General features: G+C 49.4%; 113 protein-coding genes and 5 tRNA genes (1 of these 118 running past the window's edge). 69 read left to right on the top strand and 49 right to left on the bottom strand.

The genetic code is table 11. The features are described 5' to 3' along the window. Window positions 1–890 carry the 5' portion of a pentapeptide repeat-containing protein gene (locus tag ACO6UX_RS16015; protein WP_422449572.1) on the bottom strand. 79 nt of this gene lie to the left of the window's left edge, so 890 of the gene's 969 nt are visible here — the first part of the coding sequence; the start codon lies at window positions 888–890; its stop codon lies off the left edge, out of view. Between the two features lie 281 nt (window positions 891–1,171). On the opposite strand from ACO6UX_RS16015, the gene ACO6UX_RS16020 reads away from it, so the two are divergent. From ACO6UX_RS16020 to ACO6UX_RS16045, 6 genes are all read left to right on the top strand, one after another. Beyond that, complete coding sequence (locus tag ACO6UX_RS16020) at window positions 1,172–1,612, top strand: DUF1499 domain-containing protein (RefSeq protein WP_269673429.1); 441 nt, start codon at window positions 1,172–1,174, stop codon at window positions 1,610–1,612. A 147-nt stretch (window positions 1,613–1,759) separates the two neighbouring features. Then, on the top strand, window positions 1,760–2,104 hold the full coding sequence (locus tag ACO6UX_RS16025) for an ArsC family reductase (RefSeq protein WP_422449255.1): 345 nt from the start codon (window positions 1,760–1,762) through the stop codon (window positions 2,102–2,104). A 30-nt stretch (window positions 2,105–2,134) separates the two neighbouring features. Beyond that, on the top strand, window positions 2,135–3,172 hold the full coding sequence (gene dapD, locus ACO6UX_RS16030) for a 2,3,4,5-tetrahydropyridine-2,6-dicarboxylate N-succinyltransferase (protein ID WP_422449257.1): 1,038 nt from the start codon (window positions 2,135–2,137) through the stop codon (window positions 3,170–3,172). A gap of 113 nt (window positions 3,173–3,285) precedes the next feature. Further along, window positions 3,286–3,864 carry a lysophospholipid acyltransferase family protein gene (locus ACO6UX_RS16035; RefSeq protein ID WP_209203321.1) on the top strand — a complete coding sequence of 193 codons (579 nt, stop codon included), beginning with the start codon at window positions 3,286–3,288 and terminating at the stop codon, window positions 3,862–3,864. A gap of 165 nt (window positions 3,865–4,029) precedes the next feature. Then, window positions 4,030–6,270, top strand: coding sequence for a hypothetical protein (locus ACO6UX_RS16040; protein ID WP_422449259.1), 2,241 nt, complete (start codon window positions 4,030–4,032; stop codon window positions 6,268–6,270). Between the two features lie 179 nt (window positions 6,271–6,449). Beyond that, window positions 6,450–7,193, top strand: a complete 744-nt coding sequence (locus tag ACO6UX_RS16045) for an NYN domain-containing protein (protein WP_422449261.1) — start codon at window positions 6,450–6,452, stop codon at window positions 7,191–7,193. An 84-nt stretch (window positions 7,194–7,277) separates the two neighbouring features. Here ACO6UX_RS16045 and ACO6UX_RS16050 read toward each other — a convergent pair whose 3' ends face one another. From ACO6UX_RS16050 to ACO6UX_RS16060, 3 genes are all read right to left on the bottom strand, one after another. Beyond that, on the bottom strand, window positions 7,278–8,015 hold the full coding sequence (locus tag ACO6UX_RS16050; protein ID WP_422449263.1) for a GNAT family N-acetyltransferase: 738 nt from the start codon (window positions 8,013–8,015) through the stop codon (window positions 7,278–7,280). 119 nt (window positions 8,016–8,134) lie between these two features. After that, window positions 8,135–9,514: a DEAD/DEAH box helicase gene (locus tag ACO6UX_RS16055; protein ID WP_422449265.1), complete on the bottom strand. Its 1,380-nt coding sequence runs from the start codon at window positions 9,512–9,514 to the stop codon at window positions 8,135–8,137. 704 nt (window positions 9,515–10,218) lie between these two features. After that, a complete protein-coding gene (locus ACO6UX_RS16060) occupies window positions 10,219–10,671 on the bottom strand; it encodes a hypothetical protein (protein ID WP_422449267.1) in 453 nt (150 codons plus the stop codon). A 101-nt stretch (window positions 10,672–10,772) separates the two neighbouring features. Between ACO6UX_RS16060 and ACO6UX_RS16065 the strand changes: the two genes are divergently transcribed. From ACO6UX_RS16065 to ACO6UX_RS16110, 10 genes are all read left to right on the top strand, one after another. Continuing rightward, window positions 10,773–11,633, top strand: coding sequence for an MIP/aquaporin family protein (locus ACO6UX_RS16065; RefSeq protein WP_422449269.1), 861 nt, complete (start codon window positions 10,773–10,775; stop codon window positions 11,631–11,633). Window positions 11,634–11,670: 37 nt separating this feature from the next. After that, window positions 11,671–12,729 carry a methyltransferase domain-containing protein gene (locus tag ACO6UX_RS16070; protein ID WP_422449271.1) on the top strand — a complete coding sequence of 353 codons (1,059 nt, stop codon included), beginning with the start codon at window positions 11,671–11,673 and terminating at the stop codon, window positions 12,727–12,729. Between the two features lie 127 nt (window positions 12,730–12,856). Beyond that, window positions 12,857–13,168: a divalent-cation tolerance protein CutA gene (gene cutA, locus ACO6UX_RS16075; protein WP_422449273.1), complete on the top strand. Its 312-nt coding sequence runs from the start codon at window positions 12,857–12,859 to the stop codon at window positions 13,166–13,168. Between the two features lie 327 nt (window positions 13,169–13,495). Further along, a complete protein-coding gene (locus ACO6UX_RS16080; RefSeq protein WP_422449275.1) occupies window positions 13,496–14,164 on the top strand; it encodes a hypothetical protein in 669 nt (222 codons plus the stop codon). Further along, window positions 14,164–14,709 carry a FlgO family outer membrane protein gene (locus tag ACO6UX_RS16085; protein ID WP_422449277.1) on the top strand — a complete coding sequence of 182 codons (546 nt, stop codon included), beginning with the start codon at window positions 14,164–14,166 and terminating at the stop codon, window positions 14,707–14,709. Before ACO6UX_RS16080 ends, ACO6UX_RS16085 begins: the two co-directional genes overlap by 1 nt. Window positions 14,710–14,714: 5 nt before the next feature. After that, window positions 14,715–15,299: a DJ-1/PfpI family protein gene (locus ACO6UX_RS16090; RefSeq protein WP_422449279.1), complete on the top strand. Its 585-nt coding sequence runs from the start codon at window positions 14,715–14,717 to the stop codon at window positions 15,297–15,299. Between the two features lie 278 nt (window positions 15,300–15,577). Continuing rightward, window positions 15,578–15,889 (top strand): transcriptional regulator, encoded by a 312-nt coding sequence (locus ACO6UX_RS16095; protein WP_422449281.1) that lies wholly within the window; start codon window positions 15,578–15,580, stop codon window positions 15,887–15,889. Continuing rightward, the gene (locus ACO6UX_RS16100) at window positions 15,882–16,169 is read left to right on the top strand and encodes a helix-turn-helix domain-containing protein (protein ID WP_101746508.1); all 288 of its coding nucleotides are present in this window, start codon (window positions 15,882–15,884) and stop codon (window positions 16,167–16,169) included. The genes ACO6UX_RS16095 and ACO6UX_RS16100 overlap by 8 nt, the downstream gene beginning before the upstream one ends. A 29-nt stretch (window positions 16,170–16,198) precedes the next feature. Further along, complete coding sequence (locus tag ACO6UX_RS16105) at window positions 16,199–16,558, top strand: DJ-1/PfpI family protein (RefSeq protein ID WP_422449283.1); 360 nt, start codon at window positions 16,199–16,201, stop codon at window positions 16,556–16,558. A gap of 207 nt (window positions 16,559–16,765) precedes the next feature. Then, the gene (locus ACO6UX_RS16110) at window positions 16,766–17,278 is read left to right on the top strand and encodes a hypothetical protein (RefSeq protein WP_422449285.1); all 513 of its coding nucleotides are present in this window, start codon (window positions 16,766–16,768) and stop codon (window positions 17,276–17,278) included. Window positions 17,279–17,377: 99 nt separating this feature from the next. Here the strand turns inward: ACO6UX_RS16110 and ACO6UX_RS16115 are convergent, their stop codons facing one another. Then, on the bottom strand, window positions 17,378–18,676 hold the full coding sequence (locus ACO6UX_RS16115) for an NAD(P)/FAD-dependent oxidoreductase (RefSeq protein ID WP_422449287.1): 1,299 nt from the start codon (window positions 18,674–18,676) through the stop codon (window positions 17,378–17,380). 414 nt (window positions 18,677–19,090) lie between these two features. Here ACO6UX_RS16115 and ACO6UX_RS16120 point away from each other — a divergent pair, with 414 nt between their 5' ends. Then, window positions 19,091–20,002 (top strand): protein kinase domain-containing protein, encoded by a 912-nt coding sequence (locus tag ACO6UX_RS16120; RefSeq protein ID WP_422449289.1) that lies wholly within the window; start codon window positions 19,091–19,093, stop codon window positions 20,000–20,002. A gap of 31 nt (window positions 20,003–20,033) precedes the next feature. On the opposite strand, the gene ACO6UX_RS16125 is transcribed toward ACO6UX_RS16120, so the two are convergent. Beyond that, window positions 20,034–20,441, bottom strand: a complete 408-nt coding sequence (locus ACO6UX_RS16125; protein WP_422449291.1) for an aldehyde dehydrogenase family protein — start codon at window positions 20,439–20,441, stop codon at window positions 20,034–20,036. Between the two features lie 222 nt (window positions 20,442–20,663). On the opposite strand from ACO6UX_RS16125, the gene ACO6UX_RS16130 reads away from it, so the two are divergent. Then, window positions 20,664–21,203, top strand: a complete 540-nt coding sequence (locus ACO6UX_RS16130) for an aminotransferase class III-fold pyridoxal phosphate-dependent enzyme (RefSeq protein WP_422449293.1) — start codon at window positions 20,664–20,666, stop codon at window positions 21,201–21,203. Here ACO6UX_RS16130 and ACO6UX_RS16135 read toward each other — a convergent pair. Next, window positions 21,126–21,296 (bottom strand): XapX domain-containing protein, encoded by a 171-nt coding sequence (locus ACO6UX_RS16135; protein WP_422449295.1) that lies wholly within the window; start codon window positions 21,294–21,296, stop codon window positions 21,126–21,128. The two genes, ACO6UX_RS16130 and ACO6UX_RS16135, sit on opposite strands and share 78 nt — an antisense overlap. 108 nt (window positions 21,297–21,404) lie before the next feature. Between ACO6UX_RS16135 and ACO6UX_RS16140 the strand changes: the two genes are divergently transcribed. From ACO6UX_RS16140 to ACO6UX_RS16185, 10 genes are all read left to right on the top strand, one after another. Then, window positions 21,405–21,821 carry a gamma-glutamyl-gamma-aminobutyrate hydrolase family protein gene (locus ACO6UX_RS16140; RefSeq protein WP_422449297.1) on the top strand — a complete coding sequence of 139 codons (417 nt, stop codon included), beginning with the start codon at window positions 21,405–21,407 and terminating at the stop codon, window positions 21,819–21,821. Window positions 21,822–21,838: 17 nt separating this feature from the next. Next, window positions 21,839–23,185, top strand: a complete 1,347-nt coding sequence (locus tag ACO6UX_RS16145; RefSeq protein WP_422449299.1) for a glutamine synthetase family protein — start codon at window positions 21,839–21,841, stop codon at window positions 23,183–23,185. Between the two features lie 24 nt (window positions 23,186–23,209). Further along, window positions 23,210–23,368, top strand: a complete 159-nt coding sequence (locus tag ACO6UX_RS16150) for a hypothetical protein (protein WP_422449301.1) — start codon at window positions 23,210–23,212, stop codon at window positions 23,366–23,368. Continuing rightward, complete coding sequence (locus tag ACO6UX_RS16155; RefSeq protein ID WP_422449303.1) at window positions 23,340–23,585, top strand: hypothetical protein; 246 nt, start codon at window positions 23,340–23,342, stop codon at window positions 23,583–23,585. The genes ACO6UX_RS16150 and ACO6UX_RS16155 overlap by 29 nt, the downstream gene beginning before the upstream one ends. Window positions 23,586–23,640: 55 nt before the next feature. Beyond that, on the top strand, window positions 23,641–24,615 hold the full coding sequence (locus ACO6UX_RS16160) for an extracellular solute-binding protein (protein WP_422449573.1): 975 nt from the start codon (window positions 23,641–23,643) through the stop codon (window positions 24,613–24,615). Window positions 24,616–24,720: 105 nt separating this feature from the next. Continuing rightward, a complete protein-coding gene (locus tag ACO6UX_RS16165) occupies window positions 24,721–25,272 on the top strand; it encodes a cupin domain-containing protein (RefSeq protein ID WP_422449305.1) in 552 nt (183 codons plus the stop codon). Window positions 25,273–25,418: 146 nt separating this feature from the next. Continuing rightward, window positions 25,419–26,864, top strand: coding sequence for a hypothetical protein (locus ACO6UX_RS16170; RefSeq protein ID WP_422449307.1), 1,446 nt, complete (start codon window positions 25,419–25,421; stop codon window positions 26,862–26,864). 374 nt (window positions 26,865–27,238) lie between these two features. Then, the gene (locus ACO6UX_RS16175) at window positions 27,239–27,568 is read left to right on the top strand and encodes a hypothetical protein (RefSeq protein ID WP_422449309.1); all 330 of its coding nucleotides are present in this window, start codon (window positions 27,239–27,241) and stop codon (window positions 27,566–27,568) included. A gap of 318 nt (window positions 27,569–27,886) precedes the next feature. Next, entirely contained in the window at window positions 27,887–29,176 is a 1,290-nt protein-coding gene (locus ACO6UX_RS16180; protein ID WP_422449311.1) for a hypothetical protein, read from the top strand. 81 nt (window positions 29,177–29,257) lie between these two features. Then, complete coding sequence (locus ACO6UX_RS16185; RefSeq protein WP_422449313.1) at window positions 29,258–31,753, top strand: heavy metal translocating P-type ATPase; 2,496 nt, start codon at window positions 29,258–29,260, stop codon at window positions 31,751–31,753. A 2-nt stretch (window positions 31,754–31,755) separates the two neighbouring features. Here the strand turns inward: ACO6UX_RS16185 and ACO6UX_RS16190 are convergent, their stop codons facing one another. Both ACO6UX_RS16190 and ACO6UX_RS16195 read right to left on the bottom strand, forming a co-directional pair. Then, window positions 31,756–33,264 (bottom strand): ATP-binding protein, encoded by a 1,509-nt coding sequence (locus ACO6UX_RS16190; protein ID WP_422449315.1) that lies wholly within the window; start codon window positions 33,262–33,264, stop codon window positions 31,756–31,758. A gap of 8 nt (window positions 33,265–33,272) precedes the next feature. Next, complete coding sequence (locus ACO6UX_RS16195; protein ID WP_422449317.1) at window positions 33,273–34,028, bottom strand: response regulator; 756 nt, start codon at window positions 34,026–34,028, stop codon at window positions 33,273–33,275. Between the two features lie 217 nt (window positions 34,029–34,245). Here ACO6UX_RS16195 and mglB point away from each other — a divergent pair, with 217 nt between their 5' ends. The 3 genes from mglB (at window position 34,246) to mglC (ending at window position 37,981) form a co-directional block, all read left to right on the top strand. Next, a complete protein-coding gene (gene mglB / locus ACO6UX_RS16200; protein ID WP_422449319.1) occupies window positions 34,246–35,220 on the top strand; it encodes a galactose/glucose ABC transporter substrate-binding protein MglB in 975 nt (324 codons plus the stop codon). A gap of 166 nt (window positions 35,221–35,386) precedes the next feature. After that, the gene (gene mglA / locus ACO6UX_RS16205; protein ID WP_422449321.1) at window positions 35,387–36,910 is read left to right on the top strand and encodes a galactose/methyl galactoside ABC transporter ATP-binding protein MglA; all 1,524 of its coding nucleotides are present in this window, start codon (window positions 35,387–35,389) and stop codon (window positions 36,908–36,910) included. Window positions 36,911–36,952: 42 nt separating this feature from the next. Then, window positions 36,953–37,981, top strand: a complete 1,029-nt coding sequence (gene mglC / locus ACO6UX_RS16210) for a galactose/methyl galactoside ABC transporter permease MglC (protein WP_101744865.1) — start codon at window positions 36,953–36,955, stop codon at window positions 37,979–37,981. A 48-nt stretch (window positions 37,982–38,029) separates the two neighbouring features. On the opposite strand, the gene ACO6UX_RS16215 is transcribed toward mglC, so the two are convergent. The 3 genes from ACO6UX_RS16215 to ACO6UX_RS16225 all read right to left on the bottom strand — a co-directional run bounded on the left by ACO6UX_RS16215 (window position 38,030) and on the right by ACO6UX_RS16225 (window position 41,039). Then, window positions 38,030–38,821, bottom strand: a complete 792-nt coding sequence (locus tag ACO6UX_RS16215) for a sporulation protein (protein ID WP_422449323.1) — start codon at window positions 38,819–38,821, stop codon at window positions 38,030–38,032. 145 nt (window positions 38,822–38,966) lie between these two features. Next, window positions 38,967–39,371 carry a hypothetical protein gene (locus ACO6UX_RS16220; protein ID WP_422449325.1) on the bottom strand — a complete coding sequence of 135 codons (405 nt, stop codon included), beginning with the start codon at window positions 39,369–39,371 and terminating at the stop codon, window positions 38,967–38,969. Window positions 39,372–39,854: 483 nt separating this feature from the next. Then, window positions 39,855–41,039, bottom strand: coding sequence for an ISAs1 family transposase (locus ACO6UX_RS16225; RefSeq protein WP_422445646.1), 1,185 nt, complete (start codon window positions 41,037–41,039; stop codon window positions 39,855–39,857). 461 nt (window positions 41,040–41,500) lie between these two features. Here ACO6UX_RS16225 and ald point away from each other — a divergent pair, with 461 nt between their 5' ends. Then, window positions 41,501–42,622 (top strand): alanine dehydrogenase, encoded by a 1,122-nt coding sequence (ald, locus tag ACO6UX_RS16230; RefSeq protein WP_422449327.1) that lies wholly within the window; start codon window positions 41,501–41,503, stop codon window positions 42,620–42,622. A gap of 294 nt (window positions 42,623–42,916) precedes the next feature. Further along, the gene (locus ACO6UX_RS16235; protein ID WP_422449329.1) at window positions 42,917–43,402 is read left to right on the top strand and encodes an OmpA family protein; all 486 of its coding nucleotides are present in this window, start codon (window positions 42,917–42,919) and stop codon (window positions 43,400–43,402) included. A 403-nt stretch (window positions 43,403–43,805) separates the two neighbouring features. Here ACO6UX_RS16235 and ACO6UX_RS16240 read toward each other — a convergent pair whose 3' ends face one another. Together ACO6UX_RS16240 and ACO6UX_RS16245 are read right to left on the bottom strand one after the other, a co-directional pair. After that, complete coding sequence (locus ACO6UX_RS16240) at window positions 43,806–44,294, bottom strand: CBS domain-containing protein (RefSeq protein ID WP_422449331.1); 489 nt, start codon at window positions 44,292–44,294, stop codon at window positions 43,806–43,808. A gap of 114 nt (window positions 44,295–44,408) precedes the next feature. After that, window positions 44,409–45,092, bottom strand: a complete 684-nt coding sequence (locus ACO6UX_RS16245) for a class I SAM-dependent methyltransferase (protein ID WP_422449333.1) — start codon at window positions 45,090–45,092, stop codon at window positions 44,409–44,411. Between the two features lie 120 nt (window positions 45,093–45,212). Here ACO6UX_RS16245 and ACO6UX_RS16250 point away from each other — a divergent pair, with 120 nt between their 5' ends. Further along, entirely contained in the window at window positions 45,213–45,788 is a 576-nt protein-coding gene (locus ACO6UX_RS16250; RefSeq protein ID WP_422449335.1) for an NAD(P)H-dependent oxidoreductase, read from the top strand. Here ACO6UX_RS16250 and apbC read toward each other — a convergent pair. From apbC to ACO6UX_RS16265, 3 genes are all read right to left on the bottom strand, one after another. After that, complete coding sequence (apbC, locus tag ACO6UX_RS16255) at window positions 45,785–46,876, bottom strand: iron-sulfur cluster carrier protein ApbC (RefSeq protein WP_422449337.1); 1,092 nt, start codon at window positions 46,874–46,876, stop codon at window positions 45,785–45,787. The two genes, ACO6UX_RS16250 and apbC, sit on opposite strands and share 4 nt — an antisense overlap. Window positions 46,877–47,047: 171 nt before the next feature. Next, entirely contained in the window at window positions 47,048–47,848 is an 801-nt protein-coding gene (locus ACO6UX_RS16260; RefSeq protein ID WP_422449339.1) for a replication protein P, read from the bottom strand. Beyond that, window positions 47,757–48,185: a DnaT-like ssDNA-binding domain-containing protein gene (locus ACO6UX_RS16265; RefSeq protein ID WP_422449341.1), complete on the bottom strand. Its 429-nt coding sequence runs from the start codon at window positions 48,183–48,185 to the stop codon at window positions 47,757–47,759. The genes ACO6UX_RS16260 and ACO6UX_RS16265 overlap by 92 nt, the downstream gene beginning before the upstream one ends. A 501-nt stretch (window positions 48,186–48,686) precedes the next feature. Between ACO6UX_RS16265 and ACO6UX_RS16270 the strand changes: the two genes are divergently transcribed. The 4 genes from ACO6UX_RS16270 to ACO6UX_RS16285 all read left to right on the top strand — a co-directional run bounded on the left by ACO6UX_RS16270 (window position 48,687) and on the right by ACO6UX_RS16285 (window position 55,660). After that, on the top strand, window positions 48,687–50,558 hold the full coding sequence (locus ACO6UX_RS16270) for a hypothetical protein (protein WP_422449343.1): 1,872 nt from the start codon (window positions 48,687–48,689) through the stop codon (window positions 50,556–50,558). A 146-nt stretch (window positions 50,559–50,704) separates the two neighbouring features. Further along, entirely contained in the window at window positions 50,705–52,816 is a 2,112-nt protein-coding gene (gene metG, locus ACO6UX_RS16275) for a methionine--tRNA ligase (protein WP_422449345.1), read from the top strand. 397 nt (window positions 52,817–53,213) lie between these two features. Continuing rightward, window positions 53,214–53,564 carry a hypothetical protein gene (locus tag ACO6UX_RS16280; protein ID WP_422449347.1) on the top strand — a complete coding sequence of 117 codons (351 nt, stop codon included), beginning with the start codon at window positions 53,214–53,216 and terminating at the stop codon, window positions 53,562–53,564. A gap of 2 nt (window positions 53,565–53,566) precedes the next feature. After that, window positions 53,567–55,660, top strand: coding sequence for an F-box/WD repeat-containing protein (locus ACO6UX_RS16285; protein WP_422449349.1), 2,094 nt, complete (start codon window positions 53,567–53,569; stop codon window positions 55,658–55,660). A gap of 78 nt (window positions 55,661–55,738) precedes the next feature. Here ACO6UX_RS16285 and rsuA read toward each other — a convergent pair whose 3' ends face one another. Beyond that, on the bottom strand, window positions 55,739–56,440 hold the full coding sequence (rsuA, locus tag ACO6UX_RS16290; RefSeq protein ID WP_422449351.1) for a 16S rRNA pseudouridine(516) synthase RsuA: 702 nt from the start codon (window positions 56,438–56,440) through the stop codon (window positions 55,739–55,741). Between the two features lie 229 nt (window positions 56,441–56,669). Between rsuA and ACO6UX_RS16295 the strand changes: the two genes are divergently transcribed. The 4 genes from ACO6UX_RS16295 to ACO6UX_RS16310 all read left to right on the top strand — a co-directional run bounded on the left by ACO6UX_RS16295 (window position 56,670) and on the right by ACO6UX_RS16310 (window position 60,574). Next, complete coding sequence (locus ACO6UX_RS16295) at window positions 56,670–58,022, top strand: DEAD/DEAH box helicase (protein WP_422449353.1); 1,353 nt, start codon at window positions 56,670–56,672, stop codon at window positions 58,020–58,022. Window positions 58,023–58,027: 5 nt separating this feature from the next. Continuing rightward, window positions 58,028–59,362 carry a DEAD/DEAH box helicase gene (locus ACO6UX_RS16300; RefSeq protein ID WP_422449355.1) on the top strand — a complete coding sequence of 445 codons (1,335 nt, stop codon included), beginning with the start codon at window positions 58,028–58,030 and terminating at the stop codon, window positions 59,360–59,362. A 103-nt stretch (window positions 59,363–59,465) separates the two neighbouring features. Next, on the top strand, window positions 59,466–59,867 hold the full coding sequence (locus ACO6UX_RS16305; protein WP_163370593.1) for an SMI1/KNR4 family protein: 402 nt from the start codon (window positions 59,466–59,468) through the stop codon (window positions 59,865–59,867). Continuing rightward, window positions 59,867–60,574 carry a hypothetical protein gene (locus ACO6UX_RS16310; RefSeq protein ID WP_422449358.1) on the top strand — a complete coding sequence of 236 codons (708 nt, stop codon included), beginning with the start codon at window positions 59,867–59,869 and terminating at the stop codon, window positions 60,572–60,574. The genes ACO6UX_RS16305 and ACO6UX_RS16310 overlap by 1 nt, the downstream gene beginning before the upstream one ends. A gap of 7 nt (window positions 60,575–60,581) precedes the next feature. Here the strand turns inward: ACO6UX_RS16310 and ACO6UX_RS16315 are convergent, their stop codons facing one another. Together ACO6UX_RS16315 and nfsA are read right to left on the bottom strand one after the other, a co-directional pair. Continuing rightward, window positions 60,582–62,033, bottom strand: a complete 1,452-nt coding sequence (locus ACO6UX_RS16315; RefSeq protein ID WP_422449360.1) for an NAD-dependent succinate-semialdehyde dehydrogenase — start codon at window positions 62,031–62,033, stop codon at window positions 60,582–60,584. A gap of 238 nt (window positions 62,034–62,271) precedes the next feature. Then, the gene (gene nfsA, locus ACO6UX_RS16320) at window positions 62,272–63,009 is read right to left on the bottom strand and encodes an oxygen-insensitive NADPH nitroreductase (protein WP_422449362.1); all 738 of its coding nucleotides are present in this window, start codon (window positions 63,007–63,009) and stop codon (window positions 62,272–62,274) included. Window positions 63,010–63,150: 141 nt separating this feature from the next. Here nfsA and ACO6UX_RS16325 point away from each other — a divergent pair, with 141 nt between their 5' ends. Then, the gene (locus ACO6UX_RS16325; protein ID WP_422449364.1) at window positions 63,151–64,182 is read left to right on the top strand and encodes a rhodanese-related sulfurtransferase; all 1,032 of its coding nucleotides are present in this window, start codon (window positions 63,151–63,153) and stop codon (window positions 64,180–64,182) included. Between the two features lie 66 nt (window positions 64,183–64,248). Then, window positions 64,249–64,443, top strand: coding sequence for a DUF4250 domain-containing protein (locus ACO6UX_RS16330; RefSeq protein WP_101744843.1), 195 nt, complete (start codon window positions 64,249–64,251; stop codon window positions 64,441–64,443). A 49-nt stretch (window positions 64,444–64,492) separates the two neighbouring features. Here the strand turns inward: ACO6UX_RS16330 and ACO6UX_RS16335 are convergent, their stop codons facing one another. After that, window positions 64,493–65,068: a hypothetical protein gene (locus ACO6UX_RS16335; protein WP_422449366.1), complete on the bottom strand. Its 576-nt coding sequence runs from the start codon at window positions 65,066–65,068 to the stop codon at window positions 64,493–64,495. Window positions 65,069–65,351: 283 nt separating this feature from the next. Between ACO6UX_RS16335 and ACO6UX_RS16340 the strand changes: the two genes are divergently transcribed. Then, on the top strand, window positions 65,352–65,744 hold the full coding sequence (locus tag ACO6UX_RS16340; RefSeq protein ID WP_422449368.1) for a DUF2750 domain-containing protein: 393 nt from the start codon (window positions 65,352–65,354) through the stop codon (window positions 65,742–65,744). A gap of 315 nt (window positions 65,745–66,059) precedes the next feature. Here the strand turns inward: ACO6UX_RS16340 and ACO6UX_RS16345 are convergent, their stop codons facing one another. After that, window positions 66,060–66,599: a copper chaperone PCu(A)C gene (locus ACO6UX_RS16345; RefSeq protein WP_422449370.1), complete on the bottom strand. Its 540-nt coding sequence runs from the start codon at window positions 66,597–66,599 to the stop codon at window positions 66,060–66,062. A 28-nt stretch (window positions 66,600–66,627) separates the two neighbouring features. After that, window positions 66,628–67,062 carry a hypothetical protein gene (locus tag ACO6UX_RS16350; RefSeq protein WP_422449372.1) on the bottom strand — a complete coding sequence of 145 codons (435 nt, stop codon included), beginning with the start codon at window positions 67,060–67,062 and terminating at the stop codon, window positions 66,628–66,630. 196 nt (window positions 67,063–67,258) lie between these two features. Between ACO6UX_RS16350 and ACO6UX_RS16355 the strand changes: the two genes are divergently transcribed. Next, on the top strand, window positions 67,259–68,074 hold the full coding sequence (locus ACO6UX_RS16355; RefSeq protein ID WP_422449374.1) for a TatD family hydrolase: 816 nt from the start codon (window positions 67,259–67,261) through the stop codon (window positions 68,072–68,074). 3 nt (window positions 68,075–68,077) lie between these two features. Here ACO6UX_RS16355 and ACO6UX_RS16360 read toward each other — a convergent pair whose 3' ends face one another. Both ACO6UX_RS16360 and ACO6UX_RS16365 read right to left on the bottom strand, forming a co-directional pair. Continuing rightward, entirely contained in the window at window positions 68,078–68,551 is a 474-nt protein-coding gene (locus tag ACO6UX_RS16360) for an Hsp20 family protein (protein ID WP_269673372.1), read from the bottom strand. 143 nt (window positions 68,552–68,694) lie between these two features. Next, window positions 68,695–69,183 (bottom strand): 8-oxo-dGTP diphosphatase, encoded by a 489-nt coding sequence (locus ACO6UX_RS16365; protein ID WP_422449376.1) that lies wholly within the window; start codon window positions 69,181–69,183, stop codon window positions 68,695–68,697. 231 nt (window positions 69,184–69,414) lie between these two features. Here ACO6UX_RS16365 and ACO6UX_RS16370 point away from each other — a divergent pair, with 231 nt between their 5' ends. Both ACO6UX_RS16370 and ACO6UX_RS16375 read left to right on the top strand, forming a co-directional pair. Beyond that, window positions 69,415–71,094: an ankyrin repeat domain-containing protein gene (locus tag ACO6UX_RS16370; RefSeq protein ID WP_422449378.1), complete on the top strand. Its 1,680-nt coding sequence runs from the start codon at window positions 69,415–69,417 to the stop codon at window positions 71,092–71,094. 106 nt (window positions 71,095–71,200) lie between these two features. Further along, entirely contained in the window at window positions 71,201–71,869 is a 669-nt protein-coding gene (locus tag ACO6UX_RS16375) for an NAD(P)H-dependent oxidoreductase (RefSeq protein ID WP_422449380.1), read from the top strand. A 6-nt stretch (window positions 71,870–71,875) separates the two neighbouring features. Here ACO6UX_RS16375 and ACO6UX_RS16380 read toward each other — a convergent pair whose 3' ends face one another. Both ACO6UX_RS16380 and ACO6UX_RS16385 read right to left on the bottom strand, forming a co-directional pair. Further along, window positions 71,876–72,541, bottom strand: a complete 666-nt coding sequence (locus ACO6UX_RS16380; protein WP_422449382.1) for a metallophosphoesterase — start codon at window positions 72,539–72,541, stop codon at window positions 71,876–71,878. Between the two features lie 47 nt (window positions 72,542–72,588). Further along, window positions 72,589–73,962, bottom strand: coding sequence for a hypothetical protein (locus tag ACO6UX_RS16385; RefSeq protein ID WP_422449384.1), 1,374 nt, complete (start codon window positions 73,960–73,962; stop codon window positions 72,589–72,591). Window positions 73,963–74,342: 380 nt separating this feature from the next. Between ACO6UX_RS16385 and ACO6UX_RS16390 the strand changes: the two genes are divergently transcribed. The 3 genes from ACO6UX_RS16390 to ACO6UX_RS16400 all read left to right on the top strand — a co-directional run bounded on the left by ACO6UX_RS16390 (window position 74,343) and on the right by ACO6UX_RS16400 (window position 77,276). Then, the gene (locus tag ACO6UX_RS16390) at window positions 74,343–74,777 is read left to right on the top strand and encodes a YybH family protein (RefSeq protein ID WP_422449386.1); all 435 of its coding nucleotides are present in this window, start codon (window positions 74,343–74,345) and stop codon (window positions 74,775–74,777) included. Further along, window positions 74,726–76,093 (top strand): MFS transporter, encoded by a 1,368-nt coding sequence (locus ACO6UX_RS16395; RefSeq protein WP_422449388.1) that lies wholly within the window; start codon window positions 74,726–74,728, stop codon window positions 76,091–76,093. The genes ACO6UX_RS16390 and ACO6UX_RS16395 overlap by 52 nt, the downstream gene beginning before the upstream one ends. 178 nt (window positions 76,094–76,271) lie before the next feature. Then, a complete protein-coding gene (locus ACO6UX_RS16400) occupies window positions 76,272–77,276 on the top strand; it encodes a phospholipase A (RefSeq protein ID WP_422449390.1) in 1,005 nt (334 codons plus the stop codon). A gap of 251 nt (window positions 77,277–77,527) precedes the next feature. Here the strand turns inward: ACO6UX_RS16400 and nhaC are convergent, their stop codons facing one another. Then, a complete protein-coding gene (gene nhaC / locus ACO6UX_RS16405) occupies window positions 77,528–78,955 on the bottom strand; it encodes a Na+/H+ antiporter NhaC (RefSeq protein WP_422449392.1) in 1,428 nt (475 codons plus the stop codon). A 273-nt stretch (window positions 78,956–79,228) separates the two neighbouring features. On the opposite strand from nhaC, the gene ACO6UX_RS16410 reads away from it, so the two are divergent. The 5 genes from ACO6UX_RS16410 to ACO6UX_RS16430 all read left to right on the top strand — a co-directional run bounded on the left by ACO6UX_RS16410 (window position 79,229) and on the right by ACO6UX_RS16430 (window position 81,306). Next, window positions 79,229–79,354 (top strand): hypothetical protein, encoded by a 126-nt coding sequence (locus ACO6UX_RS16410; RefSeq protein ID WP_422449394.1) that lies wholly within the window; start codon window positions 79,229–79,231, stop codon window positions 79,352–79,354. A 229-nt stretch (window positions 79,355–79,583) separates the two neighbouring features. After that, entirely contained in the window at window positions 79,584–79,949 is a 366-nt protein-coding gene (locus tag ACO6UX_RS16415) for a hypothetical protein (RefSeq protein WP_422449396.1), read from the top strand. Between the two features lie 7 nt (window positions 79,950–79,956). Next, window positions 79,957–80,406, top strand: coding sequence for a hypothetical protein (locus ACO6UX_RS16420; protein WP_422449398.1), 450 nt, complete (start codon window positions 79,957–79,959; stop codon window positions 80,404–80,406). A 9-nt stretch (window positions 80,407–80,415) separates the two neighbouring features. After that, window positions 80,416–80,775 (top strand): hypothetical protein, encoded by a 360-nt coding sequence (locus ACO6UX_RS16425; RefSeq protein ID WP_422449400.1) that lies wholly within the window; start codon window positions 80,416–80,418, stop codon window positions 80,773–80,775. A gap of 186 nt (window positions 80,776–80,961) precedes the next feature. Next, window positions 80,962–81,306 (top strand): STAS domain-containing protein, encoded by a 345-nt coding sequence (locus ACO6UX_RS16430; protein ID WP_422449402.1) that lies wholly within the window; start codon window positions 80,962–80,964, stop codon window positions 81,304–81,306. A 159-nt stretch (window positions 81,307–81,465) separates the two neighbouring features. Here ACO6UX_RS16430 and ACO6UX_RS16435 read toward each other — a convergent pair whose 3' ends face one another. Both ACO6UX_RS16435 and upp read right to left on the bottom strand, forming a co-directional pair. Beyond that, complete coding sequence (locus ACO6UX_RS16435; protein ID WP_422449404.1) at window positions 81,466–82,755, bottom strand: uracil-xanthine permease family protein; 1,290 nt, start codon at window positions 82,753–82,755, stop codon at window positions 81,466–81,468. Window positions 82,756–82,778: 23 nt separating this feature from the next. Next, window positions 82,779–83,405, bottom strand: a complete 627-nt coding sequence (upp, locus tag ACO6UX_RS16440) for a uracil phosphoribosyltransferase (RefSeq protein ID WP_101744823.1) — start codon at window positions 83,403–83,405, stop codon at window positions 82,779–82,781. Between the two features lie 400 nt (window positions 83,406–83,805). Between upp and ACO6UX_RS16445 the strand changes: the two genes are divergently transcribed. Next, complete coding sequence (locus tag ACO6UX_RS16445; RefSeq protein WP_422449406.1) at window positions 83,806–84,363, top strand: hypoxanthine-guanine phosphoribosyltransferase; 558 nt, start codon at window positions 83,806–83,808, stop codon at window positions 84,361–84,363. 74 nt (window positions 84,364–84,437) lie between these two features. Here ACO6UX_RS16445 and ACO6UX_RS16450 read toward each other — a convergent pair whose 3' ends face one another. Together ACO6UX_RS16450 and ACO6UX_RS16455 are read right to left on the bottom strand one after the other, a co-directional pair. After that, complete coding sequence (locus tag ACO6UX_RS16450; RefSeq protein WP_422449408.1) at window positions 84,438–85,892, bottom strand: coiled-coil domain-containing protein; 1,455 nt, start codon at window positions 85,890–85,892, stop codon at window positions 84,438–84,440. A 53-nt stretch (window positions 85,893–85,945) separates the two neighbouring features. Next, window positions 85,946–87,238: a hypothetical protein gene (locus tag ACO6UX_RS16455; protein WP_422449410.1), complete on the bottom strand. Its 1,293-nt coding sequence runs from the start codon at window positions 87,236–87,238 to the stop codon at window positions 85,946–85,948. A 354-nt stretch (window positions 87,239–87,592) separates the two neighbouring features. Between ACO6UX_RS16455 and ACO6UX_RS16460 the strand changes: the two genes are divergently transcribed. Further along, on the top strand, window positions 87,593–87,883 hold the full coding sequence (locus ACO6UX_RS16460; RefSeq protein ID WP_422449412.1) for a PA4642 family protein: 291 nt from the start codon (window positions 87,593–87,595) through the stop codon (window positions 87,881–87,883). 41 nt (window positions 87,884–87,924) lie between these two features. On the opposite strand, the gene brnQ is transcribed toward ACO6UX_RS16460, so the two are convergent. The 3 genes from brnQ to ACO6UX_RS16475 all read right to left on the bottom strand — a co-directional run bounded on the left by brnQ (window position 87,925) and on the right by ACO6UX_RS16475 (window position 92,036). Then, window positions 87,925–89,256, bottom strand: coding sequence for a branched-chain amino acid transport system II carrier protein (gene brnQ / locus ACO6UX_RS16465; RefSeq protein WP_422449414.1), 1,332 nt, complete (start codon window positions 89,254–89,256; stop codon window positions 87,925–87,927). 292 nt (window positions 89,257–89,548) lie between these two features. Beyond that, the gene (gene cls, locus ACO6UX_RS16470; RefSeq protein ID WP_422449416.1) at window positions 89,549–91,015 is read right to left on the bottom strand and encodes a cardiolipin synthase; all 1,467 of its coding nucleotides are present in this window, start codon (window positions 91,013–91,015) and stop codon (window positions 89,549–89,551) included. Window positions 91,016–91,259: 244 nt separating this feature from the next. After that, window positions 91,260–92,036 carry a TSUP family transporter gene (locus tag ACO6UX_RS16475; protein WP_422449418.1) on the bottom strand — a complete coding sequence of 259 codons (777 nt, stop codon included), beginning with the start codon at window positions 92,034–92,036 and terminating at the stop codon, window positions 91,260–91,262. Between the two features lie 467 nt (window positions 92,037–92,503). On the opposite strand from ACO6UX_RS16475, the gene ACO6UX_RS16480 reads away from it, so the two are divergent. Continuing rightward, window positions 92,504–92,983 carry an Lrp/AsnC family transcriptional regulator gene (locus tag ACO6UX_RS16480; protein ID WP_422449574.1) on the top strand — a complete coding sequence of 160 codons (480 nt, stop codon included), beginning with the start codon at window positions 92,504–92,506 and terminating at the stop codon, window positions 92,981–92,983. Between the two features lie 60 nt (window positions 92,984–93,043). Here the strand turns inward: ACO6UX_RS16480 and ACO6UX_RS16485 are convergent. The 7 genes from ACO6UX_RS16485 to trpR all read right to left on the bottom strand — a co-directional run bounded on the left by ACO6UX_RS16485 (window position 93,044) and on the right by trpR (window position 96,680). Further along, window positions 93,044–93,118: transfer RNA gene (locus tag ACO6UX_RS16485), tRNA-Gln, on the bottom strand. 31 nt (window positions 93,119–93,149) lie between these two features. Beyond that, a tRNA-Met gene (locus tag ACO6UX_RS16490) sits at window positions 93,150–93,226 on the bottom strand. 117 nt (window positions 93,227–93,343) lie between these two features. Next, window positions 93,344–93,418, bottom strand: a tRNA-Gln gene (locus tag ACO6UX_RS16495). 103 nt (window positions 93,419–93,521) lie between these two features. Next, window positions 93,522–93,598, bottom strand: a tRNA-Met gene (locus tag ACO6UX_RS16500). Window positions 93,599–93,767: 169 nt separating this feature from the next. Then, on the bottom strand, window positions 93,768–94,859 hold the full coding sequence (ychF, locus tag ACO6UX_RS16505; protein ID WP_422449420.1) for a redox-regulated ATPase YchF: 1,092 nt from the start codon (window positions 94,857–94,859) through the stop codon (window positions 93,768–93,770). Window positions 94,860–95,005: 146 nt separating this feature from the next. Next, entirely contained in the window at window positions 95,006–96,268 is a 1,263-nt protein-coding gene (locus ACO6UX_RS16510) for an aromatic amino acid transport family protein (RefSeq protein ID WP_422449422.1), read from the bottom strand. 139 nt (window positions 96,269–96,407) lie between these two features. Beyond that, window positions 96,408–96,680 (bottom strand): trp operon repressor, encoded by a 273-nt coding sequence (gene trpR, locus ACO6UX_RS16515; RefSeq protein WP_101744812.1) that lies wholly within the window; start codon window positions 96,678–96,680, stop codon window positions 96,408–96,410. A 225-nt stretch (window positions 96,681–96,905) separates the two neighbouring features. Between trpR and ACO6UX_RS16520 the strand changes: the two genes are divergently transcribed. Then, window positions 96,906–98,177, top strand: coding sequence for a hypothetical protein (locus tag ACO6UX_RS16520; RefSeq protein WP_422449424.1), 1,272 nt, complete (start codon window positions 96,906–96,908; stop codon window positions 98,175–98,177). A 70-nt stretch (window positions 98,178–98,247) separates the two neighbouring features. Further along, window positions 98,248–99,249: a D-alanine--D-alanine ligase family protein gene (locus ACO6UX_RS16525; protein WP_422449426.1), complete on the top strand. Its 1,002-nt coding sequence runs from the start codon at window positions 98,248–98,250 to the stop codon at window positions 99,247–99,249. A gap of 20 nt (window positions 99,250–99,269) precedes the next feature. Here ACO6UX_RS16525 and pth read toward each other — a convergent pair whose 3' ends face one another. The 5 genes from pth to ispE all read right to left on the bottom strand — a co-directional run bounded on the left by pth (window position 99,270) and on the right by ispE (window position 102,872). After that, window positions 99,270–99,884 carry an aminoacyl-tRNA hydrolase gene (pth, locus tag ACO6UX_RS16530; protein WP_422449428.1) on the bottom strand — a complete coding sequence of 205 codons (615 nt, stop codon included), beginning with the start codon at window positions 99,882–99,884 and terminating at the stop codon, window positions 99,270–99,272. A gap of 15 nt (window positions 99,885–99,899) precedes the next feature. After that, window positions 99,900–100,511, bottom strand: coding sequence for a 50S ribosomal protein L25/general stress protein Ctc (locus tag ACO6UX_RS16535; RefSeq protein ID WP_209200009.1), 612 nt, complete (start codon window positions 100,509–100,511; stop codon window positions 99,900–99,902). Window positions 100,512–100,657: 146 nt separating this feature from the next. Continuing rightward, window positions 100,658–101,599 carry a ribose-phosphate pyrophosphokinase gene (locus ACO6UX_RS16540; protein ID WP_209275601.1) on the bottom strand — a complete coding sequence of 314 codons (942 nt, stop codon included), beginning with the start codon at window positions 101,597–101,599 and terminating at the stop codon, window positions 100,658–100,660. Between the two features lie 144 nt (window positions 101,600–101,743). After that, window positions 101,744–101,818 (bottom strand) — tRNA-Gln (locus tag ACO6UX_RS16545). Window positions 101,819–101,903: 85 nt separating this feature from the next. Then, a complete protein-coding gene (ispE, locus tag ACO6UX_RS16550; RefSeq protein WP_422449430.1) occupies window positions 101,904–102,872 on the bottom strand; it encodes a 4-(cytidine 5'-diphospho)-2-C-methyl-D-erythritol kinase in 969 nt (322 codons plus the stop codon). Between the two features lie 189 nt (window positions 102,873–103,061). Here ispE and ACO6UX_RS16555 point away from each other — a divergent pair, with 189 nt between their 5' ends. Further along, window positions 103,062–103,370, top strand: a complete 309-nt coding sequence (locus tag ACO6UX_RS16555; protein WP_422449432.1) for a hypothetical protein — start codon at window positions 103,062–103,064, stop codon at window positions 103,368–103,370. A 58-nt stretch (window positions 103,371–103,428) separates the two neighbouring features. Here ACO6UX_RS16555 and lolB read toward each other — a convergent pair whose 3' ends face one another. Continuing rightward, the gene (lolB, locus tag ACO6UX_RS16560; RefSeq protein ID WP_422449434.1) at window positions 103,429–104,052 is read right to left on the bottom strand and encodes a lipoprotein insertase outer membrane protein LolB; all 624 of its coding nucleotides are present in this window, start codon (window positions 104,050–104,052) and stop codon (window positions 103,429–103,431) included. A gap of 86 nt (window positions 104,053–104,138) precedes the next feature. After that, a complete protein-coding gene (locus ACO6UX_RS16565; protein ID WP_422449436.1) occupies window positions 104,139–105,968 on the bottom strand; it encodes a tetratricopeptide repeat protein in 1,830 nt (609 codons plus the stop codon). Window positions 105,969–106,383: 415 nt separating this feature from the next. On the opposite strand from ACO6UX_RS16565, the gene hemA reads away from it, so the two are divergent. The 7 genes from hemA (at window position 106,384) to ACO6UX_RS16600 (ending at window position 115,332) form a co-directional block, all read left to right on the top strand. After that, window positions 106,384–107,688, top strand: coding sequence for a glutamyl-tRNA reductase (gene hemA / locus ACO6UX_RS16570; protein WP_422449438.1), 1,305 nt, complete (start codon window positions 106,384–106,386; stop codon window positions 107,686–107,688). A gap of 45 nt (window positions 107,689–107,733) precedes the next feature. After that, window positions 107,734–108,819, top strand: coding sequence for a peptide chain release factor 1 (gene prfA, locus ACO6UX_RS16575; RefSeq protein WP_422449440.1), 1,086 nt, complete (start codon window positions 107,734–107,736; stop codon window positions 108,817–108,819). Window positions 108,820–108,822: 3 nt separating this feature from the next. Further along, window positions 108,823–109,686 carry a peptide chain release factor N(5)-glutamine methyltransferase gene (gene prmC / locus ACO6UX_RS16580; protein WP_422449442.1) on the top strand — a complete coding sequence of 288 codons (864 nt, stop codon included), beginning with the start codon at window positions 108,823–108,825 and terminating at the stop codon, window positions 109,684–109,686. A 209-nt stretch (window positions 109,687–109,895) separates the two neighbouring features. After that, a complete protein-coding gene (nhaA, locus tag ACO6UX_RS16585; protein WP_422449444.1) occupies window positions 109,896–111,071 on the top strand; it encodes a Na+/H+ antiporter NhaA in 1,176 nt (391 codons plus the stop codon). Between the two features lie 197 nt (window positions 111,072–111,268). After that, the gene (gene hemH / locus ACO6UX_RS16590; RefSeq protein ID WP_422449446.1) at window positions 111,269–112,291 is read left to right on the top strand and encodes a ferrochelatase; all 1,023 of its coding nucleotides are present in this window, start codon (window positions 111,269–111,271) and stop codon (window positions 112,289–112,291) included. Window positions 112,292–112,722: 431 nt separating this feature from the next. Beyond that, window positions 112,723–114,276 carry a 2-isopropylmalate synthase gene (locus ACO6UX_RS16595; protein WP_422449448.1) on the top strand — a complete coding sequence of 518 codons (1,554 nt, stop codon included), beginning with the start codon at window positions 112,723–112,725 and terminating at the stop codon, window positions 114,274–114,276. Between the two features lie 123 nt (window positions 114,277–114,399). Then, complete coding sequence (locus ACO6UX_RS16600; protein WP_422449450.1) at window positions 114,400–115,332, top strand: hypothetical protein; 933 nt, start codon at window positions 114,400–114,402, stop codon at window positions 115,330–115,332. The last annotated feature ends 11 nt before the right edge of the window (window positions 115,333–115,343 follow it).

Below are 115,343 nucleotides of genomic sequence, written 5' to 3' on the forward strand. Positions count from 1 at the left end.
ACAATCCGGGACAGCCCCAGCGGGGTCAAGTCACCGTAGCCAAGGGTGGTAAACGTCACCACGCTGAAATAAAGACAATCAAGCCAATACCGGAGGTTCTGGAACAGATCCTGGTTCTGGCTGAACCGGATAACCGTATCACCACCCTGAACCCCGGTGAACAGATAGAGGAAAGAGCAGAACACAATCAAAGCCACGGAAAAAAGCACCACTCGCAGCGGTGATTCACCATAGCCACTGATCCTGTCAACCAGGTAAGAAAGCACCCGTTGCCGCGAGCATTTTGGCATCTGCAACCGATGGAAGACCCTTTCCCGATAATAAAAATGACCGGCCTCCCTCATCATGCCGAGGTTTTCACAATGTCGGCGAATGTTTCTGGCAGACTCTTCCGCTTCTTCAAATAACGCCATGGCATTTTCAGGATGGGCGGCAGCTTCCTGCTCCTGATAAAGCTTATCCCCCCACGTCACATGATCCAGCAGACTATTGTTCAGATTCACACCCAGCAGATTACAGCCTTCAAGATTTGCCCTATGCAGATTGGCATTGGAAAGATCTGCTTTTAACAGTCGGGAACCCGATAAATCCACACGATAAAAATGCCCATTACAGAGGCTGGCCCTGCTCAAATCGCAGTTAACCAGTTGATATGGCTTACCACCACCGTGGTTCACCAGGTTAACGTTGTCCAGATTAGCCCTGCGGAGAATAAATCCTTCCATGGGCAGCCCGGTTGCGGCCCTCTTTTCCAGCCTCACTTTTACCTCATCTCCGGTTTTATCCACATCAGGATCATGCCAGAAGCAAAGCTGGCTGCCTGACTCCGCCACATCTTTGCAACGACCATATTGTCCGAAAAAAGAGCACTGATGCTCGGTCTTCTGCACCTGATTCAAACCCCGGGCCCTGTATTCTGACGACAGTTTCTGCTGAAAACCATCATCTTCCCTGCTGTGCTGACTATATCGGCCCGCTGATTATGGTATTTACATCGCCGGTGACTTTACAGACAGCAAACTTTTCAACACACTGAGCACTTCTCTGATCAATGTGGGACACTCCATGAAAATTCTGTTTGTACACTCCGCCCACGATAAACCGGGGTCTATGGGTGAAAAAACGTGGAGCCATATATTTCACCACCATCTGCAAGAAGGAACCAACAACAATGAATAAATCCGCCCACTACATCCTGCCTTTACTGTTATTACTTTCCAGCCATTGGCTACACGCTGACGTCCCGGAACTTACCTGCCCTGAAAGCCCGAATTGCGTCAGCAGCCTCGCTTCTGGCAAACAGAATATTGCCGCCCTTTCCTTTGATCAGTCTGATACCCAGGGGATCAAGAAAAAACTGTTAGCCACTTTGCAGAACTGGCCCAATGCAGAGATTCTCAGCAGTAATGACCAGATCATTATTACGGTGTTCACCACCCCCTGGCTGAAGTTCAAGGACGACCTGATAATGATTATTCGTCCGAACGGCACGGTTGATGTGCGCTCATCCTCTCGCGTCGGCTATTACGATTTCGGTACCAATCGCCGTCGTATCGAAAAGTTAAGAGCAGCGCTTGGTGATAAAACCAGCACGGATGCAGAGTCGAAATAAGGCCCGATACTCGTTTATAGACCAGCCACCTAGGCAAACACCTCCAGAAGCGTGTAAGCTTTGCTCGTTTTTTTGCGGCCCTTACTGAGCGTTTCAACCTCAGTTTGTACAACGCATAGCTTATGGAAGCTCACAACAGGAGGCACGGTGGTCACCCTATACGGCATACCAAACTGCGACACCATAAAGAAAGCACGCCGCTGGCTGGAAGGTGCTGGTATTGAATATCACTTTCATGACTACAGGAAAGATGGCCTGTTGAAAGACATGATCGAACAGTGGGCCAATGAACTGGGCTGGGAGGCCCTGTTAAACCGCCGGGGAACCACCTGGCGGCAGCTTCCGGAAGAAGAAAAAGCCGCCATTAATGCAGAGCGGGCAATCACCCTGATGCTGGAGCAACCCGCCATGATCAAGCGCCCGTTACTGGATACGGGCAGCCAGAAGTTGCTGGGCTTTTCCGAAGAACAATACCGCAACTTGCTGGCATAACAGACGTTCTGATTAATTGAAGGAATGAAAATGAGCAAACCGCATTTCAGTCTGGCCATTGGTGTCGGCAGCAAAAACCGGAACGACCAGTGGCTGGAAGTATTTTACCCAAAACCTATTCTCAATCCAGCACCTGAGCTGCTGGAGAGTATTGCCAAACTGGTTGGTTACCAGGGTGGCAATACGTTTATTGAGCTTGACAGCAAAACCCTGCACGCACTGGAAGACCTGTTTGTCGATATCGAACAAACTGAATTGGCTGCCATCACCCGAAGCCTGGAAGAAAGTGTACAACCCCGTGTGATCACTATTCTGGCAACCGATGAAGCACCCACCAGCACCCCCGAGGCTTATCTCAAGCTGCACCTGCTGTCACATCGTCTGGTCAAGCCACACGGCACCAACCTTCAGGGCATTTTCCCACTGCTGCCAAATGTTGCCTGGACCAGTGAAGGCGCAATCGACCTGGAAGAACTGCCAGCCCGTCAGCTGGCGGCCCGGGCAGAAGGCCGGGTTCTGAGTGTCAACTCCGTGGATAAATTCCCGAAAATGACCGACTACGTTGTCCCTGCCGGTGTCCGCATTGCCCATACGGCCCGGGTTCGCCTGGGTGCTTATGTGGGTGAAGGCACCACCGTAATGCATGAAGGCTTTATCAACTTCAACGCCGGCACCGAAGGCAAGAGCATGATTGAAGGTCGTGTTTCTGCCGGTGTCATGGTGGGTGAGGGCTCTGATCTTGGTGGTGGCTGCAGCACCATGGGTACCCTGTCCGGCGGCAATGACATTGTGATCTGTGTCGGTGAAAACTGCCTGATCGGTGCCAATGCCGGCCTGGGCATTCCGCTGGGTGACCGCTGCATTATCGAAGCCGGCCTTTACCTGACGGCTGCCAGTAAGGTTCAGGTTCTTGATGATCAGAAAAATGTCGTTGAAGTCGTGAAAGCAGGAGATCTCTCAGGCAAGTCCGATCTGCTGTTCCGCAGAAACTCCCTGACCGGAGCCCTGGAATGCCTCACCAACAAATCAGCCATTGAGCTGAATGATGAGCTGCACTCCCACAATTAAGCCCGCAATGACTGTGTATTGAAAAAAGCGCGCTGAAGAAAGGGTAGCGCATACTTATAGCCCCGGTGCATAATACTGGGGCTATTTATTAAGATCAGGTTTAAATAATAATAATGCGTCATACGATTTTTGATACGCCTATCGTTAACAGCTGTTTTCGCTTCTTATCCCACCTTGGTCTGAAGCTATTCGGCTGGAAGCTGGAAGGCCAACGCCCAAATGCCCGGAAGTACGTTATTATCGCGGCACCCCATACCAGTAACTGGGACTTTATTCTGATCATTGCCTGTGCCTTCTGCTTTCGCATTAATATCTACTGGATGGGGAAAAACTCTCTGTTCAAGGGGCCCTTTGGCGGCATCATGACCTGGCTTGGGGGAATTCCGGTTGACCGCAGCAAAGCCAATGGTCTGGTTCAGCAAATGGTCGACACCTTCCACAACTCCACAGACCTGGCCGTTGCCATTCCTCCTGAAGGCACACGCAACAAGGTTCGTCAATGGAAAAGTGGTTTTTACCACGTCGCTCACGGTGCTGAAGTCCCCATTGCGCTGAGCTTCCTGGATTATAAAAAGAAGGTTGGCGGTTTTGGCCCTATGTTCTTTACTACAGGGGACTATGCGTCAGACCTGAAAAAAATTCAGGAATTTTATCAACCTATGACGGGCAAGAACCCGGAAAAGTTTGCTTAGGCCATCTATTCGTAGCTGCATACTGAAACCAGACAGCATGTAGCTATCATCTTTAGATGTATAACTTTCCACAAAATTTATAGAACCATGGAACTATTTAATAGTAAGAGCATCTAACCCCTATAAAACCCATATAAAAAAACCGGATAACCACTTAATTAAATCATGACCATTCCAGCACTACCAAACTCGACTGCAACAAAACATGCAACCTCTGAAAAAAGTCTATTCGAGATAAAAAAAGAAGAAAAAAAATTTTTACCAACCACTGAACAACGGCATGTTAGAAAACGTATCGCTTCGTTCAACACTATAGAAAATACCCAAAGTACCAGTAAGTTTTCCGTAGAGGCGTTTTTAACTGACTTACCAGAAGCCCTTAAAGTCGAATTAAACACAATTCAAAGGTTTTGCACCCTCAATAACAATCTCACAGAGATACTTAATGGTCATGGAATTTTTTATAACCGACTAATCATCTTATTGAAAAAAATAGATCTTACTATGACTGAAAATGGCTTTTCTAATAAACAAAAAACAAAGGTAGAGAAAAAAATAAATCTGTTATTGACAGATGGTAAATTAAATTTACTCAGTGATATCGGAAGAGAAATTAATCATCTGGAAGAATATTATGACACCGGAAGCTGGCTGCCTGCCCCTGAAGACATAACCTTTTTTGATCAAGATGGTGAAAACTGTGCTGCACAGCATCGTTCAGGTGATTTCTGCCCTGAATGGATGAAAAAAACTGAAATAGACCCTGACATTCCAGCATCAAAAGCAATGCTGGGTTACTGGAACTTCCGACATTCATCCAAAAATACCAAAAGAACTAAACTGACCGACCTTATTGTCAGTAAGATGGATCCCGTACTTTTCCGTTTTATGTGCAAACTTCGAAAATTAAAAGCCGCCTTACACAATCCAGCTGTTGGTACCCCCTGCTCACCACCGGGTTTAACCAGATTTCATATTGATGCCATCGTTGCACGTTTTGAATATGCAGATAAAGTAGCCAACAAACAAGCAAAGACCAATCCTGCCTTCAAGCTTTATTTCTGGGATCATCAAGGCCCTTGCACTGAAGAGCAGGAAAGCATGCAGCCATCAGAAACCGGTGAAGCTGCCAGGCAAACGTTAAATCGAATTGTCGAAGACAGCCCTAATACCTCTACCTGCCATGTTGTTAAAGAAGAAGACAACAAGCCTATCCAGAAAACCACAGGCCGTTCATTAAGAAAACGCAGCTCTTATCCAAACTACCAGGAAATTGTTGGTGATGAGCAACTGGCCTCGCCCAAAAAGAGAAAGAAAACAAGCACATTTTCATCGTCCTCTACAGCCAATAAATTTACCAGAATGGATAAGGAAAACTTATTAAAAGAAACAGGCATCCCGGCATTTGAAAAAATTATCAAATCAGTACTTGAGGAGAGAGAGAAAGAATTAATTCCGGATCCAACGTCTGCCCCTCTTGAAGAGAGTGTTGAAGCCAGCTATCACAGAGATCGTGCAGAAGTAATAGCTGCTCAGGATGAACTCAGCCGACTATATGACGCGTGCCGACAACACTTTGGAATAAACAAATCACTCTACAGGTTGGACACAAGTATAAAATCAGAATCAATCAAACCTGTAATAGTTAGAACTAATAATCCTCGTGTTGAAGTGGATATCCCGGAGCCCAATAAACCACCATATACAGATAAACCACCCACCCAAATGAGCGCTGCTGAAAGAACGCCCAATTTTTCTGAAGCTCAAAATGCCTTCATTAACATGATAGAAAAATCCAAAGAACTATCATTGAAACCTATAATAGAGCCTGAAAGACTCCGAGGTCATCCTGAAGACTTTGAATATGCCCCTAACTGGCAACCCTTATCCACAGTTTTGACATTTCCTATGCCTTTTTTGACAAAGCTCTTGGCAATAGAAGGTGATACAAACCCGGAAGCTACCATAAAATTAAAAGAGAAAGTACCGGAATTATTTGATGACATTAAAACGATCATACGTTTTTACCGGCATAATTCACATGTCTGGTGTCCGGATGTTGCCAGAGAAACGCTCAATCCGGTCATACAAAAAGTCCGGAAAGTTCAACACTGTTTCCCACAAATCATCAATGCTTTTGAAAACAGACAGCAAGATCTGCTTAAATCAAGCCATCGCACAACAGAAGACATCAACAGCGATGAAAATCAACTGAAAATGATTCAGGAAGCACTGGCAAAAACAGCTATAGTGCTGTCTGCATTTGAAGACTTCAGCGCACATTTAAAAACTGAAAAACAGCAAGAACTCTACCAACGTCTTTTAGAAACCTTAAAGGAATGGAGTGCCTGTATAAAAAATACCCCTGAGAGCCTGCTGCCAGCAGTTCGTGAACGGGGCAGTTAACAGAGTCGTCCCTGCCTGCCTCCCACACCGCGCAAGAAATGAAGGTGTGAGTCAGCGCTCTTCTGCACTGGTAACAACACCTTTCATCATTATTACAGCGGCGTATTTTTGCAAATTTTATCAAATCAGAGGACACTGTTGACATATAAACCAAGAATTATAAGTAGCAGGAAGTATCAATGGCAGAGTCTAACCAGAAGATCGCCCTCTTTATTGATGCGGATAATGCCCCCGCCAGAAAAATTGAGAAGATCCTCTCTGAAATGGCCAAGTATGGTGTCGTCAGTATCCGAAGAGCCTACGGCAACTGGAAGAGTCACACCATCAAAGGATGGGAGGAACAACTTCACGAATACGCGATCCAGCCAATCCAGCAGTTTGATTTAACCAAAGGCAAGAACGCCACCGATATGGCCATGACCATCGATGCTATGGATACGCTCTACACCAGGAACATGGACGCCTTTTGCATTGTCTCTTCTGACAGTGACTTTACACCACTGATCATGCGACTGCTCTCAGCAGGTAAAGTGGTGTACGGCTTTGGTGAACGAAAAGCCCCATCCCCTTTCGTGAATGCCTGCTCCCGCTTTCTCTACCTGGATGAGCCCGGTGATGATCCGGAAAAAGTCGCTGCAAACGATAAGAAAAGCGGCCATGAATTGAAAGCCGATACCAAACTGATGAACCTGATCCGCAATGCCATCGATACAGAGCAGGACGATGATGGCTGGGCCTACCTTGGAAGAATCGGTGCGGTCATCGCTAACCAGGCTTCCTTTGACCCACGAAATTACGGTTATAAAAAACTGGGCGATCTGATCAGGGCTGTAGACCTGTTTGAAACTCAGGTTATGGACAATAATCAGATGAGTGTCCGTGATAAGCGACGTGGTAACCATATCCACAATGGTGGTCATTAAGCGTGATGTGCAGCCTGAGAGGCTGCTCATCAGCACCGGCCAAGGCACCCTGGTTACCCAAAGGGGACGCTTTGCTATCCATCATCAAAGGGGCTTCGGCAGGGGTTTAGCATAAAAGTGTTTTATGGATTTCCCCTTCACAAATTGTTTCTCCAGGATACCTTCAAACTCAAATCCCAAACCGGTGAGTATCTTGACTGAACCCGTATTTTCTGGGGAGACTGTCGCCGTCAGCCACTCCAGAGGCAGAGATTTCCGGGTATTATCTGGCAACGCACAGGTGACTTTAAAGCCCTGCTTTTGATATTCCGGAGCAACACCATTCACCATTGCTGCAGCCGCTTGTTTACCGTAGCCTCTTTTCCAGTGTTGGTTATCAATCATAAAAGTCATCTCAGAGGATCCAGCTACTGTGTTGCCGACATATGCCTTATTGTTCTCTCCTGATTTGAAGCAGATGTGCCCTATAAATCGCTCAGGATCCTGCACCCCACTGACATCACGCTTAAAAATCGAAAACCCACTGAAAGGATTACCCTTTTTCCAATCATCACTCCATCTCTGCACTAGCCTTTCAGAGATGCTGTCTTCCCAAGGTTTGCCAGCACCGTAGTTTTTCATATTCTCAGCACATCTATGAAGCCGAATTGAATCATTAAGATCTGAAATCTCAACAGAACGAAGATGCAAATCATCGGTATAAATGTGGACAATCAGGCCCTGTTTCTCCTTTCCCGGGTCATCGTAAGAAGCCGGGTCAATACTGAGCTCAATAGAGCCACGGTAAGGATTGCCTGATGGGAATGAAATACTGCTGTTCATAATTTAATTTCTCCATATAATTAAGCATTTAGTGATCCATCACCTTTTAGACTTAAAATAGATAGCATAGTTCCCCGGCATAGCCTGACGACCTGAGCTCAGGGAGAGTAAGGGCATATTTATACAGAAGCAGAAGTACTTTGCGGGTTGGTCACTTTACGTCTTCGTGGCCTGGGGTGGTTTTCAGCAAATACACGCCCTGACCCCGTTCCCCCGGACTTTCTCCTTTCATTACTCTGACCTGCCTGCTGCTTAGGTGTCTTACCGTTTCCGCCACTCTCCTGTCCGGGCCTGTGAGAAGTCCTGGACTTTTTAGGCTTTTTAGGTTTCGGTGGCTTACCGGACAACTGAGTCACCGGCACCTCATTAACCGGCTCAAACCCGGAGATCATCTCCCTGGGTAACTGCTGATTGATCAACCGTTCAATGTCCCGAAGCTGCTTGCTCTCATCTGCACAGACCAGCGAGACCGCATGACCATCCGCCCCCGCGCGCCCTGTTCGCCCGATACGATGCACATAATCCTCCGGCACATTGGGCAGGTCGAAGTTCACCACCTGTGGCAACTGGTCAATATCCAGCCCACGGGCAGCGATATCCGTTGCCACCAGGGCCGTAATGTCATTATTTTTGAAATCAGCAAGGGCCCTGGTACGGGCTCCCTGGCTCTTATTGCCATGAATCGCCGCCGCCAGAATGCCTTTACCTTCCAGATGACGGGTTAAGCGGTTGGCACCGTGCTTGGTCCGGGTAAAAACCAGCACCTGTTGCCAGTTATGCTCTTTAATCAAGCGGGTCAGCAGTGCCGGTTTTTTACTTTTATCCACCGGATACACACACTGCCTGACCGTTCTGGCCGTAGTATTGCGGGGAGAAACGTCAATCTCTACCGGATGGTGAACAATGGTTTTTGCCAGCTGTCGTATGTCATCGGAAAACGTTGCCGAAAACATCAGGTTCTGTCTTTGCTGGGGCAACAGCGCCAGAATACGACGAATATCGTGAATAAACCCCATATCCAGCATCCGGTCTGCTTCATCCAGAACCAGCACTTCCAGGTGTTTGAACTTCACCGCATTCTGGTTGTAAAGATCCAGAAGTCGCCCGGGTGTGGCCACAAGGATATCTGCACCACGTCTCAGATTCATCATTTGCGGGTTGATTTTGACCCCGCCAAAAACCACTGAAGAACGTATTGGCAAATGCCGACCGTAGGTGGCAACACTCTCTGCCACCTGGGCTGCCAGCTCACGGGTCGGTGTCAGAACCAGCGCACGAACCTGGTTGGGCCTTGCCCGCTCGCCGCGACTGAGCAGCTCCAGTATCGGCAGCGTAAAACCGGCTGTTTTACCGGTGCCTGTCTGAGCTGCCGCCATCACATCCTGTCCTGCCAGAACCGCCGGTATGGCTTCTGCCTGAATAGGAGAAGGCTGTTTATAGCCCTGTTCAGTAATGGCTTGCAGGATCGGCAGGGAAAGCCCGAGGTTGGCGAAGGTCATGGAATGTCTCATTAAGGGCCATACAACTAAAATGATTGATATTTCGTCAGTTTACCGCTGTTCTGTTACCACATGAATCATTCTGTGGATTACACGGGAACTTTTCGTAGGAGAGGAAGCTGAGAATAGAGAACTTTTTTCTGTATTCAGAGTCTGATTGATAAGGATACAAGTTATTCAGGCTAATTTCATGCAACCAGCAAGACCATTAGATACATCTATGCCAATGCTCCAGCCTCAGGGGGCGGCAGCCAATGAACAGATGGATAATTCAGAACAGATATTGTGTCAGCATCAAGTTTTTGGACGAACGGTTTCAATGTCAAAATATACAGCTGTCTCTCTGTCTGCAGGTCTACCTGCATGCCTGTCTTTTGTTGTGCCGGGTTTGATCATTCACCCAAGCTTCGCAGTTTTTTGTTTCACTTTGGGCGCAGGTTGTCTTGTTGGTATTCCTGTTGGTAAGGGCGCCGCGGAGTTGTATCGTTGTCTTCAGCATCGGCACACAGCAACCGAGCCCCCATCTATACAGTTATCCCGGGTTATCAGCCATGCCCCTGAACCGACAGAAACACCCGGTGAAGTAGAACCAGACAATTACCCGGCGACGTTTCGACACAACCCGGGACCGCCACCAGTATACACTCCTATAGAAATAGAATCGCCACCACCTTACAGTCCTTAGACTGATGACTTCCTGATCATTAGCACTCAGGATAAACTTCGAGATTTGGGCTTACGCGATATTGATGGACAATAATATTGCTTGCGTAAAAATGATGTCGGTATTCAGGTTCTTTATGGTTGGCAAAAAAAAGCCATTCATCAGTTTTGTACTCATTGACGAATAGCCCTATTTTTTTTCCTATGCTTTCAACACACAATGGTTCCCTACTGCCCGTGTTGCAGCAATTCCTGATAGTGAAATTCTCCATGATAAAGGAAAACTGTTCCTGGTATTTCACTTTTATGCCTTGCAGTCTTTCTCTTATTCTCCCGTCCAGAAGGTCTTCTGGTTTGACGACTGGCTCGCCACTGCTTTCAGCGGTGACTGGAACTTCTTGCCGAAAACAAGCAACTTTTTTTTCAGCCTGAGCCATTTTCCGGTTTGCAATGTCTGATGGCGTTTCTGAAGGTTGATCGGCCTCTGGAATCAACGATGAAACCTCTGAGCATTTTGTTTGCAGTATAGAAAAAAACAGCTAGTTTTTAGTTGCTGTAACCAAACGAGAGAGACGAGGATGATCAACTTCCACCCATGAATTATCTAAAGGGCTTTGCCGGAGAGTTTATAGGTACGTTTATCCTCGTCTTGTTTGGCTGCGGCTCAGTGGCCGTGACGGTGCTATTTTCTGCCCATGCAGGACTCTTTCAGGTGGCCATGGTCTGGGGGCTGGCAGTCACCCTGGCGATTTACGCTACCCGTCGTCTATCCTGTGCTCACCTTAATCCAGCTGTGAGCATTGCCATGGTAGTCAGTCGCCGGATGTCCATGACATTACTGCCCTGCTATCTGGTTGCCCAGTTTGCCGGTGCATTTGTGGCAGCCGCCCTGCTGTACCTGCTCTTCTCCAGCTCAATCATGCAGTATGAACTGACCCATGGCATTGTTCGTGGCACCGAATCATCTATAGCCAGTGCCATGATGTTTGGCGAGTATTATCCCAACCCCTTGGCCGGGCAGGTTGCCTCCGTGTCCACCGTCAATGCATTTTTTGCCGAATGTACCGGCACCTTTGCCCTGGTCTTTATGATTCTCGTCCTGACCGAAGGCTGCAACACCGGACGACCAGACCAGGCCCTTGCCCCCCTGTTTATCGGTTTAACCGTCACCGCCATTATCTCGATTATTGCGCCACTGACCCAGGCAGGACTCAACCCGGCCAGAGATTTATCACCCCGACTGCTGGCCTCTCTGTTCGGCTGGGAGCGCGCGGCGTTTCCCGATAAGCATTATGGCTTTTTGACCGTATATGTTGCGGGGCCGATTACCGGGGGAGTTATCGCCGCTTTATGTTTTATGGGGATTGTTGAGCCGCTGATGAAAAACACGACAGCGGAAGAACCTGGCAAAATTGACAGAGCAACAACCCCGGACAAAGCAACACCGGACAAATAGCCCCCCTGATTCATGTACATTAACCAAGGCGAGAACAATGAATAACCACTCCAGTAATCATCAGGTCCTGAAGGAGTACTACGGCCGTGTTCTTGGCGGTACCACGGATCTCAAAACCAATGCCTGCTGTTCCGATCCCGGCACCATGCCAGCCCGCGTCCGGGAGATCCTGAAGCAGATCGACCCGGCCATTACGGACCGTTTTTATGGCTGCGGATCGCCGATCCCATCGGCCCTGGAAGGGTGCCGGGTACTGGATCTTGGCTGCGGTACCGGCAGGGACAGTTATATTCTTGCCAGCCTGGTAGGAAAACAGGGCCAGGTTATCGGTATCGATATGACCGACGAGCAATTAATGGTGGCCACGGGGCATATTCCCTCGATGATGGAGAAGTTTGGCTTTCAGCAACCGAATATCGACTTCAGGCAGGGTTATATTGAAGATCTGCAAACCCCGGGGATAGAAGACAATTCCATGGATGTGGTGATTTCCAACTGCGTGATAAACCTTTCGCCCCACAAGGAAGAGGTGTTCAGGGAGATTTTCCGGGTACTGAAACCCGGTGGCGAACTGCTTTTCAGTGACGTATTTGCCGGTCAGCGAATACCGGCCCCGTTAAAAGACGACCCGGTGCTGATGGGGGAATGCCTTAGTGGTGCTCTTTATATTGAAGACTTTCGTCGTCTGTTAACCGGGCTGGGTTACCCGGACTACCGGTTGCTTTCTGCCAGCCCGATCACCATTGCCAACCAGCAAATCGAGGAGAAAATTGGCAATATCGATTTTCAATCCCTGACCGTTCGGGTGTTCAAACTGGATAACCTTGAAGATATCTGTGAAGACTATGGTCAGGTGGCCATTTACAACGGTACCCTGCCGGAACACCCTCACTTTTTCCAACTGGACGACCATCATCGCTTTATCAATGGCAAACCGATGCTGATCTGCGGCAATACCGCAGCCATGGTGCAGGATACCCGCTATGGCAGCCACTTTACCGTACATGGCAATCGAAAGACCCATTATGGCCCTTTCAACTGTCTCCCGGCAGCCATTGATAATGGGACTGATTGCACAACTGGCGGTTGCTGTTGAAGCCCTATCCACTGATCCATGAACCTGATAGATTACCGGGCCAGTGAGTTACAGCGCTTTCTTTCCGCTATTAGTAATATTGTTAACCGGTTGCCAAATGCCCATAAAACCATCCAGCGGTTTCTGCATGGTTCTGACCACCTGCCCCAATCAACAGGAAGCTGACGACCATGCCAGGGCTATCATCGAACAGCGCCTGGCAGCCTGTGTTCAGAGCAGTCCAATCCACAGCCATTATCGATGGGATGGTGAAGTCCAGTCGGATCCGGAAGTACTGCTTCGGATTAAAACCACCTGTGAGCGTTATCAGGCACTGGAGCAATACCTGAAAGCTGAACACAGCTATGATGTGCCACAGGTTATTCAGATACCCATTGAGAACGGCCTGCCAGAGTACCTTGACTGGGTAAGGGATGAAACGGCGGTCATCGGCCAGTAAAACATAAGTAGCTAACCATATGAAATCATACATTTCTGACTCCTTGTTCAGGCACTCTGCTTCGTTACAACTCCGGTCACATAGCTACGGCTATGCTCCCTCCGTTGTGCCTCGCATAGCACCTGCCCAAGTAGCCAGAAATGTATGATTCCATATGGCCAGCTACATATATTGGCAAGATCAAATCAAATACTTTATTTAGTACATTTGCCTTTTTTGGTTTGTCTGAGTTATAGGAGTCTGTACAATCCTTCTGAGCTGTATACCTGTAAAATAAGTATAAAACATGCCGCATGGTATGAGAAAAGCAAAGTTAAGGATGCATTTGTGAACAGAAAAGTTATGTACCCAGTTGTGGTCGCGTGTCTGTTGGCGGCAGTGGGTTGTTCTCCTATCCCTAAAGCAACAACCGTTGATCAAAGTCCTCAGGTTAAACTTCAATCTGCTCAGCATTGGGGAGTGATAGCCGAACATTTATCCGGACAGATTATGGCTAACGCAAACCTTGCGTCTCAGCCGGTCTATATCGATTTGGAGCAGAGTCACTCAACTTTCAGCAAAGTATTCACACAGCAGCTATCCAGTGCGTTGGTCAAGCGCGGCGCAACGGTTATGACCTCAAGTGCTACCAGCCTTTCAATGGAACTGGATGCACAGGTTGTCAGGCACTCAAATGATAGAGATAAGGGCACAAACTTCGCCACCACTGGAACTGCAGGCTTCCAATGGGCACTGGCCGAACTTGGTGATGATTTAAGCGTTGCTGAAGGTATTAGCTATGGCGTTATCCCTCTTTCGGTAGCTTATGACGTCAGCAAAATATTCCCCTCCAAAACCAACACAGAAGTTGTGATTACAGCCCGTATTGTCGACGACTACCAGATTCAATTTTCAGAAACTAATTCCTACTATATTCCTGATATGGCTATGCGGCAGTACAAAAAGTCAGCAGTTGTTAATCTGACCAAAAATGATGGACAGGGAGTAGAAAAATAATGAAGTCACTCACTGCAAAAATTATCATTGCACTGCTTTCTACCATTTTGATGGCTGGGTGTTCGAGCAAAAGCCATAAAAAGCCCGAAAGAATTGATCTGGTAAAAATCAGCCAACTTGCAGCAATTGCCATGGCTAAAAAGGCACAGGATGAATTACCGGTCGGGGCTACTATTCTTTCGACAAGTCTTGCAGATATTAACCAGCTTAGTAATACAACTACTCTGGGTCGTGTTCTTGGAGAACAGCTTTCATCCGCTTTATCTGATATTGGTTATGATTTGATCGAAATCAAAATGCGGGATAGCGTTTTTATTGATGACTTCAAGGCTGGAGAGTTCAGTCTTTCAAGAAATCTGGATAATCTCAGTAAGTCCTATAATGCTGATGCTATTGTAACTGGCACCTATGCTGTTGGCAGCTCAACTGTCTATATCAGCGCAAGAATGATTGATACCAGTACAAAACGTGTTATTTCCACTGCCGATTTCCAGATTCCAATGGACGCAGATATTCGTTTATTAGTGAGCCACCGTCGTTACTGATAATAATGAATACAGGTATTTTTATTTATGACCAGGCTGAAGTTCTGGACTTCTCTGGTCCCTTTGAAGTGTTTACCACTGCGGCACGCCTCTCTCCCAACGGAAAAGCCTTCAGGCCTTTTCTGGTCAGTGAATCCGGCAATCTGGTCACTGCCAGGGGAGGTTACCGGGTTCAACCGGACTACGGGTTTCACAACCACCCCTCAATTGACCTGCTGGTGGTTGTCGGTGGTGTGCACAACGCAGAAATGGATAAGCCCGGTGTTTTACAATGGATTTACTCTCAGGGAAAACAGGCCAGGTTGAACGCTTCAGTTTGTACCGGCGCTTTCCTGATGGCGGCAGCCGGTTTACTGAGCAACCAACAGAATGTCACCACTCACTGGGAAGATATCCCGGATTTGCAAACACAGTTCCCCGGTCTCAACGTTATCAGCAACGTCCGTTGGGTGGATGAAGGCTCTGTTATCACGTCAGCGGGTATTTCTGCGGGTATTGATATGAGCCTGCATATTGTCAATCGCTTACACAGTCAGGCGCTGGCAGAAAAGACCGCCAGGCAAATGGATTTCCACTGGCAAAAGGCCTGATAGTATGAAGTACCGCTTTCAGGACAAGATAAACACAGCATCGTAACTATGATACCAGGTGACTGCATACCCTGTCGTACAATGATTTACAGGTTATTCAGATACCCATTGAAAATGGCCTGCCAGAGTACCTTGACTGGGTAAGGGGAGAAACGGTGGTCATCGGCCAGTAGAGATGGTCGGATAGCATTCTTCAGGAAAAAGGACTTTTGTACTTACTTGATTGTTGAAACTCCTTTCAGAATTGATTTCATACGGCTTTGCCGTATAATAAATGTATGATTTTTATAGAAACCAGCCGCTTTACCAAATTGCTATCCGGATATTTATCAGATGATGAATACCGGGTATTGCAGTGGCACCTTCAACAGAAACCGGATTCTGGCGATCTTATCAGGGGTAGTGGGGGTGTCCGTAAAATACGATGGGCACCGGATGGAAAGGGTAAAAGTGGTAGTATCCGGGTTATTTATTACTGGAAAAAGAGTGATTTTGAAATCTGGATGTTGACCTTATATCGCAAGTCGGAGCGTGAAAGTATTCCTGGTCATATCCTGAAAAAGATAGCGGAGGCTATAAACGATGAATGAACGAGATATTGGTCAGGAAATCCTCGATGGCCTGAATGAGATCAAGGCATTTAAGGCGGGTAAGGGAAAGCTGAAAACGACCGTCTTATCAGAGCCGTCACCTGCCAAAGAGATCAGGGAAAAGCTCCAGCTGTCCCAGTCGGCTTTTGCTTCTTTTATGGGAGTCAGTGTTCGGACAATCCAGGACTGGGAGCAGGGACGGCGGAATCCTCAGGGGCCTGCAAAAGCTTTGTTGCGAGTTGTCGAACAGCATCCTGAGGTTTTTGAGAATCTCCGTTAATGGGCAGTTTTTTATAGGTTGTCGGTGGTGTGCACAACGCAGAAATGGATAAGCCCGGTGTTTTACAATGGATTTACTCTCAGGGAAAACAGGCCAGGTTGAACGCTTCAGTTTGTACCGGCGCTTTCCTGATGACGGCAGCCGGTTTACTGAGCAACCAACAGAATGTCACCACTCACTGGGAAGATATCCCGGATTTGCAAACACAGTTCCCCGGTCTCAACGTTATCAGCAACGTCCGTTGGGTGGATGAAGGCTCTGTTATCACGTCAGCGGGTATTTCTGCGGGTATTGATATGAGCCTGCATATTGTCAGTCGCTTACACAGTGAAGCGCTGGCAGAAAAGACCGCCAGGCAGCAAATGGATTTCGACTGGCAAAAGGCGTGACAGTATGAAGGATCGCTTTTGGAAAAGATAAAACAGTAAAAACCAATCACCTGGATTTCCCAGAGCCGTCTCTTCACCACTGATCTGACACAATCACCTCCTGTTGTTCCAAACAATTTTGCGGGAAAAGTTTACATCAGCCACTTTTTATAATACAAATGATAATTATTCTCATTAAAATAAATGAATCAATACGGGATCCGGACAGTGAACCAGTGGCAACAGAAGCTTCATCAAGGGAATGTTAATTTTCATCAAGGGAATGTTAATTTTCATCAATGCAAATGGCGATCAGCTGAAACAGCTTATCTGGACGCTGCCCGGATGCTGGAACATGAATGGTTCAAGGATCTGGATAACCCTCAGTTAATGATGGCGTGGATTGCTGCCATGCATAATCTGGCAGCCCTTTATGAAAATCAGAAGATCCCCCAGAAGGCCAGTGAATTTCTGGTCTTCCCCTACCGGCGGATTATCACGCTGATAAAGTCAGGAGGATTGTCTGAATCATTTAAGCCCCCGTTACTCAAGGCTCTGAAGTGTACTGTGATACCGCTGCTGGAGTTTTCCACAAAGCATCGTATCTGTAAGTGCTGTCAACATTATCTCGATGAGGCCAAAGAGTGGCTAAGTCTGAGTTGGCCGGATCTGCAATACTTACACAGAAACCAAAACCACATTGGTAATCAATCTTCCCCCACGGATAGAACAATTCACTGACCTAAAAGGGGCGTTTTCGCCCTGCCTGTGGTCTGGTCACATGGCGAGAAAACGTCCCAAATGGTTTTCCAGCGTTACCAACGCCCTGTTGAACGCAGGCTAAACCACCTCTTTCAGCCGATACCACAACATCCCCAGGGCCAGTAACGGCGAACGGAAATAGCGCCCTCCGGGAAAAGTGATATGACGTATATTGGCAAACACATCAAACCGTTCTGCCTGGCCGGAAATAGCCTCTGCCAGTACCCTCCCCGCCAGATGGGTGGCATTGACCCCGTGGCCAGAATAGGCCTGGGCAAAGTAAATGTTTGCCCCTGATCGACCAATCTGTGGCATGCGATTGGCACCAATCCCAATCATGCCGCCCCACTGGTATTCAATAGCGACATTTTCCAGCTGAGGAAAGACCTGCAACATTTTCGGGCGGAGCGATGCGACAATATCTTTTGGATCCCGCCCGGAGTAATTGCACATACCACCAAACAACAGTCGTTTATCCGCAGAAAGGCGGAAGTAATCCAGGGCAAGGCTGACATCACAGATAGCCGTGTCTTGTGGTATCAGGCTTTGCCAGACCCTGTCCTCCAGTTGTTCTGTGGCAATGATATAACTGCCCGCAGGTAACACTTTTCCGCCAATCTTTGGTTCCAGGTTCCCCAGGTAGGCATTCCCTGCCAATACCAGGAACTGGCAGGTTACCGAACCTTTCGCCGTTTCAACCGCGGGCAGGTTACCCTTATGGATTTTCACCACCGGCGAATATTCGAACAACTGTACCCCTAATCCCTCAGCTACACGCGCCTCACCCAGACAGAGATTCAATGGGTGCAAATGCCCACTTCCCGAGTCGAGCATGCCGCCAATATACCGGTCAGTATTGATATATTGCTTGATATCATCCTGTGATAGCAGCCGCAGCTCATGGGCATAATGGCGTGCCTTCAGGGACTCATAATCTTCCGTAATCCCGGCCATCTGTTTTGGCTTGATCGCCGCATCCACATAGCCCATTTTCAAGTCACACTGAATGCCGTATTTCCGGACCCGCTCGCGCACCAGCTCAACAGCCTCAAACCCCATCCGATGGATTGCCTCGACCCCATCGGTACCGATCTGGTTGCGAAACTGCTCCGGCTCTTCCCCCATCCCCCGAATCAGCTGACCGCCATTTCGCCCGGTTGCCCCCCAACCGATTTTCCGTGCCTCCAGAACCGCAACGCGATAGCCACGCTCGGCCAGTTCCAGGGCTGTAGCGATGCCGGAGAACCCCCCACCAACCACACAGACATCGACGGTCAGGCTACCTTCCAGCACCGGATAATCTGTGGCAAAGTTCAGTGACGCGGCGTAGTAAGACTGCGCATGGACTTCGGTATGTACAGGTGCCTTGAGTTTCATAAATCATTGCCTGTTCTTATATTTCAACGTTTTCAAGAGGCAGAATTTCAGCGAACCATTCCTCACGAATAATTCCTCACGAACTATTCCCCAGGCCCCCTGATATATCAAGGGAATTTTCAGTCTGCGTCAGAGTCTAATACCGGGTACTTATGACGAGCTTTTTTTATGACACCCCTCAAGGAACCCGGCAAACAACATTTATCTTTCAGCACAAACCCACCCCGGGGAGCCGTTGCAGCAACAGCGCGTCCTGCGAAGCACAATCAATATTCGGTAAAACCGGATGATGGAGTAGCGATCGCCGGAAAAATTACCGGAGAATCCATTGACCTTCCTCTACCGGAAAAGGCACCAATCAATAAAAGAGCCAGTCGCCACTACTCCCCACCGATTGAAACCGAACAGGCGATAGTGCAGCTCTTGCCCCTGAAAGAACCGGTGAAAAGCAGAAAAATCAACGAAGGAGGGTCTTCTGTGGTAAAAAAAGTATCGGATGGACAACAAACCATCGCTGTGAAGCTGTTAAAAGATAAAACAGTCTCAATAGAGCGGAGACTCATTCAGCAGAAAAACGGAGAGATATCAGGGCTTAATATTCCGGATCATCCGAATATTGTTAAAACTCTGGCGGTTTTAGTACAGCGAGAGGCTAACAATAAATATCGTTTGATCCAACACGGGGATCCTGATTTTTCCCTGGCTCTCTACAGGCCCCTGGCCTGTGTTCTCGAATATGTTGATGCCATTGACCTTTGTGAAAGCCTTGTAAATAAAAAAGTCCAACCCGGTTTAGACCTTGCAGTTGATGTTGGCAGAAAAATCTGTGCCGCATTAATGTGTATTCATGATCAGAATTTGGTGTATCGGGATATTAAGCCCGAGAATATACTTTATGCCCCCCCAAAAGCCCCGGGGGAAGAAAGCATGGTAAAGCTAACCGATATGGGGCTCACCAAACACCTGAAAAAGAACGATTATACCAGAACCCTCTGTGGCACTGTTGACTATGTTGCCCCCGAGGTGTTCTCTGAGAGTAGATATAATCATACCGCAGATGCCTGGTCACTCGGGGTGCTTCTATTTGTTGTATCCACCGGAATACGATTATATGACTCAAAGGATAAATCTAAGACTTATAAGGACATCATCCGTTTCAATGAAAAAAGTGAGGTACAAAAAAGGTCATATATGCTGACGCGATTCAGAGTTTTTCATCCTGAATTGTTGAACATCATGCTTTCGCTGTTTCGTAAACCGAGCCAGCGAATGGCATTGTCAGAAGCGAAAGCAGCATTGGACCAGTTAGCAGGCTTAAAGCAGTGAAATCCAGGTAGATTTCAACTCCGTGTATTTATCAAAGGCATGGAGCCACTTCGTCGTATATTTTATCGATGGCCTCGGCACACCAGCGAATACAGTTGGCACTGCCAGGAATATCATCACCCAGGGCATCGCTGATGGGCTTACCCATATCAATCGATTCCAACAGCGCCAGCTCCTCCAGATGCTGTTCAATTTTGCGAGCAAAGGCCTGAAGAATTTTTTTGCGGGCTACCGGAGATTTGCGGCACCAGACGCCAGACTCAAACGTTGAACGGGCAGCAGCAACCGCACGATTGACATCCGTTTCATCGCAGCTGGCCACACGGGTCAGAAGCTTGCCATCCACAGGAGAGATACAATCAAAGGTGTCACCACTGGCAGCATCGGTGTATTCACCGTTGATCCAGGCCTGATGGCGGATCTCCAGTCCATCGGCCATAAGTAGTTAACGAAATGCAGTACTTGATTCAATACAGATTGTTTGAAATATTGTACACAATGTTTGCAATCATGCGCGCCACTGATAACGCTGGCGTCAGCAAACCAGGGCTCAATAATAACAAAGGTAAGGGATATGACTGATCTGCCCCTGAGTAAGCCCACAGCAACTGCCCGCCAACATACCATGAACAGAAAAGCCAGCTCACTGGACGCGCTCTGAATGCCCTTCACAGCAAACCGCCAGTTCAGGCAACAGTCCCGCATGCTCACCAGTGCAGAAGGCATGTACTATCAGGACGACAAAGGTCGTCTGATTCTGGATGGCTGCGCCGGTCTATGGTGTGTTAACGCCGGTCATGGACGTCAGGAGATATCTGACGCTGTCGCCCGTCAGGTGGCAAAAATGGACTACGCGCCACCCTTTCAAATGGGGCACCCCCTGGCATTCGAGTTTGCAGAACGTCTGGCGGACATTACCCCCGGCAACCTGAACCACGTGTTCTTTACCAACTCAGGCTCAGAGTCTGTAGAGACTGCCCTGAAAATTGCCCTGGGCTACCATCGCATCAGGGGTGAAGGTACACGACAGAGACTGGTTGGTCGTGAGCGTGGTTACCACGGTGTGAATTTTGGCGGCATTTCTGTTGGGGGGATCGGCAATAATCGCACAATGTTCGGTAAACTAACTGAAAAAACGTGTGATCAAATATTGAAAGCAGACATGTCCCAGATAGACACCCACGATCCCTGTAACACCTGACAGTACAGGGGGTGCAGGGATCGGCAAGCGGAAGTAGCTGAAGAGCATACCTACGGCAAAACCAGTGGCTGTAGCAATAAGGGCTTCGTTCATCAGGTGACACCAGAAGAAACTGCAGGAAAATCTTATATTAGTCCATGAAAACAGCCCCTGAAGTCTGATTCAGGGAAACGAAGCTTAAACAACATAATAAGGTGGATTATGAAAACCGATACCCGGCCACTGATCGGTGTCACAGCAGACACGGCAATGGATGGTCTGCACCGTGCACATCAGGCTGGAGAAAAGTATCTCACCTCTGTTGTTCATGCTGCCAATGCCCTCCCTGTTATCATCCCTTCTTTGCCTGTTCCCCTGGATAGTCAGGACATTCTTGCACAGCTTGACGGCCTGCTGGTTACTGGTGCTTATTCGAATATTGAACCCCGGCGCTATGGTAGTGCACCGGCTAACTCCGATGTTTCAAAAGAAAGCGCACACCATGATAGCCAGAGAGATAACACAACTCTGCAACTTATCCCTGATGCCATAGCCCTGGGTATTCCTTTATTAGGCATTTGCCGAAGCCTGTCGTACAAGGCATTACCAACGATTACCTCGTCATCACTAAGAACATAACCATAAGCAAAGATACTATGAAAAAGCTGGCCAGCTGGTTAAAAGCGCAGAGAATCACCGAGGTCGAAGCGGTCATATCCGACTTTACCGGTATCGCCCGTGGCAAGATTATGCCCAGTAGCAAGTTTATTGCCGAAAAAGGCATACGACTGCCGGAAAGTTTGCTGATTCAGGGGGTGACCGGAGATTACGTCGATGATGAAATCTACTATGAGCTGATGAATGCCGCTGAGATCGATATGATTCTCAAACCCGATGAGTCCGCTGTCCATATGGTACCCTGGGCACTGGAGCCAACGGCGCTGGTTATCCATGACTGTTACGATAAGCAGGGTAACCTGATCAGCATGGCACCAAGGGCAGTGCTGAAAAACGTTCTGGCGCTTTATGAAGCCAAAGGCTGGAAGCCCGTCGTGGCACCTGAACTGGAATTTTACCTGACCAAACGCACCGCTAATCCGGACCACCCGTTGCAGCCGCCGGTTGGCCGATCCGGGCGTCCTGAGTCTGGCCGCCAATCCTACAGCATTGACGCTGCCAATGAATATGACCCTCTCTTTGAAGATGTTTACAACTGGTGTGAACAGCAGGGGCTGGATGTAGATACCCTGATTCACGAAGAAGGTGCAGCCCAGATGGAAATCAACTTCCGTCACGGTGATGCGCTGTCCCTGGCAGACCAGGTATTTATATTTAAACGCACGGTACGGGAAGCGGCATTAAAACATGAGATTAATGCCACTTTTATGGCCAAGCCCATCAGTGGTGAACCGGGCAGCTCCATGCACCTGCACCAGAGTATCCTGGATAAACATGGAAACAACATTTTCAGCAACGAAGATGGCTCCCCCAGCAAGATGATTTACCACTATATTGGCGGGCTTCAGCAGTATGTATCGGAAGCCATGCCACTTTTTGCGCCGAACGTAAACTCCTACCGTCGTTTTCTCAGGGATACCTCTGCGCCGGTGAATCTGGCCTGGGGTATTGATAACCGGACTGTCAGCCTGAGAATTCCTGACTCATCTCCTGCCAACCGCCGTGTTGAAAACAGACTGGCAGGGGCGGACGCCAACCCATACCTCGCCTTTGCGGCATCACTGCTTTGTGGTTACCTTGGCATGATTAATGCCGCAGAACCAACACAAGCCGTTACCGGAAATGCCTCTGATGATTCTAACGACAAAAGACTTCCACTTAATCTTGAGGAAGCCCTTGAGCTGATGGAACAGAGTGAAATTCTCAAAAAGACCCTGGGAAGACGCTTTGTTCGTTCCTATGTTGAAGTGAAGCGCACTGAATACCAGAACTTCAAAGGGATTATCAGCTCCTGGGAGCGTGAATACCTGCAGATGACTGTTTAAAAAAATAATAAAATTCTTGATGGCATGGCCGGGCTCTGGTGCGTCAATATTGGCTATGGACGACAGGAGCTGATTGCCGCAGTCTGTCAGCAGATGAAAGAGCTGCCTTACTACAACACCTTCTTTAAAACCACCCATAACCCGTGGTGTCGGCATGGTTGCGGCACTGGAAATGACCAATAACAGGGAAGCAAGAACCCGTTTTGATGATGAAGGCACAGCAGGCACCGTCTGCCGTAATTTCTGCTTCAAAAATGGTCTGGTGATGCGCGCAGTGGGCGATACCATGATCATCTCACCACCACTGATCATCAGCCATGCCGAGATTGATGAATTGGTGACCAAAGCCCGTAAATGCCTTGATTTAACCCTGGAGTACTTGAACGACAGAAAACAATAATTCATCCGGGTTGTTATAACCCGGGTATTTTTTAATCAACCTTGCCAAAGACACCATTGCCAACTTTGAGCAAGAGACCGGTATCCAGGTTCGCTATGACGTGTTTGACAGTAATGAAGTACTGGAAGCCAAGCTCCTGTCAGGAAATACCGGCTACGATATTGTCGTGCCCTCTTCCGATTTTATGGCCAGGCAGATCAAAGCCGGTGTGTTCAAACCGTTGGATAAAACCAGACTGTCTGAATGGAAACACCTTGATACGGAACTGATGGCCCTGCTGGAGACATACGACGAAGGCAATAAACATTCCATCCCTTACCTGTGGGGAACCACGGGCATTGGCTATAACCCTGAGCTGGTCAAAAAATATCTTGGCGAAGAGGCCCCTGTCGACAGCTGGGACCTGGTGTTTGAGGAGAAGTACATCAGCAAGCTGAACAAGTGCGGTGTTGCGTTTCTGAATGCGCCAACAGAAATCATGCCTGCTGCCCTGCGCTACCTTGGGCTTGATCCTAACTCAGTGAACAAGGGTGATTATCAGAAAGCGGAAGCGCTGCTGATGAAGGTTCGCCCTCATGTCACCTACTTCCACTCTTCCCGCTACATTTCTGATCTGGCCAACGGAGATATCTGTGTGGCAATAGGCTGGTCCGGCGACGTGCTGCAGGCCAGTGACCGTGCCGATGAAGCCGACAATGGTGTCGTTGTTGAATACACCATTCCCAAGGAAGGTGCAGGCATGTGGTTTGATATGCTGGCCATTCCCAAAGATGCGAAAAATATTGATGAAGCCTATGCCTTCCTGAACTATCTTCTGAAGCCGGAAGTGATTGCTGACATCAGTAACTACGTGGCCTATGCCAGCCCGAATAAGAGTTCTTTTGCCCTGGTTGACCAGGATATCCGTGAAAATCCCGGTATTTACCCGACCGCAGAAGCCAAAAAGAATCTCTACGTTTTTGCTGTGCTGCCACCCAAAGTGGATCGCATTATTAACCGGTCGTTCACCAAAGTCACTACCGGACAGTAAACGTCACCACTGGCTCCTGCGGGACAGGGAGCCAGTCTCTTGCTTCCCTGTGGGTCTGTTCAAACATCATGGAGAACTTCAGGGAAGCTTCAAGGAGAACCTGCTTTGGATGTAGGAACACGGTTAAAAACCGTTCGAATTATGCATAACCTCTCCCAGCGAGAGCTGGCAAAACGTGCCGGTGTTACCAACAGCACCATTTCCATGATTGAAAAAAACAGTGTCAGCCCATCGGTCAGCTCCCTGAAAAAAGTACTCGATGGCATTCCCATGTCGCTGGTGACGTTTTTCTCTGTGGAGATGGATGAGTACGGCTACGAGCCAGTCGTCTATCGTTCAGAAGAACTTCCTGCGATGATCATGGACCAGATACAGATCAAAATCATTGGTCAGCACAAGGCGAACCGTGCCATGGCCTTTATGGATGAAAATTACCCGCCGGGTTCCGATACCGGTGAGGAGATGCTCTGCCATGAAGGTGAAGAAGCCGGCATCATCATTGAAGGTCAGCTTGAGCTTACCGTGGGTCTAGATGTCTATCTGCTGAACCCCGGTGACAGCTATTATTTCGACAGCAACCGCCCTCACCGCTTCTGCAATCCGAGTAATGACAAAAAGTGTCGTTTGATCAGCTGTACAACTCCCGGTAATTTTTAATGCCTTCCGGTGAAGGCGCTATCCGGTCAGGCCCTTGCTTTAAAAAAATAACTATATTGCTTTCCAGAGAGATCGGTAAACCTGTGGAGCCCATGCCATGGGCATACTTGCATGGATGTATTGGACATATCCTCTGAGGTCATCAAATGCAAATTGCAACATCTACCTTGCCAAATGTCTTCCCTTCCCAGGTCACTTCTTCACACTCCCGGGAAACCACAAAAGCATCAGGTATCACCGTCAGCCACGGGCAGACGAGTGCCAGTTGCCGTCATGGCCCAGCTCAAAAGCCTGAGCACAGGGCGATTTCTGACTACAGGGTAAGGCAGCTTGCCGGTAGTGCCTTACAGGCCGGAATGGGACTGATGCGTAGTGTAGCGGGTTATGCATTTAATCAGGTAATGACCTCACCTTATATTGATGGTGTTGCACCAGGGCTTAAAACACTGCTCAGCTTTGCTGTTTTTTATCATCAACTGCAACCGGCCGGGGCGAAATGTCCTTCTGACGAATTCAGCTGTGACAACGGTAAATGTATTTATATCAGTGATCTGTGCGATGGGCATGATGATTGTTTTGATAATACGGATGAGCGGAAAGATGTATGCACTAAGGACAAATGTGAAAAGTTGGGGCGGTTTATCTGCAACAGCGCAAAGTGCATTGATACCAAGGGGGTCTGTAACGGGAGAGATAGTGGGTATGGTCATTTAGATTGTGGCGATGGTTCCGATGAGGGGGCGAAAACATGCACTCAGGATAGATGTGAGAAGTTAGGGCGTAGTTTCCTCTGCCACAACAGTTCAAAATGTATCTCTACCGAAAGAGTGTGCAATGGACATAATAGTTGTAATACTCTGAATGTTACGGATAATTCTGATGAAGGGCCGGATTTATGCACACAGGACCAATGTGAGAAGCTAGGGCGTAGTATCCTCTGCAACTACGAAGACAAACCAACATGTATCTCTCGCAGGATGCAGTGCGATGGATATATTGATTGTGGTGATGGTTCCGATGAGGGCGCGGATTTTTGCACTCAGGCCAGATGTGAAGAGTTAGGGCGTAGCTTTCTCTGCAAAAACAAAAGGTGCATTGAGCCCAAGTATGTCTGTAACAAGGATGACTGTAACTTGGTTAAATCTTATTGGTATGATAATTGTGATGATAATTCCGATGAGGGGGCGGATTTATGCACACAGGCCAAATGTGAAGAGTTAGGGCGTGATTTCCGCTGCGACAGCAGCAAATGTATTCCTCGGGATAAAGTGTGCGATGGGAATTTCGATTGTTGTGATTTCTCGGATGAGCGGGCAGATTTATGCCATACTGTTGCCCCCCCTGCTTATGGCTGGCTTGCTTTACCCGCTGTTTTGACAATAGCCGCCTATGGAGTCTGTACCTATAAAAGTTATAAGACTCTCAGGCAGGCAAATCCGGACTCATCAACAACACCTTTATTGTTGAACGCACTAAGTAATCCATTGCAATTCCGGCAGTCTCATCATCAACCCGCAGCTACAGCGGAGCCTTCGACGGGGTCCGCGAACAACAATAATCCGGTGGTACAACTGGAGCAACAGAACGTTTGACGGCATAAATCATGTGCCCAACCAGCTGTGGCTGATTAGCCGCAGTGGACGGTCAATGACAAAGGTCAAATTCATAGCCAGAGGCTGTGCAGGAGAACAATAGTGTATGAAATTACCAGTCAATAGTTGCATCTTTGTTTTCCCTGGGCACAGTCAGCTTTCCTGCACTCTACTTCATCATTAAAGTACAAAGGCGACGTTAACCCAACAGTATTGACCTGATAAAAATCAACTACAATTCGATACAGGATTCATCAATGAATTAACCATCCAAGGTTTCTCTGCATCTCAGTGCCCTGAATTTGAGCCAGAACAGTTCATCCAATGCCGGGGGCACTGATATTTTACCCTTGCAGTATGATTCAGAAGCGGGTGTGACCAATGCTCCAGCATTAGAAACTATCGGGCTGGCTTCTAAAGGAACTCATATTACAGGCCCTTTATTACTGGATAGAACGGCTTCTATTTCATCATCTGGTGATGTTTCCCTGCTATCCAGTGGCTTTCGGAAAAGATGGCAAGTCAATGAAGAGAACCATTCCCCAAAAGAGCCCCATTCCCCACCCTTTGAAATATTACAGCAGGCGCATAAAATCCAATTTACCTTGGCAAATGAGCCTGGTAAATGTTTGTCCATCCAGCATTTAACTAACCACACAGGGCTATCAATACCAGAGGCTGAAAAAGAGATTAACAGCTTTTAAAAAAAACTGGAGAGCGCCCAATATCACTGGAATTATGCAAAATCAAACATTGAACGTTTAGCTAACGACCACCATCATATATTCAATACTTTACACACCGTTGAAGCCAATAGAAATCTGGCAGAAAGAAGCGCTGTAAGATTTGAAAAAAAGCATGACAAGATTGAATCCATTCTGAAACATATCAGCAGGGAAGAAAACAAAGCGATTATCACCGAAAAACTTTGTGAGCAGCTCAAGAAGCCAAAACATGACGTTGAAATTCTTTTTCAGCGTTTTATCTGCGAAGCGGAAAAACCGAAATCAGTACTTCATGGGGTGCTAACAGGTCTGTGTCTTTTCAGTGCTTTTGGCAGATACAGCAGTTTTATTCTCGATAAACAATCTACAGCCAGTGACATTATTGTGACGTTGATCGGGTCTTTCAGTACTGCTGCATTGACATTAGATGCTGTGTCAGCCGCTCCTGACAGCTGGGAAGAGTATTCAGCAAAACTTTCCCGGGCACAGGAAACCTTCAATAAATGTTATTTCCCCGCATTATTCCTGGCCACGGCCAGCGACATGGCAAGGGTTGGCATTGCTGCCCATAAAGAATTTGGACTGACTATTGCCATTTTGGGTACTGCCTCAGAAGGTATTACCATGCTGGCCATTGGCTGTGAAGCGCTCAATCTTCTCTACAAAGCCGGGGAAATAATAGGCAAGGCAGAGCGTTGTCATCTTGCTGCTGAGAATATTTTGGCCGCTGACCTTGTTCAAACCGCTGCCATTGCGTCTCCAGTTTCGGCCTATGCCTTACCACTGGTTGTTGAACAATGGACCAATGATCCCCCGGAACTCATTCCGCCAGAATCATGGGCCTTTTCTTACGGGGCCCAGGCAGCAAAAATTTTCATAATGTCGCCTCACGCACTGGTTAATACGATTATTGAAACTTATATGACGGCGACATTTTTAGTGTCAATTAAAAAGGTAATATTTGAAACTGCACGTTTAACGTCTGTTTTTTGTAAGAAAAAAGCGGGCCAACAAACACAACTAACCGATTCAGAAAAACGTATCTCTGATAAGATCGATAAAATTCTGACCACGCTTGGCTCTGTACCAGACTCCAGAGTTGGCAAAGTCGCCCTGGCTAAAGCACTCCTGGGCCTGGCATGCAGCTTAACCGTTGGCAGTTTTGCGCTTTACAATGCCTTTATCTACCAAATGGGCCTCACCCGGGAAAGGGCTGATACATTCAGAGTGATGCCTAACGAAACTCGCTTTAACGGCACTGTGCATCCGGGTGTGTCGCCTGATCCACTGGATGGATTAGCAAGATGGGCTGACAGAGATGCCACTGTCAATGAATTTTCGGTCGGGACAACCATGACAGCCCAGTTTATGGAAGCCTTCAGTCTGGTCAAGGCGGCGGGGATGGTTTTTGGCGTTGGTAAGGCACTGTATCAGAGATGCCGTGGCACTCAGCCTATGACTCCGAGCCAGCTGCGCACTGCACTGGAAGCGTCTTCTGAAGAAAAACTGGATGAAATTTTAGCCATTTTTCAACAACAGGGCTCACTGTCCAAAAAATTAGTAGAATATAAAATTTCAACGGTTTGACCAGCTAAGCCTTTACCTTCCTGTAAGGGGAAGGGTTATGCTGCATCAGTCAGTGACAGAATGGCAACAGGAGCATAACCCATGACCGTCATAGAAACCGAACTGCGATTGAGTGGTCTGCGCTGTGCCGGCTGTGTTGGCAAGGTAGAAAAGGCCCTGCTTGCGGTGACCGGCGTTACTGCCGCCAGTGTTAATCTTGCCGACCGCACTGCACGGGTTGCCGGAACCGCCTCTTCAGAATCGTTAGTGAGCGCAGTAGAAAGTGTTGGCTTTGTCGCTGAGCTTGCTTCGGGAGTTCAAACCTCGGCAATGGTTGCCATCGCAGCCATGAACTGTGCCTCCTGCGTTGGCAAAATTGAAAAATCACTGCAGGGCATCGATGGGGTTCAGGGAACCGTTAATCTGGCGGATAAAACCGTTCTGCTGGAAAGTACCGACGGTACGGATCTTCATATAGAGATCCATAGCGTGCTTTCTGCGCTGGAACAGGCGGGGTTTCCCGGCACGGTTCTTAACTTTGCAGAGGGTTCATTCGAGCAACAACAGGTTCAGCAGGAAGCAGAAGACAGGCGACGTTATCGCTATCTGCTGAAACATACCGCCATCGCCCTGGGCCTCGGGATACCACTGATGATCTGGGGCATGGTCACCGGCGAGATGGGCGTCAACAGCCCTCAGGAGCAGATTGCCTGGGGTGTGGTTGGCGTTGTTACCGGACTGATTCTGTATTTCTCCGGTGGGCACTTCTTCACAGGGCTATGCCAGTCCCTGAAACATCGCAATGCCAATATGGACACTCTGGTGGCACTGGGCACCGGTGCCGCCTGGCTGTTTTCCATGATTGTTGTACTGTTCCCGGATTGGCTGCCCGACAGTGCCCGGCATGTCTATTTTGAAGCTTCCGCCATGATTATCGGCCTGATCAACCTGGGCCAGGCGCTGGAACTCAGAGCCAGGGGCAAAACCAGTGAAGCGGTAAAACGACTGCTTGGGCTTCAGGCCAGGACAGCGCGGGTGATTCGTGCTGGCAAAGAGCTGGATATCCCTGTGCAGCAAGTGCGTAAAGGCGACACACTGCGGGTACGCCCCGGAGAGAAGATTCCGGTGGATGGCAGCATTGTGGATGGCATGAGCTTTGTGGATGAATCCATGCTGACCGGTGAGCCTGTCCCTGTAGAAAAGCAGGCGGGTGATGCCATTAGCGCCGGCACCCTGAATAAAAATGGCTCACTGTTGTTTACTGCTGAAAAAGTGGGCAGTGAAACAGCACTCGCCCAGATTATCGCCCTGGTAAAAAAAGCCCAGAGTGCCAAGATGCCGATCGCCCGACTGGCCGATAAAATTTCCAGCATCTTTGTTCCTGCCGTTATCCTGATTGCACTGCTGGCGGCAGCTGTCTGGTTTTTTGCAGGACCTGAGCCCAGGGTTGCCCATACGCTGGTGGTCACCACCACGGTGCTGATCATTGCCTGCCCCTGCGCACTGGGCCTTGCCACGCCCATGTCAGTTATGGTGGGAGTGGGTAAAGCTGCGGAGCTGGGCATTTTGATTCGTAAAGGTGACGCGTTGCAGCAGGCCAGTAAACTGACGACACTGGTTCTGGATAAAACGGGCACCATCACCGAAGGTCGCCCCACCGTAACTGAGATTGTCAGCCTGGAGCCATACACCGAAGTCGAACTGTTAACCCTGGCAGCCAGCCTGGAACAGGGCTCTGAACACCCTCTTGCTGAAGCAATTGTGGCATCCGCCCAGTCAAGGCAGATAGCACTGAAAGCCGTTGAAAGTTTTCAGGCCATTCCCGGTCATGGCGTCTCTGGCAACGTCGATGGTCAGGTAGTGTTGCTGGGTAATAAAAAATTGATGACCGACAATGGCTGCAACATCGAAAGCCTGGTCGATAAAGCGGAACAACTGGCAGAACAGGGGCAAACCCCGATGTTTATGGCGATTAATGACTGTCTGGCCGGGATCATCTCCGTTTCAGACCCAATCCGGGCCGACTCACAGGCAGCCATCAAACGGCTTCATAAACTGGGTATTACCGTGGTTATGCTCACCGGAGATAACCGGTTAACAGCACAGGCCATCGCCAGACAGGCGGGCATCGATGAGTTCCATGCCGAAGTTCTGCCTGAAGATAAAGCCGGGCATGTGAAAGAAATACAGCGTCTTCTATCCGGGCGCGGTCATAAAGTGGGTATGGCGGGTGATGGCATCAACGATGCCCCGGCCCTGGCCCAGTCCGATGTTGGCTTTGCCATTGGCACCGGGACCGATGTTGCCATTGAATCGGCGGATGTGACCCTGATGGGCGCGTCTCTTCACGGTGTCGCAGATGCTATTGAACTCTCAAGAGCAACACTGAGAAATATCAAACAGAACCTGTTTGGTGCCTTTATCTACAACTCATTAGGCATACCCATTGCCGCGGGCATCCTGTTCCCGTTTACCGGTATGCTGCTCAATCCGGTTATCGCCGGTGGTGCCATGGCACTGTCGTCGGTAACCGTGGTGTCCAATGCCAATCGGTTAAGGTGGTTCAAACCATCAACGAATAAACATCAATTGTCATAAAATCATGCGACTGGCAGTGTCAGGGTAACCTCCAGCCCACCCTCCGGATGGTTACGAAGTCTGAGGCTGCCACCATGAATCCGCGCCAGGTGGCGAGCGGTGATCAGCCCAAGACCGTTACCATCCGGGTTCTTCTGACAGCCGTAGTCCAGCCGGAAATAAGGTTTGAAAATCGTTTCTTCCATCCCCTCTGGAATACCGGGCCCGTTATCACGGACAGTAATGATGACCTGATCGGCTACCCGCTCAATATAAACATTGGCCGGTGCCCCATAAACAATCGCATTGCCAATCAGGTTCTCCAGACACCGTTTAAGCGCCAGCGGTTTGCCGGTGATGTTATAACGCCCGTCACCTTCAGGATGATTCAGGAACGGTGTATGCAGCCAGGCCCTCTGCCCAACCGATTGGGCAGCCAGTGTCATGTCATTCAGCATTCTTTCCAGATCAACCACCCGGGGGTTTTCATGGATATCGGTATTGCTGACCACCTGCAGGGCCGACTTGACCATGATTTCCAGGTGTTCCAGGTCATGGATAAACGGCTCCCGCTTGGCGTCATCATCCAGCATTTCGGCTCGCAGGCGCAGTCGGGTAATCGGCGTTTTCAGGTCATGGGAAATCCCCGAAAACAACTGTTTCCGGTCACTCATATAATGGCGGATATTCTGCTGCATCTGGTTAAAAGCCCGGGCCGTTCTTTCATACTCCAGACAACCCCGTTCAGGAATGGCCACAGGCTCCAGATCCCGCCCAAAATCGTTTGCTGCTTTGGATAACGCCGCAAAAGGACGAACCATAAAATAGATAGCCATGGTCGCAAATACCAGCAGCACCAGCATCCAGATCAAATAGGAAGTTTGCAAAGGTGCCGGGGAGGAGTCATCAGCCGAGAGAATGGATGAGTCTGGCATCAGGGTTGCCAGGTATAGCCACTCACTGTTTTCAAGTTGAACCTGTATTACCAGAACCGGAAGATCCAGAGGCTCAACCAATAACGTTTCCCGGCCCCAGTTATCGGGCAGATCCTGCAGCAGCGTTTGATTATCAAACACCTTCAGCGTTTCCGGTCGGGAAAAAGCCACCTCGACCCGACCACTGATATGATTGGCGTTTTTAAGTACTGCCTTAAAGACATTCACCACCGTTTGATGGGCCAATGAGTTCTCATAAGGCACCAGTTTAATAAACTCCGGATTCAGGGTGATGAAGTAACGGGCTCCTCCCATGTAACGCAGTTTGTTGATAGCGGCCTTACGGAGTGAGGCAGGCAATGTCACAAAATATTCAGTGGTAGCCGACATACGCAGCGCCACACTGGTTGATACTCTGGCAAGCGCTTCCTGCCGGTCACTCTCGGTTTCCCGCTCCCAGAGATGATTCACCAGAAGCTGAGAGGTGAACACCAGGGCAAACATCACCATCAGGAAACGGCCGGCCAGCGTCCTTGGTGAGCACTCATGAAGCTGGTGTTTGAGGATTTGCCAATACTCTTTTATGACGCCGCTCATCCTTACGCTCACGAAAGAACAGGCACAGTGGCATCATGAGAAAATCGAACCTCGGTGGCCATCAGGTATCCGGCACCTCGCACGGTTTTGATGATCGCCGGTGACCTGGCATCATCACCCAGACACTGGCGGAGACGGCTGATATGGACATCAATAAAACGGTCCAGTGGATCTGAACCGCGTTTGCGGGTTTCGCCAGCAATATACTCACGACTCAACACCCTGCCGGCATTGTTCACAAAGAGCATCAACAGATTGTAATCAGCACCAGAGAGCGGCAGGGCTTCCCCTTCCATATCAGACAATGACCGGGTAACCATATCCAGGCGAAGGCCATGAAAACAGCAAAACCGTGAAGGCGGCAGCACCTCAGCGGTCTGCTCACTGCGCCGGAAAATGGCTTTGATTCGGGCCAGTAGCTCCCTCGGGTTAAAGGGTTTGGCAAGGTAATCGTCTGCCCCGATTTCCAGACCAACAATACGGTCCATTTCATCGGATACGGCAGTGAGCATGATCACAGGGACTTTGGTAAAGGTTCTCAACTGCCGACAGACATCAAAGCCATCAATACCCGGCATCATGATATCCAGCACCACCAGCGCATTCCGGGTTTCTTCCACGGACAGTGATTGGAACCGTTCCAGAAAAGACTCACCATCCGGTGATGTTTCTACAGCAAAACCATGCTTTGTCAGGTATTCAGCCAGTAACTGCCGAATGCCATCATCATCATCCACCACAAAAATCCGGTGCGATGCCCTCATCGTTCCCCCTAACCATATAATGACCACGTCGTCAGTCAGGATTATCCCAATCAGCGCTGAGCAAAACTATTGATCCCTGACAATATGAACGTCGATCGACTTATCTTTTTATGATCACTTTTTTAAGACTTTGTTACATTTCGTTGAGCTGCCTTACCCTAACAGCAAGCACTGTTTGATACCATCAAAGCACACAGAAATTCACCGAAGGACAACCATGAAAAAAGTCACAGCGCTGGCTGCCATGATGGCAGCGATGACCATTGGCAGTGCCGCTCAGGCCAGCACGACCCTTGGCGTTACCGTTTACAAATACGACGATAACTTTATGGCAAGCGTTCGCCGGGCTATCGAAGCAGAAGCCGACAAGGTTGACGGTGTTCGACTGCTGATGAACGACTCGCAGAACGATCAGTCCAAGCAGAATGACCAGGTTGACATTATGCTGGCCAGAGGGGTGAATGCTCTGGCGATTAATCTGGTGGACCCTGCTGCCGCTCCGGTCATCATTCAAAAAGCCAAGTACGATGATGTTCCCATTGTCTTCTACAACAAAGAGCCCTCCGCTGAAGCCCTGGCCAGTTATAAGCATGCTTACTACGTTGGCACTGACTCCAAGGAATCGGGCATTATCCAGGGAGAACTGATTGCTGAGCACTGGGCCAGAAACTCAGCCTGGGATCTGAACGGTGATGGCAAGATCCAGTATGTATTACTGAAAGGTGAGCCCGGCCACCCGGACGCAGAAGCAAGAACGTCCTATGTCATCTCTACCCTGAATGACCGGGGCTACCCGACGGCAGAACTCCATATGGATACCGCCATGTGGGATACCGCCATGGCAAAAGACAAGGTTGATGCCTGGATCTCTGGCCCGAATGCCGACAAAATTGAAGTGGTTATCGCCAACAATGATGCCATGGCCATGGGCGCTATCGAGTCCCTGAAAGCCGCCGGTAAATCCGCCATTCCCGTGTTTGGCGTTGATGCCCTGACAGAAGCACTGGCACTGATTAAAGGCGGGCAGATGCAGGGAACCGTACTGAACGACGCCAATAACCAGGCCAAAGCTGCTTTTCAGTTAGCCAATAACCTGGCCAATGGCAAAACCGCAGGTGAAGGCACCAACTGGAATATCGAAAATAAAATCGTTCGCATACCTTACGTGGGTGTCGATAAAGACGACTTGTGACAGGCAGGTTTAGGTCTGACTAACCTCTCGTTCCCACGCAGGAGCATGGGAACGAGAGGAAACCAGGCCAAATCTTTCAACTCCGTTTCTCATTCAAAAGAGCAGCCTCCCGGGCATTTCCGGTGCCCTTGCCGGGTGCTCTTTATCTCTGAAAAGTCAGAATGCTATGGATACCAGCAACCATTTGATTAACGACAGTGAATGGCTTCTGGAAATGACCGACATCAGCAAATCATTTCCCGGAGTAAAAGCCCTGGACCGGGTTAATCTAAAAGTGCGTCCTCACTCCGTCCATGCCCTGATGGGGGAAAATGGTGCCGGTAAATCAACACTCTTAAAATGTCTTTTCGGTATTTATGAAAAAGACGAAGGCAGTATTTATTTTCAAGGCAAGGCCACTGAATTTACCTCATCAAAGGAAGCACTCACTCACGGTGTTTCCATGGTGCATCAGGAGCTGAACCAGGTATTGCAATCCAGCGTGATGGACAATGTCTGGTTGGGTCGTTACCCAAAGAAACATGGTTTTATTGATCACAAAACCATGTACGACGAAACCAAAAAGATCTTTGACGAGCTGGATATTGATGTTGATCCAAAAGATAAGGTGGCGGATCTGTCTGTTTCCAAACGACAGATGGTGGAAATTGCCAAGGCATTTTCCTACAACGCCAAAATTGTCATTATGGATGAACCGACTTCGTCCCTTTCAGAAAAAGAAGTCCGCCACCTGTTTACCATCATTAATAAATTAAAAGAGCGTGGCTGCGGTATTGTCTACATCTCTCATAAGATGGAAGAAATTTTTTCTATCTGCGACGACATTACCATACTTCGGGATGGTCAATGGGTGACTACCCGGCCACTGGCAGGTCTGGATATGGACCAGATCATCAGCCTGATGGTGGGGCGGGAACTGACCCAGCGATTCCCTCAGCGGGATCACCAGCCGAAAGAAGTGATCCTTCAGGTTGAGCATTTGACCGCCAAAAACCAGCCCTCCATACAGGATGTCAGCTTTGAACTCCGTAAAGGGGAAATTCTCGGTATCGCCGGTCTGGTGGGTGCCCGTCGTAGCGATGTCGTGGAAACCATTTTTGGTATTCGCGATAAAAGCGCGGGCGTTATCAAGCTGCATGGAAAGACACTGGACAATAAGGATGCATACCAGGCCATCCAGAATGGCTTCTCTCTGGTCACCGAAGAGCGACGTGCGACGGGTATCTACGCCACACTCGATATCACCTTTAACGCTCTGATTGCCAATATTGAAAAGTACAAACAACGTTTTGGCTTATTAAGTAATCAGACCATGGGGGCGGATACTCAGTGGGTCATTGATGCCATGAAGGTAAAAACACCTAGTCATAACACGCACATCGGCTCACTCTCTGGCGGTAACCAACAGAAAGTGGTCATTGGCCGCTGGCTTCTGACCCAACCGGAAATCCTGATGCTGGATGAACCGACCCGGGGGATTGATGTGGGTGCCAAGTTTGAAATCTATCAGCTGATTCTGGACCTGGCCAAAAAGGATAAAGGCATCATTATGATTTCATCAGAAATGCCTGAGTTGCTGGGTGTCACTGACCGCATCATGGTAATGAGTAATGGTCGGGTTGCCGGCATTGTCAATACCAGGGAAACCACGCAGCACGAAATTCTTGAACTGGCTGCACGCTATCTATAACGCATTTTTTATTTACTGAAACGAACAAGGGGAGAGACTGCCATGAGTGTTGCCAGCAGTCTGACGGCGGGAAAACAACTGAGTGTTCTGCGCCTGGTAAAAGAAGGTGGTATCTATGCGGTGCTGCTGATTCTTCTGGCGGTGATTATTATACAAGAACCGTCGTTTGTAAGTTTAAGAAACCTCAGCAATATCCTGACCCAGTCGTCGGTCAGAATTATTATCGCCCTGGGGGTTGCCAGTCTGATCGTTACCCAGGGAACCGACCTTTCTGCCGGTCGGCAGGTTGGTCTGGCAGCGGTCATCTCGGCAACCCTGTTGCAAGCTTTGGAAAATGTCAACAAAGTCTTCCCGGAGCTGGGGCCACTGCCGATCCCTGCCGTTATCATGATTGTCTGTGCCATTGGTGCATTGATTGGTCTGGTGAACGGGCTGGTGGTCGCCTACCTGAAAGTGACGCCGTTCATCGCTACCATGGGTACGATGATTATCGTCTATGGCGTGAACTCCCTCTACTATGACTATGTGGGCGCTTCGCCAGTGGCCGGTTTTGCCACTCAGTTCTCCGAATTTACCCAGGGCTTTATCCGACTGGGTGACTTCCGGCTTTCCTACATCACCTTCTATGCGGTTATTGCCATTATTTTCAGCTGGGTACTGTGGAACAAAACCGTCTTTGGCAAAAACATCTTTGCCATCGGTGGTAACCCGGAGGCGGCCAAAGTCTCTGGTGTCAACGTACCACTTACCCTGCTGAAGGTGTATGCGCTTTCCGGCGTGTTTTATGCCTTTGCCGGTCTTCTGGAAGCTGGCCGTATCGGCTCTGCCACCAATAACCTGGGCTTTTTGTATGAGCTGGATGCCATTGCCGCCTGTGTGGTTGGCGGAGTATCTTTTGCCGGTGGCGTCGGCAGTATCATGGGCGTGGTCACCGGCGTATTGATCTTTACCATCATTAACTACGGTATGACTTATATCGGCATCAACCCTTACTGGCAGTTTATTATCAAGGGGGGGATTATTATCTTTGCCGTAGCTCTGGATTCCATGAAATACGCCAATAAAAAATAGTCGATAAAACGATGATGTCAAAGCACTGGCTCAGCAGAAAATTGCAGATCACATTGTCTGATCAAGAAACGCAATCACCTGTTCAGCCAGTGCTTCCGGCGTTGTCTCCACCGATATTTCCAGGTGTCGATGCAACTCCCCCCTACCCAGCAGTCCAGATAACATACCCTGCAAACCCCGTTGCTGACGATCGACTTCAAACCAGAGTTTAAGCTGTTGCTCATCGCGCCAGGCAACAATTTCCAGCTCCCGCCAGCGGCCAAGAAACTTCCCGGAGACCGGGATAAATTCAAACTCCTGAACAAACGGCAGCGCAAAGCCACTGGCGGCTTCACACTCCGCCTGGCGCAACTGCAAACCGGCGTTGGTGAGTCCATCAAACAGACCGGCCAGCAATGCATCCGGCCTTACTACCAGCAAGTCAGTATCCGAAGGATCTATGGCAAACTGGATATCCAGCCCGGTTTCCAGCCATACCTTACCCTCGCCCAGGGTAATGGGTGTGTTATAGGGCAAAATAAAACTGGCATTGAATATTCGTTCTTCACCCGGAGCAATAATAAAGGTTTCCGGCAATGACCACTGGCTTAAAGAGCAGGTCTGTTTTACCTTTTCAGTCACGGTTCCTTCATCACCGCCCTTACGCTTTTCCAGCTCGGCAAAATATTGGCAGCAGATATTCAGATAGATGTTATCAATCTGTTGTTCAGCGACACCCCCGTTAACCCGAATGGTGAAATCCACCCGTTTGCCCGGAATCAACTCTGGCTGCTCGAGCACGGCATCCACTTTGGCGGCACCTATCGACAACGACGCCATTGCTTTTTTCAGTAGTGACATAGATATACAACAACAAAACAGTAAAATCAGTCTGTGCAGCTGATCATTGATGATCAGAACACAATTCATATTGGCCAAAGTCGCCCATGATAAGCCCCATTTCCTGCCCGTCAAACTCTCTTCACTGACTCAGCCGGGCAGCGAGTCATTCATTATTCTGACCAGGTTCCGGCAGGTCATGTGCAGCTATATGTGCGTCAGTTTCTGCATAGGAGAGTATTTCTCTACAGCCACTCAGCGGACAGTGCACAAACAACCTGCCAATCTCATCCATGCTGGAAATATCGTAGTTTTCCAGTTTCTTGTCATCGCCACACCGACGATTGGGACAGCGTTGTTCATTACTGATCCAGCACTGGTTACAAACCCGATGGCCGCAAACCGTAACTTTGGTACCCTGCAAAAAATAAATATTGCACCCTGAGCACGTCGCTCTGGATGACAGCGCCTCCATAAGCTCTTTGTCATCAAGGCTCCTTTTGGCTATGGTCACCATATTACCTGCTGAAGTCACGACATAATCCAGTTTCATCCCGGGCATATAGCTCACTTTTCAATACTGTGTGATCGCAAAAAACCGGTACTTTCGGTGCGCAGCAAAAGTATGTATGCGACGATCTTTTCTTTTTAGTAGGCGGTAGTCTGGTATGGTTCTTTGCGATCACCAAGGAAGGTTGGTATTTCTCCATATACTGTACATCACGGGTTGTTATCTGAAAGCCTCTTCCACAGGTTTCGGTCTGTTCAGTTCAGCAGCCAATGTCAGGTAATAAGGTACCGATGTACGCAGTGTTCGGACAGCACTCATGATAGTCAGCCAGGGTGGTCGCATCAGATGCACCATAGTTCATATTTTTGCTCTACTCATGACTGCCAACATTGCAGATCGAATATTCTCAGACAATCCAGCGCGTATTTTAGGCAGGATTGATGAAAAGAAACCAAAATATGGAAAATTGACACAAAAGGCCACCGGCCTCACACGAAGCTTGTACCTTGTGCTGCTTCTGCAGCCTGAATTTAAACTCGCTGTTTAGTCAGGATAAAACTTCTCAAGTACCAGCTCGGTTCGATAGTCCTGATCTAACCCTGCCAGTTCAATCCGGCCTGACATACTCTCTTTCTCAAACCGGCTACTTTGTTTGTGTACATTAAAACACCACCGCCTTACAGTCGCAACGTTCTTTGCCGCTGTTCGCTCATGGATTTTAGAGGCATCTTCTTGAAAGCTGACATCCAGTGACAAGTGTTGTCCATTTTCTATACTCCAATGATTGCGTACTGCTGCCAGCACACTGGAGGCTGTCATCTCTCGGCTCTCTATATAAAAATGCAATTCAGTTGTTTGTTTTTTACCAACCAATCTGTCTCTCTGGATAACCGAAAACTGCTTAAGGCCAGGCCACTCATGCTTGGGGTCTATATCCTCAATGTCGTTAAAAACCCAACAACGCCGGTGTTCTTGACGCCCCCGATTTTTCTCCATCGATTCTGCAAAGGCTGGTTCGTCATCAGCAGGTTCCGGATCATCCGGGTGTTCTTCAATGTACTTTGAAAAATATGCTTCGATATTACTGCTCAGAGTCGGCTGATTGTCCTTGGCGCAGAGCAGGTAATCAGCTTTTTTATCAATGATTTTTTTGCAAATATTTTTCTGACACCCCATGGCATCACTGGTAATCAAGGCTCCTTCGAGAAAAAGCACATCGATAACTTCGGGAATGGCAGTAATCTCATTGGACTTCTTATCAACGGGGGTAAAACCTAATATAAGCTTAAGTTCTGAACTGTAAGCACTGACCATATGGACCAACTTCTTGCCTTTAGCTGGACGTGAGCCACGCAGAGCCTTGCCGTCAATAGCTATGACATTGTCGTTTTTTTCTGGATGAGGCCCCATTTTACGAGCATTTATCTCAGATATTGTGTCGCTTACCCAATCGATAAATAACTGCGTAAAAGCTTCTGGGTCAAGCAGCTTGCATACTGTTGCAATAGTGTGATGGGTAGGGAAGCCAAATTTATAAGGAAAAAACTGACGAAACCAGCGTCGGTTGTATTTAGCGAACCGCTCCATGCCTTGCCATGTGGTGTAACCACTCAAAATACTGACATAAACGATAAATAAGACTTCTGGAAGAGGGTATGTAACGTGTATATCGCTACGAGGCTCAGTTAGCGATTGAATCCTGACGACCATTGGTGTGTAGTTGGCCATTGTCGTACCTCTGGCTATACCGGAGGTATGTTAATAGTACATATGTGCACCTCATGCTACCGCCCTGGATAGTCAGCGAGTTCTGTTTTGAAATCTCGCATTGATAGATCCCCCGGTTCTTTTAAGCGCAAGCCTCACTTTCAGCCCCGGGAGCCTGTCGGACTCAAGACTGGCCTTCCCGGGCAATATGCCGACTGACTTACTCTCTTTATCATTTTTGAGGCCTTTTTTATGCCAATACTGCCCAGTCACAGAGAGATGTTCAATATTCAACAAAAGTTAATTTACCGGCGGTTATATGGCTTTATCTGTTATGTCTTCCTGAACACAGAGCAAAAAATTCATTCAAAAATATTTTTTAGATTAAAAAACCAATAAAAAGTCATATTCAAGATAAAATCCTGTGAAAATTGATGTTAAATATTGTTATATCCCAATTTAATAGGATCATGGAGTTGAATATGCGGATAGGTATTCCCAAGGAAATCAAGAATCACGAGTACCGCGTAGGCCTGACCCCGGCTGCTGTTAAAGAGCTGGTTCACAACGGACACGAGGTGTTTGTTGAAGACCATGCCGGTAATGGCGTCGGTTTCTTCAATGAGGACTATCTGGCCTCAGGTGCCACAATCCTGGACACGGCAGAAGCGGTTTTTCAGGCAGCTGAGCTTATCGTGAAAGTAAAAGAGCCCCAGGCTGTTGAGCGCACCAGACTGAAACCCCACCACACACTGTTCACCTATCTGCACCTTGCACCAGATGTGCCACAGACCACAGAACTGATCAATTCCGGGGCAACCTGTATCGCTTACGAAACCGTAACCGATGCCCGGGGTCGTTTGCCACTGCTGGCCCCCATGTCTGAAGTGGCCGGGCGCATGTCTATCCAGGCCGGTGCACGATGTCTGGAAAAATCCATGGCCGGACGCGGCATGCTGCTTGGCGGGGTTCCCGGCGTTGAACCTGCCAAGGTGGTCATTATCGGTGCCGGGGTTGTTGGCCAGAATGCCACCGCGATGGCAGTCGGCATGGGTGCCGAGGTGGTGGTACTTGACCGTTCAGTGGATGCCCTGCGCTGGCTGGATGCCCAATATGGCAACCGTGTGCGTACCGTATACTCCACTTCCCAGTCTATTGAGCAGCATGTGCTATCCGCTGACCTGGTCATCGGCAGTGTTCTGCTGCCCGGAGCAGCAGCGCCAAAGCTCATCACCCGGGAGCTGGTTAGCAGGATGAAATCAGGTTCTGTTATTGTCGATGTGGCCATTGATCAGGGTGGCTGCGCAGAAACTTCCGTGGCGACTACCCATGCCGAACCGACCTTTATCGTTGATGAAGTGGTGCATTACTGCGTTGCCAACATGCCCGGGGCGGTCGCCCGTACTTCTACCCTGGCACTGAACAATGCAACATTGCCTTATGTTCTTCAGATTGCCAACAAAGGTACTCGCAAGGCCCTGGAAGACAATCCATACCTGTTGGCTGGCCTGAATGTTTGCCGGGGTGTTGTTACCTGTGAAAGCGTTGCTCAGGCACAAAACCTGCCTTACAAAGCAGCAGCCCTGGTGCTGACTGAGATTTAACCGGCGCTGAAATTCATGTCTGATGGTTGCTGACTCCGGGTTACATCTCCACATCTGTCGAATGATCAGGGGTGTGGAGGCGTGACCGGGAGGCAGCACTTTTACAAGTGGCTCCCTGAGTCCTGCCGCTCATCCCTGAAAACCCCCACACTCTGTCAAAAATCAGTCTTACTGACACCTGCCCAAAGGATTTCCCAACAGGCCCCTGCAACGGGAAAGCACAACACTATACTCAGTAGAAATTCCCATTAAAGGGAATCAAACATCATTAAACACCATGGATGGAGAATTACCATGATAAGGCAACTCAAAATAACCGCCCTTCTGACAGCAGCCCTTCTGACAACAGCCTGCGGCTTAAAGCAAACCAGCAGTGAAATGGCCGCCAGTGATTACCAATCAACCAACAGCGTTTTCGACTGTGACTTTGGTCCCTTCTGTGCTTTTGCGGAAAAGCCACCCGAGGCCATATATTTTGATTTTGGAACTTCGGTTCTGGATATGGAAGATCGCAAGTTACTCGATACGGTGGCAGAACAGATGGGTGATTCCAGGCGTATCGAACTCACGGGCTATACCTGCAAAATTGGTTCAAGCCGGGCAAACCAGAATCTTTCTGAGAGTCGGGCCCTCGCTGTAAAAGCCTACCTGATGCATAAAGGTATAGAAGAAGAGCGTATTACAACGTCGGGTAAAGGCAAACACAGCCCTGCTACCCTCAACAGCAAAGGAAGCGACCGTTCGCAGAATCGTCGGGTTGAAATGAGGATCTTTCGTTAATCGTTTCTGATTTGATTGGACTACACGGTTAGCGATCTTCAAAAAGGTACCGTTCAACCGGTACCTTTTTTATGTACAGTATCCTGAAAATGCAGGAGCAATACTCCGCAAACACCTAGTACATGCTTTCAATGCGTTTGACGGTTTGTCGTGCCTCCGCACTCCGTTCGTCCTGAGCCTGTCGAAGGGCGGAAGCTCCGGAGTCTGATAGATTGTGCCAAGCACCCTTCGACTCCGCTCAGGGTGAACGGAGATTGTACACGTCAAACTCATTGAAACCATGCACCAGTGCGGCAAAGCGTTAATACCCGTACACCCCGTTCATCCTGAGCTTGTCGAAGGATGGTGCCACCGTACTTCGACAAGCTCAGCACGAACGGTGTGGGTATCAACGCTTAGTACGCTAAAGCGTCATTACCTTCAACAGATCCAGCGCACTGATTACCCCCTTCAGTGAGCGATCCCTGGTGACCATAACCCGGTGAATACGCCCTTTAACCATCGCTTCAGCGACGTGGATCAGCGGTGTATCCGGAGACACTTCAAACACCATCGGCGTCATAATATCATTGACCAGAACGGACTGATCCACCAGATCATGAAACGAGCGCTGATCTTCCGGTGACAGTGAATCGTCGATCATGGTGCTGTAAAAATCATCATCCCGCCTGGCCAGATCAACCAGACCACTGTCTGCATGCCGGACAATATCGGAAAATGACACAACGCCAATCAACTGTCCGGCATTATTCACCACCGGCGCACCGGAAATGGCCTTATCCGTCAAAAAGCGCGCCAACCGATCCACTGACCAGTCAGAGGGAACAGTCATCACCTTCTGACACATGATTTGTTCAGCCGTCATGCTAACTAAGGGGTTGTCATTATTCATATCCCTGGCTCCCGGAAGAAACACCGTCGGGATCAGTATGACCTATTGCGGTAAACCACTATCTTGACCCAGATCAATATTCAGGGAGAACAGAGAGTAACCGTCACTGTGCCATCACCCCCGGTTAAGCTGAAGCAGCTTATGGGAATGCCACTCCCCTTCCCACAGGTTTATGACCTGTTTAAAACCGACGTCTTCTGACCATTGCCGAAACGTCTGCACCTCTTCCGGAAAGTCACAGTCCGTAATATGAGCACTCAATGCCTCCAACTCCTGAACTGACATGGCTATCCAGTTGGAATGCATATAAGCCAGATAATTTGCAAGGTATCGCTGCCGGGATTCGCCGGGCTGTAAAAATACATCGTAGATAAACATCACCCCATGCTCTCGAAGACAGCGATAAGCCATCTCCAGGCACCGTTTTTTATCATCAAACGACAGGTGATGGATACAAAACCCGGCGAGAATAATGTCAAACTGACCATCACAGGACGATAAAAAATCCATCATATCCTGACAGTCAAGTTGAAACGCCACATCCCTGCCGTTAAAACGCCGGGTCAAAACCTCAAGAGCCGCAGCAGAACTATCAACGCCCCGATACGCATTGACCGTCAGCTCCGGTAGCAGCTGGAAAAACACCTCGGCATCGCCACAGCCCAGATCAAGAATATCCGAACCTTGCGGCAGCGGCTCTATCTGCCTGAGGATATGGTCAGCAATACTGTTGTGCCCCATGTAGCCCTGGTCAACAACGGTTCGATAGGTACGCCACTGCTGGAAGAAATTGTCCATGCTGTTAGTCTTTTTAGATCGGGTGATCAACCAAGCATAGACGAACACACAGCGGTTACGCCCCATTCAATAAGCGTTACAATCAGGCCAGACTAATAAAGGCATGGAGTGAATGCTTGCATGAAAACACTGGTTGTCTTTGCCCACCCGGTTCCTGAGAGTTACAACGCCAGCATCTTGCAGGTGGTGTCTGATGAGCTGAGGGCAAAATCATTTGAGGTACAAACGCTGGATCTCTATCAGGAAAATTTTGAGCCCAGAATGAGCACCGCCGAGCGAAGAACCTATAAGGACAGGGACAACACCGCTACTGTCGAGAACTATGTGCAACAACTGCAATGGGCTGAAGCCCTGATCATGATCTATCCCACCTGGTGGATGGGACCGCCGGCCATCCTGAAGGGCTGGCTGGATCGAGTCTGGCTTCCCTCGGTCGTGGCCGATTTTGGTCCGGATGGGGTAAAGCCAAAGCTAACCAACCTGAAGAAGATTCTGATCATTACCACCCAGGGCGCATCCCGCTGGCGGATGGCCCTGATCGGTAACCCACCCCGCAAAATGATGAAACTGAGCCTGAAGGCCGTCACCCAATGCAGGGATATTGACTGGCTGACCCTGTACCGCATGGATAAGATTGCCAAACCCCGGTTAAGCCAGTTTCTGGACAAAGTCCGCCAGAAAATCAAACACTTTTAGTCATCCACCACTGACAGGGATGGCACGGCCGGGGCCTGCTGATGACGTAACCACAGTTTTGCCGTCATGTGCCTGGCCATATCCCGGTAGATCATGGCGATCTGTGATTCCGGTTCAGAAACAACCGTAGGCGCGCCCTGGTCTGCCTGTTCACGAATCATCATGGAAAGAGGCAGGGAGCCCAAAAGGTCGATTTCAAACTGATCAGCGATACGGCTTCCCCCACCTTCACCAAACAGATGCTCGGTATGGCCACAGTTTGAGCAGATATGAACCGCCATATTTTCCACCACGCCCAGAACAGGCACACCAACCTTGCGGAACATCTCCACACCTTTTCTGGCATCAATCAGCGCCAGATCCTGAGGTGTTGTCACCACCACACTGCCGGAAACCGGAATTTTCTGAGCCAGGGTTAACTGAATGTCACCGGTGCCCGGAGGCAGGTCAATCACCAGGTAATCCAGGTCATGCCACATCGTCTGAGTCAGCAACTGAATCAGGGCACCACTGACCATGGGGCCACGCCATACCACAGGGGTATCTTCGGTCACCAGAAACGCCATGGACATCACCTGGATACCATGGGCCTCAATGGGCACGAAAAATTTCTCATTCTTCACATCCGGCCGGGTGCCATCGGCAATACCAAACATCTGCCCCATACTCGGGCCATAGATATCGGCATCCAGAATACCCACCCGCGCACCTTCTGCCGCCAGTGCCAGTGCCAGATTTGCTGCGGTGGTGGATTTACCCACCCCACCTTTACCGGAAGCCACGGCAATGATGTTCTTCACACCGGCCATGGTTTCCAGCTCACCCTGAACCGGTGCCGGATCCACTTGCCAGTTGACCGAAACATCCACCGACGCAACGCCATCAACATCTTCGATTTTACTGGCCAGCATCTGGGCCACCCCATGACACAGGCCTTTGGCCGGGTAACCCAGCACCAGTGAGGCGCTGACGTTGCCATGGTCAATGTTCAGGGATTCAAGACAGCCAGCATCCAGCAAATTGTTTTTCAGGTAAGGGTCCTGATAGCTGCGGATCGCCGCTTCAATATCGGCTCGGCTTGGATTCATGGCCACACTCCAGTCGGCGGGAAAATAATATTCGGTTTAATGAGGGTTTGAGGCGAGAAATTCAAGAGGCCAGCTTTGCGTACACATCACCGCGCAGGATTTACTGCCAATACTGTTCAGTCGATGCACGGAGTTCAGGGCTCCCTGCATTGCATCAGGGATGATTCAGTATCAGCCCTGGTCAAACACTGTCCTTAACCGATCCCGGGCTGATGCCCCATTATCCGGATCAATACCCTGGGAAATCATCGTCTCCCGCTGATGCTGTTGCGCCGCCTCTTCTGCCAGACGGGTGACTTCTTTACTGCGACTATCTTCAATCCCTTTCAGGATACTGGCCTCCAGATCTTCACCTTCCAGTACCCGGTTGCAGAGTATTTCATAGTTTCGCTCAAATACCGGAAAAGCGATCCGCTGTTCTTCACTGCGCAGCATCATCCAACCGGTTTCACGGGCGGCAAGATAGACCGCAATATGCGACCATGGATAGTCTCTGTGCTGGTGCGGGGCATAACAGGCCTCATAATAAGCCTGCAGGGGCTCTTTTAGCCCCACTTCATCGTATCGCAGCTTGCACTGCTCACGGATATCACTGAGATCGGGAAAAAATTTAGCGGTATCAAGCGCCTTTTTTGCCGCCATCAAAATACGACGGGGGCTGAATTCCTGCAGAGAGTTTTTCCAGACCCGCTTGGCTCGGATGATATCTTCATGGGTTTGGAAAGCCCGCTTGAACTTCAGGGGATAAGCATCTTCCAGTAGCGTGAAAACCGCATTAATGGCATCAACATGATCGGCCCCGGAACGGGCCTGTTGCGTACCAGGTCCGGACGCTGCCGGATCACAGGCCGCAGGCGCTTGTTGAGCGATGGAGCGCTGATCACTCGCAGTCTTCGAACTGGAAGCCGTCGTCCCAGCTCCGGTCTGTAAGCTTTTCAGCTGTTGATCGATGAGATCTTTGCCCTGTTTCACTTTGATTCCGCTTCCACTGGTAAATGACGTGGGATTTGAACTTGTTCTGCCAGGCTTTTCGCGCCTCACCCGTTTCATGCCAGTACAACTTGAAATCAACCAGCTGGGTAGCAATAAATTCCAGGGGTATGCCCTGATGGGCCTGGAGAAACTCCAGAATTTCCCGGGATGGAGCAAAATCTTCCGGCAAAGGCTGAACCCGGGCCCCCTCACGGATGACAGGCTGAGCCTGACCAAACACAGGATGCTCTTCCTGCTTGCGGGTATCCGGCTCAATTTCCCAGGGTAATGCGCCCGCATTGCGTCGGCGAATGTAGTGTTTGTTCTCGTCAGTCATGTAATCAACAATACCTGCCTTGCCGTTTCTGGTCTAGCTTGATCAATGATATCACCCTGTTTGCCATACGGTTTCATAAACACAGAAAAAGCGACACAGGAATAACCATTGTCAGCCCGGACAGGGAAGTTTGCTGCCGAAGCCATGACATGGCAATGAGTAAAGGACACAAAAACCATCAGCACTGGCTCATGACAAATTAGCGCACTCGAACCAGAGTGCTTGTGAGGCCCACGGGTCTCCTGATGAATGTAAGCCCATGTCTTGCTGACATTATTTTATCAACGATTGCCTCGAAACATAATTAAAAAATTCATGATAAAAAACCATCTTTGTACGGCCGTAGATCACTAATATAATCATCAGTTGCAAAAATTAGCGCCTTGATTTCAAAAGAATTAAAAAATACGAATATTTACTTAGCGAGAAAATAGTCAACTCAGGAAACTTTCAAACGGTCTCAATGATCTGAAGAGGAGGTTTTTAATCAGGAGAGTGAGAATGGACCTACAATACCCAGGTTCAGGTTACGATCATACGATCCACCGTCCCCGTGAGCAGAACCTTCCCCATTCGGCCACTGCGTCGTCCCGGGAAGAAGCAAAAACGCTTTACCACGGCATGAAGACTGATAAATTCTCGCCTGATTCTGATACTCTGCAACTCTCTTCTCACCTGCATCCCTCAGCAGAGGGACATGCCAAACAGCTTCCGACCAGAAAGCGGAAAATCCCGGATCAACACTATCAGTCAGCTTTCACACTGAACACCAATAAGAAGAGCACCAGCCAGTCGTTTTCTGCCCTTCTCGCCAGGGCAGACGAACAGGCTGAACGTTTAAGGATTTTATTAGAAGGACACACAGCGTCGCTGCCACGTTTACGGGAGCATCGTGCTGACCAGCCTCAATCCTCCCTCAGCAGCCAACCGGTCAGGGCAACTGAAATCAAACCGATACGCCAACAGAGCCTCGAAACGCACATCACTGAACCGGACATCACCGGGCTGTCATCATCAGAAACATGGGCGGAACTGACCGTTCAGGATGCTCCAGCTGCTGCCTCACCGTTTGAACAGCCTGATGCCGACACGGCGGAAGCACCATCAGGCTCAACCGACAGCACTTTACAAAACCAGCTCTCACAGGATGACCAACTCAGTACCTCCTCATCCGCATCTTCTACAGAAGGTGTCTATGAAATTCAGGAATATCCAGTTGATATAGAGACAGACCAGGGATCACCAGGAAGTCCCGTGGAGCAGTTTGTAACCGCGCATGAGTTTTTCAGTCAAGAACAGTATCAGTCTGGGCCTGAAACCAGCGGCAGTGACGATAGTGGTCATCTCGAAGATGAAGTCATAACCAGAGATTCCGCGAGTTATCTGCCATCCATGGATATCACAACCGGACCAGCAGCTGCAGATCAGAATCCGATTACCCAAACCATAACGCACAGCCTTGAAAGTAAAGTGGGTGAGTTGGAAATCAGCGGGGCTGATAAAGAAGATGACGATGCAACAGCAATCAATGACACACCTGAGAAAACGGGCACCCAACCGGATAAAGCCTCAGTGCTTCCATCGTTGAGTGATTCTGCCACAGAGACTGACAGTTTGGCGGAAACCCAATTGAGCCCTAAAAATGAGGATGATATTCAGCTAACCTCTGAATCCATGCAAAAAGAAAAGCCTGTCTACAAGAAACTCACAATCAGTGTTGTATCTGTGGCCAACCCCCACCTTAAACCGGCAAAAAAAACACCTGAAAGACTGGACACCAACCAAAGCACCAGTGCTCAGGATACCATAGCCCCAAAAGCCAGAAACCCAAAAGCCAGAAAAAAGTCGGTTAGATGGGCCCCATCGGTGGAACAACATCACTCCACCTCCGTTCAAACAGAAACTCAAAAACCGCAGGCAGAGCCTTCGAGAACCGGGTCCGCATCCATTTCCAGTCCGGCAAAGTCTGTGATCGGAGCAAAAAAAGCAGCAACCGTGGGTACGCCATCGGAATTATCCGACGGACCCCGCACCCGCAGTATTAAAATCACCTACGAGTACCGAAGGAGACATTACGAAGTTTACAAACAGACGTTTTCACCAGACACGCCCCTGGACGTTATTCAACAGCGAGTGAATGCTGAAATCAGCAAATTTAAAAACTCGGGGTACAAAAGTCAGTACCCCATACGGGCCGAGCTCAGCTCTGTGATAAAAGATCTTCCTGATAGCAAAAGAACGATGTCAGTGGATGTGCCAGGGTCCAGGAACGTAGATCGTCAAGATTCTGCTGCTACTCCATCCTATGAGCAAAAAACAGCATCACTGTTTGATCAACTGAAAAACGCTGAAGCCGAGTCGGATTTTTACTAAACGTTGTTATTTTCCTGAAATCTGATGTCAAAGGACTGATCAGATACTCAGGAGCACCAAAAAGTAGTTAACCAGCAGGGAGGTAAATGATGATCGTCAACGATCGAACTTTTCACGAATAGGCTTTCCTCTGGACAGTTTGTATAATGCCGCATTCCCGTTTTTTTATCCGACCATCAAGACAGAATCGAATGAGCCAACGCAAAATACTTGTCACCAGTGCCCTGCCCTATGCCAACGGCCCTTTACACATGGGGCATCTGGTGGAATACATCCAGACTGATATCTGGGTTCGTTTCCAGAAACTGTCTGGCCACCAATGTACCTACGTTTGTGCTGATGATGCCCATGGCACCGCCATCAGCCTCCATGCGGAAAAACAGGGCATGTCACCGGAAGAGTCCGTGGCTCGCATTAACATCGAACGGGTTCGCGATTTTGGTGAGTTCCATGTGGCATTTGATAATTATTACTCCACCCACTCGGAAGAAAACCGCAAGCTCTCAGAAGCGATTTACCTGTCTCTGAAGGAAAAGGGCCATATTGTCAGTCGCAATATCATTCAGGCTTATGATCCTGAGAAACAGATGTTTCTGGCCGACCGTTACATCAAGGGTGACTGCCCGAAATGTGGTGCCTCTGGTCAGTATGGCGACAACTGTGAAGCCTGTGGAGCGACCTACTCACCGGCGGAACTGAAAAACGCCCGGTCAGCCATTTCCGGTGCCGCTCCCGTTGACAAAGAGAGTGAGCATTTCTTCTTCAAACTCTCGGATTTTGCTGACTTCCTGAAGCAGTGGACCCGCTCTGGCACCATCTCCGAAGAAATTGCCAACAAACTGGCGGAGTGGCTGGATGCCGGTCTGCAGGACTGGGATATCTCCCGTGATGCGCCTTACTTCGGCTTTGAAATTCCTGGAGAAACCGGTAAATACTTTTATGTATGGCTGGATGCGCCCATTGGTTATATGGCAGCATTTGAAAACCTCTGCCAGCGCCGCGATGACCTGAACTTTGATGAGTACTGGCAGAAAGACAGCCAGTGCGAGGTGCACCATTTTATTGGCAAGGACATTGTCAACTTCCACTGCCTGTTCTGGCCAGCCATGCTCCACGGTACCAACTATCGCACCCCAACCCGTGTGAATGTGCATGGCTATCTGACCGTGAACGGTGAAAAGATGTCCAAGTCCCGTGGCACATTCATCACCGCCCGTACTTACCTGGAACACCTGGACCCTGAGTATCTGCGTTATTACTACGCCGCCAAACTCTCCAACCGTATTGATGACCTTGACCTGAATACCGATGACTTTATCCAACGGGTAAACTCGGATCTGGTGGGCAAGGTGGTCAATATTGCCAGCCGTAATGCCGGTTTTATCAATAAGCGTTTTGGCGGCAGGCTTTCTGCCACCCTTTCTTCCGAGAAGGGCGCACCGGAACTCACCGCCGACTTCCAGGCAGCGGCACAGCGTATTGCCGGGCACTATGAAGGCCGCGAATTTGGCAAGGCGATGCGTGAGATCATGGCCCTGGCAGACAAAGCCAATGCCTGGATTGACGAAGTGAAGCCATGGGTAGTTGCCAAAGAACAGGGCAAGGATAAGGTTCTGCATGACATCTGCAGCACCGGCATCAACCTGTTCCGACTACTGATGATCTATCTCAAGCCGGTACTGCCAGCCATGACGGTGAAAGCGGAGGCCTTCCTCAATGTTGCCCCTCTCACCTGGCAGGACAGCCAGACGCTGCTTCTGGATCACCACGTCAATAAATTTGAACCATTGATGACCCGCGTCGAAGCCGATAAAGTAGCGTCCATGATCGAAGCCAGTAAGGAGGTCCTGGCCCAGATGGAATCATCCAATAAGCCAGCTGAAACGTCTGCTGTTTCTTCTGAATGGTTAGAGAAAGACCCTGTTGCCGATGAAATCACCTTTGATGACTTCGCCAGAGTTGATCTGCGTATCGCCAGAATTGTCAACGCCGAACTGGTGGAAGGGGCGGGCAAGCTGCTGCGTCTGACCCTGGATATTGGCGAACCCGAGCCTCGCAATGTCTTTGCCGGCATCAAGTCTGCCTATGCACCAGAAGCCCTGGTGGGCAAACATACGGTTATGGTGGCCAATCTGGCTCCACGTAAAATGAAGTTTGGTGTGAGTGAAGGCATGGTATTGGCCGCAGGCCCCGGCGGTAAGGATCTGTGGATTCTTGAGCCTCACGAAGGCGCTCAGCCTGGCATGCGTGTGATGTAATCGTCCTCAGCCATAGAATTAGAGCGTAGCCCGACAGCTGCGCTCTTAAGTCCATATCACCGGGCTGATTACCACGATATCCGCTCGATCTCCTTTTCTTATCCGCCCGGCGTCGATACCAAACCACTGAGCCTGATCCCCGGTAAAACTTCAGTCTTTTTGTCCAGCCAGCACGCTGACCGAAAACAGATCGGTTGGTTCTCAAACATCAGCGCATTGAAAGCCAGTTGTTTTCCCGGTTGCATCAGACAGGGCGATCTCAGCAAATGAAACTGAACCCGATCCTACCAACACGGTCACACTGGCTCCCATGAACTTTTGCTTCAGAAATCTGTCTTAAAGTGTGGCTGTTTGACATTCAACAACATACCAATCACAAGCTTAAAGGAATAAGAGTATGCAGAACCCTAACATAACAGCGAACAATGTCGGTGCAGCTTTCGAATTGCGGACTTACGGTAGCAATTCCGGCAACACTTACCTCCTGTTACATGTCTTCCAGGTCCAGGAAGACCGTTACCGATTTTTTGCTGGCAAGTCAATCAACGATACACTCCACAAAGTTCCGGTAACCTTTTCCAGGGCTGACACCTGTCACATTCTTCTACAAAACACCCTCACCCAGTTCCATGTACGTCCGATCGAAGATATTAAATCTCTGTTCCCTCCGGAAGACTCAAAGCTACCGCACGAGTTAAATCATGCCATTAACAAGGATCACCCTTACTCCGTACCATGGAAGTTTTAAAGATGAATACCAATAAAGTTGGCCAACCTAATGACTATAACGCTTTAGCTTTTGAGACCGTAACTCCTCAAAAAAGACTGGCAAATTCTACATGCGATCATCTACAACCCAGTAAAATCGCTAAAATAACAATAGAAACTGAGGTTTCGCCCGTCAAAAATGAGCCGTTACTTGAGACCAATGATCCGACAGAAAATGGTACCAGCCATGGTGTCACCACTGTTCCTGCCCGGGACTGCTTTCCATTACTGGCCATGCCAAGTGAACCTTTATTACGGATTTTGGGTTATTTATCACACAGAGATATTGTGGCGATAGAAAAAACCTGTCTGGATTTAAGGAATTTAGCCACCAGTATTCTGACCGTCAGGAGCCAGGCATGGTACGCACAGTTCGAGACATCACAAAAGCAGCAATTCACCCGGATCGCGAAAAACATCAGTCAACATAAACTGAAAGCCTGGCTTATGCAGTTTACCCGTGATGAAGTGCTGGTCAGCCGTCTTTGCAGCCAGCTGGCCGGGGAGGCGACGGACGACCTTGAGGCCTGCAACCCGGAAAAGATAACATCGTTCCCTCAACGCCTGTTTTACCGGGTGGCTAAACTCATGTTTGACTTTCCAGCCTTTAACCCGGCTTTAGTATCAGACATTCAGTGCAAGTCCTTTAAATCCGACCTGTGCCTGCTCACTCCCAGTGATGTCAGCTACCTGGTAACCAACTGTGATAGTGCCGATTGCTGTGCAAAAATTCATATCCTGTCAGCGAAGAACCTTGACCACAGGGAGATCTCCATTCATCGCTGGGGCTGCGTCAGGGCGGTCTCCCTCAGCGCTGATAAACGCCATATAATGAGCCGCTGTGGCTACCGGGCGGTAAAAATCTCCAGCCGTACTGCCACTGACTGCTGGGCAGGGCAACTCTTCGTTGCCCATGAAAAGGAGATCGTATCGGCCACCTTCAGCCCCGATAGTCGCCATGCAGTGACGGCCAGCGAAGATATGAGTGCATACATCTGCTCAGTGGATCAAACTGGCTGCTGGGCATCAACAGCGAGGATTACCCATGAGGGGATTGTTAATTCAGCTGAATTCAGCCCTGATAGCCGCCTGCTAGTGACTGCCAGTGATGATCACACCGTAAAAATCCATGAGTTTGCCAACGGCACATGGCTGACAAGAACCACCCTGAACCATAATGGCAGGGTGTTCTCAGCCAGGTTCAGCCCGGATGGCAACCATATCATCACCGTCAGCCTTCATCAGAATGGCGGCCAGACAGCAACGATTTACAGCGTTAATGCCGATGGCCGTTGGACAAAAAAAGCCGACATCACCCACTCAGAACGGATTTGGACAGCTTTCTTCAGCCCTGACAGCAGACATGTCGTGACGGCCAGTAGTGATCATACCTGCAAAATCTTCAGTTGTGACACCGGCAACAATTGGCAGTTTAAAGCGGTTATTCACCATACCGGGCGGGTTAGATCTGCCCACTTTAGTCCCAATAGTCTCCTGATAATAACAGCCAGTGATGATTGCTCGGCGAAAATCTACGAGTTTGATGTAGACCACAGGAGTTGGTCACAGCAATATTCCATTACCCATAAACGTCAAATCACCTCCACCCAATTCAGCGCTGATAGCTGCCGAATTTTGACCCTGTCCGGAAACAACTCAACAAAACACAGCGTCAATCACCAAGCCAGAATCCACTCTCGTAATGCCAGTGGCCAGTGGTTGCAAATCGGCAATATTGTACCAGAAAGCGGGGTTCAATCAGGTCAGTTTAACCACGATGGCTCCCATGTTGCCATCTGTGACTGTAGCGGCAACGCTCTGATCATTGGCATTGAGGCTGATCGCAAAGAGTTACAGGTAAAAGCCTCCCTGCACCACTCTTACCGGCTCGGCCTGGCAGAATTCAATGCCAACAGCAGCCATATCGTCACCATAAGCCTTGATACCACGCAATTTAAAGTCTGGTGCCTGTATGGGAAGGATTTAGCGCCACCGTCGCCCTCGAAAATTACCTGTTTGCCGTTGCCGCCTCCATGCAAAAAAAGTCCGCAAGCTGATCCACAGTTAAATGATTAAAGACTGTCTGAGCATAGCGCCCGTGGCGAGGTGGCATTCATTAGCAGGGCTTATTTGCTATTCTTCCGGGTCAGCCGATCACACTGAGTCGATTTCATCCTGAGTCAGATAGCGCCACTCCCCGGGCCTCAGAGATACATCAAGGCCAATATCCCCAACCTGTTCGCGATGCAGACTCACCACTTTATTGCCAATGGCCGCAAACATACGCTTAACCTGATGATATTTACCCTCAGTAATGGTCAACAATACCTCTGAGGGTGTCAGAACTTTCAGCAAGGCAGGCTTGGTCGGTGCTTTCTCACCTTTCAATTCAATACCGCTGGCAAACCGCTCAATCAGTTCTGCGGTCTTATCTTCTGGCAGAGGGTCGGCTAATTGCACGCGATAGCGCTTGCCACACACTTTTACGGGCGAGGCCAAGCGATGGGACCATTGCCCATCATCGGTAATCAATACCAGCCCTGTCGTATCTGCATCCAGGCGGCCAGCGATATGGAGTGAATAAGCCTTGGGAATATCCAGCAACGAGAGAACCGATGGATAGACCTCATCCACATTGGAACAGAGCGTATCTTCGGGTTTGTTGAGCATGATATAGCGCAGCCCGCGAGCTTTGACCAGCTCACCCAGCAAACGGACTTCACAGGTATCCGGCACTTTGAAGGCACTGTTTTTTACCACAATGCCATCACAGGTCACTTCACCTCGGTGCAAACATTTTTTGGCATTGGCACGTGAGAGTTCGGTACTTTCGCAGAGGTATTTATCTAAACGCATTCGGGGAAGACTATGCCTGAAAAACGGGATGTTAATATCAAAGGAGCGTTATAGCCAGTAACAATGCAGGGAGTTGGGTAACTGAAACCCCATTGCTTCAGCCACCGCAAACCACTCACTATTTATGAATTTTCACATATTGGCTTTCCAAGTCATCAGTCATAGAATACTTCACCATTTATCTCCCTTCTAGAAAACCGTATTTCACCTATGGTCGAGGAACTCCCCATTGCTTTTTTCTGAGCTGGCTCTCCATGAACGGGTGCAAAAAGCACTCTCTGAACTCGGGTTTGAACAGGCCACCCCGGTTCAGGAACAAACCCTGCCTCTGGCTATGACCGGCAAGGATCTGATGGTCAGCGCAGAAACCGGCAGTGGTAAGACCGCAGCGTTTCTGCTGCCCATGCTCAACCATATGCACACCACCCCTTCGCCCAAAACCAGTACCCGGGCACTGGTGCTCGTGCCTACCCGGGAGTTGGGCCTGCAGGTGTTAAAAGAGTGTGAAGCCCTGGCACGCTATACCTACATCAAGGCAGGGCTGATCGTTGGTGGTGAGGACTATCGCCATCAGGTAAACACTCTGCGGAAAAACCCCGAAATCATTATTGCCACCCCCGGCCGCCTGATTGAGCATATAAAAAACGGCAACCACGATTTCAGCGACCTGGAATACCTGGTACTGGATGAAGCGGACCGCATGCTGGATATGGGCTTCGGTCCCGATGTATTGAGCATCGTGGAAGAGTGCCATGGCGAACGCCAGACCTTCCTGTTCTCAGCAACCCTGGAAGCCCGGGGCCTGGGTGAAATGGCCTACCAGGTATTGAACGATCCTACCCGGCTGAAGCTGAACTCTGTCCAGGAAAAGCACGCCAATATCCACCAGCAGATTATTCTCTCGGACGATACCGCCCATAAAGAAAAACAGCTGATCTGGCTACTCCGGAATGAAACCTATGACAAAGCCCTGGTGTTCACCAATACCAAAGCCCGGGCTGAGGAGTTTGTCGGCAAAATCCGGGTTAAAGGCCTGAAGGTCGGCGTACTCCACGGGGATATGGACCAGCGGGAGCGCAAGCACGTTATGCGCCTGCTGCTGGATGGCAAGATCAACATTCTGATTGCTACCGATGTGGCAGCCCGAGGCCTGGATATCAAAGGTGTGGAACTGGTTATCAACCTGGAAATGGCCCGTAACGGTGATGACTATGTCCACCGGATTGGCCGTACCGGACGTGCCGGAGAACAGGGGCTGGCCATCTCCCTGATTGGACCGGACGAATGGAACCGGATGTCGGGTATTGAACGCTACCTCCGGCTGCGGTTTGAGAAACGCACCATCAAAGAACTGCCGGGCAGCTATAAAGGCCCCAAAAAGCTGAAAAGTTCTGGCAAAGCCGCCGGCAAGAAAAAACCGGCCGGTAAAAAAGGCGCTGGTAAAAAACAACCGGCGGATAAACAACGTCACCGGGAGCAGAAGAACGTGGGCAAACGTCGTACACCGGCGGCCGAAGCCAAACCCACCACTGCAACCACCTCAACCGATTCCGGTTTTGAACCACCCAGGCGCAGGAAATAATACACATGAGCAATAACCTACCTTTTTCCGCTCTTGGGCTGGATGAGTTGCTGATTCAGGCAGTCAATGAAGCGGGCTACCAGAATCCCACCCCAGTTCAGGCCAAAGCGATTCCCATGGCTTTAACTGGCCGTGACCTGATGGCATCTGCCCAGACCGGCACCGGTAAAACCGCCAGTTTCACTTTGCCAATCCTGCACCGGCTGGCGCAGATGAGAACCAGTAAAGCGATCCGCGCCCTGGTGCTGGTCCCTACCAGGGAGCTGGCCATTCAGGTTGATAATAGTTTCCAGACCTATGGCAAGCACACGGCTATCAAGACAGCTGCCGTCTATGGTGGCGTAGATATTGACGATCAGTTGCAGGTTCTGAAAGAAGGCGTTGATGTCCTGGTGGCGACACCCGGTCGCCTGGTGGACATGATCAACCGGAAGCATATCCAACTGGACAGTTTGAGAATACTGGTGCTGGATGAAGCCGACCGGATGCTGGACCTGGGTTTCCGTGACGATATTCAACACATTGTGCAAAACGCGCCGACAAAACGTCAGAACCTGTTGTTCTCCGCCACCTTTTCCAAAGACATTAAACAGCTGGCCCATGAATTCATGCGCCATCCGGTCAAGATTGAACTGGAAAACCCCAACTCTGCTGCTAACACCGTGTCCCAGTCTTTCTACCCGGTGGACCAGCAGGACAAACCGGAGATTCTCAGCTATCTCATCCATGGTGGTCGCTGGCAGAAAGTGCTGGTGTTTGTCCGCACTAAAAAAGCCGCCAACAAGGTTGCCGAGTTGCTGGCAGAAGACGGCATCAATGCCCAGCCCATTCACAGCGATAAAAGTCAGTACCTGCGTATTCGCACACTGGAAGATTTTAAGGATAACTATTTTGATGTTCTGGTAGCAACGGATGTGGCCGCCAGAGGCCTGGATATCGAACAGCTGCCGCTGGTCATCAATTATGACCTGCCCAAAGTTCCCCAGGACTACGTGCACCGCATTGGCCGCACCGGCCGCGCCGGACAAAAAGGCAGGGCTATCTCCCTGGTGAACCCGGAAGAGAAAAAGTTATTGGCCGGTATCCAGCAGCTGATCAAAAAACCACTGGAAATAGAACCTCTGCCCTACTTTGAAGATGGCGAGGTGCGTCCTGCTGAGATTGATGAGCCAGCCGGTAAAACCCGCAACAAGCGAAGCAAACCTGACCTGAAAACAGGAAAGCCTGCGATAAAACAGCGTTCGGGTAATAAATCACGCAATGGCAGCACCAGAAAGCCTTCAGGTACTGCGTCAAAGAAAAGGCCTGCTGTTTTCTCAGGGAAAAAACGGAAGTCCTGACCAGGCTGATTCATTTCAGCCAGGTGAAAAGCAATAAGCTGGGAATACCCTGCCTCTGCCGGGTATTCCCACCGTAGAAAGCGGGTGACAAAGGTCGCATACAATGGAAGATATTATTGAAGAACTGCGGGAACGGGCCCTGGATGTGTCAGTCCCACTGGAACTGCCGGATGAAGACCAGCTGGTGGAAGTGGAAGAACAGATTCTGATTCCCCTTCCCTACGAACTCCGGGAGTTTCTGCTGCACGTCAGTGATGTTATTTATGGCTCCATTGAACCGGTGACGGTTACTGATCCCCAATCCCATACTTATCTGCCGGAAGTCGCAGCCAATGCCTGGGCTGAAGGTCTGCCGAGAGAGCTGATCCCCATTTGTGAATGCAATGGTGAATACTATGGCATTTCCGAAGAAGGAGAAGTGGTTCGCTGGGCTGACGGTGAAGTGACTGACGACAGCTGGCCATCCATCTGGTTATGGGCCAGGGATATCTGGCTGGAGAGCTAATGTCGAAACGAATTCTGATCATTATGGCCATGGCAGCGGAAGCCCGGCCAATCATTGATCAATTGGGTCTCAAGGCACTGCCCGCCGATCCCCGGTTGCAAAGTCACTTCCCCCGCTTTCAGGGTGAGTTTGCTGGTAATACCATCATGATCTCCCTGAATGGCACATCCAGTGAGTACGGTGTCGACAGGATAGGCACCGAGTTTGCCGCGCTGAATACCCAGTCCGCCATTATTGAGTTTGCTCCGGAGCTGATCATTAATGCGGGCACCTGCGGTGCTTTTTCAGCCGATGCTGATATTGCAGATATCATCACTTCCGACCAGCCGGTGGTTTACCATGACCACCGGGTTCCCCTGAAAGGCTTTGACCGTTTTGCCATGGGCGCTTATCCAACCGCCTATCGCCCCGAATACTTTCAGGGTATTGAGCATAAGCTTGGAGTGGTCACCACAGGCAACTCCCTCGATATGCCGGATATCGACAGGCAGTGGATCAGGCAAAACCAGGGTATGGCCAAAGAGATGGAGTGTGCCGCCGTTGCTGCCACCGCTCATCTTTACGGCATCGACTTCCTGCCGATCAAATCCGTGACCGATCATATCGATATCGAACTGGATAATGTTGAGCAGTTTCTGAACAATCTGGGCAAGGCCAGCCAAAAGCTGAGCGAAACCTTGATCAGGGTATTAACCAATATCAAATAAAACCCGATTATTCTCCTACACCAAGACAAACATATTTGATTTCAAGATAGTCTTCGATGCCATATTTTGAGCCTTCCCGCCCGATGCCGGACTCTTTGATGCCGCCAAATGGTGCTGCCTCGGTGGAAAGGATACCTTCATTAACAGCGACCATGCCATACTCCAATGCTTCGCTGACCCGCCAGACTCGTGACAGATCACGGGAATAAAAATAGGCAGCCAACCCAAACGGCGTATTATTTGCCCGATGGATGACGTCAGCTTCTGACTTGAACCGGAACACCGTAGTGACCGGTCCGAACAGTTCCTGGTGAGCCACATCCATGCTTTCATCAACACTGGTCAATATGGTGGGTTCAAAATACAGGTCTCCGACATTGGATCGGGACCCGCCCATATGCACGGTAGCCCCCTGTTCTTTTGCCAGGTTAACGAGGTACGCAATTTTTTCTATTGCGCGGCTATTTATCATAGGGCCTATGTCTGTCTCTTTATCAAGGCCATTACCCACCTTAAGTGCCGCAACAGCTGCAGTGTACTTCTCCAGGAACTCATCGTAGACCCCGTCCTGTACGTAAAGGCGGTTCGTACATACACAGGTCTGGCCAGCATTCCTGTATTTTGAAATCAACGCCCCTTGCACTGCCTTGTCGATGTCTGCGTCTTCAAAGACGATAAATGGAGCATTTCCGCCCAATTCCATGGAAACTTTTTTTACCGTATCGGCACTCTGACGTATAAGATGCTTACCAACCGGCGTTGACCCCGTAAAGGAAACCTTTCGAACCAAAGGGTGCGTGGTTAGCACCGAACCAGTCTCTACAGCAGACGACGACGTAATAACATTAATCACACCCGCAGGAATTCCGGCCTGCTGCGCAAGCCTGGCCATCGCAAACGCACATAATGGGGTGTCTTCAGCTGGCTTGATAACAATAGTACAGCCAGCTGCCAGTGCCGGTGCTGCTTTTCGAGCAATCATGGCAACGGGAAAATTCCATGGCGTTATGGCACTGACCACCCCCACCGGTTGCTTCATCGTTAAATAGCGGGCAGTTGCCATCGTAGAGGGAATGATATCACCATAGGTTCTCTTGCCTTCCTCGGCGAACCATTCGATAAAGGATGCGCCATACAATACTTCACCATATGCCTCCTTATAGGGTTTTCCCTGCTCAAGGGTTAACAGTTGAGCAAGGTCCTCCGCATACGAAGTCATGAGCTGGAACCATTTCATCAAAAGCCCTGCCCGCTCTTTGGCTGTGGTTCTTTTCCATGAACTAAAGGCCTCACTGGCTACTTCAACAGCCTGTTCAGCATCTGCTGCCCCCATATCCGGTACTTCCGCAATCTGTTGTCCGGTAGCGGGATTTGTTACCCAATAGGTGCGGCCACTTTGTGCACCAACCCACTGACCGTTAATAAATGCCTCGTTACTCTCAAAGAGAAATGGGTTCATTAGCTTGCCTCATTTTTTCTTGCATCAGTTTATAAAGTTTGATGTGTACAATCTCCGTTCACCCTGAGCGCCCTTCGGCTCCGCTCAGGATGCACGGACGAAGGGGGCTTGGCACGATCTATCGGGGGCCGGAGTTTGCGCCCTTCGACAAGCCTCAGGAAGAAAGGAATGCGGAGGCACGACAACCCGTCAAACTCATTGAAACAATGTACTAAAGCAACAGCTTATCTCAGTTGAATCAGCGCATCCTGAACCCTTTTTTCTCCAGAAACGACCTCATGTGAGGGCGGGATTCTTTACCCAGCAAGGCCGACATTTCCTGAGACCAGACCCGATCCAGCTTGCCTTTGGTCCGCCGCTGGTAATAGGCTCTCATAGTTTCATCATATTCAGCCACCAGCGCCTTATTCACTGGCTGGTAATGCTCCTCCATCAGCACAGCTTCCAGCGGCAGTCTGGGTTTACACTCCGGATCCTGATCCGGGTACCCAAGGCAGAGGCCAAAAACGGGGTAGACATATTCCGGCAACGCCAGCAAATCACTGACCTGTTGCGGGTCATTGCGCAGACCTCCGATATAGCAGATACCCAGCCCTTCTGACTCAGCAGCGACCACCACGTTCTGGGCAAACAGGGCAACATCAACCGTGGCAATAATGAAATGCTCGGTCATTCCGTCTGCCATGGTGTTGCCCGACTGTTCACAGCACCAGCCAGAGCGATGCAGGTCAGCACAGAACACCAGAAACTCAGCCGCCTGCTGCACATAGGTCTGGCCACCGGCAAGCTCTGCCATGGCTTTGCGGGTTTCAGGGTTTCTGACCCGAATAACACTGACACCCTGCAAATTGCTGGATGTGGCGGCACTTTGGCCCGCGCTGATCAAGTCTCTCAACAAGGACTCTGCGATCGGCTGTTCCGTGAATTTGCGAATGGATCGGTGCGATTGCAGCAGTTCAATTACCGGTTGGGTCATGGTGTTATTCTTAATCTGGCCATTATTATTCTGCACTATTGTAGCCTTGGCTGGATTTTTCAAGGCTGCCTGCCTCTGCTAGAATTCCTTTCCTAGCTCCGGACTTACGCTCCGGACCGCTAACCAAGGACAATAAAGACAATGACACTCTCGCCTCCAGAAAACACTCAAACAGACGCTCATATCGTGGTCTGTGCCCTCTATAAATTCGTTACCCTGAAGAACTTCACCAGCCTGCGGGAACCCCTGCTCAGAACCATGGAAGCAAACCATATCAGAGGGACGCTGCTGCTTGCCCGGGAAGGCATTAACGGCACCGTGGCCAGCACCCGGGAAGGCATCAATGCGCTGCTGGCCTGGCTTAACCGGGATACCCGTCTGAACCCCATTGAATACAAAGAGTCCCTCAGTGAATCCATGCCGTTCAAAAGAACCAGGGTCAAACTCAAAAAAGAGATTGTCACCATGGGAGTGGAAGACATTGACCCACAAAAGGCCGTCGGGACCTATGTGGAACCGGCAGACTGGAATAGCCTGATCAGTGACCCTGAAGTCCTTGTGGTGGATACCCGTAACGATTACGAAATTCAGGTGGGCACCTTCAAGCACGCCATCAATCCAAAGACAGATTCCTTCCGGCAGTTTCCGCAATATGTCAATGCCAACCTGAATCCTGAAACTCATAAAAAGGTGGCCATGTTCTGCACTGGCGGCATACGCTGCGAGAAGTCCACGGCCCTGCTCAAAGAACAAGGCTTTGACGAGGTTTACCATCTGAAAGGCGGCATCCTGAAATACCTGGAAGAGGTACCGAAAGCGCAGTCACTCTGGGAAGGTGAATGCTTTGTCTTTGATGAACGGGTGACGGTGAATCATGACCTTGAGCCGGGCTCCTACGACCAGTGCAACGCCTGTCGTTTACCCATTACGGAAGCCGATAAGCAAAGTGATATGTACCAGCAGGGTGTCAGCTGCCCGCACTGTTTTGACCTGCTGAGCGAACAGCAAAAAGCACGGTTTTCGGAGCGTGAAAAACAGATGCAGCTGGCCAGGGCACGAGGTGAAGCCCACATGGGCGCAGAAGTTGCCAAGACCGTTGTCCATCGTCGTCAATTAAAGAAAGACGAACGCAGGCAACAGCAACTGAGAACCCGGGCAGGCAAAGTTAAATAGCTGAGCTATGTTTTAAGTACAGCCAAGTGGTGTTTTTTCATCAGCTGACTTGAACGGAGTGCCGCCATGGAACTCGAAAACCCCGAGAACCTCAACCCTTTTATCCTTCTGGGCATTGTCAACGAAAAGCTGAGGCTTACCTGCAACTCACTGGATCAGCTGGCCGATGAGATGGACATGAGTAAACAGGAGATCGAAAACCAGCTTCATAAAATCCGTTTTCATTATCAGTCGATCAATAATCAGTTCGTTCATGACTGACCGGTAATCGAGGGTCTGTTGAACTTGTAACAAAAAACATCAACAGACCCTAAACAAAATATTGCCACACCTGCTTTACCGATAAAGTTCCCCCCCGTACTGCATGAACCAGCAAAACAGCAAACCCCAGGGTCATCAACGGTAACAGTGGGCGCTTTTCCTCCTGGAAAAAATACCAGCCAGCCCCCATTAAACAGAGTGCCATTATCATCAGCCGGGCATCCACAGGTTCACCGGAAACCACTTCCATAAAGATCGCCAGACAACCAATCACATTGGCAATTAACCAGATGGGCGACAGCATCCCGATACTGCCCAGCAACGGAAACTTGATCAGTGCGCCACCGGTCCAGGCTTTGGGTTGCAGATCCGACGACAGGTGAAAGGCAATTCCCAGGGCCAGACCTGCGGCAATGGCTGAAAAACCGAACGCCCAAACCACCAGCGCAGGAATACAGGAATGGGTTATTGCTGAGCGGTGGGACAGCCCCGGTATCACAAAATCCAGATCCGGCAATCGGATGCCGGCAATCAGACCGGCCAGGAAAAACAGAATCTCTTCCATGAAAGCCATAGTGGGCCAAAATGGGCAAAGCTCTCTGGCTGCCAGAACCAAACCCGCCAACAGACAAGCCTTCAGCGGTGTACTATACAACTTCATAGATCACAAAACAGACTATAAAACAGGGGGCGGACTATACCGTTTTAGTAGTAGTAAGCCCAGAGCCAACGCCTTATTGACTATTTATAGCTGGCAAACCCATCGCCAAACAGAGCTTCCGGGGCTTTTTCTTCCGTTATTATTTTTTATCCGGAATTCTGAACACCATTCTATCGTACCATTTGCTTTCAATCCTGCGCTGGTAATACACTCCCCCCACTATTTTATGCATTAGCGTTGATGACTGATGACTTACAAACTCAACGACAGGCAGTTCGAATCTATTCAGAAGCTGGCTGACCATGAGCGTTATGATTACTTTCTGAAAAAAGTGGCGGACTGGGAAGAGATCTGGAGCCTGCACAGTCCCGAGGGTTGGGTAGAGCTGTCATCCAGTGATGGTGAAGAGTGTCTGCCCATCTGGCCACACCCTGATTTCGCCAAAGCCTGGGCAGTGGATGACTGGTCAGACTGCCAGCCAAAAGCCATCAATCTGGAAGTGTGGCTGGAGCGCTGGACGCCTGGTCTGGAGCGGGATAACACCATGTTGGCCATATTCCCGGTTAATGAAGAAGAAGGGCTTGTTGTGACACCTTCTGAACTGCAGGAAGCCATTCTTGGCGAGTTGGAGCAGGGATAAGGCGTTACCCTCTTTTAACCTTACTCTTTTAACCCTACTCTTTTAACCACAGAGGCACAGAGACGGTTAGGGTGAAAGCCTTTTTTCTGTGCTCCTGCTGTTTATGACCAGGCAATAGTTCCGCTTAGGAATGTCCCGAAATAATTTCCACATTATGGACTCGATCTCCGTTCATCCTGAGTGCTGAGCTTGTCGAAGTATCGAAGGGTGATTGGCACAATACATGAGGCCGGAGTTCACGCCCTTCGACAGGCTCAGGACGAACGGAGTTTTGAAACTCAGAAATGTGGAAATTATTTCAGGACAGCTCCTTACTCAATGCGCCATATGCTGGCCTTTGATCTCATCCGTGGCATGAGCAACCACTGTCTTCTGATCACCATTACTGAAAGTGATCGTCACCGGCACTTTACTGTTTTTGGCTATAGGCTTGTTAAGGCCCATCAACATAACATGATAGCCACCGGGCTTTAGCTCCAACCTGTCGCCCGGGTTGATGGCAAGGTTATCCACACGGCGCATTTTCATCATGCCATTGTTCATTTCTGTGGTATGAAGCTCTGTTTTCCCGGCAACAGGGCTGCTCAATGAGCGAATCTGTACGGCCTGATCAGTACCATTGTAGATGGTCATATAAGCAGCTGATGAGGACATACCCGGCTTGGTAGCGCGGGCACTGGCGTTCAGTAACTGCAACGCTGGTTCAGAGTGCTCTTTTGAGCGAGCATGACTGTGCCCGCCCTGTGCAGCCATTGCAGTGTGCGCAGTCAATAGCATCATCAGAGCCATCGTACTATGTACGATTGTTCCCATAACCCTGACTGCCCTGGCATACAAAATCGTTCCGCTTTTCATTAATCAACTCCACTATTCATTAGAAGTATTATGGGAGGATAGCAATCTGCTGTGAGTTTGCTTCTAAAGGGTCCAGTTCAAAAAGAACATGATATACCGCTTCTCTGGTTTCCATTTTCAGCCTGGCGATCCAGACCATGTTGCGGTCGGTGGCACAAAAAGCGATATTGCCGGTACCAGTATACAGGTCAGTGTCTGCAAAATGTCCAGATTGTTTCTGTAAATTGAATGGCATCAACCCCATGGGCATATCACGCCCGACGAACTCCATGCTGACCTTTTCAGCAGCAAGCCCTGAAACTTCTGCCCTGATAGCCAGTGGCTGCCCCGTCGGTATGGACGCCGGCAAAATATTAAGCGTGATCGAACCATTCCCTAGCTTGCTCTGACACCCTTTGTACGTGTTGCAATAAGCAACCGTTTGAAACCTTTGTTTATCGACGAAATTTTCACTCTTGTTCAACAAGCGGGATCCGTAAAATACCAGCAGTAAGCCAAGTAATAATGCTATCGGAAGGAGAAGCCGGAATAAGTGCCTTGACAGGTTTTTCATCATTATTTGAATCAAAATTGACTTGCAGGTGGGCATTATAGGCTTTTTACTAACGGAAAACAGAAGAACATTCTCCTGAAATTCATTTTTAGAGGAAAAATCAGCTGTGACAAAAGAGAACGATACGCTGTCTCTGTTCGACAGCCATTGCCATCTTAATTTTTCAGTCTTTGATGAGGATCGTTTACAGGTGTTGAGTCAGGCAGAAAAGGCAGCAGTCAGTCACATCTGTATCCCTGCCACTCAACAGGTGGAATGGCCTTCCCTGATTAATGAGTCAGAATTACTGTCGCAAGTGAGTCCCGTAAGTATTGTAACGGCCCTTGGTCTGCACCCCTGGTTTATTGCTGAACATCATCCCGAACATCTGAATGTATTGGATACGCTATTACAACAACGTCCCGCCGGGGTCGTTGCCATAGGGGAAACCGGGCTGGATTTTTTTGACCGGAACATGACTCCCCAGACAAAGGCCAAACAACTCGAGCTGTTCACTGGCCAGGTTGAACTGGCCTGTCTGCACCAGATGCCACTGATTATTCATGGCCGGAAAAGTCATGATGATATTTTAAAAGTACTGCGACGATACAAACCAGAACGGGCCGGGATTATTCACGGATTTTCCGGTAGTGAACAACAGGCCGGAGAATATCTGAAGTTAGGCTTTAACCTGGGGTTTGGTGGCGGTATCACCTACCCGAGAGCCCGTAAAACACGACACTTGGCAGCCACTATGCCAATCGACAGCATTGTGCTTGAGACAGACGCTCCGGATATGCCATTGAATGGCTATCAGGGACAGAGAAATGAGCCGGGAAGAGTGAAACTGGTGGCTGAGTGCCTGGCCAAGCTGCGAGGAATCTCTTTGCCGGAGGTGGCAGAAGCCACCTCTCATAACTGTCGTACGCTATTCAGAATATGATGGTTAAGCACCATCGGCGGCTTCAGCTTCCAGCAGCTTGTTCTTACCGATATTGATTTTTCTTGGCTTCATCGCCTCTGGAATTTCACGTTCCAGATCAATATGCAAAAGACCATTATCTATGGTCGCACCGGTGACACGGACGTAGTCGGCCAGCTGGAAACGGCGCTCAAAGTTACGCTCGGCAATGCCCTGGTAGAGGTATTTGCGCTCTGTATCGTCTGGCGTTTTCTTGCCCTGGACAATCAGTACACCCTCACGGCTTTCTATTTCCAGTTCATCTTCGGCAAAGCCGGCAACTGCCATGGTGATACGGTATTCGTTCTCATCCAGAAGTTCGATATTGTAAGGAGGGTAGCCATTATTCCGGGGTGTCTGGGAATGCCCGGCATTCATGGACTCCAGAAGATGAGCCATCCGGTCAAAGCCAATAGCAGAACGGTACAGGGGGGTGAAATCAAAATCAAAGGTACGCATGGTCATATCCTCAATGGAGCAATATGTTGATCAAATCGGCTTTTCATTATGAACAAGCCTTGGTTGACAGTGCTGCTTTGAGCCACTGTTATCCCTAATATATGTACGTTTAATTCGATTCCAACCCCTGTATGTTATTTTTTTTAAAAAATATCCAGGTGGTAATCCAGCATCCGGTCACCATCGAACAGATAGCGTCCTTTGAACCTGTTCCCCTTCAGCATTTCAGGTAACCAGATAATGTCGTCTGCCCACATTTCTTCATAGGGGATCTGATCAAGAGAGAACCACAGCGGTATGGCCTCATCCGTCTCTGTCGGTGAGCCGGTGAAATCCCTTGCCACATAGGTATGCACGTGCATAGAGTAGCCATCGGTAAACTGGAAACAGCTCTCTCCACAGAACTCAGGATTCACCGGGGTGATGCACAGTTCCTCCTGCACTTCGCGGATCGCGCACTCCAGCAGGGATTCACCGGGCTCAAGTCGTCCTCCCGGCCCATTGATTTTTCCGGCCCCCAGGCCACGCTTTTTACGAATCAGCAGAATTTGCCCATCCTTGATAACAAATGTCAGCGTAGCGGGGTCTTTGGCCTGCCAGGAGCTCCAGTCAATATCCTGCAATGATTGCATCAATCAATTCCTGCTTAAAGATAATTAACATACCTCAGCTTCGCGTTGGGAGGCAGCATTATCGATAATGTTTTTGTTTATCGGGATTAACGCTTTTCTGCGCTAGTCTTGCATTGGTAAAGGAGCCAAAAGGTCATACAACAACGGTTATAACGCAGTGCCTGACAGTTGGAGTTCTTTCCCCGGCTCATGAGGCACTTAATTGTCTTCGTCTAATCCAGGAGTTTAACAATGAATCCAATTCATTCAGAGTTGTTGCCCGGTTCTTTGGCGGGCCCTCCGTTAGCAGCGAGTGCTCTGCCCGAGTCAGCTCCTGAAAAATGCATTGTATGCAGGGACCCATTGTTCAGTGGACGGTCTGTTGTGATATTGCCATGTCAGCACAGATTCCATAACGCCTGCAATGATATCTGGATTGATAGTCGCCAGCTGGGTGACTGGGCTTGCATCCTTTGCAATACAACGCCCAAAACTCTTGATATTGTTGCCTTGAATGATGACCGATACTCATCTCTGGCAAGCCGTTCTGAAAGCCTGAAACTGCAGCTGTTCAAGGCTTGTCAGGACGGAAGTGTCGCTACAGTGATCGGCGCGGTGGAGAAAGACCCATCGCTGATTTCCGGAAAAATTAAGCTTGAGGACCGCTTGGGACACTATAGGCCCATTCATGTTGCCTCCATCAACGGGCACGTACCGATTGTCAAGTTTCTACTTGACCAGGGGGTCGATATTAATTTGCCAGAGGCGTTCGGTAAACTTTCTCCCATTGAACTGGCTGCCACCGAAGGCTTCGTAGAGTTGGTCAGCTGTTTGATTGAGCGCGGTGCCAAAGATTTAAATTCATCACTCCTGTTCGCCACTCATCATGGCCACGTCAATGTGGTTCGGAAATTGATCGATAACGGAGCTGACATTAACCATGCGATAGAGATCATTTTGCGCGACAGGTTAATCCGGTATACCCCTCTTGTCAGTTCTGTTACTTCGGAGTCTGCTGCACAGCTGGTTAAGTTGTTATTATCGAAAGATGCCAAAGTGACTGGTGAGGCACTGTGGGTTGCTATTGGATTTGGCAAGCTGGATATCGTTAAACTCTTGATCACCCATAAAGTCGATGTCAACGCCATGGATGGATGGATAATCTGCAGTGCAGCCAGATATAATCAACTGGAGACCGTCAAGTTGTTACTTGCCAACGGTGCCGAGATTGATAAGCCTTACGATGTTCAGACCGCTCTTGGGTACGCAGCTGAATACGGCTGTGTTGAAATGATTCATTTACTGGCAGATGCTGGTGCCAGTCTGGAATCCACAGTATTGTCCAATGGCAAAAGAAGCCTCAGTCCTCTGTGCATTGCTACTCATGCCTGGCAGCAGGACTGCATCAAGGCACTTATCGAGCAGGGCTCCGGGATTGATAACGCCGATTATCGAGGTCTTACACCGCTGACCCAGGCCATTATCGCCAATAATATCGACCATGTCAGAGAGCTGGTTGAGCATTTCCACGCGTCGGTGAATTGTTCTCCAAATTATTCTATACCCCGGGCAAATGTAATACCCCATGAGTTATTCAGGTGCAGGGAGCAGTTTGTTATCTCTCCGCTGGCATTTGCCGTGCATTTGGGTAGGAGTCCAATCACTCAGTTTCTGATTGATTCCGGCGCAGAGGTTAATGCCCTTCACGGGTTGGCACTGCGACTGGCAATTATACAAAACAATGCTGGGATTTTATTGAAGCTGATTCATGGCGGTGCTGACCTTTGTGGTGTTTTTGATAACGGAGAAACGCCTCTGGCATTAGCAAATCGTCTAAAACGTTCGACTTTGGTTATGGAACTCTTGAGTCATGGGGCACCGGCTTCTGAAATCAGTCTGGCAGCGGATTTTCGAGATTTGAGCATTGTTTAAGTGCTGAAATTTGCAAGTCAGGCCTGTCATTTCTGTGATTTCTTCCTTTTTTAACCTGATGCCAATAGAATGCAGCTCTCGACCACTGTTGTATAGGGTCTGAACAATGAACACCGACCTGCGTAAACAAATTCTGGATGCCTTCAATTTCCGTCACGCCTGCAAAAGCTTTGATGTCAGCCGGAAAATTCCCGATGAGGATTTTAATTTCATTCTGGATGCCGGGCGCCTTTCTCCCAGCTCATTTGGTTTTGAACCCTGGAAGTTTCTGGTCATCCAGAATCCGGAATTAAGGGAAAAGATCAAAACCGTCAGCTGGGGAGCCCAGGGACAGTTACCCACTGCCAGTCACTTTGTCATCATTCTGGCCCGCAGGGAAAACAGCATGCATTATGAGTCCGAATACATTCTGGATCACATGCGCACTGTTAAACAGTTGCCTGAAGATGTCGTGGATATGATCAGCGAGTTCTACCGCGACTTTCAAAACAGTGACTTCCGGCTGACCGAGTCACCCAGGGCCATGTTTGACTGGGCCTGTAAACAGACCTATATCGCCCTTGGTAATATGATGAGCGTAGCCGCCCAGATTGGCATTGACTCCTGCCCGATTGAAGGTTTCAACCGTGACAGGCTGGAGCCACTGATGGCACAGGAGGGTCTGCTGGATAGCGGGGAGTTTGGCGTCAGTGTGATGGTCGCCTTTGGTTACCGGGAAAACGAGCCTTACCCAAAAACCCGCCACCGGCAGGCGGCAGTTGTCGAGTGGCATTAAACCCGGTCACTGAGCAAGCTCACTGAGGCATAACAGCGTCAGGCAGTTGCTCTCAAAGCCACCGGTATCAATAAAGTGGGTATTTCCCAGGGTAACCGGTTGATCAACAATGGTATGACCACAGAAGATGTGGTCAATACCGGCCACCACAGAATCATCCTCACTTTGAATCCGGGTCCTGGACCATTGCATCGCCCGGACCAGGTCCGGATCAGATGCTATTTTCTCCGGATTCCAGACCGACAACGGGTACTCAGCATGACAAATGGCCACCAGCCTGTCGCCAGCAAGATCAACCGAGATCAGAACCGGCTGTTCAGAAGCCATGTCTGCATACCTATTCATTCTTTCTGATGAGACTTGCAGATGCCAGTCACCGCCACAAAGCACCCATTGGGCAATCTCATGGGCGGATGGGTGTCTGACCGTATCAATCATGCACTGCTCATGATTGCCTCGAACACAGTGGAACCATGGCTCATCCATCAGAGAGAGGCACTTCTCGGAAGCGGGCCCCCGGTCGATCAGGTCGCCACAACTGAAACAACGATCCTTTTCCCGGTCAAAGCCGACGTTGGCCAGTGAGGACATCAGGAGATCATACATGCCATGCAAATCACCAATAACAAAATCACGGCCAACGACATTCTGACGAAAATGCTGGTAAAACATAAATCCTCCCTGGATTTCTGATTAGCGTCAGTTGTGTACATCCATGTTTACGGTTTATCCTTCATTACCAGTTTAGCCACGCCATCATCGGGATTGATGACGGTGGTGAATTGCCGGTGACTGGTGAGAATGTTGTTAAGCATCGGCTCCCGGGCCAGCTCCCTGAACGACAAGGGCATATCAGCAGCTAACTTGCCCTCAGCCCTCATCTGTCCCGCCTGTTGATAAAACCTGAGCATCACTGGCAGCACTTTACGAACGGTTTCCGGTAACCCGGCCACAGCAATGGCATTGGCATAAACGGCAGGCCCATAGGTTGCGGGTGGTGTAGCCAAAGCCGTTAATTGCCGTTTGCTGTACTGAACCCACTGCTTCTGCTGATCCTCTGGCAGACTTTTAAAGCTGGCGTATAACGCACTGCCTTCGGCCGGTGTAAACAACCTTGCAGTGGCCCCCAGGGAGGCAAGGGCAAGAAACTCACTGGGATTTCTGGTCAACGTATTCAGTTGCAACCATTGCCCCCGCTTTTGCAGGTAGACCTGCATGGGGTTCAGCTTCGGCTCCCTGGACAGCCTGTCCAGCAGTAACTTCAGTTGATTCATGGACCGCCAGGTATTCTGGGTGAGATAAACGGAGCCTTTTGCCTCCAAATGGCCACGGAATCCGGCAATATTCACCACCCAATGGTCGTACCATAGATTCATATCATCGTGACTGATGCTCTTGTTCTGTATCCCGGAGTTAAGCACGGTATACATGGACAAAGAGCCCTCGTTATACATCATATGGCGAAGGTGGCTATGAGGCAGATAGACAATTTCAAACAACCGGGCAGCTGAAGGGTGTTTGGTAATAATCGAGCGAGCCAGCGGGTAGATCTTCTCAGCATAGGGTGCTGTAACCGATAGGAAATCCACCGAATTTTCAGGAACAGGCTTAGCCAGAGCTTTAGCAGCGCGCTTACGTGCCTCCGGCGATAAAGTGACTGCATCGAGAATGGCTGTTGCCCGGAGAACTTCATAAGAGACAGCGTCCAGCCCCGCAATCTCCCTGGACAGCTGCTGGAACGATGGCTCTGACAACCTGGGAGTATCAGGGTCAGTCTGAGGTGCCACAAATGCCTTATAGGCCTCATGTGAGCCGTTTCTTAACAGCTGCAGGCAATATAATCGGGACAGTGCTCTTGACACCTCCCGATGGATGGCCGCCGATGACCACTGTGTAGATAACTCCGGTGTAACCACTGGATTAGCCAGCACCCATGAGAGTTGCTCTATTTGCTCCCGGGTAATCTCCAGCTGATCGGCAAAATGCTTGTGGATATACTTTTTTATGGGATCGAGCCGGTTTTCAGCCACAATCAACGGGCTAACCAACAGCAGAAGCACCAGCGAAACCCAGGACAAGGTCATTGTTTTCATAATAAGCTTTCTTTTATGGAATTGTTGCCATGACTGGAAACCGTTGTGAGCAGACTTCCCGGGGATGAACACCCCATAAGGCGGCAAACTATTATGTCAGCCAGGGTCAACACCAATATCCGTATCCAATGCTCGCAGCAACAGGTCTCAGGAATGCTAAGTAAGATAGATGCTGATGGTTTAGTCAGCCACATGAAAGCAGCATTATTTCTTAACGGTATATAAGACCTCTCCAAAGCCTGGGCTTTAACTCCAACACAACCATCGATTTTGCATTATCAGTCATATTGTTTTATTCGGCTGTCAAAACGGGGGCTATTCTTAATCGATGTTCCAAACCCGATTGCCATTGAACTCCATTGACAGGGGAGAAAACAGCCATGGCTGACCTCGACCTGGCAACCAGACTGGTAGACCAGTTTTTCTCAGAGATCGCTGACAGCTATTGCCGTAAGGATCTCGACGCAATCATCGGTCACTACCAACCCGATCCGGGTCTGCTTTTCTGGAACGCTGAGGGTGACACCATTACCTCTGTTGACCAGTTAACCCTCTGGTATGAAGAACTGTTCCGGCGATTTGATATCAAATCGGTCAATTTCCGGCTTGAAGAGATTTATGCGGATGAAAGCACCATTGTTTCCGGGAGCCTGTGGGTACTTTCCACACTGCGAAAACCCGGAGAAGAAAAACCCGGAGAAGAAAAGCTGGAAGAAGAGCAGTCCCTGAGAGCCACTCACCTGCTTAAAAAACACGATGGCAGATGGCTTATCCATCACCTGCATGTTTCACCAACCCACTTTCTACCGGATTGATGACTCAAACAACGCCCAAACGATGCATTACTGCATCTTCCAGTCAATACAAGCTGGCATCTTCCATATCACTTGGAGGCATGCTGGAGATTTACGATTTCCTGATATATGGCTTGATGGCCAGCTACATTGCCGAGAACTTTTTTCCTGCTGAAGACCATATCACCTCGTTAATCAACACATTTGCTACCTTTGCTATTGGTTACCTGACCCGTCCCCTCGGTGGTATTGTCTTTGGCCACTTCGGGGACCGCTATGGCCGCAAAAAGACCTTTACCTTTTCCATCTTTCTGATGGCAGTAACCACTGCATTGATGGGCTGCCTGCCCGGATGGAACAGTATAGGTTCAGCAGCCCCCATCACGCTGATCCTGTTACGACTACTGCAGGGGTTCTCCCTGGGGGGAGAAATTCCGGGATCCATCACCTATCTCAGTGAGACAACACCTGAAAGACGCGGGTTGGTGATAGGCATTCTGTTTCTGGCCATCATGATTGGTGTATCTTTCGGTACGTTCGTGCACGGAATACTTGAAATGTACCTTTCGGCAGAAGACATGAAGGAGTGGGGCTGGCGTGTCCCTTTCTGGATCGGTGGATCCCTGGGAATCATCAGCTATCACATTCGCAAACACTTCTCCGAGTCCGGATTTTTCGAAGCACTGGACCAGACCAAAGCACAGGCTTCCATACCGATTGTTCTCCTTTTCACACAACATACCCGGGGAGTTATCTGCGGGCTCATGACCATAGGCCTGTGTGGAGCAACCGTGACTGTCTACAGCATTTACATGCCGGGTTTCCTCTCGTCGCTACTGGGTTTTCCCAGGGAAGCCGTTGCCTGGCAAACCACCCTGGCGTTTTTGATGCTATCGCCACTCTGTCTGATATTCGGGCTGCTGTCCGACCTGATAAATCACAAACTGATTCTTGGCATTATGGCCATTATTGTCGCCACCACTTGTTGGCCAGCGTTTCAGTACTTCTCTTCTCCAGACGCCGAACTGAATAAGATCCTGTTGATCTGTGGCCTGCTGGCAGCAACTGCATCGGGTGCACTGCCGCCATTGTTGATCAGTTTTTTTCCAACGGAGATTCGCTATACCGGCATTGCCACCTGCTACAATATCGGGTTTGCAATTTTTGGCGGCATCGCCCCTGTTACCTCAACATTACTGGCTAAATACTCCAGTAATACCACGGGGCCGGCTATCTACCTTTCTCTTGTTGCTGTGATCAGCCTGATCGCCCTGTTTATTCCCTGGCCAAACGTTCAGCTGACAACAGAACAGTTTGATGAGGAAAGAAACCTTTAAGTCTGCCAGTCAAAATACATTTCCCTGAATCAGGGGATTGAGCGTCGAAACATTTTCTGGCCTGAAATGCAAAGCGGGTTAACACACAGGCCATCCAATGATTTATGGTAATCATCAATAGCCAACCGGATAATTTCCTGTATAAATTAGCTTTAGATAACAAATGCAAGGCTTAATAATGAATGCATTGACTTGGTATAAAAGTACGTTTTTTCCAGCGCTAACCCTGTGCCTGTTGCCAATAGCGGCCTATTCTGATGCTTATGACGACTGTTTATACAAACAACTCAAAGAAGGTGATGATTCACTGACACTGGTTGAAATCCGCCAGCAATGCCAGACAGTTGTCGCTGAAAGTACGGAAGACACTGATAACGTCGTTGAACAGCGGTTACAGGAAGAAGAAGAAACTCTGGACAACCGGTTTGCCATCACACCTCACCGACCCAACTACCTGCTGCCCATTTCCTACAATAAAAGCCCTAACCCAAGCCCCTTTGAAATCCGCAATATTGATGATTTCTCCAACACCGAGATCAAGTTTCAACTGAGTATGAAAGCTCCCCTGGCCCAGGGTGTATTCAATGGTTACGGTGATATCTTCGTTGCCTACACCAACACCTCCTGGTGGCAGGCTTATAACAGTAACTCGGCCCCCTTTCGGGAAACCAATCATGAACCGGAAGTGTATATGGTTTTCCCCACCAGCTATCAGTTCGGGGGATTTGAGTTGAATGCGGTTTTGGCCGGGCTGACTCACCAGTCCAATGGCCGCAGCGGAGAACTTTCCAGAAGCTGGAACAGAGTCTACGCACAGTTGGTTTTTTCCAGAGACAATGTTGTGGTGAGCATCAAACCCTGGTGGCGGATTCCGGAGCCGGAAAAAAAACCTGGCCAGCAAAACAGTTCCCGGGGGGATGATAACCCTGATATTGAAAAGTATATGGGCCATGGTGAGTTGCATCTGGGTTACCAGGTCCGGGAGCACAATCTTGGCATGACGCTAAGAAATAATTTGCGAAGTGATAACAAAGGTGCCGTTCAACTGGACTGGTCATTTCCAATTAACAAAAGATTCCGGGGTTATATTCAATACTTCAATGGCTACGGTGAAAGCCTGATTGATTACAACGATAGCGCTAATCGACTAAGTGTTGGCGTTATGTTGACCGACTGGTTATAAGTAGTTAACCAAATGAAATCATATATTTCTGACTAAGTTGTCAGTCACTCCCGGCAACTGCTCCTGCGTTGCTCTATCTCCTGCATCCATGCAGTCGTGCGGCGTTGCAACTCCGGTCACATAGCTACGGCTATGCTCCCTGCGTTGCGCCGTGCATAGCAACTGCCCACTTAGCCAGAAATATACGATTCCATTTGGCCAACTACTTAGCCCGGAAACAAGGGAAACCATGAACGCTTCCCGTTAAATGTTTAAACTGCCGGACTGGTTTGTTGAAGATCCTGGCCTTTGCGGAACAGGCCAAAACCCACCATGGCAAGTACCACAGCAAGAACCGGACTGAGCCAGTTTAAAAGAGCCCAGGGCGCATACTCAATCACGGCAACACCCAGGGTCGAGGCAAAAAACGCACCTCCGGTAGTCCAGGGTATAAGCGCTGTGGTGAGTGTCGCCCCTTCTTCCAGAGAGCGCGAAAGCACACGGCGATCTACACCCTTTTGATCATAGGCTTCACTGAACAGCTGACCACCCAATATGATCGATATGTAAGCTTCCCCCATGGTCAGATTGCCCGTGAAGCAGGCAATAACAGTGGTCGCAACCAGAGTGGATGCCCTGGTTATTTTTATCACAATCGTTTGAATAAGCACCCGCAAAAAACGGCAACGCTCCAGAATGCCACCCAGTGCCAGGGCCATAAGAGATAATGACAGTGTCCACATCATTGAGGTGATCCCCCCTCGTCCAAGCAATGCATCCAGGCTCTCCAGGCCTGTCGCAACCGTGCCGCCGCCATAAAGGCTGTTAAGCACCGTGGGCAGACTCTGATCCTGCAGGACGATAGCCAGCACCACCGCAACAGATGATGCCACCATCATGCTGGGTTCAGCTGCAACACGGGCCATACTGAGCAGCAACATAACGATCAGCGGTAACAAAGTCAGGCCATTGATCGTGAAGGTATCCTTTAAAGCCGCCTGCATGGCGAACAACTGTTCAGCGGGCAACGGGTTCTCAGCGTAACCGAGCCCCATCAGCGAGAATATCACCAGGGCCAACAAATAGGCCGGTCCTGTAGTAAACAGCATGCTCTGAATATGGGAGTAGAGATCAACCCTTGAGGTCATGGCAGCCAGGTTAGTGGTATCGGAAACCGGTGACATCTTGTCACCAAAGCAGGCACCGGAGATAACCATTCCGGCAACCAGGGGAGCGGGTATGCCCATGGAGGTCCCGATCCCCATCAGGACAACCCCCATGGTGCCAACCGTTCCCCAGCTGGTACCGGTGGCCAGGGACATCAGGCTACAGAGAAGCAACCCGGCAGGCAGGAAAAGCGCCGGACTGACAAATTCAATGCCGTAGTAAATCAATGTTGCCAGCGTACCACTCTGAATAAACGCGGCAATCAGCACCCCGATCAGAATAAAAATATAAACCGCCGTCAGCGCTCCGCTAATCCCGGCATTCATGGCACCCCGAATGGCACGAAAGTCATAGCCAAGGGCAAAGGCACTGATGGAAGCGATCATCAGGGACAACAGAATCAAGCTGTGCAGGCTGGTTTCCAGAACAAAAAGCCCGACACTGATGACGCCAATGATTGCAGCAAGGGTGATAAAAGCATGGAGAAAACCGGGCTCTTTCCATGACGTTTCTGCCGAAGTCGATACAGCCAAACCAGAACTCCTTTGGATACTGGGCAAATAGCCAGATATAAATATCTATTTCCCAGTATGAAATACGTTATTTTTAAGAATTTGATCGTTTTATATCCCAATCAATCTATTTAGCAAGTGTAATGACAAAAATATTGCTCTGCTGGACGATAATCGGGATCCTCTTCAACAACCATCAGGCGTGATCACTTATCCACAGGCAGACACCATCCATGCCAGCCCGGTCTCCCTGCGCTGGCGGCAGAGGGAGAAGGCTCCAGTGAATTTCCCTTGGTGGCAACATCGGTTCACCCTCTTAAGCCACCACCATTGCAGTACGATACAGGGCCTGAGCTGGATTTTGCCCGGGTCGCCACCCGAATAACATCCATTGTTATTGACTTGAAGGATCTCGCGTAGTCGTGACTGATAAGACTCATAAGTAATGTAAATATTGTTTTATTAATCAAGATGATAAAATCACCGTTTAAATTTAGTGAACTTATTACTTTTGGAATTGTATATGTAATTTAAGAAAACCAACTTTAAATCGCTTTTGTTGCCACCATACTGGCCACTTCTATCGATCAAGTTGATTCTGAAATGGCTCTTGAATCCAAGGAGAAGGGAAGCCCCCCCCTGATTAATAATGAAAAAATTATTTTTAGCATTGATGTTCTCCTCTTCTGTTTTTGCCCAGACACAAAGTCCCATTCACATTGGTGGCAAAGACAATATCGAAGAAGCGATTCGAATGACACGAGTCACAACAGTAGAGATCAAAGTGTCATCGATATCGAAATCGTCTGACTATGAAATCACTGTAGATGGTGAAGTGATTGATACAACTGGAGTGATCCAGGCTCATTCCACCAGGAAGATTGATGTACCTCTTATATTCAAAACATCAAATAAGCCACAGAGGTTTCAAATCTGTTCTGTTTCGATCCCCGGTGAGCGTGATCTATTCAGGACTCGTGTTTGTACCAACGCTGATCTCGTATTCATTATTTGATGAAATCATGAAAATCAAATCAATTTTCGCTGCAACACTTTTCATTTCTGCTTCTGCAATGGCTCTCGATGATAATCAAATGCAGTTCTCTACTGACGTTGATCCAATGTATGGAATCGAAATTACCGATGCACAAGGTGCTCTTCGCTTCAAAGGAGAAGCTGCTTCCAATCCAACGGCATTCAAAGTTATTTCCAATACAGGAGAAACATTGACTGTCCATGTCGAATTGGAATCCCTGAATACTCCATCGGGTCAACCTGTTAATAATCTTGAAGATGATCTCTATATGGGTATTGGCTCAAAATCCAGCAAGATAGGCGACGGTGCTGATTTCAGCAATCTGAAATCAGACAAAGTGTATCTTGCTACAGCTCAGTTCGTACATATCGAACGGACAGATGTCAAAGCAGGAACGTATGACGCGATCATCACTCTGACAGTTCAGCACAAGTAAGAGAGACAAATGAAGAAACTTATTGCTATTGCCGCTATGACGCTTTCCATGCATGTATTTGCTGACTCGATTCGTACTGCTGATGGAATCTCCTGTTCTTTCGATGCTGATGATTCTCCATGGAGTGTGGAGACCTATGCTGAAATGGGAAATGATGATTACGATAATCAGTATGAAAGAGGGCACAACAATAGCGTAAGAGATAATAATAAGTTTGGTGTGAAGCTCGTGTATAAATTTGGCGGACCGGGGAGACTCCAGTGTAATGATCTTTATCAACTGGAGCTTCGAGATAAAGAAGCTCGTGTAAAACAATTGGAAGCCAAGCTCAAGATGTACGAAAAAGCTTCGAACCTGGCATGGGACTGATTTGTCAAACTAAAAAATAATTTATATTTCAACCAATTACCGCAAAACATTCCTCACAAAAAAAACCTCCTGAAATGAACTATGGCCTGGCAATATTGTCAGACCCTGTAACCAGAGTGTTATGCAAAAACAAAGCCCCAGCCCTTACTATTTCGATCATTAAGGGATCACACCGGGAGAAGGAGTATGGAATTAACCATTAATCTCGAAAGCTATCAAAATTACACACTGATTATTCTGGATGGCGATCTTAATGCCAGTACCATCCAAATTCTGGAGAATGCTGTAGAGAATGCAACCAGAATCGACACCAGCCATATTGTGCTGGATTGCACCCTGCTCAAAAGCATCAGTAGCGATGGGTTGCAATTACTCCTTCATTGTCAGGTACAACTGGCAGGACATTTCTATCTCTCGCTATATAACGTACCCAACAATGTTGCCTCACTGATGGAGTTATGCGGCATTACGTATTTTATCCAGATGAACACGCAGGAGCAGAATCAAAAAAAACAACCGGCATCAGCCTGATCCATAATAACGGCGGCACTTAAGTAGTTGGCCAAATGGAATCGTATATTTCTGGCTAAGTGGGCAGTTGCAACGCCGCAGAGTGACTGACAACTTAGTCAGAAATATATGATTTCATTTGGTTAACTACTTAACAACAGTACCGCCTGTTTCCGCTTCTCAGGCAACGTCTTCTTTGCCAACTTCAGCAGACTGGTATCGATCCTCCCCGGCACGATGGGGTAGCAGCAAATTCAGAATGACTGCAGTCAGTGCGCAAAGACTGACGCCCTTCAGTGAAAATTCACCCAGTGAAATGCCCATATTACCGATACCAAATACCAGCACGATAGAGACAATCACCAGGTTGCGGGGCTGTCCCAGGTCAACCCTTGCCTTAATCAGCGAGTTAAGGCCAACAACGGCAATGGAGCCAAATAGCAGCATCATAATACCGCCCATTACCGGCACTGGAATGGTTGACAGGAATCCACCAATTTTACCGATAAACGCCACACCAATGGCAATGACTGCGGCCCAGGTCATAATAGCGGGGTTGTAGGCTTTGGTGAGCATCACCGCACCCGTGACTTCTGAATAGGTGGTATTGGGGGGCCCACCCAACATACCCGCAGCCGTCGTCGCCAGACCATCACCGAGCAGTGTATTTTTCAGCCCCGGTTTTTCCAGATACTTTTTCCCGGTCACTGAACTGATCGCCAGCATATCACCAATGTGCTCAATGGCGGGGGCAATGGCCACCGGAATCATATAAAGCACCGCATTCCAATTAAGTTCCGGGGTGGTGAAATTCGGAATAGCAAACCATGGGCGGTCAAACAAAGGCTGAAAGTCCACAACCCCCATGATCACCGCAGCAATATAGCCTGCACCAATGCCACAGATGATGGGAATCAGTCGCAGAATCCCACCGGCCATGGTCGCCACCAGCAGGGTCGCCAGCAGCGAGATCGCGGCCAGGAACAGAGCCTGATCAGCAGAGATTAACCCTTCAACAGGGGATGTTGCCATCCCAACGGCAACCGGTGCCAGGCCAAGGCCGATCACCATAATCACCGGCCCGACCACCACAGGTGGAAACAACCGGTACAGTATGCCGGATCCACGCAACCTGACCAGCACACTCAAGGCGGCATACAGCACACCGGCGGCCATAATGCCACCCATGGTGGCCGCCAGGCCCCAGGATTGAATACTGAACGTCATCGGCGCAATAAAGGCAAAAGAAGATGCCAGGAAGACAGGCACCTGTCGGCGTGTGATCAGCTGGAAAATCAGGGTACCGATACCTGCGGTAAAGAACGCTACATTGGCGTCCAACCCGGTCAGCAACGGCACCAGAACGAGTGCACCAAAGGCAACAAACAGCATCTGCCCCCCCATCAGCGCCTGCCGCCAGAGCGACATCTCTGAGTGCAGGCTGTCCCCCGACTGTGCTGAATGATTCATTGTTGGATATCCTTATTCGTTACTTATCGAGTACCAAAAATTTTGTCACCGGCATCACCCAGGCCCGGAATGATGTAACCGTTGTCATTAAGCCCCTGATCAACAGATGCGGTAAAAATCTTCACGTCAGGATGCGCTGAGCAGATCTTTTCAATACCTTCCGGCGCAGCCACCAGCACCAGACAGCGGATCTCTTTGCAACCTGCCTTCTTCAGCATATCTATAGTCGCCAGCATGGAACCACCGGTAGCCAGCATTGGATCCAGGATCAGGGCAATACGCTCATCAATATTACTGACCAGTTTTTCAAAGTAAGGCACCGGTTCCAGGGTTTCTTCGTCGCGGTACAGGCCTACCACACTGACCTTGGCATTGGGGATCATATCCAGAACGCCATCCATCATACCAATGCCGGCACGCAGGATCGGCACAATGGTGATTTTCTTGCCCTTGATTTGCTGAACGGTCACCGGACCATTCCAGCCTTCAATCACCGTATCTTCCAGCTCGAGGTCTTTGGTTGCTTCGTAGGTCAGCAGGCTGCCAACCTCACTGGCCAGGGTACGGAAGCCCTTGGTACTGATATCGTGGGATCGCATCAGTCCCAGCTTGTGTTGTACCAGCGGATGCCTGATTTCCTGTACGCTCATGCATGACCTCAACTGTCTGATTGGAGGTGGATGGGTAATGAAGTAAAAAAATGAATGGCTGAGATAGAAAACGTTTCTGAGTAAGCACTCATTGAGAGAATGATCGTGCAACAGCTTTCAACGCCTAAACCTTCTTATTCTCCCACAGGATGTCCGCACTGCCCATAGGTTTTTACAACCGCAACAATCGTGTAGTTTTCTCTTGCCCATTGACGACAACAACGGTATTTTTTCCTGCTTTGCTTTTCGTGAAAACTGTTTCCAGCTCTCCACAGGAGAGTAAAAATGGTTTTTTAATCAAAAATGGACTGCCGCTCGCCAGGGTGTCCGACACCTGTACTGCATGAGTTGACTCACTGGCGTGACCGGCCGCCAATCAAACGATCAGGGTTTGCACAACATGTCTGTTGATCTCGACCATATCCGGCAAGTGATGGATGAAGCCGACTGTCTCTATAACGAGAAGCAGATTGAAGATGCCATCGCCACCATGGGACGCAACATTACCCACCAGCTGGCGGATAGCAACCCGCTGGTATTCTGCGTAATGAATGGAGGCCTGGTGATTACCGGCAAACTGCTGACGCACATGCAGTTCCCCCTGGAAGCCTCCTACGTGCATGCAACCCGTTACCGGGACCAGTTGACCGGTGGCGGCCTGGAGTGGAAAGTTCGCCCAACCCAGACCATCAAAAATCGTACCGTCCTGATCATCGACGATATTCTGGATGAAGGACATACTCTCGACGCAATTATCGATTTTTGTAAGGAAGAAGGTGCAGCCAGCGTTCTGACTGCGGTTCTGGTGGATAAAAAGCATGACCGTAAAGCCCGCCCCGGCCTGAAGGCTGACTTTACCGGCCTGGAAATCGAAGATCGCTATATTTTTGGCTACGGTCTGGACTATCAGGGTTACTGGCGTAATGCCAATGGCATTTATGCCCTGAAAGGTCATTGAAATCCTGCAATTTCTTAGAAAAAAAGCCTCCGGTCCGGAGGCTTTTTGATTTGGGTTAATCCATTTCGCCAGTGTTATGCTTCAGGATTATTTTCCTGGTCATTTTGTGGTTGGGCAGTGTCTTTCTTTTTAAATCCAGAGCCACTGAACATTTTGGTTACCGTCTGGTTTTGAGCCTTGATATCCTGGTCATACAATTTGCTCATCTCCGAAGTTTTATCATCGTATTGGTTTTCGATTTTCTTTCGTGCTTTTTGTAATGCTGTCATCTCTTTCTTTTTCTCAGCTTGCAGAGTTTTTAAGTCTTTCATAACCTGTATTTGATCATCCTGATTTTTTTTCAGGGCATATTGCAGATTTTCAAGCTTTTTCTGTTCAGCTCCAAGTTCTGAGAGAAGCTCTGTTTTACCCACGTTGATTTTTTTAATGTTTTCAGCAGTTGTAATTTTGGGTGCAAACTCAGGCAGCTTGACCTCAGATTCCTCAACAAACATTAACGACATTTCGTAACCTTGTAGTTTTTGTTGTTTCTCGGCAATGACAGTTTGAATCTCACCAATGCGGGTTTGGTTTTCTTTTATTTGATTACTCAGTTTATTAGCTTCAGAAATTTTATTATCAATTTTTTTATTTATTGTCTCAGTGTATTCGACTTCAGCTTTTTTCAAGTCTGAAATGGCTTCATCTTTCATTTTCTTACTATGAAGGGCCAGAGTCTCTTTGAAGTCATCAGCTCTCTCATTAATAAGCCCCTTATGTTCTTTTTTAAAATTATTTGCCTGCTTAGCCAAAGATGACTTCAATTCATTACGTTCTTTTTCAATATTAGAAACTTGATGCACATTCCTGCTGAACAGATCGTAAGCCTCACTATCCATGAAAATATTTGCAAGTTTTCTCACAGCATTTTTACGCACTCTCTCTGAACCACTTTTCAAAGCCACCAATTGAGGCTCCCCATCCTCAGTGGCCGGCGGTAAAACAATCACTGATCCGTTACGTAAAGAGGTCAAATCCCCATCAACAATCGACAATATAGTTTTGTACTTTTCTCTGAATTGATCATTTTGCATTTTTAACTCGTTAAGATCCTCTTTCTTCTGACCGAGCGTCTTCAAATCTGTATTAAATTTCTGAATCTCTTCCGCCAATATTTGCTTTTTGTCATTACTGTGAGTAGCTTTTAAAGCTTTTTGAGCCTGAGCTGGGGAAATTTCTCCCCAATTCTGATTTTTCACCATCCTCTTGCCTTTGCCCATCACCAAATGCTTTATTCCTTTAACAGGACGGCAGTTACTGAGCCACTGACGAAAATCTTTAAAGGCAACCTTTACAGGCCTGATGCTTTTAGGAAGCTCTTCAAACTTACCCGCAGAAACCTGGATACCGACAAACTCTTCTGGATTAATCTCCTGAATAGTAACCTGCTTCCCATTCAGAAACCCTACTTCTGGGTTAACAATATCTGCTTTTATAGCAAAAGGTAGTTTTTGAATTTGATCAACCCGGTTGTTACTTATAGCGGTCATTTTTATGACTCCTTCCTTTCCATGGTTTAAGAATATTTTTTTTCGATAAAAGATTATTTTTTCCGAAGATTTCTACCTAATTGCTGTTTAAGCATATTCTGTTCAGCTTCCATTTCTCTCTTGTCAGCTTTCTCCTGTTGTTTTAATTCTTTACCTTTTTGCAAGCTATCCACTTCTTTCATCTTAGTATCAAGCTCTGCTTTTTTCTCCTTCATCTCACCGGGTATTGCTTCCAACCTGGCACTACCATTTTCAATAATCTTTTGCGCTTTCTCAATACTATTCACCGTAGCAGTGAATGCTGTCGGTATTCCCTCACGCTCTTTTGGGATCATACTGAGCAGACTCAGTTGTTTTTTCAAGTCTGACAGAAGCTTCTTATGCTCAGCAACGGACTCCTGTGTTTGTTGCTTCTCTGCTTTCAGTGCTCTGATTTCAGTCTGCAACTGGTCAACCTTATCGTCCAGCTTGATACGCTGCTGAGTCAACGTATCCTGTAATTCAGATAGCCTGGTATTTCTACCCTTGCCCTGTTCCAGAGTATGCTGTTGCTCCTTAAAATGTTTGAGAATTTCTTTACCACTATCTTTTATTGAAGATTTCAACTGCTTCTGCTCAGATCTCAGCTTTTGTATTTCTGAATCAAGCCGTTCCATTCGATCAGACAAACCTGAATTTTCAACCTGCTTAATCACCATATTGACCAGATCTTTCCGAGCATCAGGATCCGTTGATGCAATTATCACAGGATCAGCGTCCTCAATAGGAATTGGGAGAGATATTCTCTTTTTGCTATGGATCACGCCATCAGGATTTTCACATACCTTAATGGTATCTTTGTAGAGCTGCTTGAGCTTATCCAGTTCTGTTTGCTTATCAACCTCCTGTTTCTCAGCACTCTCAAGTTGATCAATTCTGTCATTGTGTGCTTGAGCTTCAAGCTTCAACTGGTCAGAGCCGCCCTTTATTGATTCTTCTGGAATTTTTTCCCAGTTTTCATGCTTGACGGCTTTTTTGATACCATTGAATGAACTTTTTAATTTTTCGCTAACGCTGGTTTTAAACTGCTTCAGTTTCTTAAATACTTTTTCCCGAACGGATACCGTATCTTTTTCAGCGGCTATCCCAATTTTTCTCCGCTCAAGGGGTATCTTTTTGGGTCCGGATACACCTGGTTCCTGGTCTGATAACTTAAGACCCGGTGTTGATAAAACCTTTACTGCCGTAATGGTAACCGTACCCTTAGGACCAAATGTAATGGTACATTCATTCCCCTCTTGAAGAAGACTTTTGATCGTGTCCAGTTGTTGTAAACTAAGCGAACCTGTATTAGATGCCCTTTCCATAATGGCCCTCAAACATTCCTTTGATCACTCAATCAATTGTAGCTGCGCAAGAAAACTTTAATAACAAAGCCAATAGTGATTTCAGAAAACAGGCAACCGGACAGTGATTCCCGGTAAAATAAACTCTTTGTCAAAATCATGTCGCCTTATAGGCCGCTTTTCCGGCAATGGATTATCTGAGCCTGTCTAAATCCCACTGCAAACATTTACTTTTATTCTTTTTATGCTTAACGTAATCTCAAAATATCCTATTGAGGTTATATATCTTTGTTTTCGACTCAGTAAAATATCCATCTGCTTATAGATTTCGCCCAGACAAACCCTACCCATAAAACACTGGACAGTGAGTCAGCCATGAAGAAAGACAAACAGAAAGTCATTGGAGAGGAATTAAGTGATGAGCGCCTGAAAGCGCTGCTGACACTGCAGCCAGCCGCTGGCAGCAGTCGAGACTATCACATTCTGTTAAGAGCCTACCGCTACCTTCGTGCGGATGATTTTGCCCGTTTTATCCCATTTTATCTGGAAGCCGGCCTGAATCTGGACGCCCGGGACAGCGCAGGGAAAACTCTGGCTGAAACCATCACACAACATCACCACGGTCAACCGTATCTCAAAGCTCTTACTGACCCGGTCAGGCATTAAACATCAGAGGCTGCCCGATACAATGGGCAGCCTGATACCTGTTACCCCTGAACAGGCCTGGCGTCCTGCGAGGAACGAACTGACGTGATCATCGCAAAAATACCACCCAGAATACCTGGTAACAACCAGACCAGACCCTCTGTCTGCAAAGGCAAATACGCAAGCACTGCGTAAGCTGGCTCAATGAAAGCCAGGCCAGCGGCGTGCAGACCTTCTACAAGACTGATCAGACCCACTGGAATTAGTACAAACGCCATTACCCGCTCAGGTTTCGCCAGCCACGATTGCAACAGTGTCACCACAATCAAAGCAATCGCGACAGGATAGATAATCAGCAACGCTGGAATGGTAACCTGCAATAATGTATTCAATCCAACATTGGCAATCAGTGCGCTGGCCAGGGCGCAGAGAATCACCCAGGTGCGATAATTAAATGCCGGAAATACCCGGGAAAAATATTCACCACAGGCACTGAGCAAACCAATCGCAGTGGTCAAACAGGCCAGAATAACTGTGATAGCCAGTACCACCTTCCCCCAGGACCCAAACACCGCGTCGATGAACAGGCTGATAATCTCTGCGCCATTTTGCGGAGCACCCACCAGCTGATGACTGGTAGCACCAATGTAACCCAATACCAGATACACCAGTGACAGACCGACAGAAGCGATCAAGCCTGCAATAAAGGTATAGCGCGCAACCTGCCGTGTATCCGTAACCCCCTTATTTTGAATAGCATTGATGATAACCACGCCAAATACCAGTGCCCCCAGGGTATCCATGGTCTGGTAACCCTCACGGAAACCATTAAAGAAGCCCTGACTGATCATGGACTCGGTGGCAGCACCAGCTTCTCCCTGGGGAAAAAGCAAAGCACCAACGGCAATAATCACCAGAACACCCATCAGTAGCGGAGTGATCACTTTGCCTACCGTCTCAACCAACCTGCCCGGAAACAGTGCCAGATACAGCGCAACAGCAAAAAACGTTATGGAAAACAGCGCCAGCGAAACCGCACCGGACTCAGCAATAAACGGCAGAAGACCCAGCTCATAAGAAACAACAGCGGTCCTGGGCGCGGCAAACAAAGGACCGATAGCCAGAAACAGAACAACTGCAAAGGTTAAGGCGATTTTTGCCGGGAAAATGGTAGTCAGCTTTTCCAGACCACCACCGACACGAGCACAGGCAAGCACACCCAGCAACGGCAGGCCTACTCCAGTGAGCAGAAATCCAAGCATCGCAATCATCAGCTCAGTGCCCGCCATATGCCCCAGAAATGGAGGAAAGATAATATTTCCTGCGCCCAGAAAGAGCGCAAAGGTCATCAGGCCCGTGGCCATAATATCTGTGGCTTTTAAAGTCTGCGACAAAACCTGTCCCCTGTACCCACTCTCTCTGGCAAACGACCGGTCAGCCATACCAGAACGGCAAACCCTGTAACCAGAAAGAATAGTGTTGGAAGTGAGCATGGAGAGGCGAAATAAAGGCCTCCCGAGAGGCCTCTTTATTTCATACATGAGGCTCTAGCTATATCAGTGCTTTCACCTAAAAATAACAAAAAAGCAGGATTTATTGCGTTTTAATCAATAATAAAGAAGAAATCCCTTAAGTAAGCATCAAACCTCAGCAGTAATCACTATTAACGTTATTCCCAGCGCCCAATCACAGCAGCGGACTTAATAGCTGCAGCGTATTTTCCAGCAGTTTCCGTCGAAAGGGTCTTTTTGACCAACGGTTGATATCCACCTCACCCGCCTGATTCATATAGGACTGGAGCACATGAAATATCTGCTGGCCAAAGCCATCATCATAAACAATCAACGTCACTTCATAATTCAGCCAGACACTGCGCATATCCAGGTTTACGGTACCAAACAGCGCTGTTTCACGGTCCACCAGAACACACTTGGTGTGCAGCAACCCCCCTCTGAACTGCTGAATAGTCACGCCAGCCTGCAGCAACTCCTGATAATAGGAGCGACTGGCATGATGAACCATTCTCGAGTCATTTTTCTCTGGCACCAGCAACTGGACATCCACACCACGCATTGCTGCTGACTTCAAGGCCGTCAGCAAAGACTCATCGGGCACAAAATACGGTGTACTGATCAGGAGTTCCTGACGACTTTCGTAAATAGCCGTCAGCAGAACCTGCTGCAGCATTTCCCGGTCCACATCAGGTCCGGACGGCAGAACGTGTACAAATGCACCGTCCCGGCCACGATGCTCAGCCGAAGGGTACTCATACTGCCGGTTGAACGAGGGGTGCCCCTGCCCGGTTTCCAGTGCCTTATCCCACTGCACGATGGCTCCGAGCACATGGGCAGCAACACCATCAATCCTGACCATGGCATCCACCCACTGTCCGACCTGAGCATCCTGCTTAAACAGGGATGGATCTACCAGGTTAAAACTGCCGGTCCAGGCCACCTGATCATCAACCACCAGAATCTTCCGATGGTTACGAATATCCATACGCTCCACCAGCATGCGCAGAGGGCCGGCTGACATGGATGCGGTAACACTGATCCCTTCAAGGCGAAAACGACGCGCCCATACTCCATTCAAAAAATCCCGACTGCCGACATTATCCAGCACAACCAGACAATCAACCCCTCGCCTGGAAGCGCGGATAACCGCTTCCGCCACCTCTTCAGCCCGACCGACCGGCTCCCATATATAGAACTCAATCAAGAGACTTTGCCGGGCATTTTCTATATCACGCAGCAGAGGTTCGATAATGTTTTCAAAATCTGAAAAGAGCTGCAGGTGGTTACCCGGCAGCAAAGGAATACTCATGCTTTTTTCTGCCAATGAGAAAATGCCATGATGACTGGTCACCGGACAGCGGGATGGCTCACCACCTGAGATAATCCGGGCCAGGTGCTGATACCACTGGGCATAATCCGGATAAAGTGTGCGCATGCGTTTTAAACGACCAATGCCCAGGCGGGGCGAACCCAATAACAGATACAGCACAAACCCTGCCACCGGCAACGCGAACAGCAACACCAGCCAGGCCAGAGAAACCCCCACAGGCCTTCGGGTCATAATCACTACAACCGCAAAAGCAATAATGGCACTTAAATAGGCAGCGCCAAACAGCCAGCTATACCAGGTTGTTTCCATGCACTAAAGTTCCGAAATTAAACCAGCTGAATTACCCAAATGTCCGGCTGATCTGGCTAGAAGTACTCTGTTGAGGTGTTCGCCATTGCTCCGGCTATAAACCAGCCGCCAAGACTATTGTCTTTCTAACCAGTCACCGGGAATAACGGGGTTTGCAAACTCAGCTGGCATTACCCACAAAGCTGCCCGGTAGCGGGCAGCCTCGACAGATAAAAAGGGACAATGGTTTCAAACAAGATGCCTTTCACTGGAGCAAATGTCCATAATTACCCCAAAGAAGTTTGGCCGTCATAGCCAGAGACACGCAGACAATCATGGGACGGATCAATGCCTCGCCGCGGCTAAGTACCACATATGAGCCAAGTCTGGCACCAATAACCTGGCCCACTATCATGACCAGACCAACCGCCCAGACCGCATGCCCACCAATAATGAAAAACAGCAAAGAGGCCAAATTGCTGGTGCAATTCAAAACTTTGGTATGAGCGGTGGCACTGGTGATGGAATACCCCAGCAAGCCTGCAAACGCCATGGTAAAAAACGAACCGGTACCCGGCCCAAAGAAGCCATCATAAAAACCGATCAGCAACGCCACGGTAAACGCAAACACCGGCACAGAGATCAACTGTCGTGACTGGTCACAGCTCAGTCGTGGAGAAAACAGAAAGTAAAGGACAATACCGATCAGCAGGAAGGGAATGGCCTGTTCCAAAACCCCGGCATCAATCCTCTGCACCAGCAGCGTCCCCATCATGCTGCCAATAAAGGTCATCACTATTGGCAGACGTATCTCCCGCAGGTTAACCGCACCTTTGGAAATAAAGTAAACACTGGCAGACAGCGTACCAGCGGCCCCCTGAAGCTTATTGGTTGCCAGCGCCTGAACCGGTGAAAGCCCGGCAGCCAGAAGCGCGGGCATTGATATCAGCCCCCCACCACCCGCAATGGAATCAACAAATCCAGCCACCGAGGCAACAGTAAAAAGGAAAAGCACAAGATCCAGAGTAATGGTTGCGTCCAAGGTCAATCCTTGCAGATAAAGGTTGATAATTTATGGAAGCGTAATAATAGAACGTCCAGCAAAAAATATTCAGATAAAGTTCACCCCGCAGCAAACGGAATCTACTTACTTTTCGATTACCGGGTTATTAAAAACCCGTAAAAAAATATTCGTACCAATAGCAAAAACCGCTGATTATCTCCCCAGATAATCAGCGGTTGGTAATCTCGCTTGAGCTCATAACACCTGGCCTGCTAATACGCTCTCCGTCATTGAACCTTGTGAGTTCCTCTGACCAGCATTCCTGATTGGGAATACTTTTTCATCTCAGGCTTGTGGCCGGGATGGCTGAAGGTCACTTTTGGCGACACTCTTTATTACGGGATAATTATAGAAAAAACGGCGTGGCAAAAGATTGCGAATTGGTGGATAAAACCCAAAAACAGCGCAATAATATTCCAAAGACTTAATAATTATTAAAAGAAAATATCATGAAACTCGATCGTTACGATATCCGGATACTTCAAGCGCTGCAACAGAATGCCCATATCAGCAATCAGGATCTGGCCGATCTGATTGGACTGACGCCATCCCCATGCCTGCGCAGGGTCAGGCAGCTGGAGGAGTCAGGATTAATAACCGCCAGAGTAACACTGCTCAACCCACAGAAGCTGGGACTAAGCCTTACCGTTCTGATTCATATCAGTATGGATAGACACACCCCGGAGCGATTTGAACACTTTGAAGAAACCATCAACAGTTATGACGAAGTGATTGAGTGCCTGTTGATTACCGGGCAATCGGCAGACTATATGGTCAAGGTGATGGTGCCGGACATGAATTACTATCAGGATTTTCTGCTAAACAAGATCACAAAAATTACTGGCGTCACCGGCGTACATTCCAGCTTTGTACTCCGCCAGCCGGTTCATAAGACCGCTTTACCCCTGAACCATCTCAAGCCTTAACGGCCTGATTAAAAACAGAGGCACAAAAAAACCTTCCTGATATCTCAGGAAGGTTCTGTATGGCTGGGGTGGAGGGATTCGAACCCCCGCATGTCAGGATCAAAACCTGATGCCTTACCGCTTGGCGACACCCCAATAGATTATGCAGGATGCATATTCGAACTAGTGGTAGCTAGGGGCAGATTCGAACTGCCGACCCCAGCATTATGAGTGCTGTGCTCTAACCAACTGAGCTACCTAGCCACTGAATCGGGCCGCTATTGTCGTGATTCAGAATGCTCATGTCAAGAAACATGCCATTCTTTATCTCTACAGCTGTTACAACGACTGTTACAACAACTGCCACAGCAACAGGATAAATGGCTGGGGTGGAGGGATTCGAACCCCCGCATGTCAGGATCAAAACCTGATGCCTTACCGCTTGGCGACACCCCAGCAAATTAGCGAATTGTTATCTCTTCGCTCACAAAGGCCTTTCGATGCTACTATACGAAAACTCGTTTTAGCAACCATCATAAATCTTGCAGAAAAGATTAGATGGTAGCTAGGGGCAGATTCGAACTGCCGACCCCAGCATTATGAGTGCTGTGCTCTAACCAACTGAGCTACCTAGCCGCCGAAAGATGGTGCGCACTTTAGTGATTTCACCTGAGCCTGTCAAGCAAAAAGCCTATAAGCAACGCAGATTCATAACACGACGACAGGCAAATACCCGACGCACTGGCACAACGAAAAAAGGCACGCTTTCGCGTGCCTTCTTCCGTCGTTTTTTTTTCAGCCAGGTTCAAACATTAAACAGGAAGTGCATAACATCACCATCCTGAACAATATACGCTTTGCCTTCTACGCGCAGACGGCCAGCTTCCTTGGCACCCTGCTCACCATTGTATTTAATGAAATCATCATAGCCGGTGACTTCCGCACGAATAAAACCACGCTCAAAGTCTGTATGAATAACACCGGCAGCCTGCGGCGCAGTGGCACCCACCTTCACCGTCCAGGCCCTGACCTCTTTCACCCCTGCGGTAAAGTAGGTTTGCAGACCCAGCAGTTCATAACCGGCGCGGATAACACGATCCAGGCCAGGCTCTTCCATGCCAAGATCCGCAAGAAACTCTGCTCGCTCGTCATCATCCAGTTCGGCGATTTCCGATTCCAGCTTGTTGCAGATTGGGACCACCACGGCTCCTTCCCGGGCAGCGATTTCCCGAACGGTGTCCAGGTAGTCGTTATCCTCAAAACCACCCTCATCCACATTGGCAATATACATGGTGGGTTTGATGGTCAGCAGGTGGAATAAACGAACAAGCTTCCGCTCATCATCACTCATATCCAGAGAGCGAACCGGATTACCAGCTTCCAGATGCGGAATGATTTTTTCCAGCACCCCCTTCTGGGCTACGGAATCCTTATCACCACCTTTGGCAGAACGGGCAACACGCTGCAGCTGTTTTTCGCAGCTTTCCAGATCCGCCAGCACCAGTTCCATATTGATGATTTCAATATCTGCACGGGGATCAATCTTGTTGGCCACGTGAATAACATTGTCATTGGCAAAGCAGCGAACCACATGGGCAATTGCATCCGTCTCACGGATATTCGCCAGAAACTTGTTACCAAGGCCTTCCCCTTTGGAAGCGCCTTCAACAAGACCCGCGATGTCCACGAACTCCATGGTGGTCGGCAACACTCGCTGAGGTTTAACGATTGCCGCCAGCTTATCCAGACGGGGGTCTGGCATGGCGACAACACCGGCATTGGGCTCAATGGTGCAGAACGGGAAGTTTTCTGCATCAATACCCGCCTTGGTTAAGGCATTAAATAGCGTTGATTTACCAACGTTTGGCAATCCAACGATGCCACATTTGAAACCCATAGCGCTTCTGCTCGCTCCTGAAGATAGTTAATGGGGGCGAATTATAAAGACTGGGGGAAAAAATTTCAGAAATTTTATGTCGGCAGATAAAAAAACGCCCAGAGAAATACTCTCCAGGCGCTCAATCCAATCACATCAAACAGGCATCAGCCAAACTTTGGCAGAACCCCCATCAAATCGAGCCCCGCCAGCACCATAGCCACAATGCCAAAGAGGAAAATCAGTGCCATTCTCACGGTCCCGCCCGGCACCTGATAGCCACCCTCACCCCGTTGACGGCCAACCCAGGCCATCACTACCGGAGAGAGAATACAGAAAACAACCAGCACCAGCCCGGCGAAGCCAATGGCAGTAATAAAACCATTGGGCAGGAATACCCCCAACAGGGTTGGCGGTATAAACGTGATGGCAGCTGTTTTTAAGCGACCCACAAAGCTGCTGTCGAAACCGAACAGGTCTGCGATGTAATCAAACAGACACAGGGCAACGCCCAGGAATGAGCTGGCCACCGCCATATTGGCAAACCACTGCAACACATTGGATACATTTACATTAAGACCAGACCCGGAAAGTGCACCCAGCATATCGCCAATATTGCCTCCGGCAGCAATAATGGCCGGGAACGCCTCACGGGGCAGATTGCCAAAGAAACTGAACTGCCACAGAGCATAAAACGCCAGGGCCAGCAACGAGCCGGTCAAAAGGGCAAATCTTACCTGTTTGCCATCCTTATTGAGATAGCGGGTGATGCTGGGTACAGCGGTCTGCATACCGAAACTGACAGTCAGAAAGCCCAACGCTCCGAAAGAGAACGGAGACACCTCGGCAAACGACAGGCCCGGCATCAGATTATCAGAGGACGCATTACCCAGTAAGCCACTGATACTCCACAGAAAGGTGATCACCATTCCACCAATCAGCACCGTACTGACCCGGTCAACGGCACGGGTTCCGATCATTACGATAGCAGAAAGCACCAGGGCAAAAACAAAGCTGGCCATAGGTGGAGAAAGAGAAACACCATCCACGGCTTCCAGGGAATAAGTAATAATGGAACTGCCGCCCGAGATGTAAGCGTAAGTCAGGATGTAACAGAGAAAGGCAACAGAAGCACCGTTAACAATACGACCAAAAGAACCAATGGTGCCCTCGGCAATAGAGTCAAAACTCGCCCCCAAAGGAAAGCGCAGATTAGCTTCCAGCAGGTAGAGTGATGCGCTGTACATGCAATACCAGGTAAAGACCATCAGCAGCATTGAGTAACCAAACCAGAGACCGCTGGTGGCTACTGGCAGTGAAAACATCCCGGCACCAATCGCGGTTCCGGCTACGATCACCGTTCCCCCAAGAACCGAACCCTGCTTTCCGGCAGCGCCCGCAGAACTTTCCGTTATAACTGCTTCAGACATTCTTATTCCTACTGCTATGGGTCTATTTGCTTATCCAGCTCAGGGCTGTTTCCGGCTCAGGGCTGTTTCCGGCTCAGGGCTGTTTCCGGCTCAGGGCTGTTTCTGGCTCAAGGCTGTTTTCTAATAAGACACTAACTATTTAAATCTGTTCAATCATGGCTATTTCAGTAGCAGACAGCGTTTTCAGATAATTTGAACCGCGGGTTACTTTGGCGATACTCACCCCGATCCGCGCAGCTATCTCCCGTTGAGACTCTTTTCCCGAAATCAGGGCCCGCATAATGGCCAGCCTTGAGCCAATCGCTTCCCGTTCTTCTCGAGTCAGTAACACCGCCATAATTTCATGGAGCGCTTCCACATCCTGCTGGCTCTTCAGCAGTTTGATTACCTGAAACCAGGACTCAGTCTTCATGCCTTGTTCAATTTATCTCAGCCGCCCGTACTGCCGTAACAGACAAAAGTACACTCGTTGCCGATATTACGGAAAACACTAAAAATCACAATCAAAATAATCAGAAATTCAGGTCCCGGCCAAACAAATTTATGGTCGTTCGCAAAAAATAGAATTATTCGCACAAAAAAATGTCCAAGCACTCAACATTAAAACGAATTACCCAAAAGCGCTTGCGACCACCCCATGGAGACAAGCCGTTTCAACTTTAACAAGGTGTATTACCTGAATAACCAAGGCGACAATCCTGTGAAACAATTGATCAAAACCGTTATTTGTAAACTGATACTTGCCCTGTCAGCTTTGCCACTCACAGCCATTGCAGCAGAAAGCACTCAACCAATGGCAACCGGCGACCCTGCCGATTCATATCTCACAACCACCGGCTACACCCTTGAAAAGCATTCCAACGCCACCCCAGTCATTACCGCTCACTTTGACCACTGCAAGGGCAACCCCCTTGCCAGGCAAAAAAGAATGGCAAAAGGTATTCTCATTGGCAACGATCGAGTGCTTGCCCCGGCGGATTACTTTATCGACCCATGCTCTCCTCCCATTGTTTTACCTGAAAGCCCTCCTCAACTTTCAAACAACTTTTATTGCCACGACCAGCGAATCAAAAAAATCTCCCACCTTTCTCTTATTACACCGAGCCGCACAGAAAACGAAACCGATGAAACCTGGCAACCGGCCAGAGCGGCCACACCCAAAATCACCAGAGTGTTAAATGAATTACATTTTGACGGAACTTCAACGGTCGACGCCCTTCTATGCCACAGGGTCGAAAATGGCACTATCAACGTGGCACCAGCGGTAGCTGTTCTTTCTCTCAATAAACGAGGCGTTAGTGCAATACCAACAGAAATAGCAACGGCTCAGCTATACGATAGAAGTGACAACAACGGGAGCGAGCTTCCTGTAACCTACAGCTCTTTACTCCTTAGAAACCATATGCACTTTCTAAACAATGAAACAACTGCCAGACCAGAATCACAAGAGATCAATCAGCTTATAGAAGCCGCCAGGCAATTACAGCTTGCCGAAGAAAGCAAAGGCAACACCCGTTTTGATGCTCAACCAGCTGCACTGATAACTTCCACCGATGACAGGCATTATCTGACTGCGCTGGTTAATGACTGGGAAATAATCGAGGAATTTCCCTCCCTATACGATCTCCCCGATTATGCCCAAAGACACCCCTATATCAGCAAACTCTGGAAAGGCTCCAGCCCATTGACAGGAACTATTAGCCATACTTTAGGCATGCAAAGCATTCCCAGCCTGACGGGTGCCGCGGGAGGCATTCTGGCCACCGTAGAAATCGCAAGTACGGCCATGCTTTTTTATATTATTGCCAGCTACCTCTCAACATCCCCTCACATCTATACCGTTATGAAAGCCGGGCTGGGCATCATTCTGGCCTCTGGATTTTATCGCTGGGCAACCTCGGAATATTAATTAACAAGATGCAGGACAACAAAAACAACTACATTTGATGAACTGCACCCTTAATCTTGTGGATCATTAGATGCCAGACAGAAGTATTACCGTGGGAATCATTTGTGGCGGTCCTTCCCCTGAAGCCAGTGTTTCAAGACTCTCTGCGGGTCGCATCAGCCCGCCCCTGGAGAAAAACTATCGGAAAGTAGTCACTCTTGAGCTGGACAAGATGCTGCCTGCCAACCTGACCCTCCACCAGGTCGATGTGGTTTTTCCCGTCGCCCACGGCCCCATGGGGGAGGATGGCTGCCTGCAGGGGCTTCTTGAGATTATGGGCATCCCTTATGTTGGCTCAACGGTCCTTGGAAGCGCCTGCGCCCTGGACAAAGTCGCTACCAAGCGTATTTTACAGGCTGCGGGCATCCCCATGGCGAAAGACTGTATCGTTTCCCGTGGAGACCCGCTAAACCGCTCCGTCAGCCAATGCATGGAAGCCCTCGGGGAGAAGGTGATTATCAAGCCCTTCGCCCAGGGCTCTGGTATCGGCATTCAGTTTGCCCGGGGCGAGCAAGAGCTGGAAGAACGACTTGGAAGCGGCTTTGAGAAAGATGAACAACTATTGGTGGAGACATTTATTCATGGCAGAGAAGTCACCGCCGGGGTACTTGAGCTGGATAGCCCACAAGTGCTGCCAACCACAGAAATCATCACGCCTGATAATGCCTGGTATGACTATACCCATCGCTACACACCGGGCCTGAGTGAACATATTATTCCCGCCCGTATTACGGATTATCAGCGAAAAAGAGTTCAGGAGATCGCTCTGCAAGCACACCAACTGCTTCGCTGCCGGGATATCAGCCGCTCCGATTTTATGGTTCCCGAAAACGGAGAGCCGATCTTTGCTGAAATCAATAATCTTCCCGGAATGACGCCCACCAGCCTGTTTCCCGATGGAGCAAGGCATGCCGGAATAGAGTTTGAGGAACTGATCTGCCGATTGATCGACAACGCCATGCTGAGAAAGGGGAAACTGTTTAATGGCAATGATTACTGGCCAATTCCCGAATTGAATGTGTCAAGTCAGTAAGCAGGCAATAGTGGAAACTCTCAGGCAGAGAACGTATGCAACTCCTGCACCGCTTTGGATCGTTTGCCATTCAAGGCTTCAGGTGTGACCCGGATCGATTCATCAATAACCGCATCAATCTTTTGCCGCTCTGCAACCGATGGTTTGGTCAACACATAGTTCACCACATCTTTGCTGTTGCCGGGATGGCTGATGCCAAGCCGAAGCCGTAAAAACTCACGACTGTTACCAAGGGAAGAGATAATATCTCTGAGACCGTTATGACCACCATGGCCGCCACCCTGCTTCAAGCGGCCAACGCCAGCGGGCAGGTCAAGCTCATCGTGAACCACAAGGATAGATTCAGGAGGGATTTTAAAGAAAGTCGCCATGGCAGCAACAGCCTGACCACTTCGATTCATAAAGGTTCCAGGATTGAGCAGGCGAACTTCCTGTCCGCCTATCAGCACCCTGGCAGTCATGCCAAAAAACTTCTTTTCTGGCTGCAAGATAGCACCGTAGCTTCTTGCTAACTGCTCAACGTACCAGAAGCCGGCATTATGGCGGGTATCTTCGTACTGTGACCCGGGATTTCCCAGACCCACAACCAGTCGAATCGACTCATTTGAGGGTAAAAGCTCCGAAGATTTTGCCATAACGCCTCCTTCTGCTTACTCTTCGCCAGCTTCTTCAGCAGATGCTTCTTCGTCAGAACCACCGCGAGTAGCCTGAACACTGGCAATGTCCAGATCCTGACCGTGAGCGATAACTTCAACGCCCGCAGGAATGGTCAGGTCGCTCAGGTGAACGTGGCCGCCCACTTCAACCTTGGCCATGTCAACTTCGATGAACTCTGGCAGGTCACCTGGCAGACACTTGATTTCCAGATCCACACGGTTGTGTACGATCGCACCACCCGCTTTCACACCGACACACTCTTCTTCATTGATGAAGTGCAGAGGAGCGTTGGTAGTGATCTCATGGTCCGCATCAACACGCAGGAAGTCCATGTGCATGGCGAACTCTTTAGCCGGATGACGCTGCAGGTCCTTCAGGATAGCCTGCTGCCTGGTGCCATCGACCGTCAGGGTCAGAACCTGAGAGTAGAAAGCTTCAACTTCCAGAACCTTACGGATGGCTTTACCTTCCAGAGTGATCTGTACCGGCTCAGCTTCACCACCGTAGATGATACCAGGCACCAGGTCAGCACGACGGAGGCGGCGGCTCGCACCTTTCCCGATATCCTTACGCGCTGTTGCGTTTAAAACGATTGCTTCAGACATGATAATCTCCAATAGACCTGCCGCCGCCTTGCGACCAGGCAGCGTCAGGCTGTTCAAACAGAACCCCCCAAAGGGATTCAAAGGTGCGATATCATACCGGCATGGCGCAAAAAAGCAAAATATGTTTCCCGCACCAGACTGGGTATTTACTGAAACATCGCACTAATGGATTCGGCATTACTGATACGACGCACAGACTCAGCCAGCAGAGTAGACATATCCAGCTGACGAATCTTATCCAGCGCCTGGGCCGCCGGACTCAGAGGAATGGTGTTGGTCACCACCAGCTCATCCAGCTGGGAGTTGGCAACATTTTCCAGGGCACGGCCAGAGAGGATCGGGTGAGTACAGTAGGCATAAACGGCTTTTGCTCCCTTCTCTTTCAGGGCAGCAGCGGCCTGACACAGGGTACCGGCCGTATCCACCATATCGTCAACAAGAATACAGGTGCGCCCGGACACATCACCGATGATATTCATGACTTCACTCTTGTTGGCCTCTGGACGGCGCTTATCGATAATAGCCAGGTCAGAGTTCAATCGCTTGGCCACGGCACGGGCACGAACGACACCCCCATGGTCCGGTGAAACCACCATCACATCACTGTAATTACGACGCTCAATATCGTCCAGAAGAATGGGTGAACCGTAGACGTTATCCACAGGGATATCGAAGAAGCCCTGAATCTGGTCCGCATGCAGGTCAACCGTTAACACACGATCCACACCCACACTGGCAATCATATCCGCCACCACTTTGGCACTGATCGGTACACGGCTGGAACGGGGGCGACGATCCTGACGGGCATAACCAAAATAAGGCAGAACGGCCGTTACACGAACCGCCGAAGAGCGACGCATGGCATCCGCCATTACCAGAAGCTCCATCAGGTTATCATTGGTCGGCGCACAGGTTGACTGGATGATGAATACATCCCGGCCACGGACATTTTCCTGGATTTCTACGGCGCACTCGCCATCACTGAAACGGCCAACGTAAGCCTTGCCAAGTGGGATATGCAGGTGATTGACAACTTTGTGAACCAAATCCGGATTTGAGCTGCCGGCAAACACCATCATTTTCGACACGGGAAATTACCTTGCTTGGGTACTGGGCGTAGGTGGAAAAATCGAGTAACGAGAGAGGGTTCAGGCAGGGCACTGCCTGAAAAATCAGCATCAGTAGATGACAGGAGACGACTTTCGGTGTGACGGAGAACACGGACAGAATACTGGCTGGGGTGGAGGGATTCGAACCCCCGCATGTCAGGATCAAAACCTGATGCCTTACCGCTTGGCGACACCCCAGTAAATCTCTTTATCAATCCGCGCACAATCCAGGCCGATTTATCGTAGTTAACACCAAAACAGTCTTGAGCGATAAACAAACAGATTACGCAGTAAGCGTAAAACCTGCCTGCTGCAAAGCCGTATGCAGGGGCGAACGATTAATGCCGCGCGCCACGAAGCTGTGTAGCTTTGATGTATCCTCTGCAATCTCAGGACGAGTGACGCTTTGAGTCAGTTCAGCCTGTGCCGTTAACGCCTGTTCACGACTGGCAAACCGGGCAAATACTGATGCCCCGGAACCACTCATCATGGCCCGCCCGATGCTTGAATCTGCGAGATTATCCAACAGAGAGAGCGTTTTATCAACCTCGGGATACAGTGAACGAACCAGAGGTTCGAAATCGTTTCGCCGCTGTTGCCTGTGATGCCGCTCCAGATAGTTACCCGGAGCCTGATCAAGGGCCGCCCCCTCTCGTTCAAGGACGTCGCGCACTGTAATTGGCAATGAATCTCTTGTCAATTCACTGTGGCCATACATCGCAGCGGTATTCACCTGAGCATTGGGAACCAGAACCAGAAACCACGCTTCCTGAAGCTCGATTGGAGTAAGAATTTCACCCACCCCTTCGGCAAAAGCGCTGTGCCCGCGCACAAACACCGGAACATCGGCCCCCAGTCTTAAACCAAGTGCCGCCAGCTGATCAATCGAAAGGCTCAGCCCCCACAAGGCATTAAGTCCTAACAGAGTGGTCGCGGCATTGGAACTACCACCACCAAGCCCTCCCCCCATGGGCAGCTGTTTATCAAGATGAATCTTTGCACCAAGACGACAACCGGTCTCCTGTTGCAGAAGACGGGCGGCCTTAACAATCAGATTATCCTCATGCTCCACTCCTTCAAGGTCAGTAACCAGCTCAATACCCGAATCACTGCTGGTGATAGTCAGCTGATCACCAAAATCCAGACATTGAAAAAGTGTTTGCAGATTATGATAGCCATCAGGTCTGCGGCCAGTGATATGCAGAAACAGGTTCAACTTGGCAGGGGCTGGCAACACTAATTCTGTCAGCATCCAGAATACTCCAAAAAAAACACCGTCATCATAATGGCTCAAAATGCCCAGGAAAGCATTAAGACAGAAGTACTCGAAGAAAAACATCCAACCTTGAACTTAACACCGGAAAACAAGGTCTGATTGATCACTTTTGACCCATCACTTAATTGCAAATCATTCACCCTGACTCAAACGAGGATGGTAATTATGGGCTATGACTTTCAGATGAAAGGGTATGGTGAAGATACTTTCGTCAATTGTTCCTATAACGTAACACCAATGTTTTGTGCTGCAAAACCAGGTACAGGAATACATGTTATCGAAGGCATGACAGGAAGCCGTGCGGTAAAGCCATTATTGGAAATTCGCAACTACATGGTCGAAAACAGGGCTGCAATGGAGGCCCTGAACCCACCAAATGGCTGTGGAAGCTACCACGATACCGTTTATAGAGTGTTAGACAGATTAATAACCATTTCTCAATACAACCCGGAAGGCATCTGGGAAATACTCTGACCCGGGAATGACCTCCCCACTTGCCACCATTAACATAGGCAAAAACTGACTGGCAGTATTAAAGCTGCCAGCTACTCACTATCAGACTCAATCGAACATCACCACGGCTTACAACCAGGCGGACAGGTAATCGCTGACTGCCACTCAATCCGTATTGCTGGTAAGCAACCACCCAACCCTGCTGTTCAATTTTGTCAGGGTATCCCAGGTTATTCAGCTGGACCCTGGCATCATCGCCAGGCACTGGCAACCCCCGAACCCAGTACTTCAGATTACTGACCGGAAACTGCCACCCGGTCAGCGAATACAGCAGCATCTCCGGTGACGGACCATAACGGGTTTCATCCGAGGCAGTGACCGACACACCCTGACGCCCCCCCGAGATACGAGCAATGGATGCACCCAGGGGGCCTTCCAGGGCCAACCTGTATTGATCACCTTGTTGTTGCCAGTCAAGCGACATCGTACCTGATTGCCCTGGAACCTTCATGTTAAGACGGCCGGTCATATCCCAGGCCTGAATCAACCCCAAACGTTCCTGGTGCCTCTGCCAGCGCTGTTCTCTCTCTTCGCCACTGACCTGCCTGCCCGAATCAACCGCTCGGGAAGCACAGCCGGCAAGGATGAAAACACACAGAACCAGTAAAATTCTCAAACCAGAAAAGTACTTTTCAACACCCATTCCCATATACACCAAGCTATTTTATGCGCACACACCGCAAAATCTTCTTCAGACCACTGAAGGCGTGGCATTTACTGTTAAAAAAATCACGGCGCAGTACTGACTGTTTCTGCCTGACTCATGGGATCACCCCCTGTGAGCCGCCCCATCGTATCCTTTAAAATCTGACTATCAGGGCTTTTCCGCAGCGCTTCCGCCCACAGAGACCGGGCAGCATCCTGCTCACCTTTCACCCAGAGCACCTCACCCAGGTGAGCAGCGATCTCCGCATCAGGAAACTGGCTGTATGCCATTCTCAAATACTTCTCTGCCTGATCCAGGTTCCCGAGACGAAACTGCACCCACCCCATGCTGTCCAGGATAGCCGGATCCTCGCTGTTCAAATCATAAGCCTGTAAAATCAGCGCTTCCGCTTCTTTAACCCGGTCGGTTCGATCAGCCAGGGTATAGCCCAGGGCATTCAATGCCGCAGCATTGTCAGGATCAAACGCCAGAATAGAACGCAGATCCTTCTCTAACCCCTCCAGATCATTCAGCTTTTCATAAACCATCGCTCTTGAATAGAGAAGATTGACCGATTCAGGGTTTGTTTTAAGTGCCCGTTCAAACAATATCAGCGCCTTGCCCAGCTGACGATCATTAACCAGAAGCTCTCCCTCCAACAGGAAAAGCGACTCCATCCGGGCAGGATGACGGCTTCTTGCTTCCCCCACATGGGTCAGCGCCTCCTCCAGTTTGTTCTGCCCAACCAACATCTGAGTCAGTGCCACCTGAGCCGCCATAAACTCCTTTCCGGGACCTACAGAAAGATAATGCTCTTTGGCAGCAGAATATTTTTCCTGCTTCTCACTCAAACGTCCAAGATAGTAATGGGCTGTATTGTTTCGCTCACCAAGGGCCAACAGCTGTTCAAAGTACTGCACAGCTTCCTGCTCCAGACCATTTTCTGAGGTGATAAGTGCCAGAGACAAGACAATATCACTCTCTCCGGGAGCCCTCTCAAGCAGAATTTCAAACTGCTTCCTTGCCAGGTCGAGCTTACCGGCATGAACAAGAACTCTGCCATATAACAAGCGCAGGCGGTTTTTCTCCGGGTGACGCCGAATCGCGTCAGCAAGCATAATTTCAGCTTCAGCATCCCGTTTCAATTTGTGTAAGGCCCGCCCTTTCACCATCATGGCAGGGACAAACCCGCGATCCTGCCGCAGAAGCTCATTAGCCAGAGTCAGTGCCGATTCAAACGCACCGGTCTGCTGACGCAAAATGGCTCTACCCAACTTCAGCACAGGATAATCCGGGTAAGCCTGAGACAATTGGTCAAACTGTTGGATAAGTTCAAGCTGGCTATCTGTAGCCAGCCGCCCCTGCTCGTTGCCAGCGGCACTGGCAAGCACATCAAAGGCCGGACTGCCCCCCAAAGAAAGTTGTTGACTCATCCGGGCAAAGGCCCGGTCATACTGACCGGCATACAGCAGCTCAAGAGCAGACCCATGCAGTGCATCCGGGTTTTCCGGCTCCAGTTCGACCCAGAGTAATGAAGCATCCAGCGCTGCCTGCCTTGCCCCTACATAAACGGCAACCTGGTAGGCTCTCCGGGCTACGCCAATATCTCTGGTTTTGTGTGCCTGTTTTAAATAATTGCCCAGCGCCAGATCATAACGCTGACGCTGGCCGCCAATCTCTGCCACCAGCAAATCATAAAGCGTCTCCGCGGCAAAAGGGGTAACAGGCTCATCAACCCCGGCCTGTGATTGACCGTTCGTTGCAGTTACAGCGCTATGATCCACTTGCTGAACATTCTTACTGGCACAACCCGCCAGGAAAACAGCAAAAACAAGCGTCAACTTTTTACAATATTTTCTGAAAACCTCAGCCCCGTTGATGAATAATTCAGCCCCGGCAATCGTTCTAATCATGGATGGTATGCCCTTTCCCCTGATTTCCATTAAAAAACGTGAAGAGAGTTTGCAGTTACACGCTTTCCATTGCAGAATTGATCGGCCGAAACACCCATCAATCCAGCAGCCCCGCTCCTGAGTGTGAACCTGATAACTGCGATTGAAGTATCGGACATGGTCATAAGTCAGAAAAAACATAAGCAGGATTTGCACAACACTCCAGCAATCAAGAGCTTTCCTGAAAGAAAGCCTTAAGCAGAAAATGTCAGGCCTTGCCCCCCTTCACCAGGGAATGCGCCTCTGAAAGCATTTTCAAATGAACAATTGAGCGACATAACTCCCTGCCCAGATGGCATTGAACGCCTTATAATCCGGGTACGGATATGTCAGCCAATCTATAGTAGCAGTGAACCTGGACAGCAACAGAGGTCTGATGGGGTATATTACCGCCGGTATCAATCACAGGACAGCACCAATCACATTGAGGGAACAGGTCGCCTTTTCTGCTGAGCAGCTGTCCGATGCGCTGCAAAGCGCCAGAATCCACACTGGTATTGAAGAAATTGCCATCCTGTCTACCTGCAACCGTACCGAAATCTACTGTGCTATTCACAGCTCCGGGGCCGAAACAGTCAGACAGTGCTACGACAAACTGATTGACTGGCTGAGCGGTTACCATCAGACCAACGGCAAATTACTATCAGAACACAGCTACCTCTTCCATGATGAACAGGCGGTCCGCCACCTGATGCGGGTTGCCTGTGGGCTTGACTCCATGGTGCTTGGCGAACCCCAGATTCTGGGACAACTAAAATCCGCATACGCCAGCGCACAGGAAGCCGACACCACCGGCCCTGGTCTGAATCGATTGTTTCAGCACAGCTTCACCACGGCCAAACAGATTCGCACAGAAACCGCTATCAACGCGCAGCCGGTATCCGTTGCCTATGCCGCTACCGGACTGGCCAGACAGATTTTTTCTGACCTTAGCGAAAATACGGCGTTACTGATCGGAGCCGGCGAGACCATTGAACTGACCGCACGACACCTGTGCCAGCAGGGCGTTGCCAATATTATCGTGGCCAACCGTACCTTGGAGCGAGCCCGGCGCTTGACCGACATGTTTGGCGGAAAAGCCGTCCTGCTATCGGATCTGCCGCACATACTCCATGAAAGCGATATTGTTATCAGCTCCACCGCCAGCCCGGTACCGGTGCTCGGCAAAGGAACGGTTGAAAAGGCGCTGAAGCAGAGAAAACACAAACCCATGTTTATGGTGGATATTGCGGTTCCCCGGGACATTGAACCCGAGGTCAGTGATCTGGCTGATGTTTTTCTCTACACAGTGGATGACTTGCAGGATGCAATTGAAGACAATCTGCAAGAGCGCAAAAATGCAGCCCAACAGGCTGAACGCATGATTGAGGCCGATATCTTTGAGTTCATGACCCGCCTGCGTGCGCTGGATGCCGTCAGCCTGTTACGCAACTATCGCCAGAGCACCGAAGCGATCAGAGACCTGGAGCTTGAGAAAGCACTGCAATGGCTGGCCAGAGGCGGCAGTCCGGAAGAAGTACTGCAGCAATTTGCCCGCTCGCTGACCAACAAACTGATGCACCACCCCAGCGTACAGCTGAAAAGTGCTGCCGCAAAAGGGCAACATGAAAAGCTGGAGTGGGCCGAGAAACTTCTGGGCCTGAGCCCCAGTCGTCAATCCGATTCAACTCAGGATGCCTGATGGCATTCTGAATCCACCCTTATATAGACACCTTTTACAGACATCATGAAAGAGTCCATTCTCGTCAAACTGGAAAACCTCGGTGAGCGCTTCGAAGAGCTTTCCGCACTGTTGAGTGACCCCGGGGTTATTGGTAACCAGGATCAGTTCCGCAAGCTCTCCCAGGAATACGCTGAACTGGAACCGGTGGTTAAAGCCTACAAAGAGTATGACCAGGTACTCAGCGACAAAGCCGAAGCCGAAGCCATGATGGCAGAAGGCGACCCGGACATGACGGAACTGGCCCGCGAGGAACTGGCCAGTTGCGAACAACAGCTGCCAGCAATGGAACAGAGTCTTGAAGTGCTGCTGTTACCCAAAGACCCAAGGGACGGCCTGAACACCTTTCTGGAAATCCGTGCCGGAACAGGCGGCGATGAAGCCGCCATTTTCGCCGGCGACCTGTTCAGAATGTACTCAAGGTACGCGGAAAAACGCGGCTGGCGAATTGAGGTGATCAGTGCCAGCGACGGTGAACACGGCGGCTACAAAGAGATAATCACCCGTGTTATTGGCAGCGACGTCTACGGTCGAATGAAGTTTGAGTCGGGAGCCCATCGCGTACAGCGGGTTCCTGAGACTGAATCCCAGGGCAGAATCCATACCTCTGCCTGCACCGTTGCCGTGATGCCGGAGCCCGATGAACAACAGGCGATTGAGATCCGTAAGGAAGACCTGCGCATCGATACCTACCGCTCATCAGGTGCCGGTGGTCAGCACGTCAACACTACTGACTCAGCCATTCGTATCACCCACCTGCCAAGCGGTATTGTGGTTGAATGCCAGGATGAGCGCTCACAGCACAAAAACAAGGCCAAAGCCATGACCTGGCTGGCGGCCAAACTTCAGGATGCCCAGGATGCCGCTGCCGCGAAAGAGATCAGTGATACCCGGAAAAGTCTGGTAGGCAGTGGTGACCGTTCTGAGCGTATTCGTACCTATAACTATCCCCAGGGGCGGGTCACCGACCATCGTATCAACCTTACTCTTTATAAATTGCCGGAAATCGTGGAAGGTGAACTGGACCCGGTTATTGACCCTCTGCTGCAGGAGCATCAGGCTGAGCTATTGGCCAGTCTGGCTGGCGAATAAGTCATGAGCAGCGCCCGAATTGACACCGCCCTGGCAAAAGCATCCCGCATGCTTTCTGCCAGCCCCACTCCCAGGCTTGATGCAGAACTGCTGCTGGCACATGTTCTCCACAAGCCACGCAGTTATTTTTTTACCTGGCCTGAAGCGCTTCTGACCAGTGAACAGATGGCTCAGTTGGTAAAGCTCGTCGATCAACGAAAAGCAGGACATCCCATAGCCTATCTGATCGGGCAACGGGAGTTTTGGAGCTTGCAGTTAAAAGTTACCGAAGCCACCCTGATCCCAAGGCCAGACACCGAACTACTGGTTGAGCTGGCACTTGGCTTAGATAGCACGCTGGATCAAAACACCGAATCAACAATGAAAGTGGCCGACCTGGGAACCGGTACCGGCGCAATAGCCCTTGCCCTGGCAAAGGAACGGCCGAACTGGGAAGTTACCGCTATCGACAAAAGCCCGGACGCCCTGGCTGTTGCGGCAGAAAATGCGGTGATCAATGATATCCGGAATACCGTATTTATTGAGGGTTCATGGTGTTCACCACTGGCTGAAGGCTCAATGGATATGATCGTCAGCAACCCCCCCTACATTTGCAGCAATGACCCGCACCTGAAAGAGGGAGACGTTCGCTATGAACCCCTGTCAGCGCTGGTCTCTGGAGTGGATGGACTGGACGATATTCGTGTGATTGCCGAACACTCACTGCAAAGCCTGAAGCCCGGGGGATGGCTCCTGTTAGAACACGGCTATGACCAGGGCAGCCCTGTCCAGACAATCCTTTCCCGGGCAGGCTTCACACAAATTCGCACAGAAACCGATCTGGCCGGTCATGACCGCGTAACCCTTGCCCGCAAACCTGCGGCCTGAACTACCAATAACCCTATAGGCTTACTCCGTACTGCCGCCATAAGTAATAGCCCGTAATACCAAGCGGCATTCAGTGCAGATAAACTGAATGCTATTTTTTGCCCGCTGCACCAACGTACTTGTCAAGCAACAACTGGCATGAAATCCTTACGGAGATACTGGTGTAATCAATGGGCTACGGGCGGTTATAGCGGGCACCTGGAGAAAACATGTTTGCCAGACGATTTCATAGCTTCTTGCAGCAGGATTACGCCATTGGCGTACTGCTTTTTATTGCCTCGGCACTGGCGATGCTCGCTGCCAATACGTTTTTTGCAGAGTATTATGACTTACTGCTATCAACCCCCATCCGTTTTACCGCAGGCCCCCTGGACATCCACAAACCACTGCTGCTGTGGATTAATGATGGTCTGATGGCCGTTTTCTTCCTTTTGATCGGCCTCGAAGTCAAACGGGAAGTGCTTGCAGGGGAGCTCAGTACTCCGGCCCAGGTTATACTGCCGGGTATTGGTGCCATCGGCGGAATGCTGGTACCGGCACTCTTCTATGTTGCTTTTAACTACTCAGACCCTATTGCCATTAAAGGCTGGGCAATCCCCGCCGCCACTGACATTGCCTTTGCCGTAGGCATTCTTGCCTTACTCGGTAAACGTGCACCTGCATCACTGATGACATTCCTTCTGGCCCTGGCCATCATTGATGATCTTGGTGCCATCATTATCATTGCCATTTTCTACACTGAAGAGCTATCTCTGATGTCCATGGGCATTGCCTCTGTCTTACTGGCAATCCTGGCTTTCTTCAACCATAGGGATGTTACCAGGATCGGACCTTACATGGTTGTCGGCGTATTGCTCTGGATCTGCGTGCTAAAGTCAGGCGTTCACGCTACGCTGGCTGGCGTGCTTCTGGCATTTACCATTCCATTGAAAACCGTTGACCGCAGCGGTCGATCACCGCTGAAAGCCCTGCAACACAACCTGCACAGCAGTGTTCATTATGTCATTTTGCCTATTTTTGCCTTTGCCAACGCCGGACTTGAACTGAATGCCGAACAGATCAAAAGCCTGTTTACCCCAATTCCCCTGGGGATTGTGGCCGGCCTCTTCCTGGGCAAACAGATTGGCGTATTCAGCTTCTGCTGGCTGGCGGTTAAATCCGGACTGGCCAAACTGCCCACCGGAACCAGCTGGCTCCAGATGTACGGCCTCTCTATACTCTGCGGTATTGGTTTTACCATGAGTCTGTTCATTGGCTCACTGGCCTTTGAAAACGTGAATACCAACTACCTGGTATCAGATCGCATCGGCGTACTGGCTGGCTCCATACTCTCCGCTGTCTTTGGCTTTATCACTCTTTACTGGGCCGGACGCAAACAGGCCTGAGCCTGTTTCCGGCCTCTGAACAGAGGCCGGAACTCTCAACCAACAAGAAATGACACCATTCTCACCAAAGTCTCTGCAAAGCTGTTAAACTCGCTGTCAATTAATCAATCCTGAAGTACTCCACCCATACGATCCAACCTGAACAATGAAAAGGAATTGGCGGTACTTCTGACAAATCATAGAGAGCTCTTTAGCCCATGGAAAACAGAGGCGTTTTGCTGGTTAATCTGGGGTCACCGGACAGCACATCTGTTGAAGATGTTCGAAACTATCTCAATGAGTTTTTGATGGACAAGCATGTGATTGACCTGCCATGGGTGATTCGCAGGCTTATCCTCAGCCTTTTTATCTTACCTTCCCGTCCGGCAAAATCCGCTGAAGCTTACAGCGCCATCTGGACTGAGCAGGGCTCACCACTCATTGTCAACAGCGAAAAGTGCGCGGAACAGCTCAGAGAGCGCACCAGCATCCCGATTGAGCTGGCCATGCGCTACGGCAAACCGGATATGGCAAAGGCTCTGAGCAATCTGGCAAAGCAACCGGGCATCGAAGAGATCCTGCTGTTCCCACTCTACCCACACTACGCCATGTCATCGGTAAAAACCGTGATTGAACGGGCCAAAAGCCTGATGCAGGAAATGGGCATCACCCTGCCACTTCGTGTCCACCCGGTGTTCTATGATCACGATGGCTACATTGAAGCGCTGGTCGAAAGTGCAAAGCCCTGGCTGGAAAAAGAGTTTGATCACCTGGTGTTCAGCTACCATGGCGTACCAGAGCGCCACATTACAAAAGATGACCCAACCGGCAATCACTGCCTGAAAGATAAAAGCTGCTGCCAGAAAACCTCCATTGCTCACAAAACCTGCTATCGACATCAGGTATATCAGACAACAGAGGCCTTTGTTGAAAAAGCAGGCGTCCCGATCGATAAATACAGCGTTGGCTTCCAGTCCCGACTGGGAAAAGCCAAGTGGCTGGAGCCAAATACTCTCGATGTTCTCAAGCAACTGGCGGATCAAGGAGCCAGAAAAGTACTGGTTATCTGCCCTTCTTTTGTTTCTGACTGCCTGGAAACGCTGGAAGAAATCGGCATAGGGGCCAAAGAGGAGTTTATTAAAGCCGGGGGTCAATCACTGGAACTCATTCCCTGCCTGAATGATCATCCAGCCTGGATAGACCTGTTGAAGCAATGGTCAGAACACCCTCTGACTCATTGATGATAAAAGTGAGTGGGCATGAAACATGCCCTCCACCCCATATCCATCTTGTATCCTGCAAACTCTGCCTTTATAGTACAACTACCTGGCCGATCTACGTATTTCCCTCAAGAGAAGGGCGCAATGAGTAGCGTGATAAACTGGCAAAGACAGTACGTTGATATAAAAAGTAATAATAAGACTTCTTACCAAGAGGGAGTTTTTCTCCTGCCTGAAACTCTCTTTGCTCCTGCTCGCCTGCTACTTCTACTACTGCCTTAGGGCATATTAATTACTATCTCCCCAACTACCCGGCCTTGATGGCCAACCCGCAAGACCACTGATAAAGCGGACTTGCCAGACAAGTTTGCTGCGCACACAAAACAAGTAACAGCAGCATAGCCAATAAGAAATTGACCAGCCTTTCGGACAGCAAAGGCAAAGGATACACCATGAACAACAATCAAGTTGTGATTTTTGATACCACCCTGCGCGATGGAGAGCAAAGCCCCGGCGCAGCCATGACCCGTGATGAAAAATTACGTATAGCCAGAACCCTGGAAAAACTGCGGGTAGATGTTATTGAAGCCGGTTTCGCCATGGCCAGCCCGGGTGACTTTGAAGCTGTCAAAGCCATTGCCACCAATATCACAGAAAGCACGGTATGCAGCCTCTCCAGGGCACTGGAAAAAGATATTGACCGGGCCGCCGAAGCCCTGAAACCAGCCAGAAGTGGCCGGATTCATACCTTTATTGCCACCTCTCCCATCCATATGCAGCACAAATTGTGCATGAACCCGGACGATGTGATCAAACAGGCCGTATTTGCCGTCAAACGGGCCAGAAATCACATTGACGATGTTGAGTTTTCCTGTGAAGACGCCGGCCGCTCCGAAATAGATTTTTTGTGCCGTATTATTGAAGCAGCCATTGATGCCGGTGCCAGAACCATCAATATTCCGGATACCGTTGGCTACGCCCTGCCACACCAGTTTGGAGAAACCATCAAAACCCTGATGGAACGTATCCCAAACGCTGATAAAGCCATCTTCTCCGTTCACTGCCACAATGACCTTGGCCTGGCTGTAGCTAACTCACTGTCTGCCGTTGTGAACGGGGCACGTCAGGTTGAATGCACCATCAATGGATTAGGGGAAAGAGCGGGCAATGCCTCGCTTGAAGAGATTGTCATGGCCCTGAAAACCCGGTCGGATTGTCTGGGAGTAACCACCGGCATTAACACCACTCAGATTGTACCGGCCTCACGACTGGTTTCCTCCATCACCGGCTTCCCGGTTCAACCCAACAAAGCCATCGTGGGAGCCAACGCCTTTGCCCACGAGTCTGGCATCCATCAGGATGGTGTACTGAAGCACCGGGAAACCTATGAAATCATGTCTGCCGAAGATGTCGGCTGGAATACCAACCGGCTGGTACTTGGTAAACTGTCTGGTCGCAATGCCTTCAAAACCCGAATGGAGGAACTGGGCATATCGTTCAGCAGCCAGGACGACCTGAATGATGCCTTCCAGCGTTTTAAAGTTCTGGCGGACAAAAAATCGGAAATCTACGACGATGACCTTCAGGCACTGGTGAGTGATGCCCGCAGCAGCAGCGAGCTGGTGGAGAAATATAAACTGATCGATCTGAATGCCAGCTCAAAAATTGGCAAAACACCGGAAGCAACACTCACCCTGGCAATCAACGGAAAACAGCAGACGGTATCCAGCAGCGGTGATGGTCCTGTTGACGCCATATTCAAAGCCATTGAAAAGCTGGCAAACTCCCGGGCCAGACTGGCATTGTATAATGTCAGCGCCATCACAACAGGTACTGACTCCCAGGGTAAAGTCTCTGTCCGGCTTGAGAAAAACGGGCAGATTGTCAATGGCTCCGGGGCTGACACCGATATCGTCATTGCTTCCGCCAAAGCCTACATCCATGCCCTCAACCTGCTGGAAGCCGATATCACCAAAGCCAATCCACAAACCGGGGGAACGGTTTAATCAATTTGGTTTGATTAAAATGCCAACAGGATCTTTCAATGATACTATTGGCTTTTTAATCTTCCTTCTGCTCTTACCCTTGAGAGCAGTAACCGTAAATAGCGGCAACCATTGAGAACCGACATGCAGGGCGAAACCGTTGACCACCCTTCACCATCCAACAGTGATCAGGCTGTCGACAGTTCTGCAGCAAACATTCAGATTGCCCACCGGGAAAAACTCAGACAGAACTATTTGGGAGCCATGGGCATACAAACCTGGTTTCCCAGGTATCAACTGACCAATGCTCAACCGGCCAGACCTTTTGACTGGATAGCAGAGGACGCCCGGGCACTTGCCGAAGCAGAGTCAGCTCAGGCTGTTTCTGGCACTGAAATCAGCTCAGCGTTTAACCAGCAGAATGCCAGAGAGCAGCCCCAGACAGGATACTCGCCGACCAAGCCAGCAGATATCCTTGGGCAATTTATTACCCCATCCAAACCTGTTGAGGACATCAAACAGGAAGCTCAACCTTCACCAGAGCCTGTAAAACAGCTGTCAGGCTCCGTCAGCAAATTCCGTCTGGTGATAAAACCCGTCAGCGATGACTGCCTTGTGGTGGCCGAAATGCCACACTCCGGGCTCAACCAATTCAGCCGCTACCATCAACGCCTTTTAGATGACATTCTCAGAGCACTCAAGCTCAACCCGGAAGGTGCACAGACTGTTCGTGAATTTGTCTGGCCCATGAGCGAAAGCCGGGGCCTGCTGAGCCAACTAAGCCAGGATGACTACGCTGCCGCCGATGCCGTCTGTGCTTATCTGAGCAACCAATACGGCTTATCCCGCAGAAAGGTGATTCTGTTATTTGGACAGTCAGCGGCCAGGTTTGTTATGGACCCGGAAAAAGATTTTGAGCAACTACGGGGCATCCAGCCGGGCACTCATACAGGCCAGTGGTTTGCTGTAACCCATGGGCTGAATGAACTGATGAAACAGTCCATACTCAAAAGGGAAGCATGGCAGGATCTGGCTCCGCTACTCACCAAAACACCAGACACACAGGGCAATGCCTGAAGATCAAACGA

The sequence above is a fragment of the Endozoicomonas sp. ALB091 genome (genome assembly GCF_049310265.1).
Classification (GTDB): domain Bacteria; phylum Pseudomonadota; class Gammaproteobacteria; order Pseudomonadales; family Endozoicomonadaceae; genus Endozoicomonas.

Excerpts from the sequence above, each read along its gene's own strand:
- ACO6UX_RS16020 (WP_269673429.1), top strand. The coding sequence starts at position 1,172 with ATGAATAAATCCGCCCACTACATCCTGCCTTTACTGTTATTACTTTCC.
- dapD (WP_422449257.1), top strand. The coding sequence starts at position 2,135 with ATGAGCAAACCGCATTTCAGTCTGGCCATTGGTGTCGGCAGCAAAAAC.
- ACO6UX_RS16035 (WP_209203321.1), top strand. The coding sequence starts at position 3,286 with ATGCGTCATACGATTTTTGATACGCCTATCGTTAACAGCTGTTTTCGC.
- ACO6UX_RS16040 (WP_422449259.1), top strand. The coding sequence starts at position 4,030 with ATGACCATTCCAGCACTACCAAACTCGACTGCAACAAAACATGCAACC.
- ACO6UX_RS16045 (WP_422449261.1), top strand. The coding sequence starts at position 6,450 with ATGGCAGAGTCTAACCAGAAGATCGCCCTCTTTATTGATGCGGATAAT.
- ACO6UX_RS16050 (WP_422449263.1), bottom strand. The coding sequence starts at position 8,015 with ATGAACAGCAGTATTTCATTCCCATCAGGCAATCCTTACCGTGGCTCT.
- ACO6UX_RS16055 (WP_422449265.1), bottom strand. The coding sequence starts at position 9,514 with ATGACCTTCGCCAACCTCGGGCTTTCCCTGCCGATCCTGCAAGCCATT.
- ACO6UX_RS16065 (WP_422449269.1), top strand. The coding sequence starts at position 10,773 with ATGAATTATCTAAAGGGCTTTGCCGGAGAGTTTATAGGTACGTTTATC.
- ACO6UX_RS16070 (WP_422449271.1), top strand. The coding sequence starts at position 11,671 with ATGAATAACCACTCCAGTAATCATCAGGTCCTGAAGGAGTACTACGGC.
- cutA (WP_422449273.1), top strand. The coding sequence starts at position 12,857 with ATGGTTCTGACCACCTGCCCCAATCAACAGGAAGCTGACGACCATGCC.
- ACO6UX_RS16085 (WP_422449277.1), top strand. The coding sequence starts at position 14,164 with ATGAAGTCACTCACTGCAAAAATTATCATTGCACTGCTTTCTACCATT.
- ACO6UX_RS16090 (WP_422449279.1), top strand. The coding sequence starts at position 14,715 with ATGAATACAGGTATTTTTATTTATGACCAGGCTGAAGTTCTGGACTTC.
- ACO6UX_RS16095 (WP_422449281.1), top strand. The coding sequence starts at position 15,578 with ATGATTTTTATAGAAACCAGCCGCTTTACCAAATTGCTATCCGGATAT.
- ACO6UX_RS16100 (WP_101746508.1), top strand. The coding sequence starts at position 15,882 with ATGAATGAACGAGATATTGGTCAGGAAATCCTCGATGGCCTGAATGAG.
- ACO6UX_RS16115 (WP_422449287.1), bottom strand. The coding sequence starts at position 18,676 with ATGAAACTCAAGGCACCTGTACATACCGAAGTCCATGCGCAGTCTTAC.
- ACO6UX_RS16125 (WP_422449291.1), bottom strand. The coding sequence starts at position 20,441 with ATGGCCGATGGACTGGAGATCCGCCATCAGGCCTGGATCAACGGTGAA.
- ACO6UX_RS16130 (WP_422449293.1), top strand. The coding sequence starts at position 20,664 with ATGCCCTTCACAGCAAACCGCCAGTTCAGGCAACAGTCCCGCATGCTC.
- ACO6UX_RS16135 (WP_422449295.1), bottom strand. The coding sequence starts at position 21,296 with ATGAACGAAGCCCTTATTGCTACAGCCACTGGTTTTGCCGTAGGTATG.
- ACO6UX_RS16140 (WP_422449297.1), top strand. The coding sequence starts at position 21,405 with ATGAAAACCGATACCCGGCCACTGATCGGTGTCACAGCAGACACGGCA.
- ACO6UX_RS16145 (WP_422449299.1), top strand. The coding sequence starts at position 21,839 with ATGAAAAAGCTGGCCAGCTGGTTAAAAGCGCAGAGAATCACCGAGGTC.
- ACO6UX_RS16150 (WP_422449301.1), top strand. The coding sequence starts at position 23,210 with ATGGCCGGGCTCTGGTGCGTCAATATTGGCTATGGACGACAGGAGCTG.
- ACO6UX_RS16155 (WP_422449303.1), top strand. The coding sequence starts at position 23,340 with ATGGTTGCGGCACTGGAAATGACCAATAACAGGGAAGCAAGAACCCGT.
- ACO6UX_RS16170 (WP_422449307.1), top strand. The coding sequence starts at position 25,419 with ATGCAAATTGCAACATCTACCTTGCCAAATGTCTTCCCTTCCCAGGTC.
- ACO6UX_RS16185 (WP_422449313.1), top strand. The coding sequence starts at position 29,258 with ATGACCGTCATAGAAACCGAACTGCGATTGAGTGGTCTGCGCTGTGCC.
- ACO6UX_RS16190 (WP_422449315.1), bottom strand. The coding sequence starts at position 33,264 with ATGAGCGGCGTCATAAAAGAGTATTGGCAAATCCTCAAACACCAGCTT.
- ACO6UX_RS16195 (WP_422449317.1), bottom strand. The coding sequence starts at position 34,028 with ATGAGGGCATCGCACCGGATTTTTGTGGTGGATGATGATGATGGCATT.
- mglB (WP_422449319.1), top strand. The coding sequence starts at position 34,246 with ATGAAAAAAGTCACAGCGCTGGCTGCCATGATGGCAGCGATGACCATT.
- mglA (WP_422449321.1), top strand. The coding sequence starts at position 35,387 with ATGGATACCAGCAACCATTTGATTAACGACAGTGAATGGCTTCTGGAA.
- mglC (WP_101744865.1), top strand. The coding sequence starts at position 36,953 with ATGAGTGTTGCCAGCAGTCTGACGGCGGGAAAACAACTGAGTGTTCTG.
- ACO6UX_RS16215 (WP_422449323.1), bottom strand. The coding sequence starts at position 38,821 with ATGTCACTACTGAAAAAAGCAATGGCGTCGTTGTCGATAGGTGCCGCC.
- ACO6UX_RS16225 (WP_422445646.1), bottom strand. The coding sequence starts at position 41,039 with ATGGCCAACTACACACCAATGGTCGTCAGGATTCAATCGCTAACTGAG.
- ald (WP_422449327.1), top strand. The coding sequence starts at position 41,501 with ATGCGGATAGGTATTCCCAAGGAAATCAAGAATCACGAGTACCGCGTA.
- ACO6UX_RS16235 (WP_422449329.1), top strand. The coding sequence starts at position 42,917 with ATGATAAGGCAACTCAAAATAACCGCCCTTCTGACAGCAGCCCTTCTG.
- ACO6UX_RS16240 (WP_422449331.1), bottom strand. The coding sequence starts at position 44,294 with ATGAATAATGACAACCCCTTAGTTAGCATGACGGCTGAACAAATCATG.
- ACO6UX_RS16245 (WP_422449333.1), bottom strand. The coding sequence starts at position 45,092 with ATGGACAATTTCTTCCAGCAGTGGCGTACCTATCGAACCGTTGTTGAC.
- ACO6UX_RS16250 (WP_422449335.1), top strand. The coding sequence starts at position 45,213 with ATGAAAACACTGGTTGTCTTTGCCCACCCGGTTCCTGAGAGTTACAAC.
- apbC (WP_422449337.1), bottom strand. The coding sequence starts at position 46,876 with ATGAATCCAAGCCGAGCCGATATTGAAGCGGCGATCCGCAGCTATCAG.
- ACO6UX_RS16265 (WP_422449341.1), bottom strand. The coding sequence starts at position 48,185 with ATGACTGACGAGAACAAACACTACATTCGCCGACGCAATGCGGGCGCA.
- ACO6UX_RS16270 (WP_422449343.1), top strand. The coding sequence starts at position 48,687 with ATGGACCTACAATACCCAGGTTCAGGTTACGATCATACGATCCACCGT.
- metG (WP_422449345.1), top strand. The coding sequence starts at position 50,705 with ATGCCGCATTCCCGTTTTTTTATCCGACCATCAAGACAGAATCGAATG.
- ACO6UX_RS16280 (WP_422449347.1), top strand. The coding sequence starts at position 53,214 with ATGCAGAACCCTAACATAACAGCGAACAATGTCGGTGCAGCTTTCGAA.
- ACO6UX_RS16285 (WP_422449349.1), top strand. The coding sequence starts at position 53,567 with ATGAATACCAATAAAGTTGGCCAACCTAATGACTATAACGCTTTAGCT.
- rsuA (WP_422449351.1), bottom strand. The coding sequence starts at position 56,440 with ATGCGTTTAGATAAATACCTCTGCGAAAGTACCGAACTCTCACGTGCC.
- ACO6UX_RS16300 (WP_422449355.1), top strand. The coding sequence starts at position 58,028 with ATGAGCAATAACCTACCTTTTTCCGCTCTTGGGCTGGATGAGTTGCTG.
- ACO6UX_RS16305 (WP_163370593.1), top strand. The coding sequence starts at position 59,466 with ATGGAAGATATTATTGAAGAACTGCGGGAACGGGCCCTGGATGTGTCA.
- ACO6UX_RS16310 (WP_422449358.1), top strand. The coding sequence starts at position 59,867 with ATGTCGAAACGAATTCTGATCATTATGGCCATGGCAGCGGAAGCCCGG.
- ACO6UX_RS16315 (WP_422449360.1), bottom strand. The coding sequence starts at position 62,033 with ATGAACCCATTTCTCTTTGAGAGTAACGAGGCATTTATTAACGGTCAG.
- nfsA (WP_422449362.1), bottom strand. The coding sequence starts at position 63,009 with ATGACCCAACCGGTAATTGAACTGCTGCAATCGCACCGATCCATTCGC.
- ACO6UX_RS16325 (WP_422449364.1), top strand. The coding sequence starts at position 63,151 with ATGACACTCTCGCCTCCAGAAAACACTCAAACAGACGCTCATATCGTG.
- ACO6UX_RS16330 (WP_101744843.1), top strand. The coding sequence starts at position 64,249 with ATGGAACTCGAAAACCCCGAGAACCTCAACCCTTTTATCCTTCTGGGC.
- ACO6UX_RS16340 (WP_422449368.1), top strand. The coding sequence starts at position 65,352 with ATGACTTACAAACTCAACGACAGGCAGTTCGAATCTATTCAGAAGCTG.
- ACO6UX_RS16345 (WP_422449370.1), bottom strand. The coding sequence starts at position 66,599 with ATGAAAAGCGGAACGATTTTGTATGCCAGGGCAGTCAGGGTTATGGGA.
- ACO6UX_RS16360 (WP_269673372.1), bottom strand. The coding sequence starts at position 68,551 with ATGCGTACCTTTGATTTTGATTTCACCCCCCTGTACCGTTCTGCTATT.
- ACO6UX_RS16365 (WP_422449376.1), bottom strand. The coding sequence starts at position 69,183 with ATGCAATCATTGCAGGATATTGACTGGAGCTCCTGGCAGGCCAAAGAC.
- ACO6UX_RS16370 (WP_422449378.1), top strand. The coding sequence starts at position 69,415 with ATGAATCCAATTCATTCAGAGTTGTTGCCCGGTTCTTTGGCGGGCCCT.
- ACO6UX_RS16375 (WP_422449380.1), top strand. The coding sequence starts at position 71,201 with ATGAACACCGACCTGCGTAAACAAATTCTGGATGCCTTCAATTTCCGT.
- ACO6UX_RS16380 (WP_422449382.1), bottom strand. The coding sequence starts at position 72,541 with ATGTTTTACCAGCATTTTCGTCAGAATGTCGTTGGCCGTGATTTTGTT.
- ACO6UX_RS16385 (WP_422449384.1), bottom strand. The coding sequence starts at position 73,962 with ATGAAAACAATGACCTTGTCCTGGGTTTCGCTGGTGCTTCTGCTGTTG.
- ACO6UX_RS16390 (WP_422449386.1), top strand. The coding sequence starts at position 74,343 with ATGGCTGACCTCGACCTGGCAACCAGACTGGTAGACCAGTTTTTCTCA.
- ACO6UX_RS16395 (WP_422449388.1), top strand. The coding sequence starts at position 74,726 with ATGGCTTATCCATCACCTGCATGTTTCACCAACCCACTTTCTACCGGA.
- ACO6UX_RS16400 (WP_422449390.1), top strand. The coding sequence starts at position 76,272 with ATGAATGCATTGACTTGGTATAAAAGTACGTTTTTTCCAGCGCTAACC.
- ACO6UX_RS16415 (WP_422449396.1), top strand. The coding sequence starts at position 79,584 with ATGAAAAAATTATTTTTAGCATTGATGTTCTCCTCTTCTGTTTTTGCC.
- ACO6UX_RS16420 (WP_422449398.1), top strand. The coding sequence starts at position 79,957 with ATGAAAATCAAATCAATTTTCGCTGCAACACTTTTCATTTCTGCTTCT.
- ACO6UX_RS16425 (WP_422449400.1), top strand. The coding sequence starts at position 80,416 with ATGAAGAAACTTATTGCTATTGCCGCTATGACGCTTTCCATGCATGTA.
- ACO6UX_RS16430 (WP_422449402.1), top strand. The coding sequence starts at position 80,962 with ATGGAATTAACCATTAATCTCGAAAGCTATCAAAATTACACACTGATT.
- ACO6UX_RS16435 (WP_422449404.1), bottom strand. The coding sequence starts at position 82,755 with ATGAATCATTCAGCACAGTCGGGGGACAGCCTGCACTCAGAGATGTCG.
- upp (WP_101744823.1), bottom strand. The coding sequence starts at position 83,405 with ATGAGCGTACAGGAAATCAGGCATCCGCTGGTACAACACAAGCTGGGA.
- ACO6UX_RS16445 (WP_422449406.1), top strand. The coding sequence starts at position 83,806 with ATGTCTGTTGATCTCGACCATATCCGGCAAGTGATGGATGAAGCCGAC.
- ACO6UX_RS16450 (WP_422449408.1), bottom strand. The coding sequence starts at position 85,892 with ATGACCGCTATAAGTAACAACCGGGTTGATCAAATTCAAAAACTACCT.
- ACO6UX_RS16455 (WP_422449410.1), bottom strand. The coding sequence starts at position 87,238 with ATGGAAAGGGCATCTAATACAGGTTCGCTTAGTTTACAACAACTGGAC.
- ACO6UX_RS16460 (WP_422449412.1), top strand. The coding sequence starts at position 87,593 with ATGAAGAAAGACAAACAGAAAGTCATTGGAGAGGAATTAAGTGATGAG.
- cls (WP_422449416.1), bottom strand. The coding sequence starts at position 91,015 with ATGGAAACAACCTGGTATAGCTGGCTGTTTGGCGCTGCCTATTTAAGT.
- ychF (WP_422449420.1), bottom strand. The coding sequence starts at position 94,859 with ATGGGTTTCAAATGTGGCATCGTTGGATTGCCAAACGTTGGTAAATCA.
- ACO6UX_RS16510 (WP_422449422.1), bottom strand. The coding sequence starts at position 96,268 with ATGTCTGAAGCAGTTATAACGGAAAGTTCTGCGGGCGCTGCCGGAAAG.
- trpR (WP_101744812.1), bottom strand. The coding sequence starts at position 96,680 with ATGAAGACTGAGTCCTGGTTTCAGGTAATCAAACTGCTGAAGAGCCAG.
- ACO6UX_RS16520 (WP_422449424.1), top strand. The coding sequence starts at position 96,906 with ATGGAGACAAGCCGTTTCAACTTTAACAAGGTGTATTACCTGAATAAC.
- ACO6UX_RS16525 (WP_422449426.1), top strand. The coding sequence starts at position 98,248 with ATGCCAGACAGAAGTATTACCGTGGGAATCATTTGTGGCGGTCCTTCC.
- pth (WP_422449428.1), bottom strand. The coding sequence starts at position 99,884 with ATGGCAAAATCTTCGGAGCTTTTACCCTCAAATGAGTCGATTCGACTG.
- ACO6UX_RS16535 (WP_209200009.1), bottom strand. The coding sequence starts at position 100,511 with ATGTCTGAAGCAATCGTTTTAAACGCAACAGCGCGTAAGGATATCGGG.
- ispE (WP_422449430.1), bottom strand. The coding sequence starts at position 102,872 with ATGCTGACAGAATTAGTGTTGCCAGCCCCTGCCAAGTTGAACCTGTTT.
- ACO6UX_RS16555 (WP_422449432.1), top strand. The coding sequence starts at position 103,062 with ATGGGCTATGACTTTCAGATGAAAGGGTATGGTGAAGATACTTTCGTC.
- lolB (WP_422449434.1), bottom strand. The coding sequence starts at position 104,052 with ATGGGTGTTGAAAAGTACTTTTCTGGTTTGAGAATTTTACTGGTTCTG.
- ACO6UX_RS16565 (WP_422449436.1), bottom strand. The coding sequence starts at position 105,968 with ATGATTAGAACGATTGCCGGGGCTGAATTATTCATCAACGGGGCTGAG.
- hemA (WP_422449438.1), top strand. The coding sequence starts at position 106,384 with ATGGGGTATATTACCGCCGGTATCAATCACAGGACAGCACCAATCACA.
- prfA (WP_422449440.1), top strand. The coding sequence starts at position 107,734 with ATGAAAGAGTCCATTCTCGTCAAACTGGAAAACCTCGGTGAGCGCTTC.
- prmC (WP_422449442.1), top strand. The coding sequence starts at position 108,823 with ATGAGCAGCGCCCGAATTGACACCGCCCTGGCAAAAGCATCCCGCATG.
- nhaA (WP_422449444.1), top strand. The coding sequence starts at position 109,896 with ATGTTTGCCAGACGATTTCATAGCTTCTTGCAGCAGGATTACGCCATT.
- hemH (WP_422449446.1), top strand. The coding sequence starts at position 111,269 with ATGGAAAACAGAGGCGTTTTGCTGGTTAATCTGGGGTCACCGGACAGC.
- ACO6UX_RS16595 (WP_422449448.1), top strand. The coding sequence starts at position 112,723 with ATGAACAACAATCAAGTTGTGATTTTTGATACCACCCTGCGCGATGGA.
- ACO6UX_RS16600 (WP_422449450.1), top strand. The coding sequence starts at position 114,400 with ATGCAGGGCGAAACCGTTGACCACCCTTCACCATCCAACAGTGATCAG.